Origin of the sequence: Amycolatopsis vancoresmycina, assembly GCF_000716785.1 — a bacterium.
GTDB classification, from domain to species: Bacteria; Actinomycetota; Actinomycetes; order Mycobacteriales; family Pseudonocardiaceae; genus Amycolatopsis; species Amycolatopsis vancoresmycina.
Window position 1 is genome coordinate 511,405 of record NZ_JNYY01000008.1, and the last position, 95,220, is coordinate 606,624.

Consider the following 95,220-nt stretch of genomic DNA (forward strand, 5'->3'; position numbering starts at 1 on the left):
GCGCGCCGCCGACGGAATCCGGCACCTCGGCGAGCGCGGTCTCCGCCGACGCGCCGTCGCGCACGCGCCGGACCACCGCGGGCAGCGTTTCGCCGGCGAGCCGCACGGCTTCCGCGTCCACTACGGCGATCCGGTCACGGAATCGGCGCGCGGTCTGCGCGTAGTACGCGAGAGCCGTGACGGCCGCACACACCACCGCGGCGGCCACCGCGCCGTACCAGGCCACCGGCGTCCGGTCCGCCGCGGGCACGCCGGCCGTCAGCCACCACCAAGCCCCGCCGGTGACGACGATCGCGACCGGCAGGACGTAGCGAGCGGGTACGGGCACTGACATCGGGCTGCACCGGGTTTCTGCGGGATTCACGGAAAAGGCGAGCGGGAGCGGCGCCAAGGCGAGGACGACCTTAGCGCCGATCTTTCCCGTCCGTAAGAGTGAATCTCCGGCGGCACATTCTTTCCCGGTCGACGACGTTCCCGGGAAGTCAATTCCCAACGAATCGGCCCGCGTACCGGGGAAACCGGCGAAGAATGGGCATTCGGCGTAATCGTGACGCCGGGTTGTTCAGCCGGGTGCAGCAACCGGTCAGGCGGTCGCGACCGCCCGGCGCACGCCTTCGGCCAGCTCCGCCGAGAGCTTGCGCACCCCGTCGGGGCCCTCCGCCGCCGCCGTGACCAGGGCCGAGCCCACGATCACCGCGTCCGCGAACGACGCCACCTCGGCCGCCTGGTCGCCCGACCGGACACCGAGGCCCACGCCGATCGGCAGGTCCGTGTGCGCGCGCGTACGCCGCACCAGCTCCTCGGCGCCCGCGCCGACCTGGTCACGCGCGCCCGTCACGCCCATCACCGCGGTCGCGTAGATGAAGCCGGAAGACGCCGCCGCCGTGCGGGCCAGGCGCTCCTCCGAGGACGAAGGCGCCACCAGGAACGTGCGGTCCAGGCCGTGCTCTTCCGAAGCCGACAGCCACGAGCCGGCCTCGTCCGGGATCAGGTCCGGCGTGATCAGGCCGAGCCCGCCCGCCGACGCGAGGTCGCGCGCGAAGCGGTCCACGCCGTAGCGGTTCACCGGGTTCCAGTACGTCATCACGACCGCGCGGCCGCCGCGCGAAGCCACCGACTCGACCACCTCGAACAGGTGCTTGAGGCGGAAGCCGTTGTCCAGCGCCGTCACCGACGCCGCCTGGATCGTCGGGCCGTCCATCACCGGGTCCGAATACGGGACGCCGACCTCGATCAGGTCCGCGCCGCCGTCGACGCAGGCCGCGATCAGGTCCTTCGAGCCGTCGACCGTCGGGAACCCCGCCGGCAGGTAGCCGATCAGCGCGCCGCGGCCCTCCGCGCGCGTGGTCGCGAAGAGGTCGTCCAGCCCGCTCATCCGTTCACCAGTCCGAACCACTTCGCCGCCGTGTCCATGTCCTTGTCGCCGCGGCCGGAGAGGTTCACGACGATCAGCCCGTCCGGCCCCAGCTCGCGGCCCAGCACCAGCGCGCCGGCCAGCGCGTGCGCCGACTCGATCGCCGGGATGATGCCTTCGGTGCGCGACAGCAGCTTGAACGCGTCCATCGCCTCGGCGTCGGTGACCGGGCGGTACTCCGCGCGGCCGGTGTCCTTCAGCCACGCGTGCTCCGGGCCGACGCCCGGGTAGTCGAGCCCGGCCGAGATCGAGTGCGACTCGACCGTCTGGCCGTCCTCGTCCTGCAGCAGGTACGTCATCGCGCCGTGCAGGTTGCCCGGGGTGCCCTTGGTCAGGGTCGCGCCGTGGCGGTTGCCCTCGATGCCCTCGCCGCCCGGCTCCAGGCCGACCAGCCGCACCGACGGGTCGTCGTAGAAGCCGGAGAAGATGCCGATCGCGTTCGACCCGCCGCCGACACAGGCCGCGACGACGTCGGGCAGGCGGCCGGCCTGCTCGAGGATCTGCTCGCGGGCCTCGGTGCCGATGACGTGGTGGAAGTTGCGCACCATCGTCGGGAAGGGCGCCGGCCCGGCGGCCGTGCCGAACAGGTAGTGCGTGGTGTCGGCGTTGGTCACCCAGTCGCGCAGGGCCTCGTTGATCGCGTCCTTCAGCGTCCGCGACCCGGTCTTGACCGGGATCACCTCGGCGCCGAGCAGCCGCATCCGGGCCACGTTCAGCGCCTGGCGCTCGGTGTCGACCTCGCCCATGTAGACGACGCAGTCGAGGTCGAGCAGCGCGCACGCGGTGGCCGTCGCGACGCCGTGCTGGCCCGCGCCGGTCTCGGCGATCACCCGCTTCTTGCCCATCCGCTTGGTGAGCAGCGCCTGGCCCAGCACGTTGTTGATCTTGTGGGACCCGGTGTGGTTGAGGTCCTCGCGCTTGAGGAACACCCGCGCGCCGCCGGCGTGCTCGCCGAAGCGCTTGGCCTCGGTGAGCAGCGACGGACGGCCCGCGTACTCGCGCAGCAGGCGGTTGAACTCGTTCAGGAACTCCGGGTCGTGGCGGGCCTTGTCGTACTCGGTGGCGACTTCGTCGACGACGCCGATCAGCGCCTCCGGCATGAACCGCCCGCCGTACGGGCCGTAGTAACCGCGCTCGTCCGGGTCGTGCTTGTCGTGCTGTTCGGTCACCGCGACGGCCTCGGGCAGGCGGGGTGGGAACCGGCGGTGACCAGCTTGACCAGGGCACCCTTCGGATCGCCGGAGGCGACGAGACCCTCGCCGACCAGCACCGCGTCGGCGCCGTGACCGGCGTAGGACATCAGGTCGCCCGGGCCGCGGACACCGGATTCGGCGACCTTGTAGACGTCCATCGGCAGGCCGGGGGCCAGCCGCGAGAAGACGTCCCGGTCCACCTCGAGGGTGTGCAGGTTGCGCGCGTTGACGCCGATGACCTTGGCGCCCGCCTCGAGGGCCCGGTCGGCCTCCTCGGCGTTGTGGATCTCCACCAGCGCGGTCATGCCCAGGGACTCGACGCGGTCGAGCAGCGCGACGAGCGCGTTCTGCTCCAGCGCGGCGACGATCAGCAGCACCATGTCGGCGCCGTGCAGGCGGGCTTCGTGCACCTGGTACGGGCTGACGACGAAGTCCTTGCGCAGGATCGGGATGTCGACCGCCGCGCGGACCGCGTCCAGGTCGGCCAGCGAACCGCCGAAGCGGCGCTGCTCGGTGAGCACGCTGATCACGCGCGCGCCGCCGGCTTCATAGTCCTGCGCCAGCGCGGCCGGGTCGGGGATGTCGGCCAGGTCGCCCTTCGAGGGGCTGCGCCGCTTGACTTCGGCGATCACGCCGATGCCGGACTCGCGCAGCGCGGACATCACGTCGCGGGGCCCGGGGGCGGCGGCCGCCCGGATCTTCAGCTCGTCGAACGGCAGCGCGGATTCCCGCACGGCGAGATCTTCCCGCACGCCGGCGACGATGTCTTCGAGCACGCTCACCGGGCGCCCCCACCAGGGCGCGTGCTCACGGTTTCACTCGCAAGGTCGCTCACAAAAACCTTCCCCTTCCCGCCGAAACGATGCTAACCCCCGCATCCGAGACGCCCGGTTCCGGGTGTGCGCGTTACTCCGAATGCCTGCCCCGGGCGTCCGTCGGGTCCTCCCCCTCGGACAGCGCCTCCCACAGCTCGGCGTCGGGATCACGCACCTTCTTCCGGGTGGCCGGGGCCGCGTACTTCGTGCCGAGGCGCGCGGCCCGGCCGGCGCCCTTGACGGCGACCAACCCGCCGGCGGCGACGAGAATTCCCCCGAGCACGGCCAGGCCGCGGCCGAGCAGCATCTGGGTCACCGGCAGCCCGTCGGCGTAGCCGGCGAACCGGACCCCGGCCACGCCGGTCCAGACCGCGGCCACCCCGGCCAGCGCCAGGACGCCGCCGAGCACGCGCCGGGCCCAGCCGCCGGTGGCCACGACCCCGGCCACGCCGGCCAGCGCGAGCAGGGCCAGCGGCACCAGCGCGGTCGCCTGCTGCTCGCCGGACTCGCGGTACAGGACCGTGCCGCGGACGCCGCCGTCGCGGAACTCGGCGAACCAGGTCAGCCGTGACGCACCCCACAGTGCGGCCGCGCCGAGCAGCAGCGCGACCACGATCATCCACAGTGGACGCCTCGACGCCGGCGGGGCGGCCGGCGTGTCAGACATGAGCGGCGTCCGCGGCCGGGTCGAGCGCGCCCGCCGCCACCATCGTCTGCGCCGCGGCCACCGCCGACAGCACGGTCCGGGCCTTGTTCAGCGATTCGGTGTCCTCGTAGTCCGGCACCGAGTCGGCGACCACCCCGCCCCCGGCCTGGACGTGCGCGATGCCGTCCTTGACCAGCGCCGTGCGGATGGCGATCGCGGTGTCGGCGTCGCCGGCGAAGTCGAGGTAGCCGACGACCCCGCCGTACAGCGCGCGGCGGACCGGCTCCAGTTCCTCGATCAGCTGCATCGCGCGGACCTTGGGCGCGCCGGAGAGCGTCCCGGCCGGGAAGCAGGCCGTGACCGCGTCGAACGCCGTCTTGCCCTCGGCCAGCTCGCCGGTGACGGTGGACACGATGTGCATGACGTGGCTGTAGCGCTCGATCTGGAAGAAGTCGACCACCCGCACGGTGCCGGGCTTGCAGACCTTGCCGAGGTCGTTGCGGCCGAGGTCGACGAGCATCAGGTGCTCGGCGCGCTCCTTCTCGTCGGCCAGCAGGTCCTTGGCCAGCTGGGCGTCCTCCTCCGGGTCGGCGCCGCGCCAGCGCGTGCCCGCGATCGGGTGCGTGGTCGCGCGGCCGTCCCGCACGGTGACCAGCGATTCCGGGCTGGAGCCGACGATGTCGAAGCCCTCCAGCCGCAGCAGGTACATGTACGGGCTCGGGTTGGACGTCCGGAGCACGCGGTAGATGTCGAGCGCGTCGGCCGCGGTCGGGATCTCGAAGCGTTGCGACGGCACGATCTGGAACGCTTCGCCGGCCTTGATCGCCTCGACGGCCTTCTCGACGGCCGCGTGGAAGTCCGCCTTGGTCCGCTTCCGGGTGAATTCCGGCGCGGGCCGGTCGAACGCGGCGACGGTGGCGGGCGCGGGCACCTGCAGCTGCTCGGTCATCGCGGACAGCCGGGCGACGGCGTCGTCGTAGGCCGCGTCCACGCGCTCGGGCGAGTCGTCCCAGTTGACGGCGTTCGCGATGAGCGTGACCGTGCCCTCGTGGTGGTCGAACGCGGCGAGGTCGGTGGCCAGGAGCATGGTCAGCTCGGGGATGTCGAGGTCGCGCTCGGCCAGCTCCGGCAGCCGTTCCAGCCAGCGCACCGCGTCGTAGCCGATGTAGCCGACCATGCCGCCGGTCAGCGGGGGCAGGCCGGGCAGCGGCTCGGTGTGCAGGGCCTCGATGGTCTCGCGCAGGACGTTCAGCGGGTTGCCTTCGCTGGGCAGGCCGACCGGCGGGGTGCCGGTCCAGACCGCTTCGCCGTCGCGCACGGTGAGCGCGGCCGGGCTGCGGACCCCGATGAACGACCAGCGGGTCCAGGACGCGCCGTTTTCGGCGGACTCGAACAGGAAGGTGCCGGGCCGGTCGGCGGCGAGCTTGCGGTACACCCCGATCGGCGTCTCGCCGTCGGCGAGGACCCGGCGCACGACCGGGATCACGCGGCGGCTCTCGGCGAGGACGCGGAAGTCCTCGCGGGACGGGCTGACCGTGCCGGGACCGGCCGAACCGGCGGATGCGCTGACCATGGACCTCATTGTGCTGGGTCCGGTGACGGCCGGCGATGCCGGGTGTCGAATTCAACATTCATTGAATTCCGCGGGTCGGTGCGTCATGATGGAGCCGTGAGCACCACGGAGAACGCCGAGCCTAACGCCCGCCGCCGCGGGCGGCGGCCCGCCGGCCAGGACACCCGCACCGCGCTGGTCGAAGCCGCCAGGACCGTGTTCGCCGAGAACGGCTACGACGGGGCGACCGTGCGCGCGATCGCCACCCGCGCCGGCGTCGACGCGGCGATGGTCAACCACTGGTTCGGCAGCAAGGAGGGCCTGTTCGCGCAGGCGGTCCTCGAGCTGCCGTTCGACCCCCTCGAGCTGCAGCAGGCGCTGCGCCACGGCCCCGACGACGAGCTGGGCGAGCGGATCGTCCGCACCTTCATCACCCGCTGGGACAGCGCGGGCGGCGGCCAGTTCGTGGCGCTCATCCGCAGCATCACCGGCCACGAGCAGGCCGGCCACGTGCTGCGCGACTTCTTCCAGCGGTTCTTCAGCGCGCTGATCTCCTCGATCGGCTCGGACCACACCCCGCTGCGGATGAACCTCTGCGCCACCCAGATGGTGGGCCTGGGCATGGTCCGGTACGTGGCGAAGTTCGAGCCGCTGGCCACCGAGGACGTCGAGGTCCTGGTGCGCGCGATCGCGCCGAACCTGCAGCGCTACCTCACCGGCGAGATCGGCTGACGCCGTCTTCGGTGCGCCGGGTCATGGCGGTCGCCGGAACCGCGTACGGGCCGGGGCGGCTCGGGCCGTCCGGGAACAGGACGACCATGTGCCGCCCCCAGCCGCCCACCCACGCGAGCCGGTCGGTGAAGATCGCCAGGGCGTTCGCCCCGTGCGTCGAAGACACCGCCCGCAGTTCGATCCCGGTGCCGTCGCGGTAGCGGACGTGGAGCTCCGGCGGCGGCCGCCGCACCGAGCGGCCGTGGCGGGCGACACGCACGATGTCGACCGTCGCGTTCCGCCACCCGGTGGCTGCGACCGCGCGGGCCCGGTTCCGCCAGCCCACCGCGGCCCAGGCGGCGAACAGCGTCCCGAGCGAGCCGGCCACCAGCAGGACGTAGCCGAGGTTGACGAGGAACGGATTTTCGTTCTCCTCTTCCGTGGTGCGCACGCGGTCCGGGTCGGCGCGGTCGAACACCACGATGACCCGCTCGCCGACGGCGTAGGAGTTCTTCGAGTCGCGGACGATCTCCGCGGTCCGCGAGCCGTAGCGCACCCGGAACGTCAGGCCGCCGCGCGTGTAGTGCTGCACCGAAACCACCTCGCCGGTGGTCCGGGCGCCGGTCGCGAGGAGCTTGTCGGCGGCCCGGTCGAGCAGGACGAGGTCCAGGGTCCCGCTCCCGGCCACCGCCACCCAGACGAGGACGAGTGCTGCCGCGCGCCGCGCCACCCGCCGCAGCCGCCGCGTTTCGGCCTCGAAGTCGATCCGGCGATCGTGGTCGTGGTCGGTCGACGGCGGCAGCCAACTCGCGAAGCCGTCCTCGCGCGCGGCCGCTCGGTTCCCGGCGAGCACCCGTAGGCGCCGGACACCCAGGACCGCGCCGCCGGCCAGCGCCGTGCACAGGACGACGAGGGCGGGAGTCATCCCGTAAGCCGCCACGACCTCGGGGGCAACGCTGAAGACGGCCACGACGGCCGCCGGGAGGGCCAGCCACACCCACCGCCGCTGCACGAAACCGCCGAAGGGATCCATCAACGGAGCTTAGAAGCCTCTGCGGCGCAAGGACGCTGCGAGAAACGGCACAGGAAGGCGGGGCAACCGGACGGTGTCGCCGGGCGTGCAAGTCAGCAGGCGCGATTCACGATTCCGGTAGCAACCGGGGCACCTACCGCGCGATCAGCAGCGCGACGAGCGCCAGCGCGCCAGGAAGCACCTGGACGAAGAGGATCCGCCTGCTGGCCGTCGCGGCGCCGTAGAGACCCGCGACGATCACGCAGACGAGACCGTACAGCTGCAGCTGGAACTCACCCGCGAGCAAGCCCCAGATCAGCACGAGGGCCAGGAAACCGTTGTACAGCCCCTGGTTCGCGGCGAGGGTCTTGCTCGCCTCCGCGAACTCCTCGGTGGTGCCGAACGCGGCCCGGGCCCGTGGCGTCGTCCAGAGGAACATCTCCAGGACGACGATGTAGAGGTGGATCAGGGCGACGAGCCCGACCAGGATGTCGGCGACGATGGTCACGCGTGCTCTTTCTCATCCGCCAGGAGGAGGCGTTCCTCGGTGTCGAAACAGGTGTGCGTGCCGGTGTGACAGGCCGGGCCGGTCTGGTCGACGCGCAGCAGGACCGTATCGCCGTCGCAGTCGATCCGCACCTCGCGGACGTGCTGGTAGTGCCCGGACGTCTCGCCCTTGACCCACAGCTTCCGCCGGCTGCGCGACCAGTACGTCCCGCGGCGGGTGGCCAGGGTCGCGGCGAGGGCGTCGTCGTTCATCCAGGCCATCATCAGCACGTCCGAAGTGGCGTGCTCGACGACGACCGCGGCGATCAGGCCGTCGGCGTTGCGCTTGAGGCGCGCCGAGACGGCCGCGTCCAGGGTCATGCTTCGGCTCCCAGGAGGTGCCGCTTCAGCGGCATCGAGTTCAGCAGGACGAACGCGTAGCCGTAACCGGCGAAGGACAGGCCGGAGAACAGCTTGTTGAACCACAGCTCGGCGCCGAGCAGCAGGAACGCGTGCAGCAGCGCGAAGACGACGGAGACGACCAGCCCGCCGATCCGCGCGCTGCCGTGCTTCAGGACGAGCCCGGTGGTGACGACGCCGCCGAGGATCAGCGCCAGCGCGGGCATCCGGTAGATCGCCAGCCCGGCTCCGGCGGACAGCACCGGGATCAGGTCCAGCAGCGCCCACGCGACCGGCAGCCCGACCAGCAGACCGGCGACGACTTTCACCTCGACGGGTGCGTGCCAGGACTTCACCGGACCTCGACCCCGCCTTCGCGCAGGGCGTCCTTGACGTCGCCGATCGTCAGCTGTCCGAAGTGGAACACGCTGGCGGCGAGCACGGCGTCGGCGCCGGTCCGCACGGCGGGCAGGAAGTGCCCGACGGCCCCGGCGCCCCCGCTGGCGATCACCGGGACGCGCACGGCCTTGCGGACCAGTTCGATGAGTTCGAGGTCGAAGCCGTTCTTGGTGCCGTCGGCGTCCATCGAGTTGAGCAGGATCTCCCCGACCCCGAGTTCCTCGCCGCGGGCGGCCCATTCGACGGCGTCGATGCCGGTCCCCCGGCGGCCGCCGTGGGTGGTGACCTCGAAGCCGGACGACGTCGGCTCACCGCCCTCCGGCACGCGCCGGGCGTCGACGGACAGCACGATGCACTGGGCGCCGAACCGCCTCGACGCCTCGCTGAGGAACTCGGGCCGCGCGATGGCGGCGGTGTTGATGCTGACCTTGTCGGCCCCGGTCCGCAGGAGCCGGTTGACGTCGTCGTTGCTGCGCACGCCGCCCCCGACGGTGAGCGGGATGAAGACCTGCTCGGCGGTCCGCCGGACGACGTCGTAGGTGGTCTCGCGATCCCCGGAGGAGGCGGTGACGTCGAGGAAGGTGAGCTCGTCGGCGCCTTCGGCGTCGTAGCGCCGGGCCAGCTCGACAGGGTCACCGGCGTCGCGGAGACCGGCGAAGTTGACACCCTTCACGACCCGGCCCGCGTCGACGTCGAGACAGGGGATCACCCGCACCGCGACAGACATGCCCACCAGCGTAGTCAAGGGGGCCGGAGGCGCCCGGCCGGGCGCCTCGATCCGGCATCCCGCGTTCACGTCCCGGCCATCCGATTCGGCTGGTTTCCGCCCGTGCGCAGACTCCTCCCGGTGGCCGTCGCCACCCTCTCGCTCCTCACCGCCGCCCCCGCGTCCGCCGCGCCCCGCGATCCCGGACGCAGCGTCGTCATCGGCACGCTGAAGAAAGGCGGGCTCGCCGTCTTCGACCTCTCCACGCGGACCCTGCAGCTGGTTCCGGTGGGGCCGGGCGGGCGGTTCGACAACGTCGACGTCGTCGGCGATCTCGCCGTCGTCAGCGACCGGGGGCGGGACCGGATCCGCGTCTACCGGATCGACCCGCCGCCGCGCCGGTGTTCTCCCTGTCGGAGTCCGAAGTGGACGAGCGGCGGACCGCCCACGGCTCGCCGACCGGCCGGACGGCACCGTCGGCACCGCGCCGATCGCCACCGTCGCCCTGCCGTCGCGGTTCCGCCTGCCGGACGGCTCGGCCTGGTCGCCGTGCGAGGAGCCCGGCGAACGGCCGCGTGCCCTACACCGCCCAGGAGGACGTCGGGATCTGAGGAGTGCGTCCCGGACGGCTCCGACCCCGGCTCCGGTGGCCGGTGGCTGACCGCCGACGCGGAGGGCCTCGCGGTGGCGAACGGCACGCTGTTCGCCTCCAGCCAGGGCGACTCGCGGTTCGTCGTCCACGACGAGCACGTCCGTGACCTGCGGATCGTCGCCGGCCGCGGGACGGACTCGGTCGAGCACTCCGACGGCTCGGCGATCTCCACGGCGTACCTGGGCCGCCGCTTCCCGCACGGCCTCCTGGTCGTCCACGACCGCGAGCGGCACCCGTCGCCCGGGGACCGACCGGCCACCGGCTTCGCCTTCGTCCGGCTGGAGGACGTCCTCCCGCGATGGAAGTCACTCCCGGCCGTGCAGCAATACGGCCTCCTCATGCGTCCCTTGATCGACGGAAGGGACGCGTGTGAGCTTCGAAGAGTTCGTGGCGGAGCGGCTGGACGGGCTGCTCCGCTACGCCACCGTCCTGACGAACGACCCGCACCTGGCGCAGGACATCGTCCAGGACGTGCTGCTGCGCGCCCAGCAGCGCTGGGACGGCATCGCCGCCCCGCCGACCTACGTGCGGCGGATGGTCACCAACGAGTACCTCTCGTGGCGGCGCCGCGCCGTGCGGCGGATGGTGCCGAGCAGCCACGACGTCCTCGACGCGCTCAGCCCGCCCGCCGCCGACCCGGCCGCCGCCTGGGACGAGCGGGACGCCATGCTCGGCCTGCTCGCCACGCTGCCGCGCAAGCAGCGCGCCGCGGTCGTGCTGCGGTACTACGAGAGCTACTCCGACGCCGAGATCGCCGCGGTCCTGCGCTGCGGGGTCTCCACCGTGCGCAGCCAGATTTCCCGGGCACTGGCCACCCTGCGCCAGGCCCCGCACCCGACGTCCATCCCCACCGGAGTCCCCGAATGACGCGCAGCGAGCACGACACCGAGACGCTGATCCGGGACAGCCTCGACCGCCTCGCCGCCCGCGCCCCGGACGGCCACGCGGTCCGCGACGCCCTCGCGCACGCCGGGCGGAAACGGCGGCCCGTGACCCGGCTGGCCCTGGTCGCCGCCGCCGTGGTCCTGGTGGTCGTCGGCGTCGTCGCGGGCACGCAGCTGCTGACCCGCCCGGACCTGGAGCCGGCCGCGGGCCGCCCGGTGCTCGCGTTCGGCCCGGAGTGGCTGCCGGACGGGTTCACCGAGCAGTACCGCGAAGGCGGGCCCGGGCTCACCCCGCAGGTCCGGCGGTGGTTTGCCGGGCCGGCCTCGATCACGCTGCAGGCGTACCCGACCGCCGATCCGGAGTGGTCGCGGACCGCGCTCAAGATCGCGTCGATCAAGGACCAGGTGCTGGTGCACGGCCGGGTCGCGATGGTCACCGGCGCCGGCGACACGGCGCAGCTGACCTGGCTGGCCGACGACGAGCACGTGCTGGTCGCTTCGCTGGCCGGCGTGCCGGACGCGCGCGAGGTTGCCCTGCGGATCGCCGGCGCGGTCGCCGCCGACCCGGTGGGCGTTCGCGGCGAGCTGCGGTTCGGGCCGCTCCCGGCGGGGCTCGCCGAGCGTTCGGCCGCGGTGCGGGGCACCGGGCCCGCCGACGCGGCCACCGTGCTGACCGCGGCCGATCCGGCCCGGCCGTCCGTCGCGGCGGTGTCGGCCGCCGTGAGCCCGGTTTCCCCGGGGGTGAGCGGCGCGGCCCCGGTGACCGTCCGCGGCGGCGAGGGGTTCTTCGTGGCGCCGTCGACCGGGCGGGACGCGATGGTCGCGGCCCGGCTGCCGTCCGGGCGCTGGCTGACGGTGTCGGGTTCGCGGCCGGAGGCCGAGCTGATCGCCGTCGCGAACGGCGTCCAGCTCGACCCGGCACCCGACTACCGCTGGCTCGGGCGGCCTACCAGTTGACCATCGGGAACCAGATGTACCCGAGCCTGCCCAGCACGCGGACGTCCCAGTAGAGCAGCGTGAACGTGCCGCCGACGAGCAGCGCGGCGCCGGTCACGGTGGCGATCCGGGCCGGTTTCGCGGCCAGCCAGCGCTGCACCCGCCCGCCGGTGGCGTAGGTGAGGACGAGGAACAGCACGGCCATCACGACGATGTTGCCGAGTGACTGCAGCGCGAACGCGGCGGCGCCGTAGAGCACGTTGTGCTGCTCGGCGGCGCTGCGGAACATGATCCGGAACAGCGGGTACGGCCGTCCGATGAGGAACCCGCCGATGAGCGCGCCCATCAGCACCAGCGGCGCAGCCGGGTGGCGGCGGGTGAAGCTCTCGAAGGGGTTGCGGACGATGCCGAGCGCGATCAGCCCCATCGCCAGGAAGACCAGGCCGACGACGCCGAAGGCGACCATAGATTGGATGCTGCGCGGCGACAGCCCGGTGGTCTGGGCGGTGGAGAACTGCGGCATCCGGGTGCCGACGATCGCGACGATCACGCCGTAGACGATCGACACGGTGAGCATGCCCGCGGCGATCCAGCCGAGCGGCTTGAACGGGTTCCGCTTCTCCCCCGCCTGGTCGCCGACCAGCGGGGCAACCGCCCCGAAGGCGGCGATGTTGCAGGCGGTGAAGGACCCCGCGAGGCCGGAGACGAACGCGAAGAGCGTCCCGGCGACGACACCGCTGATCGGGGTGGCCTTGGCGTCGTAGCCGAGCAGTCCGTTCGCGACGCTGTCCCCGATCACCGAGTCGACGAACGGCGCCGACCAGATCGCCGTGAGCGCGAACCCGGCGAGCACGGCGATCAGCGCGATCGCCGCCCGGCGCGCGGGATACGGCCCGGCGCCGAAGAAACCTGCTTGCGGGTGAGCCGGTAGGTGCTGTCTGACCGCCATCGACGCCTCCCAGTGTGCGGATGATCCAGCCCATGAAGCGTTGCAGGTGCGGGGCCTGAAACGCTTCGGCCGGGCGTGTGCGGTTATGGCGCCGAAAGGCCCAGCCGAATTTCACGGCCAGCTACGGTGGGCGCATGACTTCCGAGACCGACCGGCTCGCCGCCGAGCGCTACGTCGTCCTGACCACGTTCCGGCGCGACGGGCGGGCCGTGCCGACGCCGATCTGGGTCGCCGGCGACGGCGGGGAGCTGGTCTTCTGGTCGGAGCGGAAGGCAGGCAAGGTCAAGCGCATCCGCAACGGCGGCGGTGTCGAGGTCCAGGCGTGCGACCTGCGCGGGCAGAAGACGCACGGCGCCAAGGTGGCCGGGCAGGCCCGGCTCCTGGACGCCGCGGACACCGAGCGGGTCCGGCGGGCGATCGCGCGCAAGTACGGCATCGTCGGCCGCGTCACGATGTTCTTCTCGAAGCTGCGCGGCCCGGCGGACCGGACGGTCGGGATCGCCGTCAAGCTGGACGGCTGAAGCCGCGGAAGCCGCGCCGCAGGTAGTTCGGCAGCGCGTTCGGGTGGTCGAGCGTCGAGGTGTGCAGCCAGACGCGCCGGGTGCCGGGCAGCGCCCACGCGCCGGCGACGACGAGGGTGAGCGCGTACCCGCCGAGTCCCTTCCCGACGAACTCCGGCACCAGCCCGAACGTGGTGATTTCGACGACGCCGCCGGGCTGCGGCTCGAAGTCCGCGGCGCCGGCGACCTCGCCGCGGTACTCGACGAGCCGGTACTGCCGGTGCGGGTCGGCGAGCCAGCGGTCCCACTCGTCGTCGCCGCGGGTGACACTCGGCCACTGGTGGGGTGTCCCGATCCGGACGTGCAGCTCGCGGATCAGCGGCCCCGGCGGGACGGCGCGCACCGCGACGCCGTCGACGGCGGGCGCGGGGTTGAGCTGATCGGCGGCGGTCATCTCGAGCTGGGTGACGATCTCCTCCACCCGGGGCAACCTACGACCCCGGGCCCCGGCTGTCAGCCCCTTTTCGCGCCGTCACGCGGCGGCGCGCAGGGCGGCGGCCAGTGCGGCCGAGTCGTGGTCCGGGCCGCAGCCGTCCACGAGGATCAGGTCGCCGGGGATGTGGTCCGCGCGCAGCCGCAGGATTTCGCGGTAGGCGGGCGAGTCGTACCACTCGCGTGCCGCGGCGAGGCTCGGGAACTCGATGACCACCAGGGCGCCGGGCCACTCGCCTTCCCGGACCTCCACCTGCGCGCCGTGCACGAGGAACTTGCCGCCGTGCGGGTCGAGCGTCGCCTGGATCCGTTCCATGTACTCGAAAACCTCCTCCGACAGCACGGCGGGCGGGCGAAGGTGGGCTACTCCGTAGGCGGTCATGGCGTTCCTTTCGTTGTCCTGAAAGGAATCTTCGCGGACGGACGGAATGACGTCGATTACGCCGGAGGTAATGCCGGCTGACCGGCCAGCAGCCGCTCGACCAGCGCGGTGACGAGGTCGTGCCGCTGCTCGCCGGTGAACAGGTCCGGCAGGGTCAGCCGTTCCATGATCAGCCAGTTCAGCGCCAGCCAGAGCAGGACGACCGTCGTTCCGTCGCCGGGCAGCCCGGCCTTCTCGTGGTAGCCGACGTTGAACTCGACGTCCGCCCGGATGCGCCGGGTGAGCAGGTCCCGCAGCTCGGGCCGCCGGGTGGCTTCCAGCCGCAGTTCCAGCAGGGCCAGGAACCCGGTCGGGAACGCGGCGACGCGGTCGACGAGCTCGTGCATCAGCTCGGCGACGCGAGCGGCGTCGCGGGGCCCGTCCAGGCCACCCGCGAGGACGGCGTCGTCGACGAGCCGTTCGTAGACCCGCTCCCCCGCGTGCCGCAGGATTTCGTCACGGCTGGCGAAGTAGTTGGACGCCGTGCCCACCGGAACACCGGCCTGCTGGTCGACCGCGCGGAAGGTGAGCCCGCGGGCGCCCTCGGCGGCCAGGACTTCGATCGCGGCGTCGAGCAGGGCGGCCCGCCGCTCGGGGTTGCGTCGCACCATGGTCACTCCCGCACGGACTACTTCAGGCGAAGTACTACGATCGGAGTGTATTACGCCAGTGCCGCCCGCGTCGCCGCATCGGATCCGCAGGCGCAGCTCCGGGTGCCCGGCCGGGTCACTCTGCAGCTGGTGCACCAGGCCGTGCTGGCCTAACGCCGCCGGGTCGCCTCGCGGATCTGCCGGAGCCCGCGCCGGCCGAGGTCCCGCCTAGGCGCGAAGCCCGTCGACGATCACCGCCACGATCCGGGGCGCGCGCTCGTCCCACTCGGCTCCGGGGATCCGCGAGAGCGCCCCGAGGAGCAGGATGACATCGGCGGCGTCGACGCCGCCGCGGATCTGCCCGGCGGCCTTTCCCCGGTCCAGCAGCGTTTCGAGCGCCTCGTCGAGCCGGTGGTGCTGGCCGGAGTGGAGGTCCTGCCAGGCCGGCACCTCGATCGCCGCCATGACACCGCGCTTGACGCGCGCGTACTCGACGAGCCGGTCCAGCCAGCGGGCCAGCGCGTCCAGCGGGGAGTGTTCCGCCAGCAGTGGCGCCACGGTGCCGACGAGCTGGGTCAGCTCGGCCCGGTACACCTCCGCCAGCAGGTGCTCGCGCGTCGGGAAGTGCCGGTAGAGCGTGCCCTGTCCGACGCCCGCGGCCTTGGCGACCCGGTGCAGCTTCAGGTCCTCGGGCGCGCCGTTGGATTCGCGCAGCTCGGCGCGGGCAGCCTCGACGATCCGGTCGCGGTTGGCGACGGCGTCCGAACGGCGCTCACGACCGGGCACGGCACACTCCTCGCTTAAGTGGACAACTGTCCGGTACGGTGGCAGCTAACCGGACAGTTGTCAGTTTAGCGAGGAGTGCCATGACGAACGGACTGGACAAGGTCGTCGCGATCACCGGCGCGAGCAGCGGGATCGGCGAGGCGACGGCCGTGGAGCTGGCGAGCCGCGGCGCGGCCGTCGTGCTGGGCGCCCGGCGCACCGACCGGCTCGAAGCGCTCGCGGCGCGGATCCGCGCCGACGGCGGCCGCGCCGAACTGCTGGACGTCGACGTGACCCGCCGCGCCGATCCCGAGCGGCTCGTCACCCTCGCCGTCGACCGCTTCGGCCGGCTCGACGTCCTGGTGGCCAACGCCGGTGTCGCCCGGATCGCGCCGGTGAGCGCCCTCGACGTCGACGACTGGGACGCGATGATCGACGTCAACCTCCGCGGCGTGCTGCACGGGATCGCCGCCGCGCTGCCGGTGTTCCGCGCGCAGGGCCGCGGGCACTTCGTCACGACCGTCTCGACGTCGGGACTGAAGATCGTCCCGGCCCAGGCCGTCTACGCGGGGACCAAGAACGCCGTGCGCACGCTGCTGGAGGCGCTGCGGCAGGAGTCGACCGACGGCGTCCTGCGCACGACCGCCATCTCGCCGGGGTTCGTGCGCACCGAGCTGGTCGACCACGTCGAGGACCCCACGCAGCGCGCGCAGGTGCAGGAGGCGATGGCGGCGCTCGGCATCGATCCCGCCGCCGTGGCGCGGGCGATCGCGTTCGCCGTCGAGCAGCCGGACGACGTCGAGATCGGCGACCTCACCATCCGGCCCACCCGGCAGGGTTAGACCTGCGCGACCGCCGCGAGGGCCTCCGGCAGCGTGAACGCGCCGGCGTAGAGCGCCTTGCCGACGATGGACCCCTCGACGCCGTCGGACGCCAGGCCCGCCAGCGCGACGAGGTCGGCCACGCTCGACACCCCGCCGGACGCGATCACCGGCGCGTCGGTGCGGGCGACGACGTCACGCAGCAGGTCGAGGTTCGGGCCGCGCAGGGTGCCGTCCTTGCTGACGTCGGTGACGACGTACCGGGAGGCACCGTCGCGGTCGAGCCGCTCGAGGACGTCCCACAGGTCGCCGCCGTCGGAGGTCCAGCCGCGGGCGGACAGCCGGTGGCCGGCCTCGGTGATCCGGACGTCGAGGCCGATCGCGACGCGGTCGCCGTACTCGCCGATGACCCGGGCGGTCCACTCCGGGTCTTCGAGCGCCGCGGTGCCGAGGTTGACCCGGCGCGCCCCGGTGGCCAGCGCGGCCTTCAGCGACGCGTCGTCGCGGATCCCGCCGGAGAGCTCGACCTGGACGTCGAGCTTGCCGACGACCTCGGCGAGCAGCTCCCGGTTGCTGCCCTTCCCGAAGGCGGCGTCGAGGTCGACCAGGTGGATCCACTCGGCCCCGTCCCGCTGCCAGGCGAACGCGGCTTCGAGCGGGCTCCCGTAGGAGGTCTCGGTGCCGGCCTCGCCCTGGACGAGTCGCACGGCCTGGCCATCGGCCACATCAACGGCGGGAAGCAGCGTGAAAGTCACGCCGGTAACTCTAGGGCGGAGACCCCGATCACCCGGTCAGAGGGTCGCCAGCCAGTTGCGCAGCAGCTGCGCCCCGGCGTCGCCGGACTTCTCCGGGTGGAACTGCGTCGCCCACAGCGGCCCGTTCTCCACCGCGGCGACGAAGTCCTCGCCGTGGTGAGCCCAGGTGACCTTCGGCTCCTGCCCGGGCAGGCCGTCGAGCTCCCACTTCCGCGCCGCGTAGGAGTGCACGAAGTAGAACCGCTCCTCCGGGTCGAGCCCGGCGAACAGCTGCGAATCCGCGGGCGCGCGCACCGTGTTCCAGCCCATGTGGGGCAGGACGTCGGCGTGCAGCCGGTCGACGACGCCGGGCCACTCCCCGGTGCCTTCGGTCTCGTCGCCGTGCTCGACGCCGCGGGCGAAGAGGATCTGCATGCCGACGCAGATGCCGAGCACCGGGCGGCCGCCGGCGAGGCGCTTGCCGATGATCCGGTGCCCGTGCACGTCCAGCAGCCCCGCCATGCAGGCGGAGTACGCGCCGACACCCGGCACGACCAGGCCGTCGGCTTCGATCGCGGCATGGGGGTCGGCGGTGACCTCGACGTCGGCCCCGGCGCGCGCCACAGCGCGTTCGGCGGAGCGGAGGTTGCCGGAACCGTAGTCGAGGATCACCACACGAGACACGCCACCCAGCGTAGCCGCCGCGCTCAGCGGCGCTCGAACGAATAGACGTCCGTCACCGTGTTGCACGGCGACGGCGGCACGACCTCCACCCGCAGCACGCCGGCGTCGTAGTCGACGCCTTCCGGCGTGAAGGTGCCCGTGCACGTGCTGACCAGCGGGACCTGGCCGATCTCGTGCACCCGCGCGGTGACGTCGCGGCCGGTCAGCGGGCGCGCGAGGTCGATCTGCAGGAGCTGCAGGTTGGTCGGGTACAGGTCGTTGTACGGGTCGCTGGTGGCGCAGATCAGCGTCGTCGCGCCGGTGAAGTCGCAGCCCTGGGCGCTGCGGATGTGGTGGTCGAGGTGGATGCGGGCGGCGACCGGGAGGTCGCCGGCCACCTTCGGGCCGCGCGGGTTGAGGAAGGGCGTCGGCGAAACGTAGAGGCGGTCGATCTCGCCGAGCGGGCCCGAGACCAGCCACTGCCCGTCGGGGGTGGCCGCGACCTGGGCGTTCGCGTTCGCCGCCGGCTCGTCGGCCAGCAGCGGGTGGACGAACTCCGTCGTCGTCCCGTCGGGCCGGGTGACCAGGTACATCTTCGTCGACGGCGTCGGGGTGCGGGTGTCCTGGTAGACGTCGAAGACGTAGCCGCGCAGCGAGTCCGGGTCGCCGACGTGGCCCCAGCCCTCGTCCTTGAGCGGCTGCGGGATGGTGGCGCCGTTGCGGTAGACGAGCTCGGGGGCGTGCCCCGGCAGCCGGAGGGTGGTGAGGCCCTCGCCGCTGATCCGGTTCTCGGCGGTGGTGTGGCCGACCTGCTGCCAGCGGGTGCCGTGCGCGGTGGCGACGCCGGCGGCGGCGAGCAGGGTGGCGGTGGTGAGGGCGAGCAGACTTGCCGTCCGCAGTGCGCGCATGTGCGCTCCTCGGGAGTTGAGGCCTTGGCGGCGGCGAGGCGATTCTTCCACGGACGGGGCGCCGGCCGAAAGAATCTTGGCGAAGGCCGTTTGAGCGTCCCGCTCGCCGGGTATCAAGTCACCCGATCGTGTGGCTCAAGCCCGGCACGACCGGACGCCAGGAGGCGAAGATGACTGAGGACGACCTGCTGTCCCAGATGCTGCACGCCTGGCGTGACGACATCGAGAGCGTGCCGTTCCCGCAGTTCAGCGAGCTGCTGATCCCCCGCCAGCAGGTCCGTCCGCGGTACACGCCCAGCGCGTCTGCTGCCCGCGTGACGAACGCCACGCGGAGTACAGACGCCTGACTGTGGTTTCCTGCGGAGGCCGCACCGACGCGTCCCCCGGGAGCCCTCATGAGCAGCACCCCTGATCCACACGACTTCTTGGACCTCGACGCCGGGCTCGCCGAAGAGGAACGCGCGATCCGCGACGCGGTGCGCGCGTACGCGAAGGACCACCTGCTCGGCCACGTCGCCGACTGGTACGAAACGGGCGCGCTCCCGGCCGCGGAACTGGCGAAGGGCTTCGGCTCGCTCGGCCTGCTCGGCATGCACCTGGAGGGCTACGGCTGCGCCGGCACCAGCGCCGTCGCCTACGGCATCGCGTGCCGCGAGCTGGAGGCCGTCGACTCGGGGCTGCGCAGCTTCGTGTCGGTGCAGGGTTCGCTGGCGATGTACGCGATCCACCGGTGGGGCAGCGAGGAGCAGCGGCAGGAGTGGCTGCCGCGGATGGCCACCGGCGACGCACTGGGCTGCTTCGGGCTGACCGAGCCGGACGCGGGCAGCGACCCGGGCTCGATGCGGACGCGCGCGGTGCGCGACGGGGCGGACTGGGTCCTCTCGGGCACGAAGATGTGGATCACCAACGGAACCGTCGCCGACGTCGCGGTCGTCTGGGCGCAGACCGACGACGGGATCCGCGGTTTCGTCGTCCCGACGTCGGCGCCGGGCTTCACCGCGAACGAGGTCAAGCACAAGCTGTCGCTGCGGGCGTCGCTGACCGCGGAACTGGTCCTGGACGGCGTGCGGTTGCCGTCGTCGGCGGCGTTCCCCGAGGTCCGCGGGCTGCGCGGACCGCTGTCGTGCCTGAACGAAGCCCGCTACGGAATCCTGTTCGGCGTGGTCGGCGCGGCGCGCGCGTGCTACGAAGCCGCGCTGGAGTACACGCTGTCGCGGTCGCAGTTCGGCAAGCCGCTCGCCGGGTTCCAGCTGACCCAGCGCAAGCTCGCCGACCTGCTGGTGGAGGTCAACCGCGCGGGCCTGGTGGCGCTGCAGATCGGGCGGCTGAAGGACACCGGCGCCCTGCACCACAACCACGTCAGCTTCGGGAAGCTGGCGAACGTCCGGTCGGCGCTGGACGTGGCCCGCACCGCGCGGTCGATGCTCGGCGCGAACGGGATTTCGCTGGAGTACCCGGTGATGCGGCACATGGCGAACCTCGAGACGGTGCTGACGTACGAAGGCACCGAGGAGATGCACGCGCTGTCACTCGGTCAGGCGATCACGGGGCTCGCGGCCTTCCGCTGATCCGGTTTTTGTCGGTGGTGCCCGCTAGCTTCGGCGGCATGACCTTCTCCGACTGCGAAACCGTGCTGGAACTGCGGCGCTACATTCTGCACCCGGGCCGCCGCGACGAGCTGATCGAGCTGTTCGAACGCGAGTTCGTCGAGCCGCAGGAAGCGGCGGGCGCACACCTGTTCGGGCTGTTCCGGTCGCGCGCGGCCCCGGACGAGTTCGTGTGGCTGCGCGGGTTCCGCTCGATGGCGTCCCGCAAGGCGGCGCTCGAAGAGTTCTACTTCGGGCCGGTGTGGCGGGAGCACCGGTCGGCGGCGAACGCGACGATGATCGACTCGGACAACGTCCTGCTGCTGCGCCCGGTGGCCGGCAGCCTCACCGCGCCCCCTCCGGGCGAGGGCGTGTACGTGACGGTTTCGCCGCCCGCGCCGCCGCCCGGTCCGGTGTTCGCGGCGTTCGAGACGGAGCCGTCGGAGAACACGTTCCCGCAGCTGCCGGTCCGCACGGACGGCCCGTTCGCGGTGTGGTTCAGCCGGACGCCGGTGTCGGCCGCTTCGGTGGAGCTGGAACCGACTTCGAGGTCATTGCTCCGGTGAAAGGAGCTCGACGAGGCCCTGGGGGTACAGGGTCCGGCGGCCGTCCCGGAACTCGGCGAGATCGACCCACCGGGCGGTGGCGGGATCGTCGAGGATCTTCATTTCCGCCAGCCGGTAACGGCTTTCGTCGACGAACTCGGCTTCGTACAGGAAGGTGATCTCGTGCCCCGGCCGGTCGCGCCAGGTGAAGACGTTCTCGAGCACGCCGAGGAGCGCGTTGACCTCGATTTCGGCGCCGAGCTCCTCGGCGAACTCGCGGACGAGGGCGTCCTCGCTCCGTTCGCCGAACTCGATCCCGCCCCCGAGCGGGCGGCAGAAGGTCTGGTCTTTGACGTCGTCATACGCTTCGAAGACGAGAAGGTCGTTCCCTCGCCGGATGACGGCGAGCACGATCGGCCGGATCGATGGCATGCCGCCACGCTAGCGTCCGAGCACCGGGCCGCCGATACCCCCAGCACCGGCGGCTCCTTCCTAGTCCCCCAGGAACTCCCTGATCGACAACCCCAGGGAGCCCGCGTCCAGGCCGTGGGCCAGGTCGTGGTCCGCGATGTCCCCGTACGACCGGATCTCGGCGTCACGGCGGACGCCGAGCGCCTTCAACCGGTGCGGCACCGCGGAAAGCGCCTCGGCCACGCAGTGCGCCGACGTCCCCGCGAGGTACGGCTCCACCAGCACCACGTCCGCAGCGGCGTCGAGCACCGCCGCGCGCAGGGCCGCGCCGTCGAACGGGCGGATCGTCGACGCGTACAGCACGGTTACGTCCAGGCCCGCCGTCGCGCGCAGGACGCGGTCCAGCACCGGTCCCACCGCCACGACCACGCCCCGGGCGCCCTCCCGCAGCCTGGTGAACCCCACACCGAGGTGCGCGGAAGCGTTCTCCTGCGCCGAAAGCCGCAGGTACACGCGGCCGTCGCCCGGGATCGACTCCAGCAGCAGCCGGCGGGCCTCCGCCGGGTGGCCCGGCACGTGGATCGTCCAGTCCGGCAGGGAATCGATCAGGGCCACGTCCGCCGGGGACTGGTGCGTGCGGCCCGCCGTCGGCATGTCGTACGACGCTCCCCACGACACCAGGACGCCGCCCACGTCCTGGTGCGAGAAGTCGAGCTTGAGCTGCTCGAACGCGCGCTCCACGAGGAACGGCGGGAAGGTGTGCACGATCGGCCGCAGCCCGGCCAGCGCCAGGCCCGCGCCCGTGCTGACCAGCAGCTGTTCGCGGATACCGACGTTGATCACCCGGTCCGGGTGGCGCCGCGCGGCGCCGGCGAGCTGCGCGGCCGAGATGTCGGCCAGCACGACCGCGACGTCCGGGTCGGCGTCGACGATCCGTTCGGTGGTGGCGAGGAATTCTTCCCGCATCGGCAGCATGGTCAGCCCTTCGGTTCGACGACGGCGACGACGGCCAGCGGCCGGCCGGGGTGGGCGGTGGTGAAGGCGTCGTACAGCGCGTCGTGGTCGCGGCCGGACACCGTGCGGGTTTCCCAGCCTTCGACGGCGAACCGGCGCGCGATCCCGCCCGGCCAGCCGCGCGTCGACGACTGGTTGTCGATCACCACCGTGGTCAGGTTTCCGAGGCCGGCCCGCGCCGCGACGACGATCGCCTCGTGGTTCGACCCTTCGTCCAGTTCGGCGTCGCCGACGAGCGTCACGACCTTCGCCTGGGTCAGCCCGCGGGCCCGCAGTCCCAGCGCGGTGCCGAACGCGATCGGCAGGCCGTGGCCGAGCGACCCGCTGGAGATTTCGACGCCGGGGATGCGGCGCCGGTCGGGGTGGTGGCCGAGGCGCGACACCGGGTCGGACCACGTCGGCAGCTCCGCTTCGGCGATGAACCCCTTCGCGGTGAGCACGGCGTAGTACGCCATCGGGCCGTGTCCCTTGGAGAGGAGGAAGCGGTCGCGGCCGGGCTCGCGGAAGTTTTCGGTCGTGACGTCGAGCACGCGGTCGTAGAGCACCCAGATGACGTCCAAAGTGGACTCGGCGGCGGCGCTGTGCTTTTCGTCGCCGGTCATCAGCGCGATCAGCCGCGGCAGATCGGCGTAGCCGGGTTCGGTCACAGTGGTCATGAGCCGACGATGCAACCTCGACTAAACTCGAAGTCAAGGATAGCCTGACCTGGTGACGAGGCTCGCTGAACATCTCAGCATCGGACAGGTGGCGGAACGCAGCGGGGTTCCGCACACGGCACTGCGGTTCTACGAGGAGAAGGGGCTGATCAGTTCGGAGCGGTCGGCGGGCAACCAGCGCCGCTACCCCCGCTCGGTGCTGCGCCGGATCGCGTTCATCCGCGCCGCGCAACGCGTCGGGCTTTCGCTCGAGGACATCAGCTCGTCCCTGGGAACCCTCCCGGCGGACCACGCCCCGACGAAAGCCGACTGGGCGCGCCTGTCCCGCGACTGGCAGCACGAGCTCGACGCCCGGATCGACGCGCTGCAACGCCTTCGCGACCGCCTCACCGGCTGCGTCGGCTGCGGCTGCCTGTCCCTGCGAAGCTGCGCGTTGTACAACAACGACGACGAGCTGGCCCGCTTCGGCCCAGGCGCAAGCAAACTACGCCCAGCAACAGAAGGCGGCACCTAAACCGCTTGCGGGCGGGGAGGATGCTGGGGAGGCGATGAACGACAAGGAACTGATCCGCATCTCGAAGCGGCTGGCGCGCCACCTGCGCCACGACCCGGGCGCCCTCGGCCTGACCCTCGCCCCCGGCGGCTGGGTGCCGGTCGACCAGCTGGTGCGCGCGCTCTCGATCACCCGCGCACAACTCGACGAAGTGGTGGAGAAGAACAACAAGCGCCGCTTCGCGTACGACGAAACGGGAACGCGCATCCGCGCGAGCCAGGGCCACAGCGTGCCGGTCGACCTCGGCCTGCCGGACGCCACACCGCCGGCGGTTTTGTACCACGGCACGGTGGCAGCATCCCTCGACGCGATCTTCCACGAGGGTCTCCGCCCGATGAACCGCCACGCGGTCCACCTGTCGGCCACGGCGGAAACGGCCCGGACGGTGGGCGCCCGCCGCGGCAAACCGGTAATCCTCCGAGTCGACGCGGCCGCCATGGCCACGGACGGCCACACCTTCCAGGTAAGCGCCAACGGAGTCTGGCTGACGGCCTCAGTCCCCCCGCCCTACCTCTCCCCCACCCCCTGAAACCCCACCAATCACGCGAGATGCCCCGCCAGTCACGCGAGATGCCCCCGCAATCACGCGAGTCCCGCCCCCAATCACACGAGTCCCGCCCCCGATCACGCGAACCGACCGTCCAGGTACGCAAACCGGCCGCCTAGGTACGCGAGTCGTCCGTCCAGGTACGCGAGTCGTCCGCACAGGTACGCGAGTCGTCCGCACAGGTACGCGAGTCGTCCGCCCAGGTACGCGAGTCGTCCGCCCAGGTACGCGAGTCGGCCGTGCAAGTACGCGCGACTCGCGTGATCGAAGCCGGAACTCGTGTGATTGGGCGCGTATCTCGCGTGATCAGCGGGGCATCTCGCGTGATTGGCGGGGCATCACGGTGTCAGAGGGTCGGGACCGGGATCCGGCGGCGGGGGCGGCCGAGGAGGCGGCGGCCCACGTCGAGGAGTTCCGTGCGCAGTTCGTCGTCGCCCAGGCCGGCCAGGTCCGGGGAGCCGCCGGCCATCGCTATGCCCGTCAGGGTCACCAGTGCGTTGACGCGGGCCGTCGTGTCCGGGTCGGGGCCCGACAGGATGCCGAGCAGCGCCTGGCCGAATCCCTCCATGCCGCCGTGCGCCGACTTCTCGATCGCGCGGGCGATCCCCGGGTCGCTGGAAAACAGCGCCACCAGCGTCCGATGGCGGATCACCAGGTCGACGAACCCCTCCAGCAGCAGATCCACCTGCGCGCCGCGGCGCTTCTGCGCGGCCGCGCGGCGCACCAGCTCGTCCAGGTCGCGGACGCCCGGCTCGGCGACCGCCTCGGTGATCTCCGCCTTCGTCTTGAAGTGGTAGTACACCGCCGCCTTCGTGATGCCCAGCGCGTCCGCGATCATCTGCAGCGACGTGCCCTCGACCCCGTGTTCGGTGAACAGGCGCAGCGCGGTCTGCAGCAGTCGGGTCCGGGTGTCCTCGGCCGGGCCGGCGGTCATTCTTCCTCCTCAGCGAGCCGTCGGAGCCTACGTCACGCCTTGTCGATCGGCAAACCGGCTTACTAGCCGACCGGCAAGTAATAAACCTTGCTGTTCGGCAAGTCACATACTTGCCGATCGGCTTGGAGTCACCCTTGCCGATCGGCTAGCGTGGAAGTCACTTGATGGAGTGACTGGACCCCGTTCGGGCGAAACGGAGCTGACTCGTGGCGACCTTCTTGTACCGGCTGGGCCGGTTCTCCTTCCGGCGAAAAGCGCTAGTCGCGGCCGTCTGGGCGGCCGTACTGGTGGCCCTCGGCCTGGGCGCGCTGACGCTGTCGAGCCAGCTGTCGAATTCGGTGACGATCCCGGGCACCGAATCGCAGCGGGCGATCGACCAGCTCACCGAGAAGTTCCCGCAGGCCAACGCGGGTGGCGCCACCGCGCGCGTCGTCATCGAAGCTCCGGCCGGCACCACGGTGACCGACGCGAAGGGCAAGGCCGCCGTCGAAGCACTGGTCGGGCAGCTGAAGACGGCGCCGAAGGTCACCGCCGTGGTCGACCCGTTCCAGGCGCAGTCCATCTCACCCGATCGGCGCGTCGCCCTCGCCCAGGTCAGCTACGGAGCGAAGGCGTACGAGCTCACCGACGAGGACCGCCAGGCGCTGCAGGCCCCGGCCGACGCGGCCCGGGCGGCCGGCTTCACCGTCGAGTTCGGCGGCGACGCCGTGCAGGGCGTGCCCGCGACCGGGGCCACCGAGGGCCTGGGCGTGGCCGTCGCCGCCGTCGTGCTGATCATCACCTTCGGCTCGCTGGTCGCGGCCGGGATCCCACTGCTCACCGCGCTGATCGGCGTCGGCACCGGGATGGGCGGCATCTTCCTCGCCTCCGGGTTCCTCGAGCTGAACTCGAACACGCCGATCCTGGCGCTGATGATCGGCCTGGCCGTCGGCATCGACTACGCGCTGTTCATCGTGTCGCGCTACCGCCACGAGCTGAGCATCGGACGCGACCCCGAAGAAGCCGCCGGACGCGCCGCGGGCACCGCCGGGTCCGCCGTCGTGTTCGCCGGGCTCACCGTCATCATCGCGCTGGCCGGGCTCACCGTGGTCGGCATCCCGTTCCTCGGCCAGATGGGCGTCGCCGCGGCCGTCACCGTCGCGATCGCCGTGCTCATCGCCCTGACGCTGCTGCCCGCGATCCTCGGATTCGCCGGGGCCCGCGTCGCCGGCGGCCGCATCCGGCTGCGCCGCAAGCCGGTCGGAACGACGCACGGCGAGCGTTGGGCGCGGTTCGTCGCCCGGCACCGGATCCCCGTGCTGCTGGTGGCGCTGGCCGGGATGGCCGTCGTCGCGCTGCCCGCGCTGAGCATGCAGCTCGGCCTGCCCAACGACAGCACCGCGGCGCCCGAGTCGACGCAGAAGAAGGCGTACGACATCGCCAGCCGCAGCTTCGGCGAAGGCTCCAACGGGCCGCTGCTGGTCGTCGTCGACGTCTCCGCAAGCGCCAACCGCCAGGCGGCGCTCGGCCAGGCCGCGGCCGGCATCCAGAAGCTGCCGGACGTCGCCGCCGTCACTCCGCCGCGTGTCAACCAGACCGGTGACACGGCATTGCTGACGGTGATCCCGAAGAGCGGCCCGAGCAGCACGCAGACCGAGGACCTGGTGGCCGCGATCCGCGCCGAATCCGGCAAGCTGGACGCGAAGCTGGCGGTGACGGGCCAGACGGCGGCGAACATCGACGTCTCCGAGAAGCTGTCGGACGCGATGCTGCCGTACCTGGCGCTGATCGTCGGGCTGGCGTTCGTACTGCTGATGCTGGTGTTCCGGTCGGTGGTGGTGCCGCTGAAGGCGACGATCGGCTTCCTCGGCTCGGTCGCGGCGACGTTCGGCGCGGTGGTCGCGGTGTTCCAGTGGGGGTGGCTGACGGACCTGCTGGGTGTCGAGTCGACCGGGCCGATCATGAGCATGCTGCCGATCCTGCTGATCGGCGTGCTGTTCGGGCTGGCGATGGACTACCAGGTGTTCCTGGTGACGCGGATGCGCGAGGAGCACGTGCACGGCGCAGAGCCGCAGGAGGCGATGGTCACGGGCTTCCGCCACGGCGCGCGGGTGGTGGTCGCGGCGGCGCTGATCATGATCAGCGTGTTCGCCGGGTTCATCCTGGCCGAGTCGGCGCTGATCCAGTCGATCGGCTTCGCGCTGGCGTTCGGCGTGCTGGTGGACGCGTTCGTGGTCCGTATGACGCTGGTTCCGGCGGTGATGTCCCTGCTCGGCCGTGGGGCGTGGTGGCTGCCGAAGTGGCTGGACCGCGTGCTGCCGGACGTCGACGTGGAGGGCGAGAAGCTCACCAAGCACCTCGACGAGCCCGAGGAACGGGAACTGGTCGGCGCGAACCGCTGAGTCCTGGTTGTCCACAACCCCGCGGGGTTGTGGACAACCAGGCTTCGGCCGCGGGTTTTGTCGGCCGCCACCGATAGACTGGACAAGGGCACGCCCCCCGTGGAGGACCAGGGTTCCGGCAAAGTCGTTTGTGCTGGTCATGGGGTGATTCCGAAGAGTGTGAGTGGTCGGGTGGTGTCTCGGGCCATGTGGCGGAGGGCTGCGGCGATGCTGTTGTGGCCTTGTGTGCGCAGGGCGCTGATGGCGAGGTTGCGCAGGGAAGCCATCGCGCGGGGTCCGGTGCCGGTGCGGACGCGGGAGGCGTCTTCGCGGTAGGTGGTGTCGCGGACCCAGTGCAGCCGGTTTTCGATTTCCCAGTGTCGGCGTAGGTGGGTGGCGATGTCGGTTGGTCCGGTGCCGGCGGGCAGGCTGGTGATGCCGTAACCGGTGTGGGTTTCGCAGGTTCCGGTGGTGCGGTCGGTGCGGTAGCGGGTGAGCTGGAAGACCTGTGTGGTGGCGGGGAAGCCGAGGTCGTCGGGGGCGGGCAGGACTTCGATGGTGCGTTGTTCGAGGCGTCCGTGTCCGATTCCGGTGCTGGTGTGGTGGGTGGCCTGGGGCCAGGGCAGCGCGGTGAGCCGGGTGTGGAGGCGGTGCTGGTTTGCTTTGACGGTGAACACGTAGTCCGCGTCGCGGCGGGTGAGGTGGCGGGTCAGGCCGCGGGTGGTGTGCAGGGCGTCGGCGGTGACTACGACACCGGCGAGGTCGATGTTCTCGAGCAGGGGTGGCATCCAGCTGATTTCGCTCGTTCCCCTGGTCACGTTCTGCTGGGCCAGCACGATGCCGTCCTCATGGGTCAGCGCGGAGAGCAGGTGCACGCCCGCTCCGCCGGTGCGGGGGAATGTGCCGCGCAGGGATGTGCCGTCCACGGCGATCGCAGTCGGGCCCTCTGTGGTGGTGGCGTTGATCCAGCAGCTGATCGCGGTATCGAGGTCGTCGCCGTTGATTCCGCAGAGCACCCGCCGCACGGTGGCTTCGTCCGGGGCGATGTGCCGGTCGCGTCGGGGGTCGAACCGGGCGCCGAGGCGGGCCAGCACGCGCTGGGGTGCGTCGGCGGCCCATTCCCCGATCGCGGTGAACGACTGCGCTCCCGCAGTGACTGCGGCCGCGGCCAGCGCCGGGACGGATGCCAGTGAATGCCGCATCCCCCGCCGTTTCCGCGGGTCAGGCACCAGGGCCAGGTGATCGCGCAGATCAGCTGCTCGATCGAGGTCGGCAGAGGCCAGTCGGGTCAGCACGGCAGGGCTGGGAGAAGATGCAACAGCAGGCACGGCTCTCTCACAGATCATGGGCTTCGACAACCACATGATCACCACCGAGAGCCGTGCCTGCCTGCAACGACACGACTTTGCCGGAGCCCTGCCCAGGGAGGGCGGGGGGTCTGTGCGGGGCCCTAGCTGGCGAACCAGAAGATCGCGCCGCCGATGGCGAGGAGTGCCGCGATTCCCAGCACCACCGCCATGAACTTCGCCGTCTTCCACGTCGAATAGACGCCACCCACCAAGAATCCTCCGAGCGCGAGCAAGAGGACTCCGACTACTCCGTTGTTCACAGAACGCCCTTCGTCGACGGGATGCCGCCCGCCCTCGGGTCCGGCTCCGTCGCCGCTCGCAGTGCTCGGGCCACCGCCTTGTACTCCGCCTCCGCGATGTGGTGCGGGTCGCGGCCGTGGATCACCCTTACGTGCAGCGCGATCTGGGCGTGGAACGCCAATGAATCGAACACGTGCCGCGTCAACACGAACGGATAGTTTCCGCCGATCGTGAACGTGGTGAACTGCTCCGGCTCGCCCACGTGCACGCAGTACGGGCGGCCCGAGACGTCGATCGCCGCGTGGGCCAGGGTTTCGTCCATCGGGATCCATGCGTCGCCGAAGCGGCGGATGCCGCTCTTGTCGCCCAGGGCCTGGCGGATCGCCTGGCCCAGCACGATCGCCGTGTCCTCCACCGTGTGGTGGGCGTCGATGTGGACGTCGCCGGTGGCCTCGACCTTGAGGTCCAGGGAACCGTGGACGCCGAACGCCGTCAGCATGTGGTCGTAGAACGGGACGCCGGTCGAGATCTCGACCTCGCCCGTTCCGTCGAGGTCCAGCTGCACGAAGATCGAGGACTCCTTGGTGGTCCGTTCGACCTTGCCGATGCGGGTCATCGCGAGACTTCCTTACTCGCCTCGAGGAAGGCGTCGTTCTCTTCCGGGGTGCCGATGCTCACGCGCAGGTGACCCGGGATGCCCGGGTCGCGGATCAGCACCCCGCGATCCAAATAGGACTGCCAAGCGGCCGAAGGCGAGGCAAACCGTCCGAAGAGGACGAAGTTCGAGTCGCTCGGCACCGGGTCGTAACCCAGCCCTGCCAACGCCTCCACGACGCGGTCGCGTTCCGCGGCCAGCTTGTGCACACTGTCCAAAGTGGCGTCCGCGTGGCGCAGGGCCGCCCGGGCCGCCGCCTGGGTGAGGCGCGAGAGGTGGTACGGCAGGCGCACCAGCTGCAACGCGTCGACCACCGCCGGGGCCGCCGCCAGGTAGCCGAGCCGGCCGCCGGCGAACGCGAACGCCTTGCTCATCGTGCGGGAGACGATCAACGACGACGGGTAGTCCGCCAGCAGCTCGACCGCGCTCGGCTGCGACGAAAACTCCGCGTATGCCTCGTCGACCACCACGATCCCGGTCGCCGCGTCCAGCACGGCACGCAGCTCGGACAGCGGGATCGAGCCACCGGTCGGGTTGTTCGGGCTCGTGACGAACACGATGTCCGGCCGCCGGGAAGCGATGACCTCGGCCGCCGCGGCCGTGTCCAGGGTGAAGTCGTCGCGGCGCGGCGCCGGGACCCACTCGGTGCGGGTGCCGGACGCGATGATCGGGTGCATCGAGTACGACGGCTCGAAGCCCAGCGCGCTGCGCCCGGGGCCGCCGAACGCCTGCAGGATCTGCTGCAGCACCTCGTTGGACCCGTTCGCCGCCCAGACGTTCGCCTCCGACAGCACCACCCGCGTCGACACGCTCAGGTAGTCCGCCAGGTCCTGGCGCAGCGCCACCGCGTCACGGTCCGGGTAGCGGTGCAGCTCGGCAGCCTCCGCACGGACCGCCTCCGCGACATCCGCGACCAGCGAAGGCGGCGGCGGGTACGGGTTTTCGTTGGTGTTGAGCCGGACCGGGACGTCCAGCTGCGGTGCCCCGTAGGGCGACTTGCCGCGCAGGTCCTCGCGCAGCGGCAGCTGGTCCAGGGTGACCTCTTCGCCGATCGTCATCAGAGCGAACCTCCGAAGCGCGCGGTGACGGCCTCGCCGTGCGCGGGCAGGTCCTCGGCGTCGGCCAGCGCGACGACGCGGCCGGCGATCTCGCGCAGCGCGTCCTCGCTGTAGTCCACGACGTGGATGCCCTTGAGGAAGCTCTGCACGGACAGGCCCGAGGAGTGGCGGGCGAACCCGCCGGTGGGCAGCACGTGGTTGGACCCGGCGCAGTAGTCGCCGAGCGACACCGGGGCGTACGCGCCGACGAAGATCGCGCCCGCGTTGCGGACCCGGGCCGCGACCGCGCGCGCGTCCGCCGTCTGGATCTCCAGGTGCTCGGCGGCGTAGGCGTCGACGACCCGCAGCCCGTCATCCACTGTGGACACCAGGATGATGCCGGACTGCTTGCCCGCCAAGGCTTCGGCGACCCGCGAACTGTGCTTCGTCGCGGCGACGCGGTTCACCAGTTCCTGGTCGACCGCGTCGGCCAGCTCGGCCGACGTCGTCACCAGGACGCTCGCGGCCAGCGGGTCGTGCTCCGCCTGGCTGATCAGGTCGGCGGCGACGTGCACCGGGTCGGCGGTCTCGTCGGCCAGGATGGCGATCTCGGTCGGCCCGGCTTCGGCGTCGATGCCGATCAGGCCGCGCAGGAGCCGCTTCGCCGCGGTCAGGTAGATGTTGCCCGGGCCGGTGACGATGTCGACCGGGGCCAGCTCGGCGCCGTCGGTGTCCGTGCCGCCGTACGCCAGCAGCGCGACGGCCTGCGCGCCGCCGGCGGCCCACACCTCGTCGACGCCGAGCAGCTCGGCCGCGGCGAGGATGGTCGGGTGCGGCAGCCCGCCGAACGCGGCCTGCGGCGGCGAACAGACGACCAGCGACCCGACGCCGGCGATCTGCGCCGGGACGACGTTCATCACCACGGTCGAGGGGTACACGGCCAGCCCGCCCGGCGCGTACAGACCGACGCGCTCGACCGGCACCCACTTCTCGGTGACCGAGCCGCCCTCGACGACGGTGGTCGTGACGTCGGTGCGGCGCTGCTCGGCGTGCACCTTCCTGGCCCGGGTGATCGACTCCTCGAGCGCGGCGCGCACGGCCGGGTCCAGCTGTTCCAGAGCCTGCGTCAGCGCGGCACGCGGTACCCGCACGGAGGACGGCCGGACCTTGTCGAACTTCTCGGTGTACTCGAGGACGGCTTCGACACCGCGGTCGCGGACCGCCTCGACCACCGGGCGCACGTGATGCAGCGCCGCGTCCACGTCGTATTCGGCGCGGGGCAGCGTGGCGCGCAGTTCGGCGGCGGTCGGGACCTGCCCGCGCAGGTCGGTGCGGTTCAACATGCCCTCCAGGGTACGAGGTCACACTGGGACGCCCGTCGGCGATACTCCCCGGTGACGGCCGATCCCAGCATGCAGGAGGCAGCGGTGGCGCGAATCGCGTTGTGCCAGGTCAACTCGGGTGACGATCCGGAGGCGAACCTGAAGCTGATTCGCTCCGGGGTGGAGGCCGCGGTGGCGGACGGCGCGCGGATCGTCGTGTTCCCCGAAGCGACCATGGCGCGCTTCGGACGGCCGCTCGAGCCGGTCGCGGAGCCCCTGGACGGGCCGTGGGCGTCGGCGGTGGCCGCGGTGGCGGCCGAGCACGACGTGGTCGTCGTCGTCGGCATGTTCACCCCCGCGGACGACGGGCGGGTCCGCAACACGCTGCTGGTCACCGGCGGCGGGCACCACCGCGGCTACGACAAGATCCACCTCTACGACGCGTTCGGGTTCGCCGAGTCCGACACGGTGGCGCCCGGCACCACGGCGACGACGTTCGAGCTGGACGGCGTCGTCTTCGGCGTCGCGACCTGCTACGACGTCCGGTTCCCGGAGCTGTTCCGCGCCCTGGCCGACGACGGCGCCGACGTCGTGCTGCTGCCGGCGTCCTGGGGCGCGGGCGAGGGCAAGCGCGAGCAGTGGGAGGTGCTGGTGCGGGCGCGCGCCCTGGACTCGGGCTGCTGGGTGCTGGCGTGCGGCCAGGCCGACCCGGCGGCGACGGGCGTCACGGTCAACCCGAAGGCGCCGACGGGGATCGGCTACTCGCTGGCCGCGGACGGCTTCGGCCGGGTGGCGGCCGCCGCGGGCGCGGGCACGGAGACCTTGCTGGTCGACGTGGACCCGGCGGTGTCGGCCAAGGCCCGCGCCGCCACCGGAGCCTTGGCCAACCGGCGCCTCTAGCGCAACAGGCCCTCGCGGATGGCGACGCGCACGAAGCCCGCGCGCCGCCGTTCGCCGGTCTTGTCGCGGATGCGGTCCAGGTAGGACCGCACCGTGCGGACGCTGATGTTGAGGATCTCCGCCACGTCGACGTCCCGCTCCCCCGCCGCCACCAGGCGCAGCACCTGCTTTTCGCGCTCCGACAGCACGATCTTCGGGCCCGCGTGGCGCTCCTCGCTGTCCTGGATGATCATCCCGGCCAGCGTCGGCGACACGTACGCGTTGTCGTCGGCGATCGTGCGGATCGCGCGCAGGAGCTCGTCGCCGTCGACGTCCTTCGACAGGAAGCCCTTCGCGCCCGCCTGCATCGCGCCGAGCACCTCCGGCTGTTCCGCGTGCGCGGACACCACCAGCACCTTGTGCCCCATCTGCCCCACCTCCAGGACCGCGGCCGCGTCCTGGACGCCCCGCAGCTTGAGGTCGAGGACGACGACGCTGCCGGACGGCTGGTCCTGGACCGCGAACCGGGCCACCGAGTCGGCGACCGCGCCGAGCTCGATGTCCGGCGCTTCGGTCAGCACGCGGGTCAGCGCGTACCGGTAGAGCGGGTGGTCCTCGATCACCCCGACCGGGATGCGCCGCGCGGAGTCGCTCATTTGCGGCCGCCGCGCCGGGGGCCCGCGCCGCCGATCAGGCCGCGGCGGATGGCCTCCTTGACCAGCCCCGGCCGCCGCCGCTCGCCGGTCTTGTCGCGGATGCGGTCGAGGTAGCCGCGGACCGTGCGGACGCCGATGCCGAGGATCAGCGCGATGTCGACGTCCCGCTCCCCCGCGGCCACCAGCCGCAGCACCTGCTCCTCGCGCGGGGACAGCTCGGCTTCGGCCGACACGGCGGGCCGGTCGGCGTTGTCCTTCATGATCATCCCGGCGACCACGGCCGAGACGTACGCGCCGCCGCCGGCGACCGTCCTGATCGCGATCAGCAGCTCGTCGGCGTCGACGTCCTTCGACAGGAACCCGCGCGCCCCCGCCGCGATCGCGCCGAGCACGACCTCCGGCTCGGCCTGGGCGGACACCACGAGCACGTGGTGCCCGAGCTCGCACACCTCCAGCACGGCCGCCGCCCCGGCGACACCGGGGAGACCGAGGTCGAGCAGGACCACGCTGCCCGGTGGCTGCCGGTGCACGTGGAACCGGGCGACCGAGTCGACGACCGCGCCGAGCTCGACGAAGTCCGCCTCGGCCAGCACACGTTCCACGGAGACGCGGTACAGCGGGTGGTCTTCGATGACCGCGACCCGGACCCGCCCCTGGTCCAGCTCACCCTCGGTCGGACGCTCTTCTGTCATGTGCACGACTTTCACCCCGTTCCACCCGACGGAGCCGGCCGCCCGGCCGTGGCCGGGTCCAGCGCGGGGCCCGTCGGCACCAATGCCAGCAAACTACCTGCGATCGGCGGCTTGGCGACGCTTCCGTAGCCGAGCGAGGCCAGGGACTGCGCGTTCACCACCGGGTACTTCCGGCCCGTGTCGGTCACCAGGTACGCCGTGACCGAACCGGCTTCGACGACGACGGCCCCACCCGAAGGGGGGACGTAGACCTCGTCCGCCACCCTTGCTTCGGTCCGGGTGGCGACCTGGATGGCTTTGGCGCCAACGGGAAGCGGGAATTCGGCCGAAACGAGCAACCGGCTGCCCTGAACGCACAGCGCCACGGAGTTCCCGGTGATCGGTGCCTTGCCGGGGATGCGGTCGGGGAAGGCCGCCGGGTCGGCGCCGCCGGCCCGCGGCGCGGCGACCTTCGGCACCGCGGCGACGTCCGCCGCACGCACGTCGGCCGGCTTCGGCGTCCCTTCGTAGGCGGACGCGTTCGCCTCCGTGGTGACCAGCAGGCTCGCTTCGGTCTGCCCGACCGGCTCGAGCCCGTCCCGGCGCACGAGGTAGTACGACGTGGCGGTGCCGGGCGCGGCCATCGCGTCGACGACGGCGAGGACCTCGCCGACCCGGGTGTCCCGGCCGCCCACCTTCGGCCCCCGGTCGCCGGCGCCGTCGACCGGCAGCGCGGTGAGGTCGCGACCCGCCGGGACGGTGTCGATCCAGCGCGCGGACACCGCGATCGTCGGGTAGCTGTCGAACTGCAGCGCGGTCGCGGCCTCGTCGCTCAGCTTGTACCGCCGCCCGCCGGCGAGCAGGAAGCGGTCGCCCTGCGGCAGTCGCACGATCACGCCCTGGTCCCGCGGCAGCTCGACGCCGGACGCGGGCTCGGCCAGCAGGACGGCGGTGCGCGGCTCGGCCGACGCGGGCGCGTCCTGGGTGGTCCGGCTGCAGCTCGTCCAGGGAACGTTCACGAGCGCTTTCGGCGACGGCAGCGAGTCGGGCGCGCCCGGGATGCCGATCTGCGCACCGCGGCCCGCCTTGCCGAGGTTTTCCGGCGACACCGACACGGTCGCGTCGCCGTTGCCGCCGGCCAGCAGCCGCGCGGAGGCGTAGTTGAGCACCGGGTGCAGGACGCCGTCGGCGCCGAGCACGAACCGCGCGCCGGTGCCCTCCTCGACGATCACCTTGCCGCCGGCCAGCCAGTCCTTGCCGCCGGAGGGGTTCAGCAGCCCGATGATGCCGAAGACGGCGGTGACCAGCAGGGCGGCCGCGACGCCCAGCACGGTGCCGAGGACGAGCCGCCGGCTCGGCGAGACGGGGTGGTTGGCGTCGGCGGCGACGAGCGCGGAGACGAGCCTGCGGCGGAGGAACTGGTACGCCTGGATCTGGTCCCGCTGCGTCCACACGCTGCTGCGCCCCCGCTGTGTGCGTCGTCCTCCCGAGTGGCCGATGCTAGGCACCGGACCGGCGTGCGGCGAGGGTAATTTTTACGCCCACGCCGCATCTGGGGAGGCAGTAGCGTCGGGGCGGGGAAAGGGGAGCCCGTGTCCGTCGATACCGCCGTCCGCCTGGCACCGTCCCGGCCCGCGTCCACGCCGCTGCGGTGGCTACTGCCGATCCGCCCGCTGCAGGCCGCGGTGTGGGAGATCGCCGCGATCGCCGTGCTGCTCGCGTGGATGGCCGACGGCGTCACCCAGCCGGTGCAGCTGGGCGTCAGCATCGGCGCGGGCGCGGTGGTGCTGCTGACATCGGTCCGCTTCGCCGGCCGGCACCTGGCGGGCTGGGCGCTGACGTGGACGGCGTTCCGGTTGCGGCGCCACGACACCCGCCGCGACAGCCCGGACCCGCTGCTGACGGTGGCGGGACCGGTGAAGGTCCGCCAGCACGTCGACCGAGCGGGCAACCGGTTCGGTGTGGCGGAGGTCGACGGCGGCTGGAGCGCGCTGATCCGGTTGACACCGGGGCCGGGAGCACCGGGGCCGCTGGTGGAGGCTTTGCGGTCGGCGTACGAGCGGGCGGACATCCCGCTGGCGTCGGCGCAGCTGCTGACGTGGGCGATCCCGCGCGGCGACCAGGTGCTGCGGGTGCGGTGGCTGGCGGTGCGGTACCGGCCCGACCTGGCGCCGATCGCGGCGCTGGCTCGTGGTGGCGGGGACCTGGGTGCGTTGCGGAGCACAGCGTCGGCGGCGTTGAGCCTGATGGGTGTGCTGGCTGAGGCGGGGTATCAGAGCACGGTGCTGGAGGCCGGGGAGCTCGCGAAGGAGCTTCGGGTGGCTTTGGGCGTGCAGGGGCCTGGTTCCGGGGCGCCTGAGGGGTGGCGGGCTTGGACCTGGGGCGGGGCTTCGCAGGTGTGCTTCCGGCCGCGGTCGCCGCGGGTGCTGGATCTGGCGGTTCCGGGGGCGGCTTTCACGGCTACTTCGTACACGCTGACGCGGACGGCGGGTGGGCGGGAGAAGGCCGAGGTGACGGTTCGGGTGGGGGCTCGGGCTGGTGCTGCGGTCCCGGTGCCGGCCGGGGTGGTTCCGCTGCACGGGCGGCATGGGGCCGGGGTGCGAAAAACGCTGCCGCTGGCGCTGGACAGCTGAACCCGCGCAAGCCTTCTAATCGGCACCGCCGGGTTTTTCACGCAACAGCGCGAGGACGCGGCGATACGAGGGGCCGTAAAGCTTCTCGTCCCGCTCCGCGCACGCCTTCAACACAGCCGCTTCTTCCTCCCAAACCCGCCATGCGTCATCGATCCGGTTCACCGAATGGAGGCCGGCCGCGAGATTGCTCAACGCGATGGCAAGTTTGTGTTGATAAGAAGCCGGTTCGCCCGATGCGAGACGTCGATAAAGATCAACCGATTCCTCGACGTTGCGAAGAGCTTCGCCCAGCTGTCCCGCCTCCTCGAGTACAACGCTGGAGTTCACCAAAGACATGGCCAGTTCGGGTTCGTGAATATCGGGTTCGGCAACAGCAAGACGCCGATACAGGCTCACCGATTCCTCAGCGGCCGCGAGCGCATCTTGAAATCGCTCCAGATCCTTCAGGATCACGGAGAGATTGATCAGCGTTTTGGCGAGTTTGGGTTCATGGAAGGCAGGCTCGCTTGCCGCGAGGCGTCGATTCAATTTGAGCGACTCCTCCGTGACGCCGAGAGCTTCGCGCGGACGCCCCAGTTTGAACAGCATCTGGCCGAGGTCGAGGAGCGCCATGGCGAAATAGGTTTCGTGCACAGTCGGGTCTTCGACCACAAGGCCTCGATACAGTTCCACGGATTCTTGTGCGGCACTCAGCGCATCACGGTACTGCCCGGTTTCACCCAGAAGGAAACCGAGGTTCGTAATCGACATCGCAAGTGCATCCTGATAAAGATCCGGTTCGACCGCCACGAGGCGCCGGTGTATTTCCACTGATTCCCGCACACTGTCGACAGCGTCATGAAGCTCTCCCAGCTCACCCAGGACAAGGCCGAGATTCAGCAGGGCCATTGCCAGGATGGGTACCTGGGATTCCGGCGCTTCGGCCGCGAGCCGCCGGAACAGTTCAACAGATTCCCGGGCAACTTCGATGGCCTCGCGCGGACGCCCCAGTTCGCGCAGGACGAGCCCCAAGGTGTTCAACGAGTACGCAAAAAGTCCTTCGTCGAAGTTCGCTTCGTCGACCGCGAGGCGCCGGTGGATTCCGACTCCTTCCCGAGCAAGCTCGACAGCGTCACGCGGACACCCCAGCTCGCGAAGGATGAACGACGCTCCAACCAGCGAAGCCGCCAGGTCCTGCTCATAGGTTTCGGGGTCATCGATCGCGAGACGGCGATAAAGTTCAACTGATTCTTCGATGAAACCGAGAGCGCTGCGAAAGCGCCCCAGCGCCTGCAGGCTGCTGCCGAGGTCGAACAGCGCATCGGCCAGGTCGGGCAGGTAACGATCCGGATCGGCCTTGACCAGTTCGCGATGGTGCGCCACGGCGCATTGGCTGATGGCAGCCCTGAGGTTCCGGAGGCTGACCGGCGCTTCGATGGTGATCAACCGGAGCCGCACGAGCCCGTCGTCGGCGTCGACCAGCGCAGCCAGCGCAACGTCCAAGGCATGACCGGCAACACCCGTGTCGATGATCCCCGCCAGCAGTTCCGGCAGGTGCGCTCGCTGGCGGTCCAGCAGCGGCACGAGTACCTCGAGCGCGTCCGGGAACTCCGTGTAGCTGCGCACCAGGGCCGTGATCGCCGCCGTGTCTTCTTCGCGCAGCAGGTTCGTCCTTCCCAGCACGTCGAGGACGAGCCGCTCCCCCACCAAGTGCGGACGGAGGTCGAGGCGGCCGTCCGGGCCGGGCGGGTGCCGGCGGCGGGCCCAGCGCGCGATCGTCATCCGCGACTCGAACGCGGCCTTCTTCGAGTACTGCGAAACCCGCCGGAGCAGGTCCGCTGCTTGCTCGTCCGTCCGAGCCGGCAGCACGAGCAGCACGGCGACCGCCTGCGACAGGACCTCGACGTCGCACCCCTTCGGCAGCCGGTCCAGGTCGGCTTCCCAGCTGTGCAGTTCCAGTGCGACGAGCTCGGACATGATTTCCGCGAACGACCAGGTCCGGGTTCCCTGTCGGCCCAGCGCCGCGAGCAGGGCCCGGGCATGCACGATCAGGGGCGTGTCACCGTCGTGGCCGACGGCTCGGTCCGGCAGGTCCGGCGGCGGGATCTCGAGCTTCCGGGCGTAGGCGCGGACGGCTTCCCCGAACCACCGCTGCCGGTCGCCGGAGTCTCCCAGCGCCGTCAGCGACACTCCCTGGTTCACCTGCGGCAGCACGGTTTCCGGCATCGGCCCCAGGCCCTCACGGGCGATCATCAGCAGCCGCACCAGGGTCGGGTGCTTGGACGCCTGCAGGATCAGGGTGTCCAGGCCGGCCACCCGGTCCGCATCCTCGACAATCACCAGCGTCGGCTCGCCCGCATCGGCGATCAGCTTCACCAGCTGTTCCCCGTTGCCGGTGAATCGTCCTGCGGCCCAGCCGGCCGGGAGGGATTCGGCGACGGCCAGCGCCAGCCGGCTCTTGCCCACTCCCGCCGGGCCCGAAACGACCCGTACCACCCCGGCGGACGAGCTACGATCGACGCACCACGCCAGCAACTCGTCGTGCACCGCCCGGCGACCCCACAACGGCGTCGGGCTGAACGGAGCAGTCAGCAGATACACGAGCTGACGAGCGTCGACCGAGGCGTCTTTTCGTTGTTCGGGTGCAGGAGGACGCAAAGGGGCGAGCAGTCCGTCTCGTGCGGTGCGGCGGTTCCGCTGTTCCTGCCGGGCCTGCCAGACGGACAACAATGCCTGCGTAACGACCAGAGCGAACCCGAAGGCCGCCAAACTCCAGGTGAACGTGCTGGTGACGAGGTTGGTCACCATCCCCAGACCGGCTGCGAGCACCACGGACACCACGCCGTGCCACCACCGGGCCGCCCACATTCGCCGCACATGTGCAGGGTCGCAACCAGCCCGGCGCGCGCAACGATTCTCGCGCAATTGTGATGTGGAGTTTCCCGCCGCAGACGCCTTCGAAAGCCAAGGCGAACGCGCCGGGGATTCCGGTGGCCCGCTGCACGGGCGGCACGGGACCGGGGTGCGCCGGACCCTGCCGCTCGCGCTGGACGGCTGACTCAGCCGATGACGATCGTCCTGATGCTCCGGGCGGGCAGCTGAGCGTTGAACGCTCCGTTCGTGACCGTGACGTCGGTGTACTGCGCGAGGTTCGCACTCGCGCTCGTCAGCCAGGTCGGGGCGGTCGCGGAGCCGGTGTCCCGGACGGTGAACGCGAGGTCGGCCGCCGCGGTGTTCTTGTTGATCGCGACGATGACGACCCGCGCTCCGCTCTTGAACGCCGAGACGTAGACGTTCGCCTGCGGGTTCGCGGTCGCGGTGATCCGCGAGTACCCGGGACGCACCCACTTCGCGAAGTGCGCCATGCAGGCGCCGCGCTTGCTGATCTGGCCGTCTTCGCGCATCGGGCCGTACGACCGGCGGATGTACCACCACACGTAGGTCTGGAACCGGCCGTCGACCAGCGCGCGGTGGATGTGTTCGCCCACGTCGAGCGCCTGCGGCCACAGGTCGGCCGAGTCGGTGCTGTTGGGGTAGTAGACCTCCGTCATCCACAGCTCCTTGCCGCCGCCCTTCTGCTGGAAGAGCGGGTAGGGCAGGTTCGCGAACGAGGTGCCGTAGAGGTGCGTGCCGATGATGTCCACGTTCGCCAGCGCGGTGGCGTCGTTCAGGATCGGGTCGGACATGTTCTTGCGGTACTGGAACGACTCGGGCGCGATGACCCGGGTGGTGAGTGAGCCGGCGTTCTCGCGCAGGAACCTGACGATCTCGGCGGCGGTCCACGCCGTCCACGCCGACGCGTAGTCCGGCTCGTTCTGGACCGAGATCCCGTACAGGTTCACGCCGTTGCTGGCCATGAACGCGGTGAAGTCGTTCAGGTGCTGGGCATAGGCGCCGTAGGAGCCGTACTTCAGCCGTTTGCCCCCGGAGAAGCTTTCGGTCATCGAGGCGGGCGGGTTCCACGGCGAGGCGATGACCTTCGCCCCCAGCTCGCTCGCGCGCTTGGCGGTGGCGACCTCGCGGCTCCAGTTGTTGCGGTCTTCGTGCACCGGGATGCGCAGCACGGTGAACCCCAGCTGCCCGGTGCCGTTGCCGAACGCCGTCTCGCGCTGGGCGGCGGTGAGGTCGCTGATCCAGACGGTGTGGTTCATCCCGCCGAAGCCCAGGATGGTCTGCTGCACGTTCGACGGCTCGACGACCACGGAGGTGGCCGCCGCGGCCGGTGTCCGGGCCGCCAGCACCGGCAGGACGGCGCCCGCCGCCAGCACGGTCCGCCGGCGCAGGAACGGCGAACTTCCGGACTGCTCTTGGCGTGGTGACATGGCATCTCCCTGTGTCGGCGGTGAACGACCTGGGAGCGCTCCCAAACAATCTTGACAGGGTCCGCGCGGCACCGTCAATGAAACGTTCAGTCGAATACCTCGACGGCCCGGCAGCCCCTCAGCCCCGGACGGCTTCGTACACCCCCGCGATCATCGCCACCACCGGCACCAGCGACAGCAACACCAAGAACTCCGACACATCCAAAAGCCGCGACCAGTAAGGCGACCGCAGTCCCCGCGCCACCCGCGTCGCGTACACCAGGCAGATCACCGCCGCCAGCACCACCGCGCAGCCGGCCGCGAACACCGCCGTGCGGTTGCCCGACGCCACCAGCCACACCCCCGCGCACACCAGCGTCGGCACCCCGAAGCCGATCAGCACCAGCCGCTGGGCGCGGCCCGCGTACGACCGTGACCGCAGGATCCACGCCAAACCCAGCAACCCCGCCAGACCCGCCTCCCACGGCCCGCCCGCCGACAGCACGACGGACGCCGCCAACACCACCAGGCCCAAAGCCACCAGCAACCCCGTCAGCACCGCCTGGGCGCGGGACGTCCGGCCGATCATCTCCGTGCCCAGCGACGGCTGCTCGTCCGCGCGGAACGCCTCCATGTCGTCCGGCACCCGCGGCAGCGGCAAGCGGGCCAGGCGCAACGCCAGCATCGGCGCCACCGCCGCCAGCGCCGTGCACAGCACCGCCACCACCGCCGCCGCCGAACCGGCCGAAACACCCGCCAGCAGGACGACCCCGCACGTCAGCGCCCCGAAACCGGCCGCGCCCGTGATCGCCACGAACCACGGCAGGCGGTCCGCCACCGACACCGCCGCCAGGACGCCGTACACCGTCACCGCCGCGAGGCCCGCCGCCAGCGGGCCCGCCGACAACGAAAACAGCGGGTGCGGGGGCAGCACCGACATCCCCGCCAGCAACGCCACGCCGACGCCCGCCAGCGACCCGGCCGCGCCCGCCTCGGCGTCGCCGTAGGCACGGCTCAGCGCGCCGCCGCCGAGCAGCAGCACCAGCGCCAGCAATCCCGTCCCGATCGGGGCCAGGACACTGCCGGACGCCGCCGCCTGCACCAGCAGGCCGCCCGCCAGCAGCAGGACCACCGCGGCGACCAGGCCGGACCGGCGGGCCACCGACGGGCCCCAGCCCCCGGACGTGTCGGCGACGCTGGCGATCGAGTCGACGACGTCGTCGAACAGCAGCGGACCCCGCGGGCGCTCCCGCGGGGTCAGGTGCAGCACTTCGCCGTCGCGGATCTGGGCCGCCGCGACGCTGAGTCCCAGAGCGAGGGGCGCCCCGCCCAGCCGGGAAAGCACCCAGCCCGGATGTTCGGCCGACGCCTGCCCGGACGCTCCGGCCAGCCGCACGAGCTGCGGCACCAGCTCGGCGAACGTCGACTGCTGCGGCAACGCGACATCGACGCGGGCCCGCGGTGTGACCACCGTGACCCGCCGGGTCGTGCCGGTCAAAGAAGCTGTCATCACACGTCTTTCGCGGCCGCGATCACCGGGGCGAACTTGGCGGAAGACGCCTCGGCCAGCTTCTGCAGCCCGGCGTTCACCGCCTCCAGGACGATCTCCGACAGGTTGCGGGCGTCGTACTCGCGGATCGCGCGGGGGTCGATGTCGATCGAGGTGAAGCGGCCGTCGCCGCGGAGGGTGACGGTGACCTCGTTCTGCCGCGAGTGCGCCTTGACCTCCATCGCCTCGACCGTGCGCTGGATCCGCTGGACCTCTTCGGTCTGCTTGCGCACCTGCGCCAGCAGCTCGTCCATGTCCGGCACCGCGTACGGATCGGTCACTGTGCTTTCCCTTCGTGCTGGCGGACGTGGACGCTGCCCACGAACCGCTGGAAACCGGGGGCGAGCCGCCGCGCGGCCGCGGGTGCGGCCGTGCAGGCGAGCTCGAGCACCAGCCGGTCCGCCGGCACCGCGCCGGGGACCGTCAGGTGCACCTGGGTCTGGATCAGCTCGGTGCCTTCGCCGGTGCGCAGGCGCAGGAGCTGCATGACGCCGGGCGCGGCGGGCTCGCCGACGTCGCGGCGGTTCAGCACGTCGATGCCGGCCAGCGTCCGCGAAAGCCGTTCGACGGCCTCGGCGGCGATGTCGTCGATCGTGGCGCCGTCCGGCCGCTGCTGCACGCTCACCGTGATGTTCGGGACGAACTCGCCGGGCGGGGCGTCGTGCACGGCGACGAACACCGCGCCCGAGTCGCCCGGGTCGACGGCGGTCCAGCCGTCCGGGATGACGAAGTCGAGGGGAAGCGTCATCACAGCCCCACGTAGGCGACGGCGTCGTCCCAAGCGGATCCGACGGCGTCGGCCGCATCGGTTGCCGCGTGGCTGACCGCGTCGACGGCGGCGCCGCCGTACTCGGTGATCGTGTGGCCGAGCTTCGGCAGGTCGATGTCGATCTTCGCGCCGACACCGAGGCCGAGCCCGAGTGCCGCCCCCGCCTTGAAGTTCACCTTGAGGTGCCCGGCGTCGTAGACGGCCTGGGCGTCCAGCTGCGCGCCGAGGCCGTACTGCAGGGTGCCGTTCGCGCCGACGCCGATGCCCGCGACGTCCGCGGCGACCTCGCCCTCGACCTTCCCGCCGACGAAGGCGTTGGCGTGCGCGCCGACGCCGTGGGCGCCGATCGTGCCGGACCCGCTCACCTCGCCGCCGGCGAACACCGTGCCCTTGGCGTGGGCTTCGGCGACGCCCCACTCCTTCTTGGCCTCGGCCTCGCCGTGCAGCGCCGCGAGTTCCGCGTGCCCGGACGCGCTCGCGTCCCAGCCCTTCGACGTGATCTTCCCGTCGTACTCCGGGGAAAAGCCGTCCTGCTCGTGCTGGAACTTGTAGTAGGTGATCTCGGTGTTGCGGCCGATCTTGTTCTTCAGGCCCTCGGCTTCGGGCTGCCCGAACGGCGTGTCCGCCTTCTTCGGCGCGCGCGTGCCTTCGAGGCCGTCCCAGGTGAGCTTCTTCCAGCCCGAGTTGCCGAACCACGACGGCACGGTCCGCGGCCGCTTCCGGCCGTCGAGGGGCTCGCCGTTGAGCCAGTGCAGCGGACCGCGCGCCCACTTGCCGAGCTCGTGTTCCAGCCGTCCGACGCCTTCGGGCGGGAACAGCTCGGCGAGCGCGTCGGAGAACTCGTCGACGACCTGGCGGGCCGCTTCGACGCTCTGTTCGCCGAGCTGCCGCGCGGCTTGGATGAACGCGCCGACCGAAGCGGAGTTCACCGCGCGAGCCTGCGCGGTCAGCTGGGCGGCGTACTGGTCGAACTGCGCCAGCACCGAGTCGACGGCGGCTTCCGCGGACTGCACCAGCTGCGCGGCGGTCGAAAGCCGCTTCGCCTGGTCGTCGAGCTTCGTGGCGGCCTCGGTGAGCCCTTCGCCGAGCTTCTCCGCCGCCGTCGCGAAGGCGGTGTAGGCGTCGCCGTCCCAGTCCGCGTGCAGCGTCTTCGCGGACTCGCCGATTTCGCGCGCCTTGCCCGAGACGGCCGACGCCTGGCCGGCGACCCGCTGCGAGGCGGCGCTCAGCGCCCCGGGGTCCCCGGTGACGCGCCGCCGGCACTCGGCGAGCACCCGCCGGTACCCGGACAGCACCGAGCTGACCACCCCGGACGCGTCGACGACCCCCGAGCCCGCCATCGGCTAGTTCCCGGCCGCGTCGTAGCCGACGTGCTGGCTGAAGTGCTTGCCGTTGTAGTCCAGCGCGATGTCGAGGTCGAAGTCCTGCCCACCGGGAGCCTCCACAGTGGACTCACCGGTGGTGAGGTTGGTGTGGATGACGACCTCGTCCGCGTGCCCGCCCACCGGCGCCGGAAGGGGCGTGGGGGCCGGGGCCGGTGTGGGGACGGCGGCCGGCGTCGTCGTCCCGGCGTGGTCGACGGGGATCCAGCTGTTCGCCGGGTTGGCCGTGCCGGTCCCCGCGGTGCCGCTGGAACCGGCGCCGGTGGCGAGCGCGGGCGGGGTGTAGTCAGTGAACGAGGGCTGCTGCGGGATCCCCCCGCCGCTCCCGCCCGCCACCGCCTGCTGCCCCGACGGGCTCGCCACCGGCGCCGGGGTCTGCGGCGCGCGGACCGGGGTGTTCCCGATCGACGGCGTGGTCGCGCCCGAGCCGCCGGAAGAGTGGTGGAAGAGCTTCTCGATCTCGCCGATGACCTGCGCGAGCGTGGTGACCTGCTGGGCGAGGTCGACCGCGCCGAGCGCCTTGAGCAGCGCGCCGATCGCGGTGATGAACGCCCGCAGCGACGCGCTCGTCGCGGTCGACAAAGCGACCGCGGCCCCGTAGGTCCACCAGTTCGACATCAGCGCGGCGACCGTCGGGTTCACCGCGGAGACGACCGCGCGGTAGGCCTCCTGCGCGGTCTTGATCAGCGTGCCGGAGACGCCGAGCAGCTCGGCGCCCTTCTGCACGACGTTGATGATCTTCGTGAGCTGGTCGAGGGAGTCGCTGATCTTCTTCAGCGCCGACTCGCTCGCCGCGCCCGACCAGATCTTCCCGAGCTGGTCGGCGGCCTTGGTGAGCTCGTGGTACATGCTGAGGAACTGCTCGGCCTTCTTGACCAGGTCCACCACGTGCTTCGCGATCTGCTCCGGCTGGCCGGTGACGATCTGCGGCAGGACGGTGATCGGCCCGCCCGAGGACGCGGTCGCGTCCATCGCGCTGGAGTTGGGGAAAGTCAGCATCGGACCTCACAGGGATTCGAGGAGCGGACGATCAGGCGACGACGGAGGCGGGCCGGTAGACGCTGACCTTCGCCAGGCCGCCGATGCGGGCGTCGAGCAGCCCGTGGTTGTAGAGGCGGCCGCCGTCGCCGGCGACGCCGATGACCGGCTGGCGGTCGGAGAACATCAGCGGCTCCACGACGACGACGTCCCCGCTGTGCACCCCGCCGGGCACGTCGGAGAACGTGCGCGCGGTGCCGGCGTAGACCTCGATCAGCCCGACCCGCGCCTGGTTGTCGGCGTCGCCGGCGAGCCAGTCGTTGAAGTCGGCGACGCCGTGGAAGCGGGTGTCGGTGATCGGGTGGTCGCCGAGCCTGCCGAGCCGCGCGTCGCCGAGGTAGCGCAGCACGTTCCCGACCGACGACGGTTCGCCGTGGGCGCCCGCGCTGTCGTTGATGGCCAGGGTGGCGAGCTCGGAGGCGTGCGGGCTGCCCCAGATCGAGGACGCGGTGCTCGCGGGGGCGTGCCCGCCGCCGTAGCCGGCGGCCGCGTCCCGGTCGGCTGCCTGGTAGGCGTCGGCGCTGGCCTTGACGAGCCCGTTGACCTGCTGCAGCAGCTGCAGGAGCGTGCGGACGGCGGTGATCTGGCTGGAGTGCAGGGCCGCGTTCGCGGCGGCGACCGCGCTGCCGAAGGTGGCGAACGACATCGGCTGGACGACGAGCCGTTCGAGGTCGGCCACGGCGTTGATGCCGTGGGCGATGATGCCCCCGACGTTGCCCACGGCGGAGCGCATCGCCTCGGGCTCAGCCCGGTACTCGCCGGCCATGGGTCTCCTTCCGGGGGGTCTGCTCGGCTGAGCGTAGGTTCGGCCCCGGAAGCGGGCGGACGGCAAAAGTACCCACCGCGGCGTGGCGGCGAGTGGCCAAAATACCGGTCAGAGCCACCCCGATCCGCTGGAGCATTGCTGCATGAGCCTCTCGCCAGAGCGCCCGTCCGAGATCGTGCTGCAGTCGCCGCCGATGCTCCCGAAGAGCTCGTCGGGCGGCATGGTGCAGCTGATGATGTTCCTGCCGATGATGCTCGGCATGGGCGCGATGTCGTTCGTCTACATCGGACGCGACGGCGGCGTGATGACGTGGATCTTCGGCGCGCTGTTCGTCTGCGCCATGGGCGGCATGGTGGTGATGTCGCTCGGCCGCGGCGGGATGGCGAAGAAGGCGCAGATCAACGACGAACGCCGGGACTACCAGCGCTACCTGTCCGGGCTGCGCGCGCAGGTCCGCGACATCGCCGACGGCCAGCGCGCGGCGATGATCGCCGTCCAGCCGGACCCGGCGGACCTGTGGGCCTACGTCGAGACCGGCAAGCTGTGGGACCGGCGGCGCACCGAGCCGCAGTTCGCGCAGGTGCGCGCGGGCACCGGGCCGCAGCGGCTGGCGACGCCGCTGAAGGCACCGCAGACCGTGCCGCTGGAGGACCTGGACCCGGTGTCCTCCACCAGCCTCAAGCACTTCATCCGCACCTACTCGACGGTGGACGGCCTGCCGGTGGCGCTGTCGCTGCGGTCGTTCGCCGCGGTCACCGTGGCCGGGCGGCGGCCCGACGTGCTCGGCCTGGTGCGGGCCCTGGTGTGCCAGCTCGTCACCTTCCACTCCCCCGCCGACCTGCGGGTCGCGGTGTGCGTGTCGCCGGACCGGCAGCACGACTGGGAATGGGCGAAGTGGCTGCCGCACGCGACCGCGGCCGGGGCGGCCGACGCCGTCGGCTCGCGGCGGCTGGCCGCCGACACCGCGGCCGGACTGGCCGAGCTGCTGGGCGCCGACCTCGGCGAGCGGCCCGCGTTCAGCAGGCGCGCGGCGGCCGAGCTCGACCTGCCCCACCTCGTGGTCCTCGTCGACGGCGGCGACGCCCACGGCGAGCCCCGGCTGATCGGCGAGGACGGCAGGCTCGGCGTCACGGTGATCGAGGTCGGGCAGGAGCACCCGCGGGCGTCCTCGACCGAACGGCTGCTGAGCCTGCACACGGCGCCGGCGTCGCTCGGCATGGTCGTCGGCGACGGCGGCGAGCAGCGGCTCGGCTTCCTCGGCCGCCCGGACACCCTCGACCGCGGCGCCGCGGAAGCCCTCGCCCGGATGCTGACACCGTTGCACACCCCGGCCGCGGTCGTCGGCGAGAAGCCGATGTCGTCGACGTTCGGACTGGCCGGGCTGCTCGGCATCGGCGACCCCCGCGACACCGACACGGCGGTGACGTGGGCCCCGCGCGCGGCACGGGACCGGCTGCGGATCCCGCTGGGCGTCAACCCCGAGGGCCGTCCGGTCGAGCTGGACCTCAAGGAGTCGGCCGAGGGCGGGATGGGCCCGCACGGCCTGGTCATCGGCGCGACCGGGTCCGGCAAGAGCGAGCTGCTGCGGACGCTGGTGACGGCACTGGCCGTGATGCACTCGTCGGAGACGCTCAACCTGGCGCTCATCGACTTCAAGGGCGGCGCGACCTTCGCCGGGATGACCGGGCTGCCGCACACGTGCGCCGTCATCACCAACCTGTCCGACGACCTCGCGCTGGTCGACCGGATGGCGGACGCGCTCAACGGCGAGCTGCTGCGGCGGCAGGAACTGCTGCACGCGGCCGGGAACTACGCGTCGGTGCGGGACTACGAGAAGGCCCGCGCGGACGGCGCGCCGCTGGACCCGCTGCCGTCGCTGCTGGTGATCATCGACGAGTTCAGCGAGCTGCTGTCCGCACGGCCGGAGTTCATCGACCTGTTCGTGGCGATCGGCCGGCTCGGCCGCTCGCTCGGCATCCACCTGCTGCTGGCGTCGCAGCGGCTGGAGGAAGGCCGGCTGCGCGGGCTCGACTCGCACCTGTCGTACCGGGTCGGCCTGCGGACGTTCTCGGCCGCGGAAAGCCGGGCGGTGCTGGGCGTGGCCGACGCCTACCACCTGCCGCCGGTGCCCGGGTCGGCGTACCTGAAGGCCGACACCGAAACGCTGATCCGGCTCAAGGCCGCGTACGTCTCCGGGGAACTGCCGCCGCGCAGCACGGTCGTGCGCGAGGACGGCCAGGAGCTCGGCGTGCTGCCGTTTTCCCTGGCCCCGGTGGAGATCCCGGTGACGACCGAGGTTTCTCCCGGTCCGGAAACCGAAGGCACCGGCGAGACGATCATCGGCGCGATGCTGTCGCGCCTGGCGGGCCGCGGCCCGGCCGCGCACCAGATCTGGCTGCCGCCGCTGGCCGAACCGCCGACGCTGGACCAGCTGCTGCCACCGCTCGGCGAGGACGCGGCACGCGGCCTGTGCCCGCTCGGCTGGGGCGGCAACGGGAAGCTGACGATCCCGGTGGCGCTGGTGGACAAGCCGTTCGAGCAGCGCCGCGACCTGCACTGGGCCGACTTCTCCGGCGCGGCCGGGCACGCGCTGATCGTCGGCGCACCGCAGAGCGGCAAGTCGACGCTGATGAAGGACATCGCGGGCATGCTGGCGCTGACGCACACCCCGGCCGAGGTGCAGCTGTTCGTGCTGGACATGGGCGGTGGCGCGCTGGCGCCGATCGCCGGGCTGCCGCACGTGTCGGGGTACGCCACGCGCCGGGACGCCCAGCGCTGCCGCCGGGTCGTCGCCGAGCTGACGACGCTGCTGGAGCAGCGCGAGGAGTTCTTCGCCGCGCAGGGCATCGAGTCGATGGCGGCGTTCCGCGCCCGCCGTGCCGAGCTGACCGAGAGCACCGACGGCCGCGAGTTCGGCGACGTGTTCCTGCTCGTGGACAACTGGACCACGATCCGCCAGGAGTACGAGCAGCTGGAGGAGCAGATCACCGGCCTGGCGGCGCGCGGCCTCGGCTTCGGCATCCACGTGATCGTCTCGCTCAACCAGTGGATCGGCGTCCGCGCCCAGCTGCGCGACGCGATCGGCACGCGCTTCGAGCTCCGGCTGGGCGACCCGATGGACTCGTCGATCGACCGCAAGGTCGCGGCCAACGTCCCCACCGACCGCCCGGGCCGCGGCATCACGGCGGAGAAGCTCCACTTCCTGGCGGCGCTGCCCCGCATCGACGGCGACCAGCGCCCGGAGACGGTCGGCGCGGGCGGCGTCGACCTGGTGCGGCGCATTTCCGAGGCGTGGCACGGGCCGCGCGCCCCGCAGGTCCGGCTGCTGCCGCCGGAGGTGCCCCTCGATGGGCTGCCCCCGGCTCCTTCGCGCCAGGTCACGCTGGGCATCGCGGAATCGACGTTGCGCCCGGTGTACCTGGACTTCGCGGCGGACCCCCACTTCGTGGCGTTCGGCGACGTGGAGTCGGGCAAGAGCTCGCTGCTGCGCGCGATCGCCCGCGGCATCACGTCGGCGTACACGCCGGAGGAAGCGGCGATCATCGTGGCGGACTACCGGCGGGGCCTGCTGGGCGCGGTTTCCGAGCCGTACTTGCTGGGCTACGCGGGGGCCGAGGGCAAGCTGACGGACTTGATCGCGGAGTGCGCGCAGGCGATGCGCAACCGCCTGCCGGGGCCGTCGGTGACACCGGACCAGCTGCGCAACCGCTCGTGGTGGCGCGGACCGGAGCTGTTCGTCCTGGTGGACGACTACGAGCTGGTGGCAACGGTGGGCCGCAACCCGCTGCAGCCGCTGCTGGAGTTCCTCCCGCAGGCCCGGGACATCGGCCTGCATCTGGTGATCGTGCGCGGCTCGGGCGGCGCGGGCCGGGCGTTGTTCGAGCCGGTGCTGCAGCGGCTGCGGGAGCTGGGTTCGCCGGGGTTGGTGATGTCGGGCGCGAAGGAGGAGGGGGCGCTGCTGGGCGAGGTGAAGCCGTCAGCGCAGCCGCCGGGGCGCGGGACGCTGGTGTCGCGGCGGCACGGGACGGGGCTGGTCCAGGTGGCGTGGACGAAACCGGTGGAGGCCTGAGCCGGGAACGGCGGTGGCCGTCGTCCCGGTCCGGGACGACGGCCACCGCCGTTCCACTCAGTCTTCGTACAGCGGATCGTCCTCGACCCGCACCGCCACCGATTCGACCCGGCCCCCCGGGCGGATGTCCAGCACCGCCGTCCGGTCACGGACCGCCGGCGGCCCCGCGTCCAGGCCGAGCCGGCCGGCGAGGGTGCCGGCCACCCGCCGCAGACCCGCCTCGGCGTCCTCGCCGTCGAGCGCGGGAACCGCCGACAGCAGCGCGACCTCGCAGTACTCCTCGGCCGAGCCGGCCACCCGCGCCGAAACGATCTGCACGAACGACGCGTCCGTGGCCTCGATCTCCGGACCGCACAGCTCCAGCGCCCGGACCGGATCCGCGACCGGGATCCGCAGGTGCACCCGGATGATCAGGTCGGAATCCGCCCTCGGCGTGAAGCCCGGCCGCGTGACGTAGCCGGCCGTGCGCAACTCCTGCCTGCCCCCGGGCTCGGCCGACAAGCTGTACAAGACGTGCCCGTCAGCCTCGGCTTCCTGCCACAACGGCAGCTCGGCGTACCCCAGCGCCGCCAGGTCGCCGCGGAACTCGAGACCACCCGAGTCCACGCCGTACCGAGCGGCGACCGGCGACACGGCCCGCCTCAGGGCAGCCTCGAGCGGCTCCCCCTCGGCCACCGGCACGGACACGAAGAGGGTGACGAGAAACCCCTTCCGGCCGCCCTCGGGGTCGGCACGCCGGATCTCCATCGCCGCGGCCCCGAATTCGCCGGCCACCGACGCAGCGGCACCGGCGGCCGTGGCGAACTCCTCGGTTTCGACGTTCAGACCCAGGCTGACCACAATTTCCGACGCCTGAAACCTCATTTGTGCGTGACACGTCCTTCTGGCGAAATATTCGCATGCCCGTCATCTTTGGCGAAGTAATTCATCTTACCATCGCCGTTCTTGATCTGGACGTCCCACTCGGACTTCTTCGGGTCCCACCGCCAGCCGTTCCCGTACGCGTCTTCGTACATCCCGTCGCGCTTGGGCTTGGCCGGGTTGAACCCCTTCGGGGGAACGAACCGGAGCGGGCCCATGGTCGGGAGCCGCGCGTCCTTCAGCACGCGCATGAACTCCGGTCCCTTTCCGGCGAGGAATTGTTCCGCGTCGCGCTGCATCGTGTTCATCACGCTCAGCGCCCGGCTCTTGTGGTCGAGGGAAAGCCCGGAGAGGTTGTGGCTCACGTTCTCCAGGAACTTCGGCCGGGTGAGGTACGGAGAGAGGAACTTGAAGCCCTTCTCGATCCGGCGCGCGACCTTCGCCAGGTCGGCGCTCGCACCGAGCCCCGGAACGGCACCGGCGGCCGACATCGCCACCCCGGTCCAGTCGCCCTGGAAGAGGCTCATCAGCCCGGAGCCGATGTCGCTCAGCGGCGTCGGATCGAACATGCTCACCAGGTCCAGGAGCACACCGGCCAGATCGGCGAGCGACATCCCGCCTTCGAGGACCATGTCCTGCGGCACGACCGGGTCGGCCTGACCGGTGGGCTCCGGCGGCACCGGCACCGGGTTTTCCCGCTGAGCCTTCTCCTCCGCGTCGCGCTTGTCCGAGAAGATCTTCAGCGCGTCCGCGGCCGCCTGCGCGGCTTCTTCGGCCGACTTGCCGGCCGCGACGGCCGAAGCACGCGCGGCGGCCGCCGATTCCTGCGCCTCGGCCGAGTACACCCGGGCCCGGGCCGCGGACGCCGAGGCTTCGGAGGCCGACTGTTCGGCGGCCTGCGCAGAATTCTGCGCCGCGTTCGCCGCGTCGCGCGCCTGGCGAGCCGAGCGCGCGGCGGCGTCCGCGGACTCCTGCGCCTCGCGCGCGGACTGCGCGGCCTGCTCCGCGTACCCCTTGGCTTCGTCCGCTGCCCGCTTCGCCTGTTCGGCGTAGGCCTGCGCCTCGCCGGCCGCGTTCCGGGCCACGGCCGCCGCCCGGGCCGCTTCGGCGGCTTTCGCCCGGGCTTCGGCCGCGAGCCGGGTCGCCTCGGCGACGTACCGGCGCACCTCGGCCGCGTGGGTCGCGGCGTCGAAGTCCATCCGCTGGGCCTGGTACTGCCCGACCTGGATGAACGTCCGCAGGAAGGACGGCGGGCCGGACAGCGCGACCTGGGCCGCGGCCTGCACCTGCGGACCGCCGGCGCTCATGATCCGGCCGACGGAGATCCGGTCGTCCTGCTCGGCGGCGGTGTACCGGCCGGTCGCGAGGAACTGCTCCACGTCGGCCGGGGTGCCGTTCAGCGCCTGTTGCGCGGCCGACTGCGTGGCCGGGCCGCCGGCGCTCATGATCTGGCCGACCCGGACGCGGTCGTCGGCCACCTTGCCGTCGTAGTACTGGGTGCGCAGGAACTCCTGGACACCGGCGTAGGGCCCGAACAAAGCAGCATCGGCAGCCGTCTTCTTCGCCGGCTTCTCCGCGGTGTCGGCCAGGTACGCCACGCGCGCCCGGTCATCCCGCTCGGCCGCGATCTGACGCTGGGTCCGCACGAACGCCAGCACGTCGGCATCGGCACCGGCCAGCGCCGCTTCGGCCGCCGCCTTCGTCCACGACCCACCGGTCTTGCGCAGCTGGACGGCGATCCTGCGCCCGTCCGCCACCGCCGTCGCGGCCGGCGTGCCCGGCGCCCCGGCCTCGGCGATCAGCCGCTGGGTCTCCTGGTCCAGTCGCGCGGCCTCGGCCGCGTCCCACGCCGCGTCGGCTCTTCGCGTGTCGTAGGCATGTTTCGCCTGCTCGGCGGCTCCGGTGGCCTCGGCGGTGTCGTTCGCGAGCCGATCGGCCTCGCTCTGCCGGGCGGTCTGCTCGATCTTCGCGGCCTGGGTGGCCGCCGCCGTCGCGGCGTCGGCCGCGCGAAGCGATGCTTCGGCGTGGATCGTGGCTTCCTTGGCCGCGTCCTGGGCCTCTCCGGCGTGCTTGGCCGCTTCTTCGGCCGCCGCGGCGGCGGCCTCCGCGTGCCCGGCCGCCGACCGGGCGGCCCGGGCCGCCTCGGCGGCCTCGCTCGCCGCCTGGTTGGCGAACGACTCCGCGGAGTTCGCGGCCCGGTTGGCTTCCGCGGCCTTCCGCTTCGCCGTGGCCGCGGCGTTCCTCGCGCGCTGGGCTTCCGCACCGGCCGCACCCGCGTATCCGGCGGCCTCACTGGCCGCGGCCGCCGCGGCGTCGGCGTTCGCGCCGGCGCTCCGGGCCGAACCGGCCGCGGAGGCCGCGCTCGTCGCGGCGGCGCCGGCCGCGGTGGCCGCATCCGCGGCGAGATTGGCCGCCGCGGCGACCGCCCTGGCATCCACGGCCGCCTGCCGGGCCTCGTCGGCCTTGCCGGCGTCACTGGCCGCCGCGGCGGCGGAGTTCCGCGCCCGGATCGCGGCCTGACCCGCGGCCGCGGCGGCCGAAGCGGCCTTCGCCGCGGCGTTCGCCGCGACCCGCGCCGCCTGGTTCGCCGCGTTGGCCGCCGCGATCGCGGCCTGCGCCGCGTCCGCGGCGCGCCCGGCCGAATCGGCGGCGCGGCCGGCCGCTTCGGCCGCGCGCCCGGCGTCGTTCTTCGCCGCCTCGGTTTCCTGGGCCGCTCGCTGTGCCGCTTCCTTGGCCAGCCGGGACGCCTCGACCGCGCGAGCCGAAGCCTCCTTGGCCGCTTCGGTCTCGCGGGTGGCCTGCTCACCCGATTCCTTGGCCAGCGCGGCCAGCTGCGCCACGGAGGTCGTCTCCTGGTCGCGGGCCCGCGCGAGGTACTGCCCGCTCCGGAGGAACTCCTTGACGTCGTCCGCCGTACCGCTGAGCGCGATCTGCGCCGCCTGCTGGACGTTCGGCCCGCCCACGGCCATGATCCGGCCGACCAGGACCCGGTTGTCCCGCTCGGCCGGGGCGAACTGCCCGGTCGCGAGGAACTGCCAGACGTCCTCGGCCGTGCCGCTGAGCGCGGCTTGCGCGGCCTCCCGGACACCCCGGCCGCCGGTGCTCATGATCTGGCCCACCCGGACCCGCATGTCCTGTTCGAGCGGCGCCCGCCAGCCGGTCTCGAGGAACGCCGTCACGTCGGCGGGTGTCCCGTTCAGCGCCGCCTGGGCGGCTTCCCGGAGCCCACGGCCCCCGACGCTGATCAGCTGGCCCACCCGCACGCGGTCGTCCTGCACCCGGACGGCGGCTTCGCCGGTCCGCAAGAACTCGGCGACGTCGGCGTCGGATCCGGCCAGGGCGATCTCCGCCGCCCTGGCCACCCCCGGCGTCCCGGTCTGCACGATCGTCAGCACCCGTGCCCGGTCGGAAGCGGTGCCCGCAGGCGTGTCGGCACCGGCCACCGGCCCCGCGCCCGCTGTTCCCGCCACCAACGCGCCGACCACGGTCAGCACCACGAGGGCGCGCCGTGCCGGCGCGCCCGCAAGTCTGAGTCCCACCCTGTTCGATCCCCTCGAATGAACGCCTGATGATCAGCCGAGGGCTGACGATAACCGCAGACCGGTGAATCGGGCCAGCGGCTGTCGAATCTCTCACCCCGTTGCCGGAGACAAAATTTTGTCAATCCACTAATCGCGGAAGGAAAACGTTAGCAACTTCGAGTAAAGAGTGATCAAAGTCATAGTTATGTAAGGTTTACCCGCAGGGAATCGGCTCGTTATCTCGCCTGCATAGCGTTTTGCCAGGGGGGCGTTTCGTCGTGCCATGCATCTGCATCGGCACCGTTTCCCCTTGCTTTCTTTGCTTCGGAGGAACGGTCAACCGTGCATTCTGCTGCCAGACGTATCGCCGCTTTCGGCGCCGGCCTGCTGGGCGTCGCCGCCCTTGCCGCCACCATCATCGCCGCTCCCGCGGGCGCGACCGGCGGATCGGCCGCGGACGACACCCCGCCGCCGATCGTCGAGACCTACGACTACCCCGGGGCCGCCCGGATCTTCGCGGAGCGGAACATCACCCTTCTCAAAGGCGACGGAAACGTCCAGCTGGCGGACTGCGCGAGCGGCGGCAACCTCATCGTCGTCCAGAGCTACAAAACCAAGGGCGACGCCTGTTTCCGCGTCCTGAAGGCGCCCGGCTACGTGACCATGCAGATCCCGGAGACGTACTTCATCATGGGTGACACGCACACCGCGAAAGCCACCCTGACCGCCAAAACGGCGACCGAAACCGTCGACATCCAGCCCGGCAAGTGGACGCCGGTGGGCGAGTCGCTTCCGAACCACGATCCGGCCGCGCTTCTCGAGATCCGGGTGACGGCGTAGCGGAAATGCCGCAGCAGATCACCCCGATCTCCCACCCAGCTCCTGCAAGTCCGCAGGCCGAACCGAGGACGAATTCCATGCGTACGCATTTCCGGAGAACGGTGACCACCGCGACGGTGATCCTGGCGGCCGGCCTGGTGACCGCGATGCCCGCGGCCGCCGTCCCGGGCCCCGCCGCCGGCTCCGCCTTCACCGCCAAGATCACCCTGGACGGCCGGGCCTGCAGTGGCGCGCTCGTCGAACCCGCGCTCGTGCTCACCGCCGCGAGCTGCTTCCCCGACAACCCGCAGGGCGGGACCCCCGCGAAGGCCACGACCGTCACGGTCGGCAGCCACACCGCGAAGGTGACCTCCCTGATCACGCGGTCCGACCGCGATGCCGCCCTGGCCCGGATCGACACCCCGATCACCGACGTCGCCACGGTGCCGCTCGGCTCCGCCGCGGGCGTCCCGGCTCCGGCGGAAGAGCTGACCCTCACCGGCTGGGGGCGGACGGGCACCGAGTGGGTGCCGAACGAGGCGCACGCCGGGAAGTTCAAGGCGTCCGCCGGCACCGCCACGGCCCTGTCGCTCACCGGCGTCGACGGCATCGACGCCTGCAAGGGTGACGCCGGGGGCCCGGTCGTCCGCCAGGGCGGCACGATCGTCGCGGTCGCCGGTGCGTCCTGGCAGCACGGCTGCTTCGGCGAGACCGAGACCCGGCAGGGCACCACCGCGACCCGGGTGGACGACCTGACCGGCTGGATCCGCGACCAGGCGATCACCGGCACCGCCAAGGCGATCGGCCACGGCGTCACGCTGTCCTGGACGCCGCTCGCCGCCTCCGACGACGCGACGTACTCGATCTACGCCAGCTCGAACGGTCCCGCCGCCGTCGCCGCGGAGCAGCTCGTCGGCACCACCAAGGCGACCACGTTCCTGCACTCGGCCACGGCCCGCAAGACGTGGTCTTACCTGGTCAAGGCGTCGAACGGGGCCGCGAGCCCGCAGTTCACCGCCACCACGAGGACCCGGTCGCTGACCGACTTCACCGGCGACGGCAAGGCCGACATCGGCACCTTCACCCGCGGCTCCGCCGGGGACGTCTTCGTGGCCGGCTCCGACGGGACGAAGTTCACCGGCACCAGCGTCCTGTGGCACGACCGGTTCTCGGTCGGCTCGGAGATCCCGCTCTCCGGCGATTTCAACGGTGACGGCAAGGCCGACGTGGCCACCTTCGCCCGCGGAAGCAGCGGCGACGTCTACGTCGCCCTGTCCGACGGCACCAAGTTCGCCGGCAACGGCGAGCTGTGGCACGACTACTTCGGCATCGCCGACGAACTCCCGGCGGTCGGGGACTTCAACGGTGACGGCAAGGACGACATCGCCGTCTTCATCCGCGGCACCGCCGGAGACGTCTACGTCGCCCTCTCCGACGGCACCAAGTTCGGCGCGAGCCGGCTGTGGCACGGCGACTTCGGCTACAACGCCGAACTGCCCTACGTCGGGGACTTCAACGGCGACGGCAAGGACGACATCGCCGTGTTCACCCGCGGCACCGCCGGAGACGTCTACGTCGCTCTCTCCGACGGCACCAAGTTCGCCGGCAGCGGCGTGAAGTGGCACGACTACTTCGGCATCGCCAACGAGACCCCCGCCATCGGGGACTTCAACGGCGACGGCAAGGACGACATCGCCGTCTTCATCCGCGGCACCGCCGGAGACGTCTACGTCGCCCTCTCCGACGGCACCAAGTTCGGTGCCAGCTCGATCTGGCACGAATACTTCGGCATCGCCGACGAAATCCCCGCCACCGGGGACTTCGACGGCGACGGCAAGGACGACATCGCCACCTTCGTCCGCGGCACCGCCGGCGACGTCTACGTCTCGCTGTCGACCGGCGCGAAGTTCGGCGCCAGCTCGCCCTGGCACGGCAACTTCGCGTTCACCAGCGAGGTTCCCGTCCCGCGGGCGATCCCGATCCTCTAGGCCGGGCCGCCGGCCTCCGGGACCGCGGTCCCGGAGGCCGGTTACCGACTTCGGTAGGTTCCGAAAATCCTTCACGGCTCTTACGTTGGGCTCGCCGTCCCGTTCGGGGCGGATATCCGGATCACCTGGGCCGAAGGGCATTTTCATGCGAATGTCGAGGGCTGTAGCCGCGGTGGGAGCTGCCGCCGCGGCGCTGAGTCTGGTCTCAGCGGGGATTGCGGACGCCCAGCAGGACATCATCGGCGGGAGCACCGTCTCCTCCGCGCCGTGGGGCGCCCAGATCTACTGGAACAACGTGACGACCTACGGCGGCTTCGAGTGCTCGGGGACGATCATCGCCCCGCAGTGGGTGCTCACCGCACGGCACTGCCTGAACTCGCCGGGCATGCACGTCAAGGTCGGCAACGTGACGCTCCAGCAGGGCACCAACGCCACCGTCGACCAGCAGAAGGCGTCCCCGAACGGGGACATCGCCCTGCTGCACCTGACGACGGCGGTCAGCACCACCTACATGAAGCTCGGCACCGGCAACCCGCCGACCGGATCGACCAACCAGATCTACGGCTGGGGCCGCACGCAGGGCAGCAGCCCGCCCTCGAGCACCCTCAAGACCGCCAACGTGCGCGTCACGGGCCTCAGCTCGGACGCCTTCGGCGGCACGGCGATCGCCAGCCAGGGCGTCAACGGCTCGGCGTGGCACGGCGACTCGGGTGGCCCGCAGCTGTACAACGGCGCGCAGGTCGGGGTGTGCTCCACGGGGAACAACTCCGGTTCGAACCCGCAGGGCACGCAGAACTACGCGAGCATCGCCTCCAGCCGCAGCTGGATCCGCACCACCGCCGGCGTCTGACGAGCGCGAGCGTGCCGCGCGCCGCCGGCCGGCGCGCGGCATACTCTCGCTCCATGAAGTTCCGCACCACCGTGCTGCTCGGCGGCAAGACCGCGACCGGCCTGCCGGTGCCCGACGCCGTCGTCGAGGCGCTCGGCGCCGGCAAGAAGCCCGCGGTCACCGTGACGCTGCGCGGGCACACCTACCGCACGACGGTCGGCAGCCGCGGCGGGCAGTTCCTGGTGCCGCTCAGCGCCGAAAACCGCGGGGCGGCCGGCGTCGCCGCCGGTGACGACGTCGAGGTCGAGCTCGCCCTCGACACCGCGCCCCGCGAACTCGACGTCCCCGCCGAGCTGGCCGAAGCGCTCGCCGCCGACGACACCGCGCGGGCCCGGTTCGAGAGCCTCTCCTACAGCGCGAAACAGCGGTTCGTGCTGCCCATCGGCCAGGCGAAGACCGAGGAGACCCGGCGTCGCCGGATCGCCAAGGTGATCACCGACCTGCGCGCCGGAACGTAGTCAGTCCACAATGGACGCCCGCAGTGCCGCCTTGTCCGGTTTTCCCGACGGCGCAACGGGAACCGCGCCCACGAAGCTGAACCGCGCCGGGACCGCCGCCTCCCCCAGCTCGGCCGCCACCGCCTTGGCCACCTCGCCGAGGTCCGGCTCGCGGCCCGGCGCCGGGACCAGGAACGCGTGCGCCGCCTCGCCGGTGCGCTCGTCGGGCACCGCCACGACGTAGGCCTGATCGACGTCCGGGTGCGCCGCGATCGCCCGCTCGATCGGGCCGCAGTAGTGGATGACCGCGTTGACGATCACCACGTCCCGTGCGCGGCCCGACAGGTGCAGGTAGCCGTCGTCGTCGACGAACCCCAGGTCCTGGGTGCGCACCCAGCCGTCGCGCAGCACCTCGGCCGTGGCCGCCTCGTCGTGCCAGTAGCCCGCGAACGCCGACGGGGTGCGTACCCAGACCTCGCCGTGCCGCGTCGCGATTTCCACCGTGTCACAGGCTTTTCCGACGGAACCGAGGCCCTGATCGGCCCGGCAGATCGTCAGCATGCCCGTCTCGGTCTGGCCGTACGCGTGGTGCATCGCCGGCCCGATCCGCCCGGCCGCCTCGGCGAGCTTGTGCGGTGGCACCGGCGACCCGGCCACGATCAACGTCCGCAGCGCGCGCAGGTCGACGTCTTCGCCGCGCAGCACGTCCAGGAGCTGGTTCAGCCGCGGTACCGTCGTCAGCGCCGCCGTGATGCGCAGCTCCGGCAGCACCCGCGCGAAATCCAGGTCCCCGCCGGGGATCACCGCCGTGCCGCCCGCGAACAGGCACACCCCGAGCTGCTCGACCATCACCGCGCTGGCGAGCGTCCCGAACAGCAGGTACCGCCCGAACCCCGCGCCCAGCCGCTCGTGCGCCGAGCCCGGGACCGGCGGCCGCCACACCCGGCCCTCGGTCAGCGCGCGGTAGCTGTAGGCGACGCCCTTCGGGACGCCGGTGCTGCCGCTGGTGAACACGACCGTCGCGATGTCGTCGAGCCGGCCCTGCGGCTCCGGCTCGGCGTAGGTTCCGAGCAGGCTCGCCACCGGCAGCACCGGCACCGCGGCGTCCACCGGCCGGTCGGCGACCACCGCCGCGACGTCGCCGAGGATGTGCCGCAGCTGGGCTTCCGGCAGCCCGGGCCGCACCGCGACCGCGCGGGCGCCGAGCACGTGCACCGCGACCAGCGCGGCGAACCCCTCCGGCGTGACGCCGGTGGCGAGCCCGACGCCGTCGCCCGGGCCCAGCCCGGCCGCCCGCAGGCCCGCCGTGATCCGGCCGATCAGGTCCCGCAGCTGCCCGCGGGTGGTCACCCGCGGGCCGTGTTCGAACGCGGGGACCGCCGGGCGGCGGGCCAGCTCGTCCAGCAGTGCCTGCGGGTGGACCATCTCGACCGCCTTTCGCCCGGGAGGTCCCGGTCTACCGGGCGGATCTCAGAATTTCGGCAGAAACGGCCTCCCGCCGGGGAAGCGAGCGCAGCGAGAGCGTGGCCGCCACGGCGACGGCCGCGATCAGGCCGGTGGCGGCGGCGAGCGTCCAGAAGTCCGGGTGGACGATCGACTGGCCGCGCCGGGCCTGCCAGGTGAGCAGCACCAGCAGCCCCGCGTAGCCGGCGCCCGCGGTCCGGACCAGCCGGCGGCGGAGCAGGTCGGACTCCAGCACCGGGAACCGGCGGGCCAGCAGGAGCAGCCCGAACGCGACCAGCGGCAGCGCCTGCAGGCCGTGGATGCCGATGAAGTGCGGGATCCGCAGGTCGCCGCCGACCGTGCTCCAGCCGGTGATCGGCAGCCCGGGGCCGCCGTCCTCGACCCCGACCGAGTGCGCGCCGAACGTCGAGTACTTGCCGTTCGCCTCGAGCACCGCCTGCTGGGCCGGCGTGGGCGAGAACATCATCGTCGCGACGTACATCCCCAGCACGGCGAGCGCGCTGCCCCAGCGCAGGGCCGACCGCAGGGCCCGGTCCGGGATGCGCTGGAAGAGCAGGAGGACGGCGACGGCGGCGGTCATCAGCCACGCCGTGTAGGCGCCGCCCGCGACGACGTTGTTGATCGCCGCGTCCGTCGGCGTCGACTGGTTGAAGTGCAGCGTGCGGCCGCGGACGATGATCTGCCACACCAGCAGCACGAAGTCGAGGCCGATGCCGGCGGCGAAGAGCGTGCCGAACCACCAGCCGGCGCGGCGGCCGCGGCGCACGTGCGTCAGCAGCCAGGCCAGCGTCAGCGCGTACAGGCCGATGGAAACCGAGAACTTGAACGGCTTGAGCCAGATCGGCGCATTGACCAGCGTGCGATCATCGAAGAGGAGCCCGAGCAGCGAGACCGCGCACAGCACCCCCATCGCCCCGGCGAGCACCACCAGCGGGCGGTGCCACGCGCGGACCGTGACCAGCGGATTTCCCTTGTCTGCCATGGCACCAAGCCTGGCGTGCGGGCCCTCCGGGGTCACTGGAGCTCGCCACCGTCGGCGGGGTATGGCGGGCCCTACCGCCGGGGGTGTGGGTAATAGTGCCGTCAGTGCGACCGGCAGTTGTGCCGTTTGACCACACAGACCTCTTTTCTAGCGTGACTTTCACACCGCGCGGACCACCGCGCCCGGGGAATTCGCTTCAGGAAGGAGGTGGCCCGTCGATGTCCAGTCCGGGATTCCAGGCAGATTCCGCTGCCATGACGCGCGCCGTCCAGGGTTTCGAGGAAACCGCGACGAACGCCAAGTCCACGATGGCCAGCTTGGAGTCCGAGCTGACCGAGGCCCTGCGCAACTACAAGGGTGACCAGGCCGTGGCCTTCTGGGACCTCCAGCGGCGGCTGCAGGAGAAGATGACCGCGGCGGTGAAGGAGCTCGACACGATGTCGCAGCTCGTGCACACCAGCCACGCGAACTACGGCCGCGGCGACGCCGACGTCCACCAGAGCTTCCAGGGGGTCGGCCACACCCTCGAGGGCTCGGGCGTGCTCCCCCGCCTCAACCCCTGACCCGAGAGGACGCCCACCATGGCCGACGTCGTCGAAATTAACTTCGCCGCGCTGCAGCACAGCTCGGCTTCCCTGGCCGCCAAGGCCAAGGCGCTCACCTCGCAGCTGGAGCAGCTGCACCAGAACCTGCAGCCGATCACCGCGACCTGGTACGCCTCCGGCAGCTCCGCCGGTGACGCGGCCCGCCAGGCCGAGACCCGCCTGCGCCAGGCGACCGCGGACATCGTCGCGATCATCGCGCAGTTCGGCGGCAAGGTCGGCGAGGCGCACGACCTCCAGCAGTCGCTGGAGAACCGCAACCAGGGGCTGTTCGCGGGCTGACCCGCGCCAAGACGTCGGTCGGCCGGTGCGGGAAACCCCCCGCTCGCACCGGCCGACCGGCTTTCCCGTACCGCGACCAGAGAGCCGGGACCCGATGCACGACCAGTCGTACTACGTCCACCTGGAATCGCTGAAGGACTTCGTGCGGGAGCTGGAGACCCAGATCCACGCGATGTCGAAACCGAACGACTTCCTGCTCACCCTGGGCGAAGAGCCGCTGTTGTTCGGCGAGTTCGGCGAGGCCGGGTCGCTGGCCGACGCCCACCGCGCCGCCGTCTCGGAGATGCAGGGCCTGCTCGACCAGGTCCGCAGCGCGATCGGGTTCGCCCAGGACGTCACCACCACGGTCGCCGACGGTTACTCCAGCGCCGACCAGGCGGTGGCCGGGGACCTGCACGCTTCGGGCGCCGTCACCGGCCTGCTCGACCCGGTGCTCGGCCTGCTGGGCGGCGGGGACACCGACGGGAGCCGCAAGGGATGACGAAGAACACCGCGCACACGAACTTCGCCGCGTACAGCCACCAGCAGCTGTACGCGATGCTGCAGGCCGGCGACCCGAACAGCGCGCGGCACGCCGCCGACAAGTGGAAGTCCGCCGCCCTGCACCTGCACGAGCAGGCCCACAACCTGAACTCGGAGCTGACCGAGTTCAAGGAGCAGTGGACCGGCGGCGCGGCCGAGCAGTACCAGCACATGATCATCGACCTCGCGAACGGCATCTCGAAGGTGGCGCAGACCGCGGAGGCGATGAACGTGATGCTCGGCGACGCCGCCGACGCGCTGGTGAAGGCCAAGAAGGAGATGCCGCCGCCGGTTTCGGTGCCGGACGTCGCCCCCGCCGACGTGGCGCTCGCGGTGAACCCGCCGCTGCTGCCGCCGGACGCCTCCCCCGCCGTCGTCCAGGCCGCGGCGCAGCAGCGCCAGCAGGCCATCGCGAACGTCGAGGCCCAGCAGGCCGCCGCGAACGCCGCCGGCTCGGCGCACGGCAAGGCCATCGTCGTCATGACCCAGCTGGCCGGCGAGTACACCGTCGCCGAGGACTCGATCCCGGCTTCGCCGAACGCCGTCCAGACACCCACCACCCTGCCGTCCGGCGGGGGCGCGGGCAGTGTCGGGGCGCCGAACCTGGTCGGCAACGGCATGACCGGGCCCGGCGTCGTCGTGACGCCGACGGACGGGCACCCGCTGCCGTCGACGAACCTGCCGCGGCCGGGGACGACCGTGCCGACGTCGAACCCGCTGTTCGGCGACATGTTCACCGCCGGGCTCGCCGCGGCCTCGGCCGCCGCGTTCGGCCGGTTCGGCTCGATCATGCCGAAGGTGCCGTCGTGGGCCACCGGCAAGGACCCCAAGGACAAGAAGGACGAACCGCCCGGCACGAAGCTCGGCGGGGGCGGCGCCGGCGTCGAAGGCGGCACCGGCGGCGGCATCCCGATCGGCGGCGGTGACGCGCCTTCGCTCGGAGGCGGCGGCGGGGTCTCGGTCGGCGGCGGCGGGCTTTCCGGTCCCGGCGAGGTCCCGGCGGCGCACTCCGGACTGGCCGGCGACGGCGGCGCGGGCAACGCGCTGAGCGGGCTCGCCGGCGGCGCGGCCGGGGCGGCGGGCGCGGCGGCCGCCAAGAGCGCGATGCCGATGATGCCCATGATGCCGATGGGCATGGGCGGCGGCGGGGACATGGGCTCCGGACGGCGGATCCCGGCCTGGCTGGTGGAGACCGAGAACGTCTGGGGCCAGTCGGCGCCGGTCGCGCCGCCGGTCATCGGCGATGACCCGGAAGCGTACTGACCCCGTCGTGAGTGGTAAGGCGGGTTCTAACCCGCCTTACCACTCACGACCCTTGCGGCGGAACGGGAGGCGGCCATGACGGCGGCGGGCTATCGCGTGGCGCCGGCCCGCCTCGACGCGGTGGCCGGCGAGTCCGGCTCCCGCGCCGAGGCGCTGTCCGGGGCGCAGTCCGCGGTGGCGGGCGAGAAGGTGCCCGCCGCCGCCTTCGGCCAGGTGAGCGAGTCCGCCGCCGCGGCCAAGACGTTCGAGAAGACCATGGCGGAACTGGCCGGGAAGCTCGAGTCGAGCGTGTCCCGGCTGCAGACGATCCAAAGTGGACTGACGGCGTCGGCCGCGGGGTACCGGCGGGCGGACGCGCAGGTGGCGGCGATGTACCGGGCGCTGCTGCCCGAGGATCCGTTGCCGCGCGCGGGAAATCCGGCCGGGATCGGCGGCGCGGCCGACAACGGGGCGTGGGCGCACGCCATCGCGGACAACCGCGTGAAGGTCGCCGACGCCCTGACGGCCGAGCGCGCGCGGCTGGCCGCGTTGACCGATCCCGAGGCGATCGCGCGTTCGCAGTCGCGGATCAAGCTGTACGAGGACATCCTGGCGCACGACCGGCAGATCCTGCGGTTCGATCCCGCGGGCAACGGCCGGATCGCCGAGCTCGTCGGGCACATCGAGCCGGGGACGCGCAACGTCGGGCTGTTCGTGCCCGGCGTCAACACGCAGATGTCGAACTTCGACGCCTACGCCGGCCTCGGGCGCAGCCTGGTCGCCGCGGACCCGGCCGGGCGCACCGCGGTCGTGGTCTGGGCGGACGGGGTGTTCCCGCAGGGCCCGGTGGCGCGGGGGCCGGACGCGAGCTACGCGCAGGCGATGGCGCCGGACCTCAAGTCGTTCGCCGACGACCTGCGCGGCGAGATCGCCGGCCACGCCGGCCCCGGCGTCACGCTCACCGCGATCGGGCACAGCTACGGCGGGGCGACGGTCGGGCTCGCCGAGGCGCACGGCCTCGACGTCGACCGCGTCCTGCACGTCGAGTCGGCGGGGATGGGGCACGGCGTGTGGTCGCCGTCCGACCTGCCGCCGAGCCAGGCGGGCGTCCAGCGGTACTCGATGACGGCGCCGCTCGACCCGATCGTCCTCGCCCAGGGCAACGCGTGGGGCCTGGAGTGGACCGGCATCGGGCACGGCGCGGACCCGGACGTCTTCCCCGGCGTGACCGAGCTGCCGACCGGCAACGACGCGGACGGTTCGGCGCTGTGGGGCGTGTCGTCGCACAATGACGTGCTGAAGCCGGGTTCGGACTCGTGGACGAACATGTACCGCGTGCTCACCGGCGACGGGAGTGTGCTGCCGTGAACCCGGAACTCCGCCGGCTGGGAGCCGAGCTGACCTCGGTGATCGACGACGTCGCGGCGGCCTTCGGCGGCCCGGCGGACCGGACCCTGGACGGCGAGCTGGACTGCGACCCGATCAACCCGGGGAACCTGCTGTGCTGGCAGTACGGCGTCCGCCTGGAGGCCCCGGCCGCGCCCGAGGACAGCCTGGCGTCACTGGTCCCGGCGTTGCACCGCGACGGCTGGGAATCCCACGACCGCAGCACCCCCCGCGAGCACATCACCCGCTTCTCCCGCGACGGCGCGGACTTCACGATCCACGTCACCCGAGCCGGCCACGCAGTGGCAATAGTCGGCTCAACCCGCCCCCTCCCCGCCCAACCGTAATGCCCCGCCAATCACGCATGATGCCCCTCCAATCACGCGAGATGCCCTTCTAATCACGCGAGTTCCGCCTTCAATCACGCGAGTTCCGTCCCGGATCACGCGAGTCGTCCGTCCAGGTACGCGAGTCGTCCGGCTGGGTACGCGAGTTCGCTGTTCCGGTACGCGAACTCGCGTGATTGGGCAGGCATCTCGCGTGATTGAGCAGGCATCTCGCGTGATTGGCGGGGCATCTCGCGTACCGGGAGGGTCGGTCAGGGGGTGAAGCGGGAGGGGCGCCAGCCCCGGCGGCGGGCGCGGCGGACGGCCGCGACCGCCACCCCCGCGGCGGCGGCCAGCGCGACCCCGGCCAGCGCGATCGTGCCCGCCGCGACGTCGGAGCTGCGGGGCGCCGGGGCCGCCGCCGGGACCACGGCGGGTGCCGTGACCGGGACGGGAGCCGCGCCGGGCGGGGGGACGTCGGCCGGGAGGGTGGAGGACACCGCCGCGTAGGCGTCCAGGACGCCCCAGCCCAGCCGCGGGTCGTGGGTCCCCGACGGCGGGCGGTGGGCCGTCAGCGTCAGGCGCGTGACGACCTGGTCGCCGGACAGCTCCGGGTGGTACGCCCGGACCAGGGCCGCGACGCCCGCGACGTACGCCGCCGCGAGGCCGGGGTCGGTCACCGGCCAGCGGTGCGCCACCGCGCCGCCCGCCCCGGCCGACGTGCTCACCAGGTCCGCGCCCGGCGCGGCCACCCCGACGTGGTCGCCGGCTTCGGTCTGGACCGGTTCGCCGGCCGGGTTCACCGAGCCGACGGCCAGGACCCCGGACGTCGCCGTCGGGTACGTCCGCGCGCCCTGCTGGGTCGCCGACGCCGCCGAAACGACCACCGCTCCGGCCGAACGCGCCCGCGAGACCGCCGCCGACAACGCCGGGCTGTCGGCCGCCGCCGGCACCGCGACCAGGATGACACCGGCGTGGCGGTCCACGGCCGTGTCGATCGCCCCGGCCAGCGCGCCGGGGTCGCCGCCGTCGGACGCCGTGTAGCGCAACGGAAGCAGCCGCACGCCGGGGGCGACGCCGGCGAACGTCGTCGACGGATTCGGTTGGGCGCCGACGATCCCGGCCGCGATCGTGCCGCGGCCGTCGCAGTCGGTGCGCTCGGTGCCGGTGCCGCCTTCGAGCTGGCCGGGCCCGAACTGGGCGTTCTGCCCGTCGACGCCGGTGCCGACCACGGCCACCAGCTGGCCGTCACCCCGGGTCAGCGGCCACAGCCGCGCCGGGTCGACCAGCCGCTGGCCCCACGGCACTTCGCCGGTGTAGGTGCCGGACGGGTTCGCGCACCCTTCGCCCAAGGCCGCCGGTGCGCCGACAACGCCGGACGCGCCCGAAGCAGCCACCAGGCCCGCGACCGCGAGCACCGCCGGTAACCGCACCCCAACCCCCGAACCGGAAGACGGTGGCGGACAACGATTCCGCCACCGTCAGTCTAGCCCGGAAACCCGCCTCAGCGAAGGTCCATCCCGAGGTCCAACGCGGGCGAGGAATGGGTCAGCCGGCCCACCGACAGATAGTCCACACCGGACCGGGCGAACGCGTTACCACGGTCGAGCGTGAGCCCACCAGAGGATTCCAGCCGCGTTTTCGGCGAGACTTCGTCGCGGCGCGCCACCGCCCGGCGGCACTCCTCGGGCGTGAAGTTGTCCAGCAGCACCTCGTCCGCCCCGGCGGACAGGGCCTCCTCGAGCTGCTCCAGGGTGTCGACCTCCACCTCGCAGGCCAGTTCCGGCGCGTGCGCCCGGGCCGCGGCCAGCGCTGCCGTCACCGAACCCGCGGCGACGACGTGGTTGTCCTTGATCAGCACCGCGTCGCCGAGGCCCAGCCGGTGGTTAACCCCGCCGCCGCAGCGGACGGCGTACTTCTGCAGCAGCCGCAGCCCCGGCAACGTCTTGCGCGAGTCGCGGATCGCGCACCCGGTTCCGTCCACTTCGGACACCCAGGCGGCGGTCGCGGTGGCGACGCCGGAGAGGTGGCAGAGCAGGTTCAGCGCCGTCCGCTCGGCGGTGAGCAGCCCGCGCACCGGCCCGGCCAGCACGAGCGCCGGCTCCCCGGCGACCAGCCGGTCGCCGTCCTCGCGCCGGGCCAAAACCTCGTAGCCGTCGCCCAGCACCATGTCGAACACCGCCAGCGCCACCGGCAACCCGGCGATCACGCCGTCGACCCGCGGCGTCAGTTCCGCGACCGCGACGGCGGATTCGGGCACGGTCGACGCCGTCGTCGCGTCCGGCCCGTACCGCAGGTCCTCGCCCAGCGCCGTGGACACCACGCGCTCGACGTCTTCGACGTCCAGGCCGGCCGCGGCGATCAGGCGGCGGACCGGTTCGGAGATGGGGAAGGTCATGCCACGCCCTCCAGGGGGATCGGGTCGGCCAGCACGGGCTGGCCGGACGGGCTGAGCCGGATGAGCTGGCTGCGCCGCCAGCCCTCGTCGGGCCCGGGGAAGTCGGACCGCACGTGGCAGCCGCGCGACTCGGTGCGCCGGACGGCCGCGGCGAGCAACGCCTGCGCCACCACGGTCAGCGCCGCGTCCTCCACCCCCGCGTGTGTCCACAGTGCAGTGTCCGAAAGAGACAGATCGAGCACCGACCCCGCTGCCGCGAGCCCGTCGGCGTCGCGGCCGATCGCCGCGTACCGGCTCATCACGCGCTGCAGGGAGTCGCGGTCCGCCGCCGGCGCGGAGGTCCAGGACGGCAGCCGGCCCCGCGCCGGATCGGCCAGCAGCCCGGCCGCGAGGTCCGCCGCGACGGCCTCCGCGACGCGCTGCCCGACGACCAGGCCTTCGAGGAGGCTGTTGGATGCCAGCCGGTTCGCCCCGTGCAGGCCGGTCCGCGCGACCTCGCCCGCGGCGTACAGACCGGGCACCGACGAGCGACCGTCCACAGTGGTCACCACGCCACCGCAGGAGAAGTGCGCCGCCGGGGTCACCGGGATCGGGTCGGCGGCCGGGTCGAGGCCCAGCGCCGCGCACGCCGCGAACACCGTCGGAAACCGCTGCGCGAACCCGGGAATCCTGGTCGCGTCGAGGAAGACGTGGTCGTCGACGCCGCCCGCCCCGGTTGCCATCCGGCGCGTGATGGCCGCCGCGACGACGTCGCGGGGCGCCAGGTCGCCGAGCGGGTGCACGCCCGCCATGACCGGCGCGCCGGCGGCGTCGACCAGTGTCGCGCCTTCGCCGCGCACGGCTTCGGTGACCAAGGGGCAGCGTCCCCGCGCGCCCGGGGTGTACAGGACGGTCGGGTGGAACTGGACGAACTCGATGTCCGCCACGGTCGCCCCGGCCCGCAGCGCGAGCGCGAGGCCGTCGCCGGTGGCGATCTCCGGGTTCGACGTCGCCTGGTAGAGCTGCCCGATCCCGCCGCTGGCCACCAGCACGGCCGACGACCGGACGACCCCCGGAACGCCGTTCCGGTCGAGCACGGTGACGCCCGCGACGCGCCCGCCCGGGGTGCGCAGCGCGTCGACGGCGATGTGGTGCTCCAGCACCGGCACCCGCGCCTGCCCGGCCTGCGCGACGAGGGCCCGTTCGACTTCGGCGCCGGTGGCGTCACCGCCCGCGTGGATCACGCGGAACGCGCTGTGCCCGCCCTCGCGGGTCCGCGCGAGCAGCCCCGACGCCGCGGCGTCGAACCGGGCGCCGTCCGCGCGCAGCTGGGCGACCGCGGCCGGGCCGCCGTCGAGGATCGAACGCGCGGCCACCTCGTCGACCAGCCCGGCACCCGCGGTGAAGGTGTCCTGCGCGTGCTTTTCGACGGAGTCGTCGAGGTCGTGCTCGTTTTCCAGCACCACGGCGACACCGCCCTGGGCCCAGCGCGTGTTGCCGTCCGCGACCGCCGCCTTGGTGACCACCAGGACGTGCAGGCCGAGCGACTGGGCGCGCAGCGCCGCGGTCAGCCCCGCGACGCCGCTGCCGATCACGACGAGATCCGCACGGGCTTCCCAGACCGGGGTTTTCGCCTGTGGGTCATTAACCGGCGTGGTCATTCGCCGCCGCCCGGCTGCCCGATCTCGATCATCCGCTGCACCGACGCCCGCGCCTTCGCAGCCGTTTCGAGGTCGACGTGGACCTCGTCGAGGCCGTCACGCAGGCACCGCAGCAGGGCCGCGGGGGTGATCATCTTCATGTACCGGCAGGACGCGCGGTCGTTCACCGCGCGGAAGTCGATGCCCGGCGCGGCCTTGCGGAGCTGGTGGATCATGCCGATCTCGGTGGCCACCAGCACGGTCTTGGCCTTGGTGTCGCGGGCCTCGTGCACCATGTCGCCGGTCGAGAGGATCTTGACCCGCTCCGGCGCCACGGCCCCCTCGCCGGCCAGGTAGAGCGCCGACGTCGCACACCCGCACTCGGGGTGGATGAACAGGTCGGCGCCGGGGTCCTCGGCCGCGCGCTCGGCCAGCTCGGCGCCGTTGATGCCGGCGTGGACGTGGCACTCCCCGGCCCAGATGTGCATGTTCTCCCGGCCGGTGACGCGCTTGACGTGCGCGCCGAGGAACTGGTCCGGCAGGAAGAGAACTTCCTGGTCAGCGGGGATGCTGGCGACGACGTCGACCGCGTTCGAGGACGTGCAGCAGATGTCGGTTTCGGCCTTCACCTCGGCCGTGGTGTTGACGTAGGAGACGACGACCGCGCCCGGGTGCTCGGCCTTCCAGGCGCGCAGCTGCTCGCCGGTGATGGAGTCGGCCAGGGAGCAGCCGGCCCGCGCGTCCGGGATCAGGACCGTCTTCTCCGGCGACAGGATCTTCGCGGTCTCGGCCATGAAGTGGACACCGCAGAAGACGATGGTGGACGCGTCGCTGCTCGCCGCGATGCGGCTCAGCGCCAGCGAGTCGCCGGTGTGGTCGGCGATGTCCTGGATCTCCGGGACCTGGTAGTTGTGCGCGAGCAGGACCGCGTCGCGCTGCTTCGCCAGGCGCCGCACCTCCTCCGCCCAGGCCGCGTTCGCCTCGACCCCGCCGAACGGGGTGAGACCTTCCGGAACCAACGTGGTGGTCATCGGGCCCTCCTGGACCTGTCTCCGGTTTTCGCCTTACAATCGAAAACCGTGCGAAGTCATCTTAACACCCAGGCCCCCCTGGCCCACGAGGTTTTGGGCGCGGTACTGCAAGTGCGCTCGGACACACTGCGGGTGCTGCTGTGGCGGCGCGCGCTCGACCCGCACCTCGGCCGCTGGTCGCTGCCGGGCGGGCGGCTGCGGCCCGACGAGGACGTCGAGACGTCGATCCGCCGCCAGCTCGCCGAGAAGGTCGACGTCCGCCAGCTCAAGCACGTCGAGCAGCTCGCGGTGTTCAGCGACCCGGACCGGGTGCCGGGGCCGCGCGTGGTGGCGACGGCGTTCCTCGGGCTCGTCCCGTCGGACGTCGACCCCGAGGTGCCGGAGGACACCGAGTGGCACGACGTCGCGAGGCTGCCGCGCACGGCGTTCGACCACGAGGCGATCGTGCTGCGCGCCCGCGACCGGCTGCGCTCGAAGCTGTCGTACACGAACCTCGGGTTCGCGCTGGCGCCGGACGAGTTCACGATTTCCGCGCTGCGCGGGCTGTATTCGGCGGCGCTGGGCTACCGCGTCTCGGCGACCAACCTGCAGCGGGTGCTTTCCCGGCGTGGCCTGCTGGTCCCCACCGGCCACACGGCCCCGCCCGGCCGGGCGGGCGGGCGGCCCGCGGCGCTGTTCTCCTTCGCCGGCAAGGGCATGCAGATCACCGATCCCTTTGCGGTGTTCAAGCCGCCATCCAAGTGACCAGGCTGCGCCGGAGGCGTTCTCCCTTTACCGTGGACGCGTGACCGAGCCGGAATCGGAAAGTGACGCGACGACGACGATCCTCCCGTTGTTCCCGCTGCAGACCGTGCTGCTGCCCGGCACCAAGCTCCCGCTGCACATCTTCGAACCGCGGTACCGGCAGCTGACGGCGGACCTGGTGAACGGGACCGTGCCGGGGCGCGAGTTCGGCGTGGTCGCCCTGCGGTCGTCGCTGACCCGCGAGGTACGTGGTCTGGACCAGCTGTACGACGTGGGCTGCAGCACGGTGCTGCGGGAGGCGAAACGCCTGCCGGACGGCCGTTTCGACGTCGTGACGCAGGCCCAGCGCCGGTTCCGCCTGCGCGAGCTCGACTGCGTTTCGGCGCCGTACCTGATCGCGTCGGTGGAGTGGGTCGACGACGACCCGGTGGCCCCGGCCGGCGACATGGCCGAGCGGCTGGCGACGGTCGCCCGCGCGGCGCACCAGCGGTACTGCGAAACGGCGTGGCGCAGCGACGACTGGCACGCCCCGGAGCCGGACACCACGCTCGGCGAGCTGGCCTACGCGCTGGCCGCGGACTGCCTGCTCCCGCTGGAGGACCGCCAGCGGCTGCTCGAGGAACGCCACCCGCTGCGCCGGCTCCGCATCGCCTGCCGCCTGCTGACGCGGGAAACGGGCTTCCTGAGCACCCTCGGCGCGGTGCCGCTGCCGCCGGGCGAATTCACCGATCCGATCCGCCCGGCCAGCCTCAACTGACGCGCTTCAGGAAGTGCCGTTGCCGAACTTGTTCCACACCTTGCCGGCCGCGCCCGAAACCGCTTCGCCGACGTCGCTGAACACCTTCGTCAATGGGTCCGTGGACGAGCTCCACGAGTCCTTGTACGACTGGGCGGCCGACTTCAGGTCGTCCTTCCAGTCCGACGTCGGCTGGTCGGCGTCGCGGCGCGGGTAGTCGCCGGCCAGGATCGCGCGGTACTGCTCCGAAGCCGCCCACTTCTGCAGCTGGGCCGCCCGGACCACGGCGAACGGGTGCGACTCGGTCTCGACGAACTTGAGTTTGAGGAAGCTGTCGCGGATGTCCTCGACCGACTCGTATTCGGCGGCCTGCTGCAGGAACGACGGGACGTCGATGCGCGCCGGGTCGATCCCGCCCGCGACCTGGATCTGCGCCCGCAGCGCCGCGGTCGGGTCCTGGCTGCACAGCAGCCCGGCGCGGTCGCACGACAGCTCGGCCTTGCGGAACCACTCGCGCAGCGCCGCGATGATCGCCCGGATCCCGAGCGCGCTGACCGGCGTCCACGACATCGACACCTGCAGGCTGATCAGGCGCACCATGATCGTGCGGTAGACGGCGTGCCCGGACAGCACGTGCCCCATTTCGTGGCCGATGGCGAACCGCAGCGACTCCTGGTTCATCAGCTCGACGAGCCCGGTGCTCACCCGGATGAACGGCTCGTCCATGCCGACGGCCGACGCCTGGACGCGCGGGTCCTGGTAGACGTACAGGTTCGGCACGGCGGGCAGGTCGAGCGTCTCGGCGCATTCGTGGCGCAGCCGGTCGAGCTCCGGGTACTGCTTCGGCCCGACGCGGATCGACGACGCGAGCGCCATCAGCCGCTCGCCGCGTTCGTTGTAGAAGCCCGAAACGGCCTTGACGACCTGGGCGAACCCGGGCACGGCGCGCAGCGTGGCGAGCGCGCCGCGGTCGACGGGGTGTTCGTAGGCCCGCGGGCTGATGCCCGGGAAGCGGACGGCGTTGTGCCGCGAAACTTCGACGTCCTCGGTCACTGCTGGTTCCCCCCTGTAGGTGACGGCCACCACTTTAGGGGGAAGCCGGTCAGCCGAGGCGGCGGCCCAGGTCGTCGCGGCCGTTCCAGGTGGCCAGCAGGCTGTAGGCGATCGACACGCCGAGCGGGCCGGTGAGCAGCACCCACCACGACTCCAGGCGCGGCGCCAGCTCGATCACCGCGCCGAGCGCAGGCGGGCTCGACACGGCGTAGTGGCTGTTCGCCCAGCCGACGCCGAGCAGCATGGCGAGCGCACCGGCGAGGGCGACTCCGAGCACCGCGGCGAGGAACACGACGGGGCCACGGCGTTCGCGCAGCAGCCAGACGACGACGCCGACGACGATCCCCAGCCCGAGCAGGAGGAACCCGAAGACGGCGAGGTCGTCGAAGCGGTGCCAGCTCTCCAGTTCCAGGGCACCCTGCGTGCCGTCCGCGGCGACGATGCGCACGCGCTCCGGCGGCGCCAGGCGCGACCAGGCGAAGGCGAGGGGGAAGCTGAGCAGGCTCAGGGTGCCGAGCACGCTGACGGCGGGCAGCAGGTCGGCCTTGACGACGACGCGCGGCCGCCGTTCCCGGAACAGCACGGGCACCGACCACGGCCCGGCCACGGCCGACGGCCGGTGCGCGGGCCCCGACGACTCACTCACCCGGACTCCCTCCTGGAACTGTGCCCACCGAGCGTAACCGGTCGGTGCGTGGCCGCGGTGAGCCGCACGCCCGTGTCGCGGCTCCCCTCCGATGCCGCGAATGACTCATTCGCGGCATCGGAGGTCCCGAATGAGTCATTCGCGACACTTCGGCGAGCGAGGCGGGGCCGCCGGGTGCACGGCGACGTCAGCCGCCGGCCGTCTCGCCGTGGCGGCTGCAGCGGGCCGTCCAGCCGAGCGGGCTCACCTGGACCACCAAACGCCGCGCGCAGAACGTGCAGTAGCGCGGCGGCTCCAAAGCCGTCCGCGGGTTGTGACACGCCGGGTGGTCCGCGCCACCCGGCGCCGCCTGTCCACAGTGGACACAAAAGGCCGGTGCGTCAGAGGCTGTCACTGAGCGCCTTGATGGGCATCTTGAGCTCGTCGAGCATCTCCAGGTCCGCCGAAGCCGGGCGGCCCAGGTTCGTCAGGTAGTTGCCGACGATGATCGCGTTGATCCCGCCGAGCATGCCCTGCTCCGCGCCCAGGTCGCCAAGCGTCAGCTCACGGCCGCCGGCGAAGCGCAGCATGGTGCGCGGCATCGCGAGCCGGAATGCCGCCACCGTCCGCAGAGCGTCACGCCCCTCGACGATTTCGTGGTGCTCGTACGGCGTCCCGGGCTGCGGGATGAGGAAGTTCATCGGCACCTCGTGCGGGTTCAGCTCGGCCAGCTGCACCGCGAACTCCGCGCGCTGCTCGACCGTCTCCCCCATGCCGATGATGCCGCCGCAGCAGACCTCCATGCCCGCCTCGGCGACCATCCGCAGCGTGTCCCACCGCTCTTCCCAGGTGTGCGTCGTGACCACGGCCGGGAAGTGCGAGCGCGCCGTCTCGAGGTTGTGGTTGTAGCGGTGCACGCCCATGTCGACGAGCTCGTCGACCTGCTCCTGCGTGAGCATGCCCAGCGAGCAGGCGATCTGGATGTCGTTCCCGTCCGCCCGGATCGCGCGAACGCCCTCGCGGACCTGCGAAAGCAGCCGCTTGTCGGGGCCGCGGACGGCGGCGACGATGCAGAACTCCGTCGCGCCGGTTTCGGCGGTCTGCCGGGCGGCCTTGACGAGGTTCGGGATGTCGAGCCACGCCGAGCGCACCGGCGTCGGGAAGCGGCCGGACTGGGAGCAGAAGTGGCAGTCCTCGGGGCAGCCGCCGGTCTTCAGGCTGATGATGCCCTCGACCTCGACCTCGGGCCCGCACCAGCGCATCCGCACCTCGTGGGCGAGGGCGAGCAGGTCGGGCAGCCGGTCGTCGGGCAGCCGCAGCACGTCGAGGACCTGCTGTTCACCGAGGCCTACGCCGTTCTCGAGGACCTGCTCACGCGCGAGGGCGAGGACATCGGTGTCCGGGACTGCGGTCACGGGCGGCTCCTTGATCGAGGCGGTGCGGAAAGCGTCCCTCATCGTGCACGAAGGGGCGTCGAGGCGACAGCGATGCAGGTCACTTCCCGGCGGAAGCGCACCCCGCGAAGAGCTCGGGGTCGAACTCGCCGCCGAACCACGGCGACAGCCCGGCCCGCGCGGCGGCCAGGAAGTCTTCGCGGGACGCCTGCCCGATGTCGGCGGGCAGCACGCCGAGCAGGGGCGCACCCGCGGCGACCGGCAGGTCTTCGAGGTTGGACAGGGCGGCGAGGTCCGGTTCGGCGGGCCAGGCGCCGATGATGACCCCGGCGACGGTGAGCCCGCGCTTGGTGGCGACCTCGGCGGTGAGCGCGGTGGCGTTGAGCGTCCCGAGGCCCGCTTCGGCGACGATGATGACGAGCGACCCGAGCGACCAGGCGACGTCGGCGAGGCTCGCCCCGGCGCGGTCGAAGCGCACGAGGAGCCCGCCGGCGCCCTCGATCAGGGTGAGGTCGTGCCCGGTGTCGAGGTCGGACGCGGCCTGCGCGATCTCCCCGGGATCGAGCGAGGGCAGCCCGCTGCGCCGCGCGGCGGCCTCCGGCGAGAGCGGATCGGGGTAGCGGCGCAGCTCGCGGGTGGTGACGTCCGGCCCGGCGAGCCGGACGACGTCCTGCAGGTCACCGGCTTCATCGGGCCGCACCCCGGTCTGCGCGGGTTTCAGCACGGCCACCCGCTGCCCCCCGGCCACCGCCAGGGCCGCGATCGCCGCCGTGGTGATCGTCTTGCCGACCCCGGTCCCGGTCCCCGTCATCACCAGCATGCTCACAGACCATCAACTTAGTGACTCACCCACCGCACGCGCACGCGGGCCGTGGTCAGCGGCAAACCGGTCGTGAGTGGCAAGGCGAGTTAGAACTCGCCTTGCCACTCACGAGGGGGGTCAGGCGCCGGGGACCGCCACCGGTGCCCCGGCCGGGCGGAACGTCCGCGCGGCTGGGTCGAACAGGTACACCTGGGCGTCGCCGACGTGGAAGTACATCGCGGTCAGCTGCAGCTTCCCGGCCGGCTCGGCCGCCGCCACCGACGGGTACTCGCGCAGGTGCTCCAGCTGCTGGAGCACGTTGTGCAGCGCCAGCCGGTCGCCCTCGCGGTCCGGGACCGCGCCGTCCAGGGTCGCCGAGCCCAGGCGGTGCGCGCTCGGCTCCGCGTGGCGGAGCCACGCCGACAGCGGTCCCGGCGGCGGGCCGTCGGCCAGCGCCGCCATCGCGCCGCAGCTCGAATGGCCGCACACCACGATCTCCGCCACCCCGAGCACGCCCACCGCGTACTCGATCGAGGCGTTCATCGACGCGTCCGCCTGCCCCGGCGGGACCAGGTTGCCGATGTTGCGGATCGTGAACAGGTCACCCGGTCCGCTGGTGGTGATCAGGTTCGGCACGATCCGGGAGTCACCGCAGGTGATGAACAGCGTGCGCGGCCGCTGGCCGTCGGCGAGGCCCGACAGCGTGTCACGCAGCAGGGGCGCCGCGCGGCGGTGGAACTCGGTGGCGCCGCGGCGGGTCTGCTGCGCCGGGATCCCTTCGACGGCCTGCCACTCCGACCACGGCGCCAGCCAGCGCGGCACCGCCCGGCTCGCCGCGACCCGGGACCGCGTCGGGCGGCCCGCCTTGCCTTCGCCGAACCACGGGTGGCCCACCTCGTCGACCTCCACCGTGCCGCCGGCGCGCTCGTGCGCCTGCTGCCACGTGTGCAGGCTCTCGAACGCGGCGTGGTCGAGGTAGTCGACGACCAGCTCCAGCCGCACGGTGACGCCGCCCGGGATGCCCCCGAGCACCTTCGACAGCCGCGGCACGGACAGGAACGTCAGGACGCCTTCGACGACGACGCGCCAGTCGTCGCCTTCGCGTTCGACGTGGATGCCGGACCAGACCGTCCGGCGCAGCATCAGGACCACCGCCAGCGCGATGCCCGCCAGCACGCCGGTGAGCAGGTCGAACACCACCACCCCGGCGAGGGTGAGCAGGTACACGGGCAGGTCGCCGTGGGCGAGGACGGTCTTCATGTGCCCGGGGTTGACCAGTTTCGCCCCGACGTGCACGAGCAGCCCGGCCAGCGCGGCCAGCGGGATGCTCTGGATCAGCCCGGCGAGCAGGACGACGAACAGCAGCACCCAGACGCCGTGCAGCACCGCCGACACCCGGGACTTCGCCCCGGCGGCCACGTTGGTGGAGCTGCGGACGATGACGCCGGTGACCGGCAGCCCGCCGAGCGCGCCGGAGAGCATGTTGGCCGCGCCCTGGCCGACCAGCTCGCGGTCGAGGTTCGCGCGCGGCCCGGTGTGCATGCGGTCGACCGCGACCGCCGAGAGCAGGCTTTCCACGCTGGCGATCAGCGCGATCGTGACGACGGCGAGCGCGAACGCGCCCCAGCCGCCGTCCGGCAGCTGCGGGACGAGGTGGACGTTCAGCAGGTCACCGGGCAGTTCGACGCGCGGCAGCGTCATCCCGGCCACCACCGACACCACCGTCGCCACCGCGATCGCGGCGAGTGGGCCCGGCACCTTGCGCACGGCGGCCGGCAGCTTCGGCCAGGCCAGCAGGATGCCGATGGTGAGCAGGCCGACGATGGCGGCGGAGTCGTGGTGGGCGACGATCTGGCCGGGCAGCTCGGCGATGTTCTCCAATGCGGAGCTCTGGGCTTTGCCGCCGAGGATGACGTGCAGCTGGCCGAGCACGATCGTGACGCCGATGCCGGCCAGCATGCCGTGCACGATGGCCGGCGAGATGGCCAGCGCGGCCCGCGCGATGCGGCTCAGCCCCAGCAGGATCTGGCACGCGCCCGCGGCGACGGTGATCGCACAGGTGACCACCCACCCGAACGTCTGGATGGTTTCGGCCATGACCACGGTCAGGCCGGCGGCGGGCCCGCTCACCTGGAGCGCGGAGCCGCCGAGCGCGCCGGCGACGATGCCGCCGACGACGGCGGCGACGAGCCCGGCGGCGACCGGGGCGCCCGAAGCGAGGGCGATGCCGAGGGACAGGGGGACAGCTACGAGGAAGACGACCAGTGAGGCCGGCAGGTCGTGGCGGAGCACGGCGAGGGGTCTCATGATCACCATGCAACAGGAAATCGAGTGAAATGTCCGCTATGTACCACCCGATCGAGTGAACAACTCGCCACAATTAGCCTGAACGTCACATATCGGGCGCCCAGTTAACACGCCGTTCACCGGCCACATTTCTGTCGCGTGACAGTTGAATTCCGTACGACACAACGGGTTGCGCGCCGGAGGCCGCCGCCGAGACGGCCTCCGGCGGCTCGTCAGTGCTCCAGCGCGCCCGCGGGGACGAAGCCGCACGCAGCACTGTCCAAAAGGGACACCTGGGCCGCGCCGACGTCGAAGTACATCCCGGTGAGCCGCAGCGCGCCCCGGTCCAGCGCCGCCGCGACCACCGGGTAGCCGCGCAGGGTTTCCAGCTGCTGCACCACGTTCTGCAGCGCGAGCTGGTCGGCCTCGGCGGGCGGCCGCTCGCCGCCGAGCAGCAGCGGTGCCTCACGGGCACGGCGCCGCAGCGTCGCTTCGCCGTGGCGCAGCCAGCTGCCGAGCTGTTCGAGCCCGTCCGGGGCCCGGCCGAGCAGCGCCTTCATCGCGCCGCAGCCGGAGTGCCCGCACACCACGATCTCGGCGACGTCCAGCACGCCGACGGCGTACTCGATCGCCGCGCCGACCGAGGAGTCGGTGCCGTCGGCCGGCGGCACGAGGTTGCCGATGTTCCGCACGGTGAACAGGTCCCCCGGCCCGCTGGTGGTGATCAGGTTCGGCACGATCCGCGCGTCGCCGCAGGTGATGAACAGCGTGTGCGGCTGCTGGCCGTGCGCCAGCCCGCTCCACGTGTCGCGCAGCAGCGGCGCGGTGCGGCGCTGGAACTCCGAAGCGCCGCGGCACAGCAGCGAACTGGCGGTGCGCTGGGCGGGCAGCACGACGTGCTCGGCCTGCCACTCCGACCACGGCGCGAGCCACCGCGGCACGACCCGCGCGGCGACGCTGCGGCGCACGGTCGGCGCCCCCGAGCGGCCGCGTTCGAACCACGGGTGCCCGATCTCGTCGACCGTCACCGGCCCGGCGTGCGCCTGCTGCCAGCCGCGCAGGCAGTCGAACGCGGCGTGGTCGAGGTAGTCGACGAGCAGTTCGAGGGTGACGTCGGCGTGCGCGGGCACCTCGGCGAGCACCCGGGTCAGCCGCGGCACGGACAGGAACGTCAGCGCGCCTTCGATGACGACGCGGTGGCGGCCGCCATCCGTTTCGACGTGGATGCCGGAGAAGATCATCCGCCGCAGCATCATCGCGAGGGCCAGCAGGATCCCCGCCGCGACGCCGGTGAGCAGGTTGACGGCGACCGCGCCGGCCAGCGTGACGACGTACACGGGCAGGTCGCCGTGGCGCCGGACCTCCTTGAGCCCGTTGAGGTTCACCAGTTTCGTGCCGACGTACACCAGCAGCGCGGCCAGCGCGGCCAGCGGGATCAGCCGCAGCAGGCCGGTGAACAGCAGGCAGGCCGCGAGGATCCAGGCGCAGTGCAGGATCGCCGACGCCCGGGTGCGCGCGCCGGCCTCGTAGTTGGTCATGCTGCGCACGATGACGCCGGTGACGGGGAACCCGCCGAGCGCGCCGGCGGCGACGTTCGCCGCGCCCTGCCCGATGAGCTCGCGGTCGAGGTCGGTGCGCGGGCCGCCGCGCAGCTTGTCCACCGAGACCGCGGACAGCAGGCTTTCCAGGCCGGCGATGAGCGCGATGGTGAGGGCGGCGAGCGCGAACCCGCCCCAGCCACCGTCCGGCAGCCGCGGCACGACGTGCAGCGCGGGCAGCCCGGCCGGGAGGTCGACGCGCGGCAGGGACATCCCGGCCAGCACGGACAGGCCGGTGGCCAGCGTGACGGCGGCCAGCGGCGCGGGCACGCGGCGCACCACCTTCGGCAGCCGCGGCCAGGCCAGCAGCACGCCGAGGGTGACGACGCCGATCAGCACGGCCTGGTCGTGGTGCGCGGCGATCTGGCCGGGCAGCGCCAGGACGTTGGCGAGCGCGGAGCCCTGCGCCGAGCCGCCGAGGACGACGTGCAGCTGCCCGAGCACGAGCGTGACGCCGATGCCGGCGAGCAGGCCGTGCACGATGGCCGGCGACACGGCGAGCGCGGCGCGGGCGAGGCGCGTCAGGCCGAAGACGATCTGGAGCAGGCCGGCGGCGACGGTGATCGCGCAGGTGGCGGGCCAGCCGTGGGTGGCGATCGTGTCGGCCAGCACGACGGTGAGGGCGGCGGACGGGCCGCTGACCTGCAGCGGCGATCCGCCGAGGAGGCTCGCGACCAGCCCGCCGACGACGGCGGAGATCAGGCCGGAGAGCAGTGGGGCCCCGGCGGCGAAGGCCACGCCGAGGGACAGGGGGACGGCGACGAGGAAGACGACTATCGAAGCGAAGAAATCGTGCTTGAGGTCCTGGAGTTTCTTCGGCGACGGCGGTCCGGTGTCGTGCTCGCCACGAACGATCTCGATCATGGGGGCAGGATCGCCGAAATCGGGCGAAAAGTCCGCTACGCAAGCATTTCTCGCGTTCCTCCGGGCACAGGATCGACCGGACGGCCCCGGCGTTTCACACTTACCGCCTCCGCCGTTCGCGTGGTGTGGATCTCGACCGGGCACGCAGCGCGACGATGAGGGGAGTTCGGGTCTCGCTGTGCCGACGGTCACACCCGATGTGCTGAATTCACGCCTTTTCGGCGACGGCGAGCATCGCGCGGGTGATCACGGCCAGGTCGTCGTCCGACGAAACGTAGGGCGGCATGGCGTAGACGAGGTCCCGGAACGGCCGGAGCCAGGCACCGTGCCCGGTGGCGACTTCGGTGGCGACGGCCATGTCGACGGGGTGGTCGAGCTGCAGCACCCCGATCCCGCCGAGCACCCGCACATCGGCGACGGCGGCCAGGTCGCGCGCCGGAGCCAGGCCGTCGAGCAGGCCCTTCTCGAGCCGCGAGACGTCGGTTCGCCAGCTGCCGTCGGCGAGCAGCCCGAGCGAGGCGTTGGCGACGGCCGAGGCGAGCGGGTTGCCCATGAAGGTGGGGCCGTGCGCGAGCACCGGAAGTTCCCCGCGCGCGATCCCGGCGGCGACCTCCGGCGTGCACAGGGCCGCGGCCATGCTCAGGTAGCCCCCGGTCAGCGCCTTGCCGACGCAGAGGACATCGGGCGTGACACCGGCGTGCTCGGCGGCGAAGAAGGCACCGGTGCGGCCGAAGCCGGTGGCGATCTCGTCGAAAACCAGCAGCACGTCGTGCGCCAGGGTCAGGTCCCGCAGGGCGCGCAGGTAGCCGGGGTGGTGGAACCGCATCCCCCCGGCCCCCTGCACGACGGGTTCGACGATGACGGCGGCCAGTTCACCCCGGTGCCGCTCGATTTCCGCGGCCAGCATGTCCACATAGGACGGATCCGGCGGGGTGTCGAACCCGGACGGCGGCGCGGGCACGAAGACCTGCTCGGGCAGGACACCGCGCCACAGCGAGTGCATGCCGCCGTCGGGATCGCAGACGCTCATCGGGGTGAAGGTGTCCCCGTGGTAGCCGCCGCGCCAGGTGAGCAGCTTGTGCTTTCCGGTTTTCCCGCGGGAACGCTGGTACTGCAGGCACATCTTGACGGCGACCTCGACCGACACCGAGCCGGAGTCGCAGAGGAAGACGTGCTCGAGCCCCTCGGGCGTGAGGTCGACGAGGGTCTTGGCGAGGGTGATGGCGGGTTCGTGCGTGAGGCCACCGAACATGACGTGGCTCATCCGCCCGGCCTGAGCGGCGAGCGCGGCATCGAGGACGGGGTGCCGGTAGCCGTGGACGGCCGACCACCACGAGGACATCCCGTCGACGAGCTCCCGCCCGTCGGCCAGGGTCAGCCGGACACCGGAGGCCTCGGTGACGAGCAGCGACGGCACCTTCGCCGGCATGGGGGCGTAGGGGTGCCAGACGTGCCGGGCATCGAGGGCGAGCAGGTCGGCGGAGTCCATCCGCCGACCCTACGACACGGCCCCGGCGAGGTGGCCTGCCGCCGCCGGTCGTGAGTGGTAAGGCGAGTTCTAACTCGCCTTACCACTCACGACCGCGTAAGCGCGTTCACAGCCGGACCGGCAGCGCCTCCAAGCCGTGCACCAGCGAACTCGGCCGGTAAACCAGCTCGTCCGGCTTGACGTCCAACGCGATGTCCGGGAACCGGGCCAGCAGTGCCCCGAGCGCGATCTCCGCCTCCAGCCGGGCCAGCGGCGCTCCGACGCAGTAGTGGATCCCGTGCCCGAACGCCAGGTGCCCGCCGGCCGGGCGCGTGATGTCCAGCCGGTCCGGCTCCGGGTACCGCTCCGCGTCGCGGTTCGCCCCGAGCAGCGAGATCAGCACGAACTCGCCCTCCGGGATCGTCACGCCGCCCACCTCCACCGGCTCGGCCGTGAAGCGCAGCGTCGCCAGGTGGATCGGGCCGTCGAAGCGCAGGAACTCCTCCACCGCGCCCGGGAGCAGCTCCGGCTCCGCGCGCAGGCGGGCCAGCTGCTCCGGCTCGCGCAGCAGCGCCAGCACGCCGTTGGCGATCAGGTTGACCGTCGTCTCGTGGCCGGCGACCAGGAGCAGGAACGCCATCGCCACCAGTTCGGGCTCGGACAGCGAGTCCCCGTCGTCGGTCGCGTGCACCAGGTCCGACAGCAGGTCTTCGGCCGGCTCGGCGCGCTTCTGCGCGATCAGGCCGGTGAGGTAGCCGAACATGCTCTGCGCCGCCGCCTGCATCTCCTCCGGGCGCGCCGCCGCGCTCAGCAGCGTCTTCGACCAGCCGGAGAACTCCGAACGGTCCTCCTCGCGCACGCCGAGCAGCTCGCAGATCACCGTGATCGGCAGCGGTGCGGCGAACGACGCCACCAGGTCGGCCCGCTCCTGCCCGGCCAGCGCGTCGAGCAGGCCCGCGGTGATCTCCTCGACCCGCGGCCGCAGCCGCGCCACCGTCCGCGCGGTGAACGCCTTGTTGACCAGTTTCCGCAGCCGCGTGTGGTCCGGCGGGTCCGAGTTGAGCATGTGCTGGCTGAGGTCCTGCCCGAAGTTGCTCATCCGGGCCTCCGGCGGCAGTTTCGCCTCGAACAGCTCCCGGATGCCCGCGCTGCTCTTGTGCAGCCGCGGATCCGCCAGCAGCGACCGCGCCTGCGCGAACCCGGTGACCACGTAGCCCGGTAGTCCCCGCGGTGGCAGCCGCACCCGGCGCACCGGGCCGCCGCCGCGCAGCATCTCCGAAAACACGTGCGCGTCCTGGGCGAAGTCCTCCGCCACCTCGATGAGTTCGTCGCTCGTCATGTCATCCCCCAAGCCTCAGCGCGTCAGCGTTCGGCGAGTGCCGCCACGACGCGCTCGGTCACGTCCTGCCAGTATGCCCGCTGTTCCTCGCGTTCTTCCGCGCCCGCGAGCCATTCCTGGTGGAACCGCAGGGTCGTCTTGGCCCCCGCGCCGCTCAGCCGCACCTGCACCGTCGAGTCGTGGTCCCAGTCGCTCGGCCGCCAGGTGAGGCGCACCCGGTCGCCTTCGGTGAAGCTGCGGATCTCGCCGACCGTGCCGTTCGCCGTTTCGTACTCCACGCCCGGTTCCCGCGGCAGGTCGACGCCGGGGCCGAGCCAGATCGCGACGCCTTCGCGGCTGACCAGGAAGTCCCACACCGTCTCGGCCGAGTACGGCAAGGTCCGCGAAACGCCGATGTTCCACCCCACATCGGCCGTCTTCCCCACTGAAGAAGTCATGTCCTCATCGTGCCACCGGGGTACGACAAAACCGGCCACCGGTCCGGGTGGAGGATCTGTACCCGTGCGCTACCGCCCGATTTCCCCCGCCGTCCTCGCCGGAGAACTCACCGACCGCATCGACGCGCTCACCCCGCAGCGGATCGCGGTCGCCGTCGACGGCGCGGCCGGGGCGACGGAAACCGGAGAACTCGCCGACGCTCTGGTCGACCCGCTGCGCCTGCGCGGCCGTGCGACGCTGCGCGTGTCGGCGCGCGACTTCCTGCGCCCGGCGTCCCTGCGCTTCGAGCACGGCCGCACGAACCCCGACGCCCGCTACACCGACTGGCTCGACCTCGGTGCCCTCCGCCGCGAAGTCCTGGAGCCGCTGAAGGGGTCCGGCCACGTCCTGCCGTCGCTGTGGGACGCCGAGCGCGACCGCGCGACCCGCGCCGAGCGCGTACCGCTGCCCGAAGGCGGGGTCGTGCTCTTGGACGGCGAGCTGCTGCTGGGCGCCGGGCTGGCCTTCGACCTGGCCGTGCACCTGTGGCTCTCCCCCGCCGCGCTGCGCCGCCGCGTGCCGGACGCCTGGGCGGTCCCGGCCTACGAGCGGTACGAGGAAGAGGTGGACCCGGGCTCGCTCGCCGACGTCGTCGTGCGCGTCGACGATCCGCGGCACCCGGCGCTCTACACGCCTTAGCGGACTACGGCCACCGGATCGCCGTCCAGCAGGCCGGACAGCCGCCGCGCCATGACGTCCCAGCGCCAGTTCGCCGTCACCCAGGCGCGCCCGGCCTCGCCCATCCGGCGTGCACGCACCGGGTCGGCCAGCAGGCTGGCGAGGGTTTCGGCCAGCTGCGTGACGTCGCGGCCGTCGACGACGTGCCCGGTGACCTCGTCGAGGACCGTCTCGGGGGCGCCGCCGGAGTTGCCGGCCACCACCGGCAGGCCGGTCGCGGACGCCTCCAGGTAGACGATGCCGAGCGCTTCGACGTCCAGGCCCTTGCCGCGGGTGCGGGCCGGCATCGCGAAGACGTCGCCCGCGGCGTAGTGGGCCGGCAGCTCCGCCCACGGCACCGACCCGGTGAACACGACGTCGCGCTCCAGGCCCAGCTCGGCGACCAGCCCGGAAAGGGTCTTGCGGTACGGGCCGCCGCCGACGATCAGCAGCACCGCGTCAGGGACCTGTTCGCGGATCTTCGGCAGCGCGCGGATCAGCTGGTCCTGGCCCTTGCGCGGGACCAGCCGCGACACGCACACGACGGTCGGCCGGTCGCCGAGACCGTGCCGCGCGCGGATTTCGGCGCGCCCGGCCGGATCCGGCCGGTACAGCTCGGTGTCCACCCCGGACGGCAGCAGCTCCAGCCCGGCCATCGGGCCGAACGCCGCGGCGAAGCGGCCGCGGGTGTAGCGGCTGACGTAGGTGAGGACGTCCGCGGTGTCGCCGATGCGCCGCAAAGCCTGCCGCGAGCCGGGGAGCATGGACCAGCCGACCTCGTGGCCGTGCGTCGAAGCGACGACGCGGCGCGCGCCGGCCCGGCGCAGCGGCTGCCCCAGCAGCGCGAGCGGGGCGGCCGCGCCGAACCAGACGGCTTCGCAGTCTCGCGCCCGCATGATCTGCTTCGCCCGGCGCAGCACGTCCGGCGTCGGCAGCATCAGGGACGTCGGGTGCCGGACGACCTCGAACGGCGCTTCGGCGTCGAACTCCTCGTGCGACCCCGTCCGCGACTCCCACGACGGCGCGTAGACGACCAGGTCGTCCGCCGGCAGCCGGGTGGCGAGGGAGTTCAGGTAGTTCTGGATCCCCCCGGGCCGCGGCGGGAAGTCGTTGGTCACGAGCAGGGTCTTGAGCACACCCAAAGGCTAGCCACCGACGGCGAAGGGGCGGCACCGCGTCCGCGGTACCGCCCCTTCGGGTGCTTCGGAGGTCACGCCGTCGGGCGGCGCGCTCCCGCGTACTGGCTCTGCAGCGGCGAGATCTTCACGACGTCACCGGTGTCGGGCGCGTGCACCATCTTGCCGTCGCCGATGTACATGCCGACGTGCGAAACGGGCGAGTAGTAGAACACGAGGTCGCCCGGCTGCAGCTGGTCCCGCGGCACCGCGGCGCCGAAGGTGGACTGCTCGCGGCTGGTCCGCGGCAGGGTGATCCCCGCCTGCTTGTAGGCCCACATCGTCAGGCCCGAGCAGTCGAAGTTGGTCGGGCCGGTCGCGCCGTAGACGTAGGCGCTGCCGAGCTTGCTCAGCGCCGCCTCGACGGCCTTCTGCGCGGCCGCGGTGGGCGCCTGGATGTTGGTGGGCGCGGTGCCGCCGGTGTCCCTCCGGGCGGCCTTGTCCGCGGAGCTCAGGTTCTTGTTGGCCGCTTCGAGCTGGTCGATCTGGTCCTGCAGCGTCTTCTGCTTGGCCTTGATGTCCTCGGTCAGCTTCGCTGCGGCGTCCCGCGCGTCCTGCGCGCGCTTCGCGGCGTCGCTGGCCTTGGCGGCCGCGTCGGTCGCCTCCTGGACGGCGCCGGTGAGGTTGCCCATCGCGGCGTTCTTGCCGGTCGCGATGACCTCGAGCGCCGAGGAGCGGTCCAGGAAGTCCTGGGTGGACGTGCCGGCCAGCAGCGCCGACAGCTTGTTCAGCTGGACACCGCTGGTGAACGACGCACCGGCGAACTTGTCGACCTCGGTCTGGTACTTCTTCTGGCTTTCGGACGCCTTCGTGGCCTGTTCCTTGGCCGCGTTGACGTCACCGGTGGCCTTGTCGAGCTCGCCCTGCTTCTTCTTCAGGTCGTCCTGGGCGGACAGCAGGTCTTCGTTGAGCTTCTCGGCCTGGGCCGCGAGGTCGCGGTACTGGGCGAGGGCGTCGGAGCCCGTGGGCGGGGTCTGGAGTACGGGGACGGGGGCGGCGGTGGCCGACGGCTGCGCCACGGTGACGAGGGTGATCACCGAGGCCGCGGCGAGGGCACCTGAAACCACGCGCCTGAGGGAATGCGACTGCACGGTCGCGCGGGTCTCCTTTGGTCTCGGCCGCCGAAGGGGACCGGGGCAAGAAGAGGTCGGGGAGTTCCTCTTCACCGCTGTCCCGCCCACCACGCGCCGGGCCGTGCGCTTTTGCCATGCACGGACCGCAACAGGTGAAGCACGCGGTGGTGGTTCCGGTTCCCAGCTTCCCGACAAAGCTGCGCCCGGCGGCGATCTCGCGTCGCCGCCTCTTCAGACGGCCGGGGGCCACGAGATCTCGGACAGGTTACGAAAAGACCGCCACCACGTCCACCACCTCCCGGCCAAAAACTCTGCGTGACACCGCGGAACACCATCGGACCTGGGCGGAAGAAAAGCTGTGATGGGCGTTACACGCTGGGGTTTCTCCGGGACCTTTTCGACTACCGACCGTTCACCGATCCAATCGACCATTCGGCGCGCCGCCACGAAACGGTCGATTTCAGGCGCTGCGCCGGACCGGTTCTTCGACGAGCCGCAGCCGCGGCACCATCCCGGCTTCGGCCAGCGCGTCCACCGCGCGCCGCTCGTCGGCGTCCCACACCACCGCGGGTGGCGCGCCGAGCAGCACGCTCACCACGCAGTCGTGGCACGAGATGCCGCGCACGGCGCACCGGTCGCAGTCGACCACCAGGTTCTCGATGTCCGAAACGGCGATGTGCGAGACGTCCACTTCGGACAGCTCGGGGGTGTCGGCCATGTGGTCCTCCTCACGTCGGAACTGACTGGGGAGGACGGTAGGCGCCACCACCGACAATTTGCGGAATCAGACCCGCGACAAGCGGCTGACCAGCACCGATGACGGCGTGGGGTGGGCGCCACCACCCCGGACCGAGTCCGCGACGGCGCGGTCGGACGTCGCGACGACCATCGGCCGCCCGGCGGGCTCGGCGGCGACGAGGTTGCGGATCACGTCGTCGGCCAGCACCCCGCGGTCGGAGAACAGCACCCGCACCCCGCGCGGCACCGAGGCGGGGACGGAGAGCACGCCGGCGCCGTCGAAGACGACGGTGACCTCGGCGGACGTGCGCGCGGCCAGCGCGGACAGCTGGTGGATCAGCCGGTCGCGCTGGTCGGCGAGGGCGAGTTCGGGGTAGCCGGTCTTGGTGACGTTGTAGCCGTCGACGATCAGGTGCACGTTGGGCAGCGCGAGGTAGCGGTCCAGCGTGGTCACGTCGGCGATCTTGCCGCCCTGGCCGATGCCGGAGCTGGCGCCGCGGACCATGTCCGCCGGGCGGGCACCGCGCGCACCGAGGGCGAGTTCGCGTCGCAGGCCGGTGACGGCGCCGTCGATGGTGTCGATGAGCAGGGCGAGCCGCACCTCGTCGGCCTGCCGGGCCTCGCGGGCGGACTGGCGGGCGATTTCGGCGTCGGCGACGGCGCGTTCGGCACGGGCCCGTTCGCCGGCGACGCGCTGGCGTTCGCGTTCGAGCTGGCTGGTGAGGGAAGCGATCTGGTCGACGTGGGCGGCCGAGCCGCGTTCGGCGTCGGCGGAGGCCGCTTCGGCCGCGTCGCGGGCCTGGCGCAGCTGGACGCCTTGTTCGCGAAGGCGCTTCAGGAGCTTCTCGACTTCGCCCTCGCGCTCACCGCGGGCATTTTCGGCGGCTTGTTTCGCTTCGGCGAGTTCGGCGCGGACCTGGACGAGCTCGGCTTCGAGCCGCTGGGCGCGGGCGAGCGCGGCGTCGCGTTCGGCACGCAGCGCGTTTTCCTCGGCGTTCCGGGCGACCAGCCGGACCCGCCCGGCGGCCCCGGACTCCCCGAGCAGCACGGCGGCGGCCGCCGCGGCGACCGAGTCGGTGGCGTTCGGGTCGAGCACGTCCGTGCGGTGCTCGCGCAGCCATTCGATGACGGCGGTGCGGAACTGCGAGGACTCGCCCAGGGCGGCGAGCAGGGCGGCCCCGCCGAGCTTGGCGCGCTTGGCGGGGGCGAACTTGGCGACCGGCCGCAGCTGCCGCGGCACATCGGTGGCGGGCAGCTTGGCGACGGCGGCCGCGGCGAGCTCGGCGATGCGGTCGCGCACCGGTTCGGGCAGGGTCGGCCAGGTGGCGGGTTCGGGCCGTCCGGCCTGGTCAGCGGGCTCCTCGGCCACCTCGGGCCGCGACGCGACGCCCGAGGGACCCACGGGGTCCCCTGGCGGCTCCGGCACGAGCGGCTGCGGGTGCATTGGTCCAGGGTAGGCCCCGCCCCCGCATCCCGCCCCGCGCGGCACACGGACCGGCAAAAGGCGACCGCTGGGCCGGGCACGGCGGGCGAAGGGCGCGCTCGGCGGTACCGGCCGCCGGATCGATCGCGCGGCAGCCGGTACCGGGCTGCGGGACCGCCCGCGGCGCGTGCCCGGCGGAGCCGGATCGATCGCGCGGCAGCCGGTACCGGGCGGCAGCAACTCCCGCAGCTCCCCTGACCCGCGGCACCGGCCCGGCGGAGCCGCGGCCGGCGCCAGGATGAGGTGCCGCCCGGGCAACCGCGGCGCTGTCCAAGACCCGTGCCGCGGTTCGCCGGCGCCGCGGAACCACCGGCCCCGCGGCACGGCCGCAGCCGGCGCACGGACCGGTGGTGCGCGGAAACTGTCGGTGGTCGCCTCTAGTGTCCCGCTCATGCGTCCGGTCCAGGCACAGCTCGCCTTCGACGAGCTCGGAACCCCGTTGCGGGACACCACTTTCGTCGTCTTCGACCTCGAGACCACCGGGGCCCCGCCGGGGCCGTCGGGGATCACCGAGATCGGCGCCGTGAAGGTGCGCGGCGGCGAGGTGCTCGGCGAGTTCGCCACGCTGGTCAACCCGGGGATGGTGATCCCGCCGCAGATCGTGTCCCTGACCGGGATCACCCAGGCGATGGTGTACGACGCGCCGCCGATCGAGGAGGTGTTGCCCGCCTTCCTCGAGTTCATCGGGAGCTCGGTGCTGGTGGCGCACAACTCGGGCTTCGACACGTCGCACATGCGGGCGGCCTGCGAGGGGCACGGGTACGTGTGGCCGAAGCTGACCGTCGTCTGCACGGTCCGGCTGGCGCGGCGGGTGGTGCCGCGGGACGAGGTCGGCCGGTACAACCTGACGGCGCTGGCGCTGCTGTTCGGGGCGAAGACGCGGCCGACCCACCGGGCGCTGGACGACGCGCGGGCGACGGTCGACGTCCTGCATGGCCTGCTGGAACGGGTCGGCAACCTGGGCGTGCACTCCCTCGAAGAACTGATGGGGTACCTGCCGGAGGTCACCGTCGCCCAGCGGGCGAAGCGGCACCTGGCCGCGGACCTGCCGTCGGCACCGGGCGTCTACCTGTTCAAGGGGCCCAAGGACGAGGTCCTGTACGTCGGCACGGCGAAGGACCTGCGGCGCCGCGTGCGCACCTACTTCACGGGTTCGGAGAACCGGAGCCGGATCCGGGAGATGGTCGCGCTGGCCGAGCGCGTCGACCACGTGGTGTGCGCGCACGCGCTGGAAGCGGAGGTCCGGGAGCTGCGGCTGATCTCCGCGCACCGGCCGGCGTACAACCGGCGGTCGAAGAACCGCCACCAGGGCTGGTGGATCGGCCTGACGGACGAGGCGTTCCCGCGGTTGTCGGTGGTGCGCCTGCCGCGGCCGGGGGTGCTGGGCCCGTTCCGCAACCAGGCGGACGCCCGCACGACGGCGGACACCCTGGCCGGGGCGTCGGGGCTGCGGACGTGCACCCAGCGGATCTCGCCGCGGTCGCCGAACGGGACCCCGTGCGTGCTGGCGGAGCTGGGCCGGTGCGGAGCGCCGTGCGCGGGACGGCAGAGCGTCGAGGCGTACGGCCCGGCGGTCGAGTCGGTGTCGGGCCTGATCGCGGGCCTGGACGGGCGCCCCCTGCACACGGCGGCGGCCCACGTGGAGCGGCTGGCGGAGGGCCAGCACTACGAGCAGGCGGCCCGGCACCGCGACGAGCTGTCGGCGCTGATCCGGGCACTGGGCCGGGCGCACCGCCAGGCATCGCTGGCCGCGATCGGCGAGCTGATCGCGGCCGGCCCGGACGGCGCGGGAGGCTGGGAGCTGGCGGTGATCCGCTACGGCAGGCTGGCCTCGGCGGGCGTGGCCCGGCGCGGGGTGCCGCCGATGCCGGTGGTGGAGGCGCTGGTGGCCTCGGCGGAGACGGTCCTCCCGGACCCGGGTCCCCTGCACGGGGCGCCGCCGGAGGAGGTGGGGGTGCTGCTGCGCTGGCTGGCACGCCCGGGGGTGCGGCTGGTCCGCACGACCCGCCCCTGGGCCGAACCGGCTGCGGTGGCGGGCTGGCAGGGCTGGCTGAACCTGGTGTCGGAGGCCCACTCACTGGAGCATGTCGGCTGACGCACCCGCCTCGCGTACCCAGCCGGTCGGTCGGCGCGCCTGGAGGGTCGGCTGGCGTGCCCGGACGGTCGGTTCGCGCACCTGGAGGGTCGGTTCGCGTACCCAGCCAGTCGGCGCGTACCCGGACGGCCGGTTCGCGTACCCAACCGGCCGGTTGCCGCGCCTGGACGGTCGGTTCGCGCGCCCGGAGGTTCGCTCGCGTACCTGGACGGTCGGTTCGCGTACTCGGACGGTCGGTTCGCGCGCCGGGACGGTCGGTTCGCGTGATTCGAGGGCAACTCGCGTGATTGAGGGGGCGACTCGCGTGGCTGGAGGGGCATCTCGCGTGACTGGCGGGGCATCACTCGTGATTGGCGGGGCCACTCGCGTGGTTGAGGGAGCGGCTTGCGGCTGAGCGGCTGGTGCGTGGGGTGATGTGACGGTTAGGCGACTGAGGTGTTCAGGGCGTCCAGGAGCCATGTGTGGGTTACCCCCATCGGGGCCGCTTCCCCCGTCACCTTGCCCGCCAGGTGCCAGTAGCGGCGCAGCCGCGGATGGCGGTCCGCCGCCGTCCGCTGGTTCAGCGCGCGGCGGAACGCCGGGCTGTCCGCAGCACCCCACGCCGCCGCGTGGGCCGCCACGAACCGGTCCAGTGCCAGTCCCGGCGCCGGCTGCTCCCCCGCCGCTACCTGCGGTGCCGCCGCCGAACACGCCGAACCGACCTCCGCGTGGAGCGCGCCCAGGTCCGGGATGCGCTCGTGGCCGGCCAGTGTGCTCGCCTTCACCTGCGCGGCCAGCCCGGACGCCAGGAGCACCAGCTCCGCGTACGCCACCACCTGAGCCGTCGTCGGCTGGGCCGGGGGCTCCGGTGCGCTGATCCCCAGGAACATCCGGGCCGTCTCCGGCGGGATCGGGCCCGTTGTCATCGGACGCCACAGGCGGACCAGCGTCTCGTGCGCCGAACACCCGTCCTGGACCGCCGACAGCAGCTCGAGCCGCGCCGCGCGGTCGGCCGGTGCCGCCTCCGAGACCGCGTGGAGCACCGAGCGCCGCCAGGCCAGTGTCGCCAGCTCGCGGTCGAGCGCCGACCGCTCGGCCGCCACGGCGTCGTCGAGGGAACGGCGGCCCGCCAGGACGTCGGTGATCGGGCGCAGGCCCAGCCCGAGCCCGCGCAGCCGGCGCACCAGGGTCAGCCGGTCGATCGCCGCGCCGTCGAACCGCCGGTGGCCGCCGGCGCTGCGGACCGGCTCCAGGACGCCCTCGTCGCAGTAGAACCGGATCGTGCGGACGGGCACGCCCGTGCGGCGCGCCAGCTCGCCGATGCCGAGTGTGTCTCCGGTCACCTTCGGTCGAACCTCCAGCCGGGTGGAATTCCTACGGTACGGCCATGGACAACGCAAGACTCGCCGAAGGGCTCCGCGAACACACCGCCGGGTTCGCCGAAGCGGCCGCCGCAGCCGATCCGGACGTCCGGGTGCCGACCTGCCCGGAGTGGCCGCTGCGGGTGCTCGCCGGCCACCTCGGCCAGGCCCACCGCTGGGCCGCGAGCATCGTCCGGGAGGGCCCGTCGCCGGTGCCGGACCCGCTCGACGCCGACCCCGGCGCGCCCGGGACCTGGTCCGGCTGGCTCCGGGAAGGCGCCGCGGACCTCGAAGCCGCCGTGCAGGCCGCCGGCGACACCCCCGTGTGGACGTTCTTCGGCCCGCAGCCCGCCCGGTTCTGGCTCCGGCGGATGCTCCACGACACCACCATCCACCACGCCGACGCCGCGCTGCTCACCGGCCGGGCATTCACCGTGGCCCCGGACCTCGCGGCCGACGCGATCAGCGAGTGGCTCGAAGTGCTGGCCGACCCCGTCACGGCGAGCCTCAACCCGGACTTCGCCGAGCTCCGCGGCACCGGCCAGACCCTGCACCTGCGACCGGACGCCGGCCCGGGCTGGCTGATCACCCGCACCCCGGACGGCGTGCGCTGGACCTGGGAAACCGGCACCGCGGACGTGACGCTGGCCGGCCCCGTCGAAGACCTCCTGCTCGTGTTCACCCGGCGCCTGCCGCTGGACCGCGTCACCGTCACCGGAGACGAGGCACTCGCCGCGCACTGGCTGGCCCGCACCGCGGCGTAGCTAGGATCGCGAGCGACCCCGCAGACGAGTCTTGGAGGACCCAGGTGATCACCGCGATCGTGTTGATCCAGGCAGAGGCGGACGCGATCCCGGACGCCGCGCAGGCGATCGCCGACATCGAGGGTGTCGGCGAGGTCTACTCGTGCGCCGGGGACGTCGACCTCATCGCCACCGTGCAGGTGTCGACGCACGAGGAGCTGGCCGACCTGATCCCCGGCCGGATCGGCAAGGTGCCGGGCGTGCTGGACACCGTCACGCACATCGCGTTCCGGTCCTACTCCCGCGCCGACACGGAATCGGCCTTCTCGATCGGTGTCGAGGATTGAGCGAGCTCCCCGGCGAGCTGGCCGACGCCCTCGCCGCCGCACCGGACGCCGCGGCCCGGTTCGAGGCCCTGCCGCCCTCACACCGCCGTGAGTACGTCCAGTGGGTCGCCGAGGCCAAGAAGCCCGAGACGCGTGTCTCGAGGGCCGAGAAGACCGTCGCCCGGCTCCGCGCCGCGAAGGCGTGAAACGAACGAAGGCCACCTCCCGCGGGAGGTGGCCTTCGTCGTGTCCGGAGTCAGTCCTGCTTGGCGGCCGCGGCCGTCTCCGCGGAGTCGAACTCGCCGTGCTGGCCGTGCTGGCCGTTTTCGCCACCGGAGTGCCCGTTGCCGTGGGCGCGCTGCAGCGCCACCGTCTCGTCCGCCGGGTCCGGCGACCAGAACGTGCCCGGCACGGCCGAACCGGCCGAACCCAGCTTGTTCATCTTCTTCGGCACGGACGCGCCCTGGTATTCGAGCGGGATCGCGTGGCCGTGGCTGTCGACGCCGGCCAGCGGCTGGTGGATCTCGATGAACTCACCGTGCGGCAGCCGTTTGATGATGCCGGTCTCGACGCCGTGTTCCAGCACCTCGCGGTCCGCCCGCTGCAGGCCCAGGCAGATGCGGTACGTGAAGTAGTACGCCAGCGGCGGCACGATCAGCACGCCGATGCGGCCCGCCCAGGTCGTCGCGTTCAGCGAGATGTCGAACTGGTCGGCGATGATGTCGTTGAAGCCGGACAGCTCGATCACCATGAAGAAGCCCAGCGCCATCGCGCCCAGCGCCGTCCGGACCGGGACGTCCCGGGGCCGCTGGAGCAGGTTGTGGTGCGCGGTGTCCTTGGACAGCCTCCGCTCGATGAACGGGTAGCCCAGCAGGAGCCCGAACAGGATCGGCATGCCGATCGCGCCGGGGAAGAACACCGCCGGGATCGTGTAGTTCCCGAGGTAGACCTCCCACGCGGGCCAGATCCGGAGCATGCCGTCGGCCCAGGCCATGTACCAGTCGGGCTGCGAGCCCGCCGACACCTGCGCCGGGTTGTAGGGGCCGAAGTTCCACACCGGGTTGATCTGGAACAGCCCCGACATCAGCGCCAGCACCCCGACGACCAGGGTGAAGAACGCCCCGCCCTTGAGCGCGAAGTACGGCATGATCCGCACCCCGACGACGTTGCTCTCCTTGCGCCGCACCCCCGGGAACTGGGTGTGCTTCTGGTACCACACCAGCGCCAGGTGCGCCCCGACCAGCGCGAGCATGATGCCCGGGATCAGCAGGATGTGCAGCGTGTAC

The 95,220-nt window shown here is 72.3% G+C and carries 93 protein-coding genes and 1 pseudogene (1 of these 94 only partly in view); 32 read left to right on the forward strand and 62 right to left on the reverse strand.

Going from position 1 to position 95,220, the window contains the following annotated elements; translation table 11 throughout:
- The 6 genes from OO60_RS22100 to OO60_RS22125 all read right to left on the reverse strand — a co-directional run.
- Positions 1-334, reverse strand: partial view of a sensor histidine kinase gene (locus OO60_RS22100; RefSeq protein ID WP_033261967.1) — the 5' end (the start) only. Its footprint begins 986 nt before the window's first position; 334 of the gene's 1,320 nt are visible here — the first part of the coding sequence; the start codon lies at positions 332-334; its stop codon lies beyond the left edge, outside the window.
- Between the two features lie 249 nt (positions 335-583).
- Positions 584-1,375 (reverse strand): tryptophan synthase subunit alpha, encoded by a 792-nt coding sequence (trpA, locus tag OO60_RS22105; RefSeq protein ID WP_004561845.1) that lies wholly within the window; start codon positions 1,373-1,375, stop codon positions 584-586.
- On the reverse strand, positions 1,372-2,583 hold the full coding sequence (gene trpB, locus OO60_RS22110) for a tryptophan synthase subunit beta (protein WP_004561846.1): 1,212 nt from the start codon (positions 2,581-2,583) through the stop codon (positions 1,372-1,374). Before trpB ends, trpA begins: the two co-directional genes overlap by 4 nt.
- Positions 2,580-3,389 carry an indole-3-glycerol phosphate synthase TrpC gene (trpC, locus tag OO60_RS22115; RefSeq protein WP_004561847.1) on the reverse strand — a complete coding sequence of 270 codons (810 nt, stop codon included), beginning with the start codon at positions 3,387-3,389 and terminating at the stop codon, positions 2,580-2,582. The genes trpB and trpC overlap by 4 nt, the downstream gene beginning before the upstream one ends.
- 124 nt (positions 3,390-3,513) lie before the next feature.
- A complete protein-coding gene (locus tag OO60_RS22120; protein ID WP_033261969.1) occupies positions 3,514-4,041 on the reverse strand; it encodes a Trp biosynthesis-associated membrane protein in 528 nt (175 codons plus the stop codon).
- Positions 4,042-4,081: 40 nt separating this feature from the next.
- On the reverse strand, positions 4,082-5,641 hold the full coding sequence (locus OO60_RS22125) for an anthranilate synthase component I (protein ID WP_004561849.1): 1,560 nt from the start codon (positions 5,639-5,641) through the stop codon (positions 4,082-4,084).
- A 96-nt stretch (positions 5,642-5,737) separates the two neighbouring features.
- Between OO60_RS22125 and OO60_RS22130 the strand changes: the two genes are divergently transcribed.
- The gene (locus tag OO60_RS22130; RefSeq protein WP_004561850.1) at positions 5,738-6,352 is read left to right on the forward strand and encodes a TetR/AcrR family transcriptional regulator; all 615 of its coding nucleotides are present in this window, start codon (positions 5,738-5,740) and stop codon (positions 6,350-6,352) included.
- Here the strand turns inward: OO60_RS22130 and OO60_RS22135 are convergent.
- The 5 genes from OO60_RS22135 to hisF all read right to left on the reverse strand — a co-directional run bounded on the left by OO60_RS22135 (position 6,333) and on the right by hisF (position 9,354).
- On the reverse strand, positions 6,333-7,364 hold the full coding sequence (locus tag OO60_RS22135) for a DUF3592 domain-containing protein (RefSeq protein WP_004561851.1): 1,032 nt from the start codon (positions 7,362-7,364) through the stop codon (positions 6,333-6,335). The genes OO60_RS22130 and OO60_RS22135 overlap by 20 nt on opposite strands.
- A 133-nt stretch (positions 7,365-7,497) precedes the next feature.
- Positions 7,498-7,851 (reverse strand): DUF1304 domain-containing protein, encoded by a 354-nt coding sequence (locus tag OO60_RS22140; protein WP_004561852.1) that lies wholly within the window; start codon positions 7,849-7,851, stop codon positions 7,498-7,500.
- Complete coding sequence (hisI, locus tag OO60_RS22145) at positions 7,848-8,210, reverse strand: phosphoribosyl-AMP cyclohydrolase (RefSeq protein WP_004561853.1); 363 nt, start codon at positions 8,208-8,210, stop codon at positions 7,848-7,850. The genes OO60_RS22140 and hisI overlap by 4 nt, the downstream gene beginning before the upstream one ends.
- Positions 8,207-8,584, reverse strand: coding sequence for a hypothetical protein (locus OO60_RS22150; RefSeq protein WP_004561854.1), 378 nt, complete (start codon positions 8,582-8,584; stop codon positions 8,207-8,209). Before OO60_RS22150 ends, hisI begins: the two co-directional genes overlap by 4 nt.
- A complete protein-coding gene (hisF, locus tag OO60_RS22155; RefSeq protein WP_004561855.1) occupies positions 8,581-9,354 on the reverse strand; it encodes an imidazole glycerol phosphate synthase subunit HisF in 774 nt (257 codons plus the stop codon). The genes OO60_RS22150 and hisF overlap by 4 nt, the downstream gene beginning before the upstream one ends.
- Positions 9,355-10,017: 663 nt before the next feature.
- Between hisF and OO60_RS48440 the strand changes: the two are divergent.
- From OO60_RS48440 to OO60_RS22170, 3 genes and pseudogenes are all read left to right on the forward strand, one after another.
- Positions 10,018-10,158 (forward strand): annotated as a pseudogene (locus OO60_RS48440) (phytase); the annotation flags it as partial.
- A 196-nt stretch (positions 10,159-10,354) separates the two neighbouring features.
- On the forward strand, positions 10,355-10,852 hold the full coding sequence (locus OO60_RS22165) for an RNA polymerase sigma factor (protein WP_004561856.1): 498 nt from the start codon (positions 10,355-10,357) through the stop codon (positions 10,850-10,852).
- On the forward strand, positions 10,849-11,826 hold the full coding sequence (locus OO60_RS22170) for a hypothetical protein (protein ID WP_033261971.1): 978 nt from the start codon (positions 10,849-10,851) through the stop codon (positions 11,824-11,826). Before OO60_RS22165 ends, OO60_RS22170 begins: the two co-directional genes overlap by 4 nt.
- Here OO60_RS22170 and OO60_RS22175 read toward each other — a convergent pair.
- Positions 11,816-12,754, reverse strand: coding sequence for a hypothetical protein (locus OO60_RS22175; RefSeq protein WP_004562185.1), 939 nt, complete (start codon positions 12,752-12,754; stop codon positions 11,816-11,818). The genes OO60_RS22170 and OO60_RS22175 overlap by 11 nt on opposite strands.
- Positions 12,755-12,888: 134 nt before the next feature.
- On the opposite strand from OO60_RS22175, the gene OO60_RS22180 reads away from it, so the two are divergent.
- Positions 12,889-13,275: a PPOX class F420-dependent oxidoreductase gene (locus tag OO60_RS22180; RefSeq protein ID WP_004562184.1), complete on the forward strand. Its 387-nt coding sequence runs from the start codon at positions 12,889-12,891 to the stop codon at positions 13,273-13,275.
- Here OO60_RS22180 and OO60_RS22185 read toward each other — a convergent pair.
- From OO60_RS22185 to OO60_RS22200, 4 genes are all read right to left on the reverse strand, one after another.
- Positions 13,259-13,735 carry a GNAT family N-acetyltransferase gene (locus tag OO60_RS22185; protein ID WP_033261972.1) on the reverse strand — a complete coding sequence of 159 codons (477 nt, stop codon included), beginning with the start codon at positions 13,733-13,735 and terminating at the stop codon, positions 13,259-13,261. The genes OO60_RS22180 and OO60_RS22185 overlap by 17 nt on opposite strands.
- 51 nt (positions 13,736-13,786) lie before the next feature.
- On the reverse strand, positions 13,787-14,128 hold the full coding sequence (locus tag OO60_RS22190) for a DUF1330 domain-containing protein (protein WP_033261973.1): 342 nt from the start codon (positions 14,126-14,128) through the stop codon (positions 13,787-13,789).
- 56 nt (positions 14,129-14,184) lie between these two features.
- Positions 14,185-14,778 (reverse strand): TetR/AcrR family transcriptional regulator, encoded by a 594-nt coding sequence (locus OO60_RS22195; protein ID WP_033261974.1) that lies wholly within the window; start codon positions 14,776-14,778, stop codon positions 14,185-14,187.
- A 207-nt stretch (positions 14,779-14,985) separates the two neighbouring features.
- Positions 14,986-15,543, reverse strand: coding sequence for a TetR/AcrR family transcriptional regulator (locus OO60_RS22200; RefSeq protein ID WP_004562180.1), 558 nt, complete (start codon positions 15,541-15,543; stop codon positions 14,986-14,988).
- A gap of 80 nt (positions 15,544-15,623) precedes the next feature.
- Between OO60_RS22200 and OO60_RS22205 the strand changes: the two genes are divergently transcribed.
- Positions 15,624-16,364 (forward strand): SDR family oxidoreductase, encoded by a 741-nt coding sequence (locus OO60_RS22205; RefSeq protein WP_033261975.1) that lies wholly within the window; start codon positions 15,624-15,626, stop codon positions 16,362-16,364.
- Here OO60_RS22205 and priA read toward each other — a convergent pair.
- From priA to OO60_RS22220, 3 genes are read right to left on the reverse strand one after another with little or no spacing between them, the layout of a single operon-like run.
- Positions 16,361-17,098, reverse strand: a complete 738-nt coding sequence (gene priA / locus OO60_RS22210; protein WP_004559632.1) for a bifunctional 1-(5-phosphoribosyl)-5-((5-phosphoribosylamino)methylideneamino)imidazole-4-carboxamide isomerase/phosphoribosylanthranilate isomerase PriA — start codon at positions 17,096-17,098, stop codon at positions 16,361-16,363. The genes OO60_RS22205 and priA overlap by 4 nt on opposite strands.
- A gap of 36 nt (positions 17,099-17,134) precedes the next feature.
- Complete coding sequence (gene hisH / locus OO60_RS22215; protein ID WP_033261976.1) at positions 17,135-17,752, reverse strand: imidazole glycerol phosphate synthase subunit HisH; 618 nt, start codon at positions 17,750-17,752, stop codon at positions 17,135-17,137.
- 32 nt (positions 17,753-17,784) lie between these two features.
- On the reverse strand, positions 17,785-18,648 hold the full coding sequence (locus OO60_RS22220) for a hypothetical protein (protein ID WP_004559630.1): 864 nt from the start codon (positions 18,646-18,648) through the stop codon (positions 17,785-17,787).
- Between the two features lie 170 nt (positions 18,649-18,818).
- Here OO60_RS22220 and OO60_RS47195 point away from each other — a divergent pair, with 170 nt between their 5' ends.
- Genes OO60_RS47195 through OO60_RS22230 form a run of 3 tightly spaced genes read left to right on the forward strand, consistent with a single transcriptional unit; the run spans position 18,819 to position 20,800 of the window.
- Positions 18,819-18,995, forward strand: a complete 177-nt coding sequence (locus tag OO60_RS47195; protein ID WP_167346732.1) for a hypothetical protein — start codon at positions 18,819-18,821, stop codon at positions 18,993-18,995.
- A gap of 48 nt (positions 18,996-19,043) precedes the next feature.
- A complete protein-coding gene (locus OO60_RS22225; protein ID WP_033261977.1) occupies positions 19,044-20,216 on the forward strand; it encodes an acyl-CoA dehydrogenase family protein in 1,173 nt (390 codons plus the stop codon).
- Positions 20,217-20,254: 38 nt separating this feature from the next.
- Positions 20,255-20,800 carry an NIPSNAP family protein gene (locus OO60_RS22230; protein ID WP_004559626.1) on the forward strand — a complete coding sequence of 182 codons (546 nt, stop codon included), beginning with the start codon at positions 20,255-20,257 and terminating at the stop codon, positions 20,798-20,800.
- On the opposite strand, the gene OO60_RS22235 is transcribed toward OO60_RS22230, so the two are convergent.
- From OO60_RS22235 to OO60_RS22245, 3 genes are read right to left on the reverse strand one after another with little or no spacing between them, the layout of a single operon-like run.
- Complete coding sequence (locus OO60_RS22235; protein WP_004559624.1) at positions 20,786-21,211, reverse strand: NUDIX hydrolase; 426 nt, start codon at positions 21,209-21,211, stop codon at positions 20,786-20,788. The genes OO60_RS22230 and OO60_RS22235 overlap by 15 nt on opposite strands.
- A 60-nt stretch (positions 21,212-21,271) precedes the next feature.
- Positions 21,272-22,162, reverse strand: coding sequence for a transketolase family protein (locus tag OO60_RS22240; RefSeq protein WP_033262037.1), 891 nt, complete (start codon positions 22,160-22,162; stop codon positions 21,272-21,274).
- A gap of 5 nt (positions 22,163-22,167) precedes the next feature.
- Positions 22,168-22,860 carry a thiamine pyrophosphate-dependent enzyme gene (locus OO60_RS22245; RefSeq protein ID WP_004559622.1) on the reverse strand — a complete coding sequence of 231 codons (693 nt, stop codon included), beginning with the start codon at positions 22,858-22,860 and terminating at the stop codon, positions 22,168-22,170.
- Between the two features lie 52 nt (positions 22,861-22,912).
- Here OO60_RS22245 and soxR point away from each other — a divergent pair, with 52 nt between their 5' ends.
- Positions 22,913-23,374, forward strand: a complete 462-nt coding sequence (gene soxR, locus OO60_RS22250; RefSeq protein ID WP_033261979.1) for a redox-sensitive transcriptional activator SoxR — start codon at positions 22,913-22,915, stop codon at positions 23,372-23,374.
- A gap of 34 nt (positions 23,375-23,408) precedes the next feature.
- Positions 23,409-23,942: an RNA 2'-phosphotransferase gene (locus OO60_RS22255; protein WP_004559618.1), complete on the forward strand. Its 534-nt coding sequence runs from the start codon at positions 23,409-23,411 to the stop codon at positions 23,940-23,942.
- A 364-nt stretch (positions 23,943-24,306) separates the two neighbouring features.
- Here the strand turns inward: OO60_RS22255 and OO60_RS22260 are convergent, their stop codons facing one another.
- Positions 24,307-24,894 (reverse strand): TetR/AcrR family transcriptional regulator, encoded by a 588-nt coding sequence (locus tag OO60_RS22260; RefSeq protein WP_004559616.1) that lies wholly within the window; start codon positions 24,892-24,894, stop codon positions 24,307-24,309.
- A 206-nt stretch (positions 24,895-25,100) separates the two neighbouring features.
- Between OO60_RS22260 and OO60_RS22265 the strand changes: the two genes are divergently transcribed.
- A complete protein-coding gene (locus tag OO60_RS22265; RefSeq protein ID WP_004559614.1) occupies positions 25,101-27,275 on the forward strand; it encodes an MMPL family transporter in 2,175 nt (724 codons plus the stop codon).
- Between the two features lie 137 nt (positions 27,276-27,412).
- Here OO60_RS22265 and OO60_RS22270 read toward each other — a convergent pair whose 3' ends face one another.
- The 4 genes from OO60_RS22270 to hisD all read right to left on the reverse strand — a co-directional run bounded on the left by OO60_RS22270 (position 27,413) and on the right by hisD (position 31,878).
- Complete coding sequence (locus OO60_RS22270; protein WP_240490865.1) at positions 27,413-28,549, reverse strand: ISAs1 family transposase; 1,137 nt, start codon at positions 28,547-28,549, stop codon at positions 27,413-27,415.
- Between the two features lie 310 nt (positions 28,550-28,859).
- On the reverse strand, positions 28,860-29,459 hold the full coding sequence (gene hisB, locus OO60_RS22275) for an imidazoleglycerol-phosphate dehydratase HisB (RefSeq protein ID WP_004559610.1): 600 nt from the start codon (positions 29,457-29,459) through the stop codon (positions 28,860-28,862).
- A complete protein-coding gene (locus OO60_RS22280) occupies positions 29,456-30,556 on the reverse strand; it encodes a histidinol-phosphate transaminase (RefSeq protein ID WP_004559608.1) in 1,101 nt (366 codons plus the stop codon). The genes hisB and OO60_RS22280 overlap by 4 nt, the downstream gene beginning before the upstream one ends.
- Positions 30,556-31,878 (reverse strand): histidinol dehydrogenase, encoded by a 1,323-nt coding sequence (hisD, locus tag OO60_RS22285; RefSeq protein WP_004559607.1) that lies wholly within the window; start codon positions 31,876-31,878, stop codon positions 30,556-30,558. Before hisD ends, OO60_RS22280 begins: the two co-directional genes overlap by 1 nt.
- A gap of 84 nt (positions 31,879-31,962) precedes the next feature.
- Here hisD and OO60_RS22290 point away from each other — a divergent pair, with 84 nt between their 5' ends.
- Complete coding sequence (locus tag OO60_RS22290; protein WP_004559605.1) at positions 31,963-32,757, forward strand: carbon-nitrogen hydrolase family protein; 795 nt, start codon at positions 31,963-31,965, stop codon at positions 32,755-32,757.
- Here the strand turns inward: OO60_RS22290 and OO60_RS22295 are convergent.
- Genes OO60_RS22295 through eccB form a run of 3 tightly spaced genes read right to left on the reverse strand, consistent with a single transcriptional unit; the run spans position 32,754 to position 35,517 of the window.
- Positions 32,754-33,392 (reverse strand): response regulator, encoded by a 639-nt coding sequence (locus OO60_RS22295; RefSeq protein WP_004559604.1) that lies wholly within the window; start codon positions 33,390-33,392, stop codon positions 32,754-32,756. The genes OO60_RS22290 and OO60_RS22295 overlap by 4 nt on opposite strands.
- Positions 33,389-34,084 carry a response regulator transcription factor gene (locus OO60_RS22300; RefSeq protein ID WP_205624258.1) on the reverse strand — a complete coding sequence of 232 codons (696 nt, stop codon included), beginning with the start codon at positions 34,082-34,084 and terminating at the stop codon, positions 33,389-33,391. Before OO60_RS22300 ends, OO60_RS22295 begins: the two co-directional genes overlap by 4 nt.
- A gap of 11 nt (positions 34,085-34,095) precedes the next feature.
- Positions 34,096-35,517 (reverse strand): type VII secretion protein EccB, encoded by a 1,422-nt coding sequence (gene eccB, locus OO60_RS22305; protein WP_033261980.1) that lies wholly within the window; start codon positions 35,515-35,517, stop codon positions 34,096-34,098.
- 138 nt (positions 35,518-35,655) lie between these two features.
- On the opposite strand from eccB, the gene OO60_RS22310 reads away from it, so the two are divergent.
- Positions 35,656-36,696, forward strand: a complete 1,041-nt coding sequence (locus OO60_RS22310) for a type VII secretion protein EccE (protein ID WP_033261981.1) — start codon at positions 35,656-35,658, stop codon at positions 36,694-36,696.
- 15 nt (positions 36,697-36,711) lie between these two features.
- Here OO60_RS22310 and OO60_RS22315 read toward each other — a convergent pair whose 3' ends face one another.
- From OO60_RS22315 to OO60_RS22350, 8 genes are all read right to left on the reverse strand, one after another.
- Positions 36,712-39,516, reverse strand: coding sequence for a tetratricopeptide repeat protein (locus tag OO60_RS22315; RefSeq protein ID WP_162186951.1), 2,805 nt, complete (start codon positions 39,514-39,516; stop codon positions 36,712-36,714).
- Positions 39,517-39,734: 218 nt separating this feature from the next.
- Positions 39,735-40,997, reverse strand: a complete 1,263-nt coding sequence (xynC, locus tag OO60_RS22320; RefSeq protein WP_033261983.1) for a glucuronoarabinoxylan endo-1,4-beta-xylanase XynC — start codon at positions 40,995-40,997, stop codon at positions 39,735-39,737.
- 118 nt (positions 40,998-41,115) lie between these two features.
- Positions 41,116-42,486 carry a type VII secretion integral membrane protein EccD gene (eccD, locus tag OO60_RS22325; protein ID WP_033261984.1) on the reverse strand — a complete coding sequence of 457 codons (1,371 nt, stop codon included), beginning with the start codon at positions 42,484-42,486 and terminating at the stop codon, positions 41,116-41,118.
- Positions 42,486-42,806, reverse strand: coding sequence for a YbaB/EbfC family nucleoid-associated protein (locus OO60_RS22330; RefSeq protein WP_004558471.1), 321 nt, complete (start codon positions 42,804-42,806; stop codon positions 42,486-42,488). Before OO60_RS22330 ends, eccD begins: the two co-directional genes overlap by 1 nt.
- Positions 42,803-43,273: a hypothetical protein gene (locus OO60_RS22335; protein WP_205624240.1), complete on the reverse strand. Its 471-nt coding sequence runs from the start codon at positions 43,271-43,273 to the stop codon at positions 42,803-42,805. The genes OO60_RS22330 and OO60_RS22335 overlap by 4 nt, the downstream gene beginning before the upstream one ends.
- A complete protein-coding gene (locus tag OO60_RS22340) occupies positions 43,273-44,634 on the reverse strand; it encodes a WXG100 family type VII secretion target (protein WP_004558473.1) in 1,362 nt (453 codons plus the stop codon). The genes OO60_RS22335 and OO60_RS22340 overlap by 1 nt, the downstream gene beginning before the upstream one ends.
- Before the next feature lie 3 nt (positions 44,635-44,637).
- Entirely contained in the window at positions 44,638-45,675 is a 1,038-nt protein-coding gene (locus OO60_RS22345) for a WXG100 family type VII secretion target (protein ID WP_004558474.1), read from the reverse strand.
- Between the two features lie 31 nt (positions 45,676-45,706).
- Positions 45,707-46,480, reverse strand: a complete 774-nt coding sequence (locus OO60_RS22350) for a WXG100 family type VII secretion target (RefSeq protein WP_004558475.1) — start codon at positions 46,478-46,480, stop codon at positions 45,707-45,709.
- Between the two features lie 142 nt (positions 46,481-46,622).
- Between OO60_RS22350 and OO60_RS22355 the strand changes: the two genes are divergently transcribed.
- Entirely contained in the window at positions 46,623-50,549 is a 3,927-nt protein-coding gene (locus OO60_RS22355) for a type VII secretion protein EccC (RefSeq protein ID WP_033261985.1), read from the forward strand.
- Positions 50,550-50,606: 57 nt separating this feature from the next.
- Here OO60_RS22355 and OO60_RS22360 read toward each other — a convergent pair whose 3' ends face one another.
- Both OO60_RS22360 and OO60_RS22365 read right to left on the reverse strand, forming a co-directional pair.
- Positions 50,607-51,413, reverse strand: coding sequence for a hypothetical protein (locus tag OO60_RS22360; RefSeq protein WP_155848949.1), 807 nt, complete (start codon positions 51,411-51,413; stop codon positions 50,607-50,609).
- A complete protein-coding gene (locus OO60_RS22365) occupies positions 51,410-54,949 on the reverse strand; it encodes a polymorphic toxin type 17 domain-containing protein (protein WP_081911242.1) in 3,540 nt (1,179 codons plus the stop codon). The genes OO60_RS22360 and OO60_RS22365 overlap by 4 nt, the downstream gene beginning before the upstream one ends.
- 324 nt (positions 54,950-55,273) lie before the next feature.
- Here OO60_RS22365 and OO60_RS22370 point away from each other — a divergent pair, with 324 nt between their 5' ends.
- From OO60_RS22370 to OO60_RS22385, 4 genes are all read left to right on the forward strand, one after another.
- Entirely contained in the window at positions 55,274-55,771 is a 498-nt protein-coding gene (locus OO60_RS22370) for a hypothetical protein (protein ID WP_003082846.1), read from the forward strand.
- Between the two features lie 77 nt (positions 55,772-55,848).
- Positions 55,849-57,738, forward strand: a complete 1,890-nt coding sequence (locus OO60_RS22375) for an FG-GAP-like repeat-containing protein (RefSeq protein ID WP_033261986.1) — start codon at positions 55,849-55,851, stop codon at positions 57,736-57,738.
- Between the two features lie 145 nt (positions 57,739-57,883).
- Entirely contained in the window at positions 57,884-58,588 is a 705-nt protein-coding gene (locus OO60_RS22380) for a S1 family peptidase (RefSeq protein WP_420835530.1), read from the forward strand.
- Between the two features lie 53 nt (positions 58,589-58,641).
- Positions 58,642-59,085, forward strand: a complete 444-nt coding sequence (locus OO60_RS22385; protein WP_003057466.1) for a YdeI/OmpD-associated family protein — start codon at positions 58,642-58,644, stop codon at positions 59,083-59,085.
- Here the strand turns inward: OO60_RS22385 and OO60_RS22390 are convergent, their stop codons facing one another.
- Both OO60_RS22390 and OO60_RS22395 read right to left on the reverse strand, forming a co-directional pair.
- Positions 59,086-60,489 (reverse strand): class I adenylate-forming enzyme family protein, encoded by a 1,404-nt coding sequence (locus tag OO60_RS22390; protein ID WP_003057463.1) that lies wholly within the window; start codon positions 60,487-60,489, stop codon positions 59,086-59,088.
- A gap of 31 nt (positions 60,490-60,520) precedes the next feature.
- On the reverse strand, positions 60,521-61,510 hold the full coding sequence (locus tag OO60_RS22395) for a hypothetical protein (protein ID WP_003057461.1): 990 nt from the start codon (positions 61,508-61,510) through the stop codon (positions 60,521-60,523).
- A gap of 218 nt (positions 61,511-61,728) precedes the next feature.
- Here OO60_RS22395 and OO60_RS22400 point away from each other — a divergent pair, with 218 nt between their 5' ends.
- From OO60_RS22400 to OO60_RS22425, 6 genes are all read left to right on the forward strand, one after another.
- Positions 61,729-62,073: a WXG100 family type VII secretion target gene (locus OO60_RS22400; protein WP_071831485.1), complete on the forward strand. Its 345-nt coding sequence runs from the start codon at positions 61,729-61,731 to the stop codon at positions 62,071-62,073.
- A gap of 18 nt (positions 62,074-62,091) precedes the next feature.
- The gene (locus tag OO60_RS22405; protein ID WP_003057455.1) at positions 62,092-62,394 is read left to right on the forward strand and encodes a hypothetical protein; all 303 of its coding nucleotides are present in this window, start codon (positions 62,092-62,094) and stop codon (positions 62,392-62,394) included.
- 94 nt (positions 62,395-62,488) lie between these two features.
- Positions 62,489-62,875 (forward strand): hypothetical protein, encoded by a 387-nt coding sequence (locus OO60_RS22410; protein ID WP_003057444.1) that lies wholly within the window; start codon positions 62,489-62,491, stop codon positions 62,873-62,875.
- Entirely contained in the window at positions 62,872-64,179 is a 1,308-nt protein-coding gene (locus OO60_RS22415; protein WP_033261987.1) for a WXG100 family type VII secretion target, read from the forward strand. The genes OO60_RS22410 and OO60_RS22415 overlap by 4 nt, the downstream gene beginning before the upstream one ends.
- Positions 64,180-64,254: 75 nt before the next feature.
- Positions 64,255-65,526 (forward strand): alpha/beta hydrolase, encoded by a 1,272-nt coding sequence (locus OO60_RS22420; RefSeq protein ID WP_033261988.1) that lies wholly within the window; start codon positions 64,255-64,257, stop codon positions 65,524-65,526.
- Positions 65,523-65,891, forward strand: coding sequence for a hypothetical protein (locus OO60_RS22425; protein ID WP_033261989.1), 369 nt, complete (start codon positions 65,523-65,525; stop codon positions 65,889-65,891). Before OO60_RS22420 ends, OO60_RS22425 begins: the two co-directional genes overlap by 4 nt.
- Before the next feature lie 251 nt (positions 65,892-66,142).
- Here OO60_RS22425 and OO60_RS22430 read toward each other — a convergent pair whose 3' ends face one another.
- The 4 genes from OO60_RS22430 to nadA all read right to left on the reverse strand — a co-directional run bounded on the left by OO60_RS22430 (position 66,143) and on the right by nadA (position 70,918).
- The gene (locus OO60_RS22430; RefSeq protein WP_033261990.1) at positions 66,143-67,288 is read right to left on the reverse strand and encodes a S8 family serine peptidase; all 1,146 of its coding nucleotides are present in this window, start codon (positions 67,286-67,288) and stop codon (positions 66,143-66,145) included.
- Positions 67,289-67,374: 86 nt separating this feature from the next.
- Complete coding sequence (nadC, locus tag OO60_RS22435; protein WP_033261991.1) at positions 67,375-68,268, reverse strand: carboxylating nicotinate-nucleotide diphosphorylase; 894 nt, start codon at positions 68,266-68,268, stop codon at positions 67,375-67,377.
- Entirely contained in the window at positions 68,265-69,908 is a 1,644-nt protein-coding gene (locus OO60_RS22440; RefSeq protein WP_081911243.1) for an L-aspartate oxidase, read from the reverse strand. The genes nadC and OO60_RS22440 overlap by 4 nt, the downstream gene beginning before the upstream one ends.
- Positions 69,905-70,918 (reverse strand): quinolinate synthase NadA, encoded by a 1,014-nt coding sequence (gene nadA / locus OO60_RS22445; RefSeq protein ID WP_003062480.1) that lies wholly within the window; start codon positions 70,916-70,918, stop codon positions 69,905-69,907. The genes OO60_RS22440 and nadA overlap by 4 nt, the downstream gene beginning before the upstream one ends.
- Before the next feature lie 111 nt (positions 70,919-71,029).
- Here nadA and OO60_RS22450 point away from each other — a divergent pair, with 111 nt between their 5' ends.
- On the forward strand, positions 71,030-71,662 hold the full coding sequence (locus tag OO60_RS22450) for an NUDIX hydrolase (protein ID WP_003062478.1): 633 nt from the start codon (positions 71,030-71,032) through the stop codon (positions 71,660-71,662).
- 40 nt (positions 71,663-71,702) lie between these two features.
- On the forward strand, positions 71,703-72,419 hold the full coding sequence (locus OO60_RS22455) for an LON peptidase substrate-binding domain-containing protein (protein ID WP_003062476.1): 717 nt from the start codon (positions 71,703-71,705) through the stop codon (positions 72,417-72,419).
- A 6-nt stretch (positions 72,420-72,425) separates the two neighbouring features.
- Here OO60_RS22455 and OO60_RS22460 read toward each other — a convergent pair whose 3' ends face one another.
- From OO60_RS22460 to OO60_RS22500, 10 genes are all read right to left on the reverse strand, one after another.
- The gene (locus tag OO60_RS22460) at positions 72,426-73,451 is read right to left on the reverse strand and encodes a M48 family metallopeptidase (RefSeq protein WP_003062473.1); all 1,026 of its coding nucleotides are present in this window, start codon (positions 73,449-73,451) and stop codon (positions 72,426-72,428) included.
- A 49-nt stretch (positions 73,452-73,500) separates the two neighbouring features.
- The gene (locus tag OO60_RS22465) at positions 73,501-74,097 is read right to left on the reverse strand and encodes a DUF2567 domain-containing protein (RefSeq protein WP_003062470.1); all 597 of its coding nucleotides are present in this window, start codon (positions 74,095-74,097) and stop codon (positions 73,501-73,503) included.
- Positions 74,098-74,284: 187 nt separating this feature from the next.
- Entirely contained in the window at positions 74,285-74,491 is a 207-nt protein-coding gene (bsaP, locus tag OO60_RS47835; RefSeq protein ID WP_081655735.1) for a biotin synthase auxiliary protein BsaP, read from the reverse strand.
- Entirely contained in the window at positions 74,478-75,491 is a 1,014-nt protein-coding gene (gene bioB, locus OO60_RS22470) for a biotin synthase BioB (RefSeq protein WP_003062468.1), read from the reverse strand. The genes bsaP and bioB overlap by 14 nt, the downstream gene beginning before the upstream one ends.
- A gap of 79 nt (positions 75,492-75,570) precedes the next feature.
- A complete protein-coding gene (bioD, locus tag OO60_RS22475; protein WP_003062465.1) occupies positions 75,571-76,290 on the reverse strand; it encodes a dethiobiotin synthase in 720 nt (239 codons plus the stop codon).
- 120 nt (positions 76,291-76,410) lie between these two features.
- On the reverse strand, positions 76,411-78,588 hold the full coding sequence (locus tag OO60_RS22480) for a SulP family inorganic anion transporter (RefSeq protein WP_033261994.1): 2,178 nt from the start codon (positions 78,586-78,588) through the stop codon (positions 76,411-76,413).
- Positions 78,589-78,791: 203 nt separating this feature from the next.
- A complete protein-coding gene (locus tag OO60_RS22485; protein ID WP_003062459.1) occupies positions 78,792-81,020 on the reverse strand; it encodes a bifunctional SulP family inorganic anion transporter/carbonic anhydrase in 2,229 nt (742 codons plus the stop codon).
- Between the two features lie 208 nt (positions 81,021-81,228).
- Positions 81,229-82,509, reverse strand: a complete 1,281-nt coding sequence (locus OO60_RS22490; RefSeq protein WP_003062457.1) for an adenosylmethionine--8-amino-7-oxononanoate transaminase — start codon at positions 82,507-82,509, stop codon at positions 81,229-81,231.
- A gap of 106 nt (positions 82,510-82,615) precedes the next feature.
- Positions 82,616-83,827 (reverse strand): cytochrome P450 family protein, encoded by a 1,212-nt coding sequence (locus tag OO60_RS22495; RefSeq protein ID WP_003062454.1) that lies wholly within the window; start codon positions 83,825-83,827, stop codon positions 82,616-82,618.
- Positions 83,828-83,850: 23 nt separating this feature from the next.
- Entirely contained in the window at positions 83,851-84,264 is a 414-nt protein-coding gene (locus tag OO60_RS22500) for an SRPBCC family protein (protein ID WP_205624102.1), read from the reverse strand.
- 64 nt (positions 84,265-84,328) lie between these two features.
- On the opposite strand from OO60_RS22500, the gene OO60_RS22505 reads away from it, so the two are divergent.
- Positions 84,329-84,943, forward strand: a complete 615-nt coding sequence (locus OO60_RS22505; protein ID WP_003062449.1) for a nucleoside/nucleotide kinase family protein — start codon at positions 84,329-84,331, stop codon at positions 84,941-84,943.
- Here the strand turns inward: OO60_RS22505 and OO60_RS22510 are convergent.
- The 4 genes from OO60_RS22510 to OO60_RS22525 form a co-directional block, all read right to left on the reverse strand.
- Positions 84,940-86,097, reverse strand: coding sequence for a glycosyltransferase family 4 protein (locus OO60_RS22510; protein WP_003062446.1), 1,158 nt, complete (start codon positions 86,095-86,097; stop codon positions 84,940-84,942). The two genes, OO60_RS22505 and OO60_RS22510, sit on opposite strands and share 4 nt — an antisense overlap.
- A gap of 74 nt (positions 86,098-86,171) precedes the next feature.
- Positions 86,172-87,227 (reverse strand): NlpC/P60 family protein, encoded by a 1,056-nt coding sequence (locus tag OO60_RS22515; protein ID WP_051767735.1) that lies wholly within the window; start codon positions 87,225-87,227, stop codon positions 86,172-86,174.
- A gap of 442 nt (positions 87,228-87,669) precedes the next feature.
- A complete protein-coding gene (locus tag OO60_RS22520) occupies positions 87,670-87,927 on the reverse strand; it encodes a hypothetical protein (protein ID WP_003062440.1) in 258 nt (85 codons plus the stop codon).
- 66 nt (positions 87,928-87,993) lie between these two features.
- Positions 87,994-89,391, reverse strand: coding sequence for an NYN domain-containing protein (locus tag OO60_RS22525; protein ID WP_033261996.1), 1,398 nt, complete (start codon positions 89,389-89,391; stop codon positions 87,994-87,996).
- A 430-nt stretch (positions 89,392-89,821) separates the two neighbouring features.
- Here OO60_RS22525 and OO60_RS22530 point away from each other — a divergent pair, with 430 nt between their 5' ends.
- A complete protein-coding gene (locus OO60_RS22530; RefSeq protein ID WP_003062435.1) occupies positions 89,822-91,525 on the forward strand; it encodes a DEDD exonuclease domain-containing protein in 1,704 nt (567 codons plus the stop codon).
- A gap of 422 nt (positions 91,526-91,947) precedes the next feature.
- Here OO60_RS22530 and OO60_RS22535 read toward each other — a convergent pair whose 3' ends face one another.
- Positions 91,948-92,847 carry a MerR family transcriptional regulator gene (locus OO60_RS22535; protein ID WP_003062432.1) on the reverse strand — a complete coding sequence of 300 codons (900 nt, stop codon included), beginning with the start codon at positions 92,845-92,847 and terminating at the stop codon, positions 91,948-91,950.
- Positions 92,848-92,891: 44 nt separating this feature from the next.
- On the opposite strand from OO60_RS22535, the gene OO60_RS22540 reads away from it, so the two are divergent.
- Genes OO60_RS22540 through OO60_RS22550 form a run of 3 tightly spaced genes read left to right on the forward strand, consistent with a single transcriptional unit; the run spans position 92,892 to position 94,140 of the window.
- The gene (locus tag OO60_RS22540) at positions 92,892-93,629 is read left to right on the forward strand and encodes a maleylpyruvate isomerase family mycothiol-dependent enzyme (protein ID WP_003062429.1); all 738 of its coding nucleotides are present in this window, start codon (positions 92,892-92,894) and stop codon (positions 93,627-93,629) included.
- Positions 93,630-93,673: 44 nt separating this feature from the next.
- Complete coding sequence (locus OO60_RS22545; protein WP_003062426.1) at positions 93,674-93,955, forward strand: Lrp/AsnC family transcriptional regulator; 282 nt, start codon at positions 93,674-93,676, stop codon at positions 93,953-93,955.
- A complete protein-coding gene (locus OO60_RS22550; protein WP_003062421.1) occupies positions 93,952-94,140 on the forward strand; it encodes a YdeI/OmpD-associated family protein in 189 nt (62 codons plus the stop codon). The genes OO60_RS22545 and OO60_RS22550 overlap by 4 nt, the downstream gene beginning before the upstream one ends.
- 50 nt (positions 94,141-94,190) lie before the next feature.
- Here the strand turns inward: OO60_RS22550 and OO60_RS22555 are convergent.
- Positions 94,191-95,220, reverse strand: a 1,030-nt coding sequence (locus tag OO60_RS22555; RefSeq protein WP_033261997.1) for a cytochrome b, incomplete at its 5' end; no start/stop codon positions are given.

Excerpts from the sequence above, each read along its gene's own strand:
- trpA (WP_004561845.1), bottom strand. The coding sequence starts at position 1,375 with ATGAGCGGGCTGGACGACCTCTTCGCGACCACGCGCGCGGAGGGCCGC.
- OO60_RS22120 (WP_033261969.1), bottom strand. The coding sequence starts at position 4,041 with ATGATCGTGGTCGCGCTGCTGCTCGGCGCGGCCGCACTGTGGGGTGCG.
- OO60_RS22125 (WP_004561849.1), bottom strand. The coding sequence starts at position 5,641 with ATGGTCAGCGCATCCGCCGGTTCGGCCGGTCCCGGCACGGTCAGCCCG.
- OO60_RS22135 (WP_004561851.1), bottom strand. The coding sequence starts at position 7,364 with ATGGATCCCTTCGGCGGTTTCGTGCAGCGGCGGTGGGTGTGGCTGGCC.
- hisI (WP_004561853.1), bottom strand. The coding sequence starts at position 8,210 with ATGACCCTGGACGCGGCCGTCTCGGCGCGCCTCAAGCGCAACGCCGAC.
- hisF (WP_004561855.1), bottom strand. The coding sequence starts at position 9,354 with ATGTCTGTCGCGGTGCGGGTGATCCCCTGTCTCGACGTCGACGCGGGC.
- OO60_RS22170 (WP_033261971.1), top strand. The coding sequence starts at position 10,849 with ATGACGCGCAGCGAGCACGACACCGAGACGCTGATCCGGGACAGCCTC.
- OO60_RS22175 (WP_004562185.1), bottom strand. The coding sequence starts at position 12,754 with ATGGCGGTCAGACAGCACCTACCGGCTCACCCGCAAGCAGGTTTCTTC.
- OO60_RS22180 (WP_004562184.1), top strand. The coding sequence starts at position 12,889 with ATGACTTCCGAGACCGACCGGCTCGCCGCCGAGCGCTACGTCGTCCTG.
- OO60_RS22190 (WP_033261973.1), bottom strand. The coding sequence starts at position 14,128 with ATGACCGCCTACGGAGTAGCCCACCTTCGCCCGCCCGCCGTGCTGTCG.
- OO60_RS22195 (WP_033261974.1), bottom strand. The coding sequence starts at position 14,778 with ATGGTGCGACGCAACCCCGAGCGGCGGGCCGCCCTGCTCGACGCCGCG.
- OO60_RS22205 (WP_033261975.1), top strand. The coding sequence starts at position 15,624 with ATGACGAACGGACTGGACAAGGTCGTCGCGATCACCGGCGCGAGCAGC.
- OO60_RS22220 (WP_004559630.1), bottom strand. The coding sequence starts at position 18,648 with ATGCGCGCACTGCGGACGGCAAGTCTGCTCGCCCTCACCACCGCCACC.
- OO60_RS47195 (WP_167346732.1), top strand. The coding sequence starts at position 18,819 with ATGACTGAGGACGACCTGCTGTCCCAGATGCTGCACGCCTGGCGTGAC.
- OO60_RS22225 (WP_033261977.1), top strand. The coding sequence starts at position 19,044 with ATGAGCAGCACCCCTGATCCACACGACTTCTTGGACCTCGACGCCGGG.
- OO60_RS22230 (WP_004559626.1), top strand. The coding sequence starts at position 20,255 with ATGACCTTCTCCGACTGCGAAACCGTGCTGGAACTGCGGCGCTACATT.
- OO60_RS22235 (WP_004559624.1), bottom strand. The coding sequence starts at position 21,211 with ATGCCATCGATCCGGCCGATCGTGCTCGCCGTCATCCGGCGAGGGAAC.
- OO60_RS22245 (WP_004559622.1), bottom strand. The coding sequence starts at position 22,860 with ATGACCACTGTGACCGAACCCGGCTACGCCGATCTGCCGCGGCTGATC.
- OO60_RS22255 (WP_004559618.1), top strand. The coding sequence starts at position 23,409 with ATGAACGACAAGGAACTGATCCGCATCTCGAAGCGGCTGGCGCGCCAC.
- OO60_RS22260 (WP_004559616.1), bottom strand. The coding sequence starts at position 24,894 with ATGACCGCCGGCCCGGCCGAGGACACCCGGACCCGACTGCTGCAGACC.
- hisB (WP_004559610.1), bottom strand. The coding sequence starts at position 29,459 with ATGACCCGCATCGGCAAGGTCGAACGGACCACCAAGGAGTCCTCGATC.
- OO60_RS22280 (WP_004559608.1), bottom strand. The coding sequence starts at position 30,556 with ATGACGATCGGCGAAGAGGTCACCCTGGACCAGCTGCCGCTGCGCGAG.
- hisD (WP_004559607.1), bottom strand. The coding sequence starts at position 31,878 with ATGTTGAACCGCACCGACCTGCGCGGGCAGGTCCCGACCGCCGCCGAA.
- OO60_RS22295 (WP_004559604.1), bottom strand. The coding sequence starts at position 33,392 with ATGAGCGACTCCGCGCGGCGCATCCCGGTCGGGGTGATCGAGGACCAC.
- OO60_RS22300 (WP_205624258.1), bottom strand. The coding sequence starts at position 34,084 with ATGACAGAAGAGCGTCCGACCGAGGGTGAGCTGGACCAGGGGCGGGTC.
- xynC (WP_033261983.1), bottom strand. The coding sequence starts at position 40,997 with ATGTCACCACGCCAAGAGCAGTCCGGAAGTTCGCCGTTCCTGCGCCGG.
- eccD (WP_033261984.1), bottom strand. The coding sequence starts at position 42,486 with ATGACAGCTTCTTTGACCGGCACGACCCGGCGGGTCACGGTGGTCACA.
- OO60_RS22335 (WP_205624240.1), bottom strand. The coding sequence starts at position 43,273 with ATGACGCTTCCCCTCGACTTCGTCATCCCGGACGGCTGGACCGCCGTC.
- OO60_RS22340 (WP_004558473.1), bottom strand. The coding sequence starts at position 44,634 with ATGGCGGGCTCGGGGGTCGTCGACGCGTCCGGGGTGGTCAGCTCGGTG.
- OO60_RS22345 (WP_004558474.1), bottom strand. The coding sequence starts at position 45,675 with ATGCTGACTTTCCCCAACTCCAGCGCGATGGACGCGACCGCGTCCTCG.
- OO60_RS22350 (WP_004558475.1), bottom strand. The coding sequence starts at position 46,480 with ATGGCCGGCGAGTACCGGGCTGAGCCCGAGGCGATGCGCTCCGCCGTG.
- OO60_RS22355 (WP_033261985.1), top strand. The coding sequence starts at position 46,623 with ATGAGCCTCTCGCCAGAGCGCCCGTCCGAGATCGTGCTGCAGTCGCCG.
- OO60_RS22360 (WP_155848949.1), bottom strand. The coding sequence starts at position 51,413 with ATGAGGTTTCAGGCGTCGGAAATTGTGGTCAGCCTGGGTCTGAACGTC.
- OO60_RS22375 (WP_033261986.1), top strand. The coding sequence starts at position 55,849 with ATGCGTACGCATTTCCGGAGAACGGTGACCACCGCGACGGTGATCCTG.
- OO60_RS22380 (WP_420835530.1), top strand. The coding sequence starts at position 57,884 with ATGCGAATGTCGAGGGCTGTAGCCGCGGTGGGAGCTGCCGCCGCGGCG.
- OO60_RS22385 (WP_003057466.1), top strand. The coding sequence starts at position 58,642 with ATGAAGTTCCGCACCACCGTGCTGCTCGGCGGCAAGACCGCGACCGGC.
- OO60_RS22390 (WP_003057463.1), bottom strand. The coding sequence starts at position 60,489 with ATGGTCCACCCGCAGGCACTGCTGGACGAGCTGGCCCGCCGCCCGGCG.
- OO60_RS22395 (WP_003057461.1), bottom strand. The coding sequence starts at position 61,510 with ATGGCAGACAAGGGAAATCCGCTGGTCACGGTCCGCGCGTGGCACCGC.
- OO60_RS22400 (WP_071831485.1), top strand. The coding sequence starts at position 61,729 with ATGTCCAGTCCGGGATTCCAGGCAGATTCCGCTGCCATGACGCGCGCC.
- OO60_RS22405 (WP_003057455.1), top strand. The coding sequence starts at position 62,092 with ATGGCCGACGTCGTCGAAATTAACTTCGCCGCGCTGCAGCACAGCTCG.
- OO60_RS22410 (WP_003057444.1), top strand. The coding sequence starts at position 62,489 with ATGCACGACCAGTCGTACTACGTCCACCTGGAATCGCTGAAGGACTTC.
- OO60_RS22415 (WP_033261987.1), top strand. The coding sequence starts at position 62,872 with ATGACGAAGAACACCGCGCACACGAACTTCGCCGCGTACAGCCACCAG.
- OO60_RS22420 (WP_033261988.1), top strand. The coding sequence starts at position 64,255 with ATGACGGCGGCGGGCTATCGCGTGGCGCCGGCCCGCCTCGACGCGGTG.
- nadC (WP_033261991.1), bottom strand. The coding sequence starts at position 68,268 with ATGACCTTCCCCATCTCCGAACCGGTCCGCCGCCTGATCGCCGCGGCC.
- OO60_RS22440 (WP_081911243.1), bottom strand. The coding sequence starts at position 69,908 with ATGACCACGCCGGTTAATGACCCACAGGCGAAAACCCCGGTCTGGGAA.
- nadA (WP_003062480.1), bottom strand. The coding sequence starts at position 70,918 with ATGACCACCACGTTGGTTCCGGAAGGTCTCACCCCGTTCGGCGGGGTC.
- bioD (WP_003062465.1), bottom strand. The coding sequence starts at position 76,290 with ATGCTGGTGATGACGGGGACCGGGACCGGGGTCGGCAAGACGATCACC.
- OO60_RS22480 (WP_033261994.1), bottom strand. The coding sequence starts at position 78,588 with ATGGTGATCATGAGACCCCTCGCCGTGCTCCGCCACGACCTGCCGGCC.
- OO60_RS22485 (WP_003062459.1), bottom strand. The coding sequence starts at position 81,020 with ATGATCGAGATCGTTCGTGGCGAGCACGACACCGGACCGCCGTCGCCG.
- OO60_RS22490 (WP_003062457.1), bottom strand. The coding sequence starts at position 82,509 with ATGGACTCCGCCGACCTGCTCGCCCTCGATGCCCGGCACGTCTGGCAC.
- OO60_RS22495 (WP_003062454.1), bottom strand. The coding sequence starts at position 83,827 with ATGACGAGCGACGAACTCATCGAGGTGGCGGAGGACTTCGCCCAGGAC.
- OO60_RS22500 (WP_205624102.1), bottom strand. The coding sequence starts at position 84,264 with ATGACTTCTTCAGTGGGGAAGACGGCCGATGTGGGGTGGAACATCGGC.
- OO60_RS22520 (WP_003062440.1), bottom strand. The coding sequence starts at position 87,927 with ATGGCCGACACCCCCGAGCTGTCCGAAGTGGACGTCTCGCACATCGCC.
- OO60_RS22525 (WP_033261996.1), bottom strand. The coding sequence starts at position 89,391 with ATGCACCCGCAGCCGCTCGTGCCGGAGCCGCCAGGGGACCCCGTGGGT.
- OO60_RS22530 (WP_003062435.1), top strand. The coding sequence starts at position 89,822 with ATGCGTCCGGTCCAGGCACAGCTCGCCTTCGACGAGCTCGGAACCCCG.
- OO60_RS22540 (WP_003062429.1), top strand. The coding sequence starts at position 92,892 with ATGGACAACGCAAGACTCGCCGAAGGGCTCCGCGAACACACCGCCGGG.